The sequence below is a fragment of the Micromonospora sp. D93 genome (genome assembly GCF_018070365.1).
In the GTDB taxonomy this organism is placed as follows: domain Bacteria; phylum Actinomycetota; class Actinomycetes; order Mycobacteriales; family Micromonosporaceae; genus Micromonospora; species Micromonospora ureilytica.
In genome coordinates, this window is the sequence record NZ_JAGPXW010000007.1 from 113956 (window position 1) to 229298 (window position 115343).

The 115343-nt window shown below is 71.5% G+C and carries 105 protein-coding genes, 1 tRNA gene and 3 pseudogenes (2 of these 109 only partly in view); 40 read left to right on the forward strand and 69 right to left on the reverse strand.

The annotated features are described in order from the left end of the window. Nucleotides 1-126, reverse strand: partial view of an acetoacetate--CoA ligase gene (locus KBX71_RS11350; protein WP_210817902.1) — the beginning only. The gene continues 1872 nt to the left of window position 1, outside the view; only the first 126 of its 1998 coding nucleotides appear in the window; it begins with the start codon at nucleotides 124-126; its stop codon lies off the left edge, out of view. 143 nt (nucleotides 127-269) lie between these two features. Beyond that, a complete protein-coding gene (locus tag KBX71_RS11355) occupies nucleotides 270-788 on the reverse strand; it encodes an acyl-CoA thioesterase (RefSeq protein ID WP_091394150.1) in 519 nt (172 codons plus the stop codon). A gap of 23 nt (nucleotides 789-811) precedes the next feature. On the opposite strand from KBX71_RS11355, the gene KBX71_RS11360 reads away from it, so the two are divergent. Continuing rightward, nucleotides 812-1483, forward strand: coding sequence for a hypothetical protein (locus KBX71_RS11360; RefSeq protein WP_210817903.1), 672 nt, complete (start codon nucleotides 812-814; stop codon nucleotides 1481-1483). Between the two features lie 49 nt (nucleotides 1484-1532). Here the strand turns inward: KBX71_RS11360 and KBX71_RS11365 are convergent, their stop codons facing one another. Continuing rightward, nucleotides 1533-2825, reverse strand: coding sequence for a multidrug effflux MFS transporter (locus KBX71_RS11365; protein WP_247683292.1), 1293 nt, complete (start codon nucleotides 2823-2825; stop codon nucleotides 1533-1535). Between the two features lie 310 nt (nucleotides 2826-3135). Here KBX71_RS11365 and KBX71_RS11370 point away from each other — a divergent pair, with 310 nt between their 5' ends. Genes KBX71_RS11370 through KBX71_RS11390 form a run of 5 tightly spaced genes read left to right on the forward strand, consistent with a single transcriptional unit; the run spans nucleotide 3136 to nucleotide 7318 of the window. Further along, complete coding sequence (locus tag KBX71_RS11370) at nucleotides 3136-3687, forward strand: RNA polymerase sigma factor (protein WP_205780191.1); 552 nt, start codon at nucleotides 3136-3138, stop codon at nucleotides 3685-3687. Continuing rightward, nucleotides 3684-4487, forward strand: coding sequence for a zf-HC2 domain-containing protein (locus KBX71_RS11375; RefSeq protein WP_210817904.1), 804 nt, complete (start codon nucleotides 3684-3686; stop codon nucleotides 4485-4487). Before KBX71_RS11370 ends, KBX71_RS11375 begins: the two co-directional genes overlap by 4 nt. A gap of 34 nt (nucleotides 4488-4521) precedes the next feature. Beyond that, nucleotides 4522-5322 (forward strand): ABC transporter ATP-binding protein, encoded by an 801-nt coding sequence (locus KBX71_RS11380; RefSeq protein ID WP_210817991.1) that lies wholly within the window; start codon nucleotides 4522-4524, stop codon nucleotides 5320-5322. Then, nucleotides 5319-6707 (forward strand): hypothetical protein, encoded by a 1389-nt coding sequence (locus tag KBX71_RS11385; protein ID WP_210817905.1) that lies wholly within the window; start codon nucleotides 5319-5321, stop codon nucleotides 6705-6707. Before KBX71_RS11380 ends, KBX71_RS11385 begins: the two co-directional genes overlap by 4 nt. Beyond that, nucleotides 6704-7318, forward strand: a complete 615-nt coding sequence (locus KBX71_RS11390) for a hypothetical protein (protein ID WP_210817906.1) — start codon at nucleotides 6704-6706, stop codon at nucleotides 7316-7318. Before KBX71_RS11385 ends, KBX71_RS11390 begins: the two co-directional genes overlap by 4 nt. Nucleotides 7319-7371: 53 nt before the next feature. Here KBX71_RS11390 and KBX71_RS11395 read toward each other — a convergent pair whose 3' ends face one another. Both KBX71_RS11395 and KBX71_RS11400 read right to left on the reverse strand, forming a co-directional pair. After that, nucleotides 7372-8577 carry a DUF418 domain-containing protein gene (locus KBX71_RS11395; RefSeq protein ID WP_210817907.1) on the reverse strand — a complete coding sequence of 402 codons (1206 nt, stop codon included), beginning with the start codon at nucleotides 8575-8577 and terminating at the stop codon, nucleotides 7372-7374. Nucleotides 8578-8728: 151 nt separating this feature from the next. Beyond that, complete coding sequence (locus tag KBX71_RS11400; protein ID WP_210817908.1) at nucleotides 8729-9892, reverse strand: acyl-CoA dehydrogenase family protein; 1164 nt, start codon at nucleotides 9890-9892, stop codon at nucleotides 8729-8731. Nucleotides 9893-10142: 250 nt separating this feature from the next. On the opposite strand from KBX71_RS11400, the gene KBX71_RS11405 reads away from it, so the two are divergent. Together KBX71_RS11405 and KBX71_RS11410 are read left to right on the forward strand one after the other, a co-directional pair. After that, the gene (locus KBX71_RS11405) at nucleotides 10143-11570 is read left to right on the forward strand and encodes a UDP-glucose/GDP-mannose dehydrogenase family protein (RefSeq protein ID WP_210817909.1); all 1428 of its coding nucleotides are present in this window, start codon (nucleotides 10143-10145) and stop codon (nucleotides 11568-11570) included. A gap of 150 nt (nucleotides 11571-11720) precedes the next feature. Continuing rightward, on the forward strand, nucleotides 11721-16613 hold the full coding sequence (locus KBX71_RS11410) for an SCO7613 C-terminal domain-containing membrane protein (RefSeq protein ID WP_210817910.1): 4893 nt from the start codon (nucleotides 11721-11723) through the stop codon (nucleotides 16611-16613). Nucleotides 16614-16787: 174 nt separating this feature from the next. Here the strand turns inward: KBX71_RS11410 and purE are convergent, their stop codons facing one another. The 9 genes from purE to mca form a co-directional block, all read right to left on the reverse strand. Then, a complete protein-coding gene (gene purE / locus KBX71_RS11415) occupies nucleotides 16788-17279 on the reverse strand; it encodes a 5-(carboxyamino)imidazole ribonucleotide mutase (RefSeq protein WP_210817911.1) in 492 nt (163 codons plus the stop codon). A gap of 32 nt (nucleotides 17280-17311) precedes the next feature. Continuing rightward, entirely contained in the window at nucleotides 17312-18487 is a 1176-nt protein-coding gene (locus KBX71_RS11420) for a 5-(carboxyamino)imidazole ribonucleotide synthase (protein ID WP_210817912.1), read from the reverse strand. 122 nt (nucleotides 18488-18609) lie between these two features. After that, nucleotides 18610-20646, reverse strand: a complete 2037-nt coding sequence (locus KBX71_RS11425) for a thioredoxin domain-containing protein (RefSeq protein ID WP_210817913.1) — start codon at nucleotides 20644-20646, stop codon at nucleotides 18610-18612. Between the two features lie 41 nt (nucleotides 20647-20687). Beyond that, complete coding sequence (locus tag KBX71_RS11430; protein ID WP_210817914.1) at nucleotides 20688-21323, reverse strand: restriction endonuclease subunit S; 636 nt, start codon at nucleotides 21321-21323, stop codon at nucleotides 20688-20690. Then, nucleotides 21320-22645 (reverse strand): class I SAM-dependent DNA methyltransferase, encoded by a 1326-nt coding sequence (locus KBX71_RS11435; protein WP_210817915.1) that lies wholly within the window; start codon nucleotides 22643-22645, stop codon nucleotides 21320-21322. The genes KBX71_RS11430 and KBX71_RS11435 overlap by 4 nt, the downstream gene beginning before the upstream one ends. 310 nt (nucleotides 22646-22955) lie before the next feature. Next, a complete protein-coding gene (locus KBX71_RS11440) occupies nucleotides 22956-23639 on the reverse strand; it encodes a hypothetical protein (protein WP_210817916.1) in 684 nt (227 codons plus the stop codon). Nucleotides 23640-23885: 246 nt separating this feature from the next. Next, nucleotides 23886-26420, reverse strand: a complete 2535-nt coding sequence (locus KBX71_RS11445) for a bifunctional diguanylate cyclase/phosphodiesterase (RefSeq protein WP_210817917.1) — start codon at nucleotides 26418-26420, stop codon at nucleotides 23886-23888. A gap of 179 nt (nucleotides 26421-26599) precedes the next feature. Continuing rightward, nucleotides 26600-26893, reverse strand: coding sequence for a hypothetical protein (locus KBX71_RS11450; RefSeq protein ID WP_210817918.1), 294 nt, complete (start codon nucleotides 26891-26893; stop codon nucleotides 26600-26602). A 48-nt stretch (nucleotides 26894-26941) separates the two neighbouring features. Then, on the reverse strand, nucleotides 26942-27823 hold the full coding sequence (gene mca, locus KBX71_RS11455; protein WP_124818005.1) for a mycothiol conjugate amidase Mca: 882 nt from the start codon (nucleotides 27821-27823) through the stop codon (nucleotides 26942-26944). 203 nt (nucleotides 27824-28026) lie between these two features. On the opposite strand from mca, the gene KBX71_RS11460 reads away from it, so the two are divergent. Both KBX71_RS11460 and greA read left to right on the forward strand, forming a co-directional pair. Next, nucleotides 28027-28467 carry a DUF4307 domain-containing protein gene (locus tag KBX71_RS11460; protein ID WP_210817919.1) on the forward strand — a complete coding sequence of 147 codons (441 nt, stop codon included), beginning with the start codon at nucleotides 28027-28029 and terminating at the stop codon, nucleotides 28465-28467. A 156-nt stretch (nucleotides 28468-28623) separates the two neighbouring features. Beyond that, nucleotides 28624-29121, forward strand: a complete 498-nt coding sequence (gene greA / locus KBX71_RS11465) for a transcription elongation factor GreA (RefSeq protein ID WP_210817920.1) — start codon at nucleotides 28624-28626, stop codon at nucleotides 29119-29121. A gap of 97 nt (nucleotides 29122-29218) precedes the next feature. Here the strand turns inward: greA and ilvA are convergent, their stop codons facing one another. The 4 genes from ilvA to KBX71_RS11485 form a co-directional block, all read right to left on the reverse strand. Further along, on the reverse strand, nucleotides 29219-30439 hold the full coding sequence (ilvA, locus tag KBX71_RS11470; protein ID WP_210817921.1) for a threonine ammonia-lyase: 1221 nt from the start codon (nucleotides 30437-30439) through the stop codon (nucleotides 29219-29221). A gap of 65 nt (nucleotides 30440-30504) precedes the next feature. Next, entirely contained in the window at nucleotides 30505-31914 is a 1410-nt protein-coding gene (locus KBX71_RS11475; protein ID WP_210817922.1) for an amidase, read from the reverse strand. A gap of 13 nt (nucleotides 31915-31927) precedes the next feature. Then, nucleotides 31928-33070: a cystathionine gamma-synthase gene (locus KBX71_RS11480; RefSeq protein ID WP_210817923.1), complete on the reverse strand. Its 1143-nt coding sequence runs from the start codon at nucleotides 33068-33070 to the stop codon at nucleotides 31928-31930. A gap of 113 nt (nucleotides 33071-33183) precedes the next feature. After that, nucleotides 33184-34230: a hypothetical protein gene (locus KBX71_RS11485; protein WP_210817924.1), complete on the reverse strand. Its 1047-nt coding sequence runs from the start codon at nucleotides 34228-34230 to the stop codon at nucleotides 33184-33186. A 141-nt stretch (nucleotides 34231-34371) separates the two neighbouring features. On the opposite strand from KBX71_RS11485, the gene KBX71_RS11490 reads away from it, so the two are divergent. The 3 genes and pseudogenes from KBX71_RS11490 to KBX71_RS33645 form a co-directional block, all read left to right on the forward strand. Then, nucleotides 34372-34794: an HIT family protein gene (locus KBX71_RS11490; RefSeq protein ID WP_210817925.1), complete on the forward strand. Its 423-nt coding sequence runs from the start codon at nucleotides 34372-34374 to the stop codon at nucleotides 34792-34794. Nucleotides 34795-34868: 74 nt separating this feature from the next. Next, the gene (gene msrA / locus KBX71_RS11495) at nucleotides 34869-35531 is read left to right on the forward strand and encodes a peptide-methionine (S)-S-oxide reductase MsrA (protein ID WP_210817926.1); all 663 of its coding nucleotides are present in this window, start codon (nucleotides 34869-34871) and stop codon (nucleotides 35529-35531) included. 434 nt (nucleotides 35532-35965) lie between these two features. Then, nucleotides 35966-36043, forward strand: a pseudogene (locus tag KBX71_RS33645) (peptide-methionine (S)-S-oxide reductase); the annotation flags it as partial. A gap of 9 nt (nucleotides 36044-36052) precedes the next feature. On the opposite strand, the gene KBX71_RS11500 reads toward KBX71_RS33645, so the two are convergent. Beyond that, complete coding sequence (locus tag KBX71_RS11500) at nucleotides 36053-36271, reverse strand: GntR family transcriptional regulator (RefSeq protein WP_244236286.1); 219 nt, start codon at nucleotides 36269-36271, stop codon at nucleotides 36053-36055. A gap of 895 nt (nucleotides 36272-37166) precedes the next feature. Here KBX71_RS11500 and KBX71_RS11505 point away from each other — a divergent pair. Continuing rightward, on the forward strand, nucleotides 37167-38096 hold the full coding sequence (locus tag KBX71_RS11505) for a ribonuclease Z (protein ID WP_210817927.1): 930 nt from the start codon (nucleotides 37167-37169) through the stop codon (nucleotides 38094-38096). Beyond that, nucleotides 38093-38602: a GNAT family N-acetyltransferase gene (locus KBX71_RS11510; RefSeq protein WP_210817928.1), complete on the forward strand. Its 510-nt coding sequence runs from the start codon at nucleotides 38093-38095 to the stop codon at nucleotides 38600-38602. The genes KBX71_RS11505 and KBX71_RS11510 overlap by 4 nt, the downstream gene beginning before the upstream one ends. 156 nt (nucleotides 38603-38758) lie before the next feature. On the opposite strand, the gene KBX71_RS11515 is transcribed toward KBX71_RS11510, so the two are convergent. Then, nucleotides 38759-40129 carry a cystathionine beta-synthase gene (locus tag KBX71_RS11515; protein WP_210817929.1) on the reverse strand — a complete coding sequence of 457 codons (1371 nt, stop codon included), beginning with the start codon at nucleotides 40127-40129 and terminating at the stop codon, nucleotides 38759-38761. A 73-nt stretch (nucleotides 40130-40202) separates the two neighbouring features. Further along, on the reverse strand, nucleotides 40203-40559 hold the full coding sequence (locus tag KBX71_RS11520) for a YkvA family protein (RefSeq protein ID WP_124818033.1): 357 nt from the start codon (nucleotides 40557-40559) through the stop codon (nucleotides 40203-40205). A 150-nt stretch (nucleotides 40560-40709) separates the two neighbouring features. Between KBX71_RS11520 and KBX71_RS11525 the strand changes: the two are divergent. The 3 genes and pseudogenes from KBX71_RS11525 to KBX71_RS11535 form a co-directional block, all read left to right on the forward strand. After that, nucleotides 40710-41773, forward strand: a pseudogene (locus KBX71_RS11525) (SGNH/GDSL hydrolase family protein); the annotation flags it as partial. Next, nucleotides 41759-42571, forward strand: coding sequence for an SGNH/GDSL hydrolase family protein (locus tag KBX71_RS11530; RefSeq protein WP_210817930.1), 813 nt, complete (start codon nucleotides 41759-41761; stop codon nucleotides 42569-42571). The pseudogene KBX71_RS11525 and the gene KBX71_RS11530, both read left to right, overlap by 15 nt. A gap of 78 nt (nucleotides 42572-42649) precedes the next feature. Beyond that, nucleotides 42650-43912 (forward strand): acetyl-CoA C-acetyltransferase, encoded by a 1263-nt coding sequence (locus tag KBX71_RS11535; protein ID WP_210817931.1) that lies wholly within the window; start codon nucleotides 42650-42652, stop codon nucleotides 43910-43912. 2 nt (nucleotides 43913-43914) lie between these two features. On the opposite strand, the gene KBX71_RS11540 is transcribed toward KBX71_RS11535, so the two are convergent. From KBX71_RS11540 to KBX71_RS11555, 4 genes are all read right to left on the reverse strand, one after another. Further along, complete coding sequence (locus tag KBX71_RS11540; RefSeq protein ID WP_210817932.1) at nucleotides 43915-44235, reverse strand: hypothetical protein; 321 nt, start codon at nucleotides 44233-44235, stop codon at nucleotides 43915-43917. Between the two features lie 47 nt (nucleotides 44236-44282). Continuing rightward, on the reverse strand, nucleotides 44283-45041 hold the full coding sequence (locus KBX71_RS11545) for a Bax inhibitor-1/YccA family protein (protein ID WP_124818042.1): 759 nt from the start codon (nucleotides 45039-45041) through the stop codon (nucleotides 44283-44285). 150 nt (nucleotides 45042-45191) lie between these two features. Next, the gene (locus KBX71_RS11550; RefSeq protein ID WP_210817933.1) at nucleotides 45192-46007 is read right to left on the reverse strand and encodes a Bax inhibitor-1/YccA family protein; all 816 of its coding nucleotides are present in this window, start codon (nucleotides 46005-46007) and stop codon (nucleotides 45192-45194) included. 105 nt (nucleotides 46008-46112) lie between these two features. Then, nucleotides 46113-46193: transfer RNA gene (locus tag KBX71_RS11555), tRNA-Leu, on the reverse strand. 101 nt (nucleotides 46194-46294) lie between these two features. Here KBX71_RS11555 and KBX71_RS11560 point away from each other — a divergent pair. Then, the gene (locus KBX71_RS11560) at nucleotides 46295-48154 is read left to right on the forward strand and encodes a hypothetical protein (protein WP_210817934.1); all 1860 of its coding nucleotides are present in this window, start codon (nucleotides 46295-46297) and stop codon (nucleotides 48152-48154) included. A 114-nt stretch (nucleotides 48155-48268) separates the two neighbouring features. Here the strand turns inward: KBX71_RS11560 and KBX71_RS11565 are convergent, their stop codons facing one another. The 16 genes and pseudogenes from KBX71_RS11565 to eno all read right to left on the reverse strand — a co-directional run bounded on the left by KBX71_RS11565 (nucleotide 48269) and on the right by eno (nucleotide 62201). Further along, a complete protein-coding gene (locus KBX71_RS11565) occupies nucleotides 48269-49600 on the reverse strand; it encodes an NAD(P)/FAD-dependent oxidoreductase (RefSeq protein ID WP_210817935.1) in 1332 nt (443 codons plus the stop codon). Between the two features lie 102 nt (nucleotides 49601-49702). Further along, nucleotides 49703-50263, reverse strand: a complete 561-nt coding sequence (locus tag KBX71_RS11570) for a hypothetical protein (protein WP_210817936.1) — start codon at nucleotides 50261-50263, stop codon at nucleotides 49703-49705. Between the two features lie 108 nt (nucleotides 50264-50371). Continuing rightward, a complete protein-coding gene (locus KBX71_RS11575) occupies nucleotides 50372-51814 on the reverse strand; it encodes a DUF58 domain-containing protein (protein WP_210817937.1) in 1443 nt (480 codons plus the stop codon). Continuing rightward, a complete protein-coding gene (locus KBX71_RS11580) occupies nucleotides 51814-52821 on the reverse strand; it encodes a MoxR family ATPase (protein ID WP_124818052.1) in 1008 nt (335 codons plus the stop codon). Before KBX71_RS11580 ends, KBX71_RS11575 begins: the two co-directional genes overlap by 1 nt. Continuing rightward, nucleotides 52821-53405 carry a hypothetical protein gene (locus tag KBX71_RS11585; RefSeq protein ID WP_210817938.1) on the reverse strand — a complete coding sequence of 195 codons (585 nt, stop codon included), beginning with the start codon at nucleotides 53403-53405 and terminating at the stop codon, nucleotides 52821-52823. The genes KBX71_RS11580 and KBX71_RS11585 overlap by 1 nt, the downstream gene beginning before the upstream one ends. Continuing rightward, complete coding sequence (locus KBX71_RS11590; RefSeq protein WP_210817939.1) at nucleotides 53402-54187, reverse strand: DUF4129 domain-containing protein; 786 nt, start codon at nucleotides 54185-54187, stop codon at nucleotides 53402-53404. Before KBX71_RS11590 ends, KBX71_RS11585 begins: the two co-directional genes overlap by 4 nt. 22 nt (nucleotides 54188-54209) lie before the next feature. Next, nucleotides 54210-54949: pseudogene (locus tag KBX71_RS11595) on the reverse strand (uracil-DNA glycosylase). After that, nucleotides 54942-55628, reverse strand: a complete 687-nt coding sequence (locus tag KBX71_RS11600; protein ID WP_210817940.1) for a dienelactone hydrolase family protein — start codon at nucleotides 55626-55628, stop codon at nucleotides 54942-54944. The pseudogene KBX71_RS11595 and the gene KBX71_RS11600 overlap by 8 nt, the downstream one beginning before the upstream one ends. 199 nt (nucleotides 55629-55827) lie before the next feature. Next, entirely contained in the window at nucleotides 55828-56412 is a 585-nt protein-coding gene (locus KBX71_RS11605) for a hypothetical protein (protein ID WP_307847045.1), read from the reverse strand. A gap of 127 nt (nucleotides 56413-56539) precedes the next feature. Beyond that, nucleotides 56540-57547, reverse strand: a complete 1008-nt coding sequence (locus KBX71_RS11610; protein ID WP_247683296.1) for a hypothetical protein — start codon at nucleotides 57545-57547, stop codon at nucleotides 56540-56542. After that, on the reverse strand, nucleotides 57544-57876 hold the full coding sequence (locus tag KBX71_RS11615) for a PadR family transcriptional regulator (RefSeq protein WP_088986312.1): 333 nt from the start codon (nucleotides 57874-57876) through the stop codon (nucleotides 57544-57546). The genes KBX71_RS11610 and KBX71_RS11615 overlap by 4 nt, the downstream gene beginning before the upstream one ends. Before the next feature lie 71 nt (nucleotides 57877-57947). Continuing rightward, nucleotides 57948-58892: a Ppx/GppA phosphatase family protein gene (locus KBX71_RS11620; protein WP_210817993.1), complete on the reverse strand. Its 945-nt coding sequence runs from the start codon at nucleotides 58890-58892 to the stop codon at nucleotides 57948-57950. Nucleotides 58893-59121: 229 nt separating this feature from the next. Beyond that, nucleotides 59122-59619, reverse strand: coding sequence for an amino-acid N-acetyltransferase (locus tag KBX71_RS11625; RefSeq protein ID WP_210817994.1), 498 nt, complete (start codon nucleotides 59617-59619; stop codon nucleotides 59122-59124). A gap of 35 nt (nucleotides 59620-59654) precedes the next feature. Next, nucleotides 59655-60212 carry a DUF501 domain-containing protein gene (locus KBX71_RS11630; RefSeq protein WP_210817941.1) on the reverse strand — a complete coding sequence of 186 codons (558 nt, stop codon included), beginning with the start codon at nucleotides 60210-60212 and terminating at the stop codon, nucleotides 59655-59657. Nucleotides 60213-60246: 34 nt separating this feature from the next. Further along, entirely contained in the window at nucleotides 60247-60885 is a 639-nt protein-coding gene (locus KBX71_RS11635) for a septum formation initiator family protein (RefSeq protein ID WP_210817942.1), read from the reverse strand. Between the two features lie 32 nt (nucleotides 60886-60917). Beyond that, entirely contained in the window at nucleotides 60918-62201 is a 1284-nt protein-coding gene (eno, locus tag KBX71_RS11640; protein ID WP_196928338.1) for a phosphopyruvate hydratase, read from the reverse strand. Between the two features lie 213 nt (nucleotides 62202-62414). Here eno and KBX71_RS11645 point away from each other — a divergent pair, with 213 nt between their 5' ends. Continuing rightward, entirely contained in the window at nucleotides 62415-63107 is a 693-nt protein-coding gene (locus tag KBX71_RS11645) for a hypothetical protein (protein ID WP_210817943.1), read from the forward strand. Between the two features lie 46 nt (nucleotides 63108-63153). Here KBX71_RS11645 and KBX71_RS11650 read toward each other — a convergent pair whose 3' ends face one another. The 4 genes from KBX71_RS11650 to mfd form a co-directional block, all read right to left on the reverse strand. Beyond that, entirely contained in the window at nucleotides 63154-64773 is a 1620-nt protein-coding gene (locus KBX71_RS11650) for a DUF885 domain-containing protein (protein WP_196928340.1), read from the reverse strand. Nucleotides 64774-64881: 108 nt separating this feature from the next. After that, the gene (locus tag KBX71_RS11655) at nucleotides 64882-65862 is read right to left on the reverse strand and encodes a nucleoside triphosphate pyrophosphohydrolase (RefSeq protein ID WP_210817944.1); all 981 of its coding nucleotides are present in this window, start codon (nucleotides 65860-65862) and stop codon (nucleotides 64882-64884) included. A 2-nt stretch (nucleotides 65863-65864) separates the two neighbouring features. Further along, entirely contained in the window at nucleotides 65865-66671 is an 807-nt protein-coding gene (locus tag KBX71_RS11660; RefSeq protein WP_210817945.1) for a hypothetical protein, read from the reverse strand. Between the two features lie 63 nt (nucleotides 66672-66734). After that, nucleotides 66735-70364: a transcription-repair coupling factor gene (gene mfd / locus KBX71_RS11665; RefSeq protein ID WP_210817946.1), complete on the reverse strand. Its 3630-nt coding sequence runs from the start codon at nucleotides 70362-70364 to the stop codon at nucleotides 66735-66737. 313 nt (nucleotides 70365-70677) lie between these two features. Between mfd and KBX71_RS11670 the strand changes: the two genes are divergently transcribed. Both KBX71_RS11670 and ppc read left to right on the forward strand, forming a co-directional pair. Continuing rightward, nucleotides 70678-71709 (forward strand): hypothetical protein, encoded by a 1032-nt coding sequence (locus KBX71_RS11670; protein WP_210817947.1) that lies wholly within the window; start codon nucleotides 70678-70680, stop codon nucleotides 71707-71709. A 129-nt stretch (nucleotides 71710-71838) separates the two neighbouring features. Next, the gene (gene ppc / locus KBX71_RS11675; RefSeq protein ID WP_210817948.1) at nucleotides 71839-74625 is read left to right on the forward strand and encodes a phosphoenolpyruvate carboxylase; all 2787 of its coding nucleotides are present in this window, start codon (nucleotides 71839-71841) and stop codon (nucleotides 74623-74625) included. A 68-nt stretch (nucleotides 74626-74693) separates the two neighbouring features. On the opposite strand, the gene KBX71_RS11680 is transcribed toward ppc, so the two are convergent. Beyond that, complete coding sequence (locus KBX71_RS11680) at nucleotides 74694-75530, reverse strand: hypothetical protein (RefSeq protein WP_210817949.1); 837 nt, start codon at nucleotides 75528-75530, stop codon at nucleotides 74694-74696. Between the two features lie 54 nt (nucleotides 75531-75584). Between KBX71_RS11680 and KBX71_RS11685 the strand changes: the two genes are divergently transcribed. Together KBX71_RS11685 and KBX71_RS11690 are read left to right on the forward strand one after the other, a co-directional pair. After that, nucleotides 75585-76745, forward strand: coding sequence for a DNA recombination protein RmuC (locus tag KBX71_RS11685; RefSeq protein ID WP_210817950.1), 1161 nt, complete (start codon nucleotides 75585-75587; stop codon nucleotides 76743-76745). Between the two features lie 148 nt (nucleotides 76746-76893). Further along, on the forward strand, nucleotides 76894-80190 hold the full coding sequence (locus KBX71_RS11690) for a S8 family serine peptidase (RefSeq protein ID WP_210817951.1): 3297 nt from the start codon (nucleotides 76894-76896) through the stop codon (nucleotides 80188-80190). A gap of 69 nt (nucleotides 80191-80259) precedes the next feature. Here the strand turns inward: KBX71_RS11690 and KBX71_RS11695 are convergent, their stop codons facing one another. Further along, nucleotides 80260-80694, reverse strand: coding sequence for a hypothetical protein (locus KBX71_RS11695; RefSeq protein WP_210817952.1), 435 nt, complete (start codon nucleotides 80692-80694; stop codon nucleotides 80260-80262). Between the two features lie 40 nt (nucleotides 80695-80734). Beyond that, entirely contained in the window at nucleotides 80735-81721 is a 987-nt protein-coding gene (locus KBX71_RS11700) for a 4-hydroxy-3-methylbut-2-enyl diphosphate reductase (RefSeq protein WP_210817953.1), read from the reverse strand. Between the two features lie 207 nt (nucleotides 81722-81928). Here KBX71_RS11700 and xseA point away from each other — a divergent pair, with 207 nt between their 5' ends. Together xseA and KBX71_RS11710 are read left to right on the forward strand one after the other, a co-directional pair. Beyond that, nucleotides 81929-83143, forward strand: coding sequence for an exodeoxyribonuclease VII large subunit (gene xseA, locus KBX71_RS11705; RefSeq protein ID WP_210817995.1), 1215 nt, complete (start codon nucleotides 81929-81931; stop codon nucleotides 83141-83143). Between the two features lie 45 nt (nucleotides 83144-83188). Further along, nucleotides 83189-83410, forward strand: a complete 222-nt coding sequence (locus tag KBX71_RS11710) for an exodeoxyribonuclease VII small subunit (protein WP_210817954.1) — start codon at nucleotides 83189-83191, stop codon at nucleotides 83408-83410. A 48-nt stretch (nucleotides 83411-83458) separates the two neighbouring features. Here the strand turns inward: KBX71_RS11710 and KBX71_RS11715 are convergent, their stop codons facing one another. Together KBX71_RS11715 and KBX71_RS11720 are read right to left on the reverse strand one after the other, a co-directional pair. Further along, nucleotides 83459-84304 (reverse strand): hypothetical protein, encoded by an 846-nt coding sequence (locus KBX71_RS11715; protein WP_124819564.1) that lies wholly within the window; start codon nucleotides 84302-84304, stop codon nucleotides 83459-83461. A gap of 208 nt (nucleotides 84305-84512) precedes the next feature. Beyond that, entirely contained in the window at nucleotides 84513-85160 is a 648-nt protein-coding gene (locus KBX71_RS11720; RefSeq protein ID WP_210817955.1) for a DUF4245 domain-containing protein, read from the reverse strand. Between the two features lie 159 nt (nucleotides 85161-85319). Between KBX71_RS11720 and glpX the strand changes: the two genes are divergently transcribed. Further along, nucleotides 85320-86351 carry a class II fructose-bisphosphatase gene (gene glpX, locus KBX71_RS11725; RefSeq protein ID WP_210817956.1) on the forward strand — a complete coding sequence of 344 codons (1032 nt, stop codon included), beginning with the start codon at nucleotides 85320-85322 and terminating at the stop codon, nucleotides 86349-86351. Then, complete coding sequence (locus tag KBX71_RS11730; RefSeq protein ID WP_307847046.1) at nucleotides 86348-87319, forward strand: DMT family transporter; 972 nt, start codon at nucleotides 86348-86350, stop codon at nucleotides 87317-87319. Before glpX ends, KBX71_RS11730 begins: the two co-directional genes overlap by 4 nt. 31 nt (nucleotides 87320-87350) lie before the next feature. Here the strand turns inward: KBX71_RS11730 and KBX71_RS11735 are convergent, their stop codons facing one another. Beyond that, entirely contained in the window at nucleotides 87351-88268 is a 918-nt protein-coding gene (locus KBX71_RS11735) for an NAD-dependent epimerase/dehydratase family protein (protein WP_210817957.1), read from the reverse strand. A 139-nt stretch (nucleotides 88269-88407) separates the two neighbouring features. On the opposite strand from KBX71_RS11735, the gene KBX71_RS11740 reads away from it, so the two are divergent. Beyond that, nucleotides 88408-89106, forward strand: a complete 699-nt coding sequence (locus KBX71_RS11740) for a TetR/AcrR family transcriptional regulator (RefSeq protein WP_210817958.1) — start codon at nucleotides 88408-88410, stop codon at nucleotides 89104-89106. Nucleotides 89107-89460: 354 nt separating this feature from the next. Here the strand turns inward: KBX71_RS11740 and KBX71_RS11745 are convergent, their stop codons facing one another. From KBX71_RS11745 to KBX71_RS11770, 6 genes are all read right to left on the reverse strand, one after another. Next, entirely contained in the window at nucleotides 89461-90429 is a 969-nt protein-coding gene (locus tag KBX71_RS11745) for an NAD(P)/FAD-dependent oxidoreductase (protein WP_210817959.1), read from the reverse strand. A gap of 106 nt (nucleotides 90430-90535) precedes the next feature. Beyond that, nucleotides 90536-91189 (reverse strand): rhomboid family intramembrane serine protease, encoded by a 654-nt coding sequence (locus KBX71_RS11750; protein WP_124819572.1) that lies wholly within the window; start codon nucleotides 91187-91189, stop codon nucleotides 90536-90538. A 107-nt stretch (nucleotides 91190-91296) separates the two neighbouring features. Beyond that, the gene (locus tag KBX71_RS11755) at nucleotides 91297-91974 is read right to left on the reverse strand and encodes a lytic transglycosylase domain-containing protein (RefSeq protein ID WP_210817960.1); all 678 of its coding nucleotides are present in this window, start codon (nucleotides 91972-91974) and stop codon (nucleotides 91297-91299) included. A gap of 245 nt (nucleotides 91975-92219) precedes the next feature. After that, the gene (locus KBX71_RS11760; protein ID WP_210817961.1) at nucleotides 92220-93635 is read right to left on the reverse strand and encodes a PhoH family protein; all 1416 of its coding nucleotides are present in this window, start codon (nucleotides 93633-93635) and stop codon (nucleotides 92220-92222) included. A 412-nt stretch (nucleotides 93636-94047) separates the two neighbouring features. Then, complete coding sequence (locus KBX71_RS11765) at nucleotides 94048-94383, reverse strand: hypothetical protein (protein ID WP_030328854.1); 336 nt, start codon at nucleotides 94381-94383, stop codon at nucleotides 94048-94050. A 31-nt stretch (nucleotides 94384-94414) separates the two neighbouring features. After that, nucleotides 94415-94759 carry a hypothetical protein gene (locus tag KBX71_RS11770; protein ID WP_124819580.1) on the reverse strand — a complete coding sequence of 115 codons (345 nt, stop codon included), beginning with the start codon at nucleotides 94757-94759 and terminating at the stop codon, nucleotides 94415-94417. Between the two features lie 264 nt (nucleotides 94760-95023). Here KBX71_RS11770 and KBX71_RS11775 point away from each other — a divergent pair, with 264 nt between their 5' ends. From KBX71_RS11775 to otsB, 3 genes are all read left to right on the forward strand, one after another. Further along, the gene (locus tag KBX71_RS11775) at nucleotides 95024-95467 is read left to right on the forward strand and encodes an XRE family transcriptional regulator (RefSeq protein WP_124819581.1); all 444 of its coding nucleotides are present in this window, start codon (nucleotides 95024-95026) and stop codon (nucleotides 95465-95467) included. Between the two features lie 162 nt (nucleotides 95468-95629). Next, on the forward strand, nucleotides 95630-95983 hold the full coding sequence (locus KBX71_RS11780; protein WP_124819583.1) for a hypothetical protein: 354 nt from the start codon (nucleotides 95630-95632) through the stop codon (nucleotides 95981-95983). 67 nt (nucleotides 95984-96050) lie between these two features. Continuing rightward, nucleotides 96051-96875 carry a trehalose-phosphatase gene (gene otsB, locus KBX71_RS11785; RefSeq protein ID WP_196928355.1) on the forward strand — a complete coding sequence of 275 codons (825 nt, stop codon included), beginning with the start codon at nucleotides 96051-96053 and terminating at the stop codon, nucleotides 96873-96875. A 42-nt stretch (nucleotides 96876-96917) separates the two neighbouring features. Here otsB and KBX71_RS11790 read toward each other — a convergent pair whose 3' ends face one another. From KBX71_RS11790 to KBX71_RS11805, 4 genes are all read right to left on the reverse strand, one after another. Beyond that, nucleotides 96918-97688, reverse strand: coding sequence for an isoprenyl transferase (locus tag KBX71_RS11790; protein WP_124819587.1), 771 nt, complete (start codon nucleotides 97686-97688; stop codon nucleotides 96918-96920). A gap of 31 nt (nucleotides 97689-97719) precedes the next feature. Then, entirely contained in the window at nucleotides 97720-98862 is a 1143-nt protein-coding gene (locus KBX71_RS11795) for an NAD(P)/FAD-dependent oxidoreductase (RefSeq protein WP_210817962.1), read from the reverse strand. Between the two features lie 358 nt (nucleotides 98863-99220). Next, a complete protein-coding gene (locus tag KBX71_RS11800; protein ID WP_210817963.1) occupies nucleotides 99221-100081 on the reverse strand; it encodes a hypothetical protein in 861 nt (286 codons plus the stop codon). A 37-nt stretch (nucleotides 100082-100118) separates the two neighbouring features. Then, entirely contained in the window at nucleotides 100119-101963 is a 1845-nt protein-coding gene (locus tag KBX71_RS11805; RefSeq protein WP_210817964.1) for a phosphoenolpyruvate carboxykinase (GTP), read from the reverse strand. Nucleotides 101964-102099: 136 nt separating this feature from the next. On the opposite strand from KBX71_RS11805, the gene KBX71_RS34815 reads away from it, so the two are divergent. The 3 genes from KBX71_RS34815 (at nucleotide 102100) to KBX71_RS11820 (ending at nucleotide 104393) form a co-directional block, all read left to right on the forward strand. Continuing rightward, a complete protein-coding gene (locus tag KBX71_RS34815; protein WP_210817997.1) occupies nucleotides 102100-102939 on the forward strand; it encodes a GtrA family protein in 840 nt (279 codons plus the stop codon). Between the two features lie 63 nt (nucleotides 102940-103002). After that, nucleotides 103003-103710 carry a GtrA family protein gene (locus tag KBX71_RS11815; RefSeq protein ID WP_210817965.1) on the forward strand — a complete coding sequence of 236 codons (708 nt, stop codon included), beginning with the start codon at nucleotides 103003-103005 and terminating at the stop codon, nucleotides 103708-103710. Continuing rightward, the gene (locus KBX71_RS11820) at nucleotides 103707-104393 is read left to right on the forward strand and encodes a MaoC/PaaZ C-terminal domain-containing protein (RefSeq protein WP_210817966.1); all 687 of its coding nucleotides are present in this window, start codon (nucleotides 103707-103709) and stop codon (nucleotides 104391-104393) included. Before KBX71_RS11815 ends, KBX71_RS11820 begins: the two co-directional genes overlap by 4 nt. A gap of 45 nt (nucleotides 104394-104438) precedes the next feature. Here the strand turns inward: KBX71_RS11820 and KBX71_RS11825 are convergent, their stop codons facing one another. Both KBX71_RS11825 and KBX71_RS11830 read right to left on the reverse strand, forming a co-directional pair. Further along, nucleotides 104439-105011 carry a PH domain-containing protein gene (locus KBX71_RS11825; RefSeq protein WP_124819595.1) on the reverse strand — a complete coding sequence of 191 codons (573 nt, stop codon included), beginning with the start codon at nucleotides 105009-105011 and terminating at the stop codon, nucleotides 104439-104441. 107 nt (nucleotides 105012-105118) lie between these two features. Beyond that, entirely contained in the window at nucleotides 105119-105994 is an 876-nt protein-coding gene (locus KBX71_RS11830) for a biotin--[acetyl-CoA-carboxylase] ligase (RefSeq protein ID WP_210817967.1), read from the reverse strand. 84 nt (nucleotides 105995-106078) lie between these two features. Here KBX71_RS11830 and KBX71_RS11835 point away from each other — a divergent pair, with 84 nt between their 5' ends. Beyond that, nucleotides 106079-107662 (forward strand): acyl-CoA carboxylase subunit beta, encoded by a 1584-nt coding sequence (locus KBX71_RS11835; protein ID WP_210817968.1) that lies wholly within the window; start codon nucleotides 106079-106081, stop codon nucleotides 107660-107662. Between the two features lie 101 nt (nucleotides 107663-107763). Here the strand turns inward: KBX71_RS11835 and KBX71_RS11840 are convergent, their stop codons facing one another. The 4 genes from KBX71_RS11840 to KBX71_RS11855 all read right to left on the reverse strand — a co-directional run bounded on the left by KBX71_RS11840 (nucleotide 107764) and on the right by KBX71_RS11855 (nucleotide 110947). Further along, entirely contained in the window at nucleotides 107764-108618 is an 855-nt protein-coding gene (locus KBX71_RS11840; RefSeq protein ID WP_210817969.1) for a hypothetical protein, read from the reverse strand. Next, nucleotides 108611-109111: a SigE family RNA polymerase sigma factor gene (locus tag KBX71_RS11845; protein ID WP_210817970.1), complete on the reverse strand. Its 501-nt coding sequence runs from the start codon at nucleotides 109109-109111 to the stop codon at nucleotides 108611-108613. The genes KBX71_RS11840 and KBX71_RS11845 overlap by 8 nt, the downstream gene beginning before the upstream one ends. 62 nt (nucleotides 109112-109173) lie before the next feature. Further along, entirely contained in the window at nucleotides 109174-110157 is a 984-nt protein-coding gene (locus KBX71_RS11850; protein ID WP_210817971.1) for a ketopantoate reductase family protein, read from the reverse strand. A 46-nt stretch (nucleotides 110158-110203) separates the two neighbouring features. Then, nucleotides 110204-110947 carry a M50 family metallopeptidase gene (locus KBX71_RS11855; protein WP_210817972.1) on the reverse strand — a complete coding sequence of 248 codons (744 nt, stop codon included), beginning with the start codon at nucleotides 110945-110947 and terminating at the stop codon, nucleotides 110204-110206. Nucleotides 110948-111048: 101 nt separating this feature from the next. On the opposite strand from KBX71_RS11855, the gene KBX71_RS11860 reads away from it, so the two are divergent. Together KBX71_RS11860 and KBX71_RS11865 are read left to right on the forward strand one after the other, a co-directional pair. Then, nucleotides 111049-111600: a Uma2 family endonuclease gene (locus tag KBX71_RS11860; RefSeq protein WP_210817973.1), complete on the forward strand. Its 552-nt coding sequence runs from the start codon at nucleotides 111049-111051 to the stop codon at nucleotides 111598-111600. Nucleotides 111601-111726: 126 nt separating this feature from the next. Further along, nucleotides 111727-112479, forward strand: a complete 753-nt coding sequence (locus KBX71_RS11865) for a GH25 family lysozyme (protein ID WP_210817974.1) — start codon at nucleotides 111727-111729, stop codon at nucleotides 112477-112479. Nucleotides 112480-112562: 83 nt separating this feature from the next. Here the strand turns inward: KBX71_RS11865 and KBX71_RS11870 are convergent, their stop codons facing one another. Together KBX71_RS11870 and KBX71_RS11875 are read right to left on the reverse strand one after the other, a co-directional pair. Then, complete coding sequence (locus KBX71_RS11870) at nucleotides 112563-112790, reverse strand: hypothetical protein (RefSeq protein WP_210817975.1); 228 nt, start codon at nucleotides 112788-112790, stop codon at nucleotides 112563-112565. A gap of 65 nt (nucleotides 112791-112855) precedes the next feature. After that, entirely contained in the window at nucleotides 112856-114859 is a 2004-nt protein-coding gene (locus tag KBX71_RS11875; protein WP_210817976.1) for a serine/threonine-protein kinase, read from the reverse strand. A 90-nt stretch (nucleotides 114860-114949) separates the two neighbouring features. Between KBX71_RS11875 and KBX71_RS11880 the strand changes: the two genes are divergently transcribed. Then, a complete protein-coding gene (locus KBX71_RS11880) occupies nucleotides 114950-115144 on the forward strand; it encodes an acyl-CoA carboxylase subunit epsilon (RefSeq protein WP_124823399.1) in 195 nt (64 codons plus the stop codon). A gap of 90 nt (nucleotides 115145-115234) precedes the next feature. Continuing rightward, nucleotides 115235-115343, forward strand: partial view of a hypothetical protein gene (locus tag KBX71_RS11885; protein WP_210817977.1) — the 5' portion only. 350 nt of this gene lie beyond the right edge of the window; 109 of the gene's 459 nt are visible here — the first part of the coding sequence; it begins with the start codon at nucleotides 115235-115237; its stop codon lies beyond the right edge, outside the window.

Below are 115343 nucleotides of genomic sequence, written 5' to 3' on the forward strand. Positions count from 1 at the left end.
CCAGCGCCACAGCGCGTCGTAGTCGGCGAAGTCCAACCCGCGGTGCTCCCGCAGCCAGCGCAGGTAGGCGCCGATCCGGGACCGCTCGCGTACGTCCGCCGGCGGCGCCCACAGCATGTCACCCACTGCTCCACCCTCCCCCTGGCCCGACACGACACTGTGACTGGGCCGTGGCGCCATCTTGCCCTACCTCGAAGCGCCATTCTGCGCACCGGGTGGGCCGACCGACGCGTGCCCGTCCCACACTCCAACCCGGCATCTCATGTGGGTCAGCCGGCGCGGTGGGCCTGGATGGCGCGGCGGCGGGCGAGACGGTGTGCACGGCGGATCTCCGCCTCCTTGTACCGGCGCTCGTCCTCCGCCGTCTCCGGGAGCACCGGGCGGACCGCCCGCGGCGCCCCACCCACGTCCACGCCGACGAACACCAGGTACGCGGTGGCCACCCGGACCGGCGCGTCCTCGGCCGAGTCCCACCGCTCGGCGACCACCCGCACGCCCACCTCCATCGAGGTCTGGCCGGTCCAGTTGACCTGGGCGTGCGCGTGCACGAGATCACCGACCCGGACCGCCTCCGAGAAGACGATCTCGTCGATCGCCGCCGTCACCGCGGTCCCGCCGCTGTGTCGGGCGGCAGCGGCCCCGGCCACGTCATCGACGAACTTCATCAGAACCCCGCCGTGCACGGTGCCGTAGAGGTTCACGTCCACCGCGGTCATGATCTTGCTGAGAGTGACGCGCGAGTACGACGTCGGCTTGCCGGTCGGAGCGGCGGAGAGGTGCTCAGTCATGTCGAAAACGGTACGGTGCGCGGATGCGACATCTCTGGAGCTTCCTCGCCGGGCTGGTGGTGGCGCCCATCACCTGGGTGCTGGTCACACTGGGGCAGGACGGGTCGAGCCGGACGGTCGACCGCTGGGTGGAGACCGGCACGTTCAACACCGCGAACCTGATCGAGCCGGCCGTCTATCTCGCCGTCGGCGGTGTCCTGCTGGGCCTGCTCGGCACGCTGCGCTTCTCGCCGCTGGGCCCGTTGGTGGCCGGGGCGCTGCTGGTCACCCCGTACATCGGGATGTTCGTGGCGCCCTTCTCGGTACGGGACACGATCCCGCACGAGTGGAAGGTGTTCGGCGACCCGTTGCCGCTGCGACTGCCCGTGGAGAACGGCACGCTCTTCCTGATCGGCCTGCTGCTGCTGATGGCGACCTTCAGCCAACAGCGTTGGCGGCAGTGGCCGAGCCCGGCGACCGATGCGGCCACGGCACCCACCCCCGCGTCGGACGGCGGCCCCCGCAACGACGACTTCACGTTGACCGACTGGCCGACCCCCACGCCCGCCGAGCGGGACACCGCGCCCCTCACTCTGGGTTACCCGGCCGACTCGACACCTACCGAACCGCTGCCCCGCCGAGTGGGCGGCGAATCACCCTGGTCCGCCCCACCGCGCGGTCAGCCGCGCCCCGAGGACACCACCGAGATCCGCTGATCGTCGGGGCGGGCCGGTCAACCGGCCCGCCCCTTTCGTTCCTTCTGGGCTAGTGCAGCGCGACCGCCAGGTCCCTGTCGACAGTGCCGAGGCTGGCGCGGGGAACGACGAAGAGCATGACGATCAGCGCGGCGGCCATGCCGCCCGCGATGACGATCGCCATCGGTACGCTCCCGGTGCCAAACAGACCGGCCAGTGGCGCCGACACCGCACCGATGCCGAACTGCACCGCGCCGAGCATCGCCGCGGCGGTGCCAGCGGCCTCGCTGTGCCGGCTCATGGCCAGTGCGGGCGCGTTCGGCAGGGCGAGGCCGGCGGCGGCCAGGACCAGCCACAGTGACGCGAGCAGGGTGCCCAGGCCACCGACGCCGGTCGCCGCGAACATGACCAGCAGCAGGCCAGCCGCCGTTCCGCCGATCAGGGCGCTGACCAGGATCTGCTGCGAGGTGTAGCGGCGCAGCAACCGCACGTTGAACTGGGTGGCCCCGATCAGGCCCACCGCGCCGGCACCGAAGGCGATGCCGAACTGCTGCTCGTCGAGGCCGTACTCCTGCTGGAGCACGAACGACGAACCGGAGACGTACGCGAACAGGGCCGCCATCGCCAGCCCGGCGACCAGCACCAGACCGACGAACGCCCGGTCGTTGAGCAACCCCCGATAGTCGCGCAGGGTGGCGCTCACGCCGCCGTGCCGCCGACGCGCCACCGGAAGGGTCTCTGGGAGCCGGAACGCGGCCACGACGATCAGCAGCGCGCCCAGCACCGCCAGCGCCGCGAAGACGCCCCGCCAGTCGGTCCAGCCCAGCAGGCCGCTGCCCAGCGTCGGCGCGAGGATGGGCGCGAGGCCCATGACGAGCATCAGCCGGGAGAAGATCCGGGCGAAGGAGGCACCGCTGAACAGGTCGCGGACCACGGCCGTCGCGACCACTGTGGCAGCGGCGACGCCGAGCCCCTGGAGTACGCGCAGCCCGCCGAGCACCGCGATGTTGGGTGCGAAGACGCACAGCACGGATGCCACGATGTGCGCGGCCAGGCCGGCCAGCAGCGGCACCCGCCGCCCGACCACGTCGGAGAGCGGCCCGATCAGCAACTGGCCCAACGCGAGGCCGACAAGCGTGCCGGTCAGCGTCAACTGCACAGCGGTCTCGGTGGTCTGCAGGCCCGCCGTGATGGCGGGCAGCGCGGGTAGGTACATGTCGATGGTCAACGGCCCGATCGCGATCAACGCGCCCAGCACGAGGACGAGCTGCGCACGCTGCCGGTTGGTCATGAGGTCGCCGGGCAGCACCTCTTGCGCGACGGCGGAATCGCGTCCGGTCTTGTCCACCAACTGCTTCATCATCTCGATCTCTCTGCGGAAGCTGGTGCGTCGTCACGAGCGGCGGCGCTGGGCGGCACCGGGACCGCGCGGACGCGGCGGCACGGTGTGGGTGCCCGGCGGTGGGCGGCGTGGACGTGACGAGGCAGGGTCGTGGCGGGGGTGGCCGGGTGGGCGATGATCCAAGGGTCATTCCCTCGGTCGGCAACACCTCGGCGGCGGACGACGTTCCCGGTGTGTGGGGAGTCACGCGGCCCCGTCCGGCCGCGCAAGCTGTGACCGGGGTCACAGGAGAATCGAAACCGGGGCCGGGGTACGCGTCGTCTTGCCTGTTGTGAGACGAAGTCTGGACGGGCTCGACGAGGGTGAGCTCCTGCGCCGCGTCGCTCGGGGCGACCGGCGCGCGTTCGACGCGCTGTACCGGCGTACCGCCCCGTGGTTGACCGCGCGACTGCGTCGGCGCTGCGCCGACGAGGACGTGGTGGCCGAGGTGCTGCAGGAGACGTACCTGGCGGTCTGGAGGTCGGCCGGCAGCCAGGCGCAGTCGTCCGCCTCCGGCAGCGCGCTCGGTTGGCTGTGGACGATCGCCGCGCACCGGCTGATCGACGCGTTCCGCCACCGGGCCCGACGGGAACGCATCCCGGCGGTGCAGACCTTCGAGACCGTGGCCCCCGCGGCCGAGGACGAGGCGCTGGCCGGCGGGCTGGACGCCAACCTGGAGCGTGCCCTGCACGCTCTGCCGGCGGAACTCCGTCAGGTGCTGCGCTCGATGGTCCTCGACGGGTTGACCGCGCGGGAGACCGCCCTGCTGCTCGGCATGCCGGAGGGAACCGTGAAGACCCGGGCCCGCCGGGCCCGAATCGCCCTCCGGGAGGCGCTGTCATGACCACTCACCCGACACCCACCCTCATCTCCCAGTACGCCTCCGGTGGCGGCGACGTCGACGACACGACCATCTGGGCGGTCGAGGCGCACCTGGAGGGCTGTGCCGCCTGCCGCGCGGTGCTGACCGACGCCGCCGACCCCGGAACGCGGGACCTGCTGGACCGGGTGGCGGACGGCATCGCCAGCGGAATCGCCACCGGCCCGGGTCCGGTACGCCGTCACCGGCTGCTGCGCACCGGGGTCGCCGCACGGGTCCTACCCTGGCTGGTCACCGCCACCGGGCTGATGCTGGCCGCGGCCCTGTTCGAGTGGACCTTCGACAACCTGCCATCGCTGGTGCTGCTGATAGCGCCGGTGGCGCCTCTGCTGCCGGTGGCCGCGGTCTGGAGCCGGCGCCTCGACCCGGCCTGGGAACTGACGGCCACCATGCCCCGCACCGGTCTGCCGCTGCTGATGCGCCGCACGTTGGGGGTGCTGTCGGCGGTCATACCGGTGCTGGCGGTGACTGGCTGGTTCACCGGGCACTCCCCAGGGCTCTGGTTGCTGCCCGTCCTGGGGTTCACCGCCGGCGCGTTGGCGCTGGGCACTGTGGTGGGGGTCGACCGCGCGGCACTCGTGCTGGCCGTCGCCTGGTCCGCCGGTGTGGTCGTGCCGAGCCTCGCCGACGGGCACCTCCCGGCGATCCTCACCGGCGGCAGCCTGCCCGGGTGGGCGCTCACCACCGTGGCGTTGACGGCCGTCGTGCTCGTCCAGGCCCGCCGACGGCCGCAGGACCCGCACCAGAACCTTCTGCACCGATGACGACATCGAGCCACTGCCGAATGGAGAGATCATGATGCGTACGGTCAGCGTGGCGGAGACCGCGCCGTCCACCTGTGCGTGGGCGGTGCACGCCGAGAAGTTGCAGGTCCGGGCCGGCCGACACCTCGCGGTCAACGAGCTCGACCTGAGGTTGGGCACCGGTGTGCACGGGCTGCTCGGCCCGAACGGCGCCGGCAAGACGACCTTGATGCGAGCCCTGGCCACGGTGTTGAAACCGGCAGGTGGGCGGTTGACCCTGCTCGGCGGCGAGGTCACCGGCAACGCCGACCTCCGCCAGGTACGCCGCGGCCTGGGCTACCTGCCGCAGCACTTCGGCTTCTACCCGCGCTTCACGGTCCGGGAGTTCGTCGAGTACGTCGCCTGGCTCAAGGAGATGCCGAAGGCCATCATCCCGGGCGCCGTGCAGCGGGCCGTCGAACGGGTGGGCCTGACCGACCGTGCCGACTCGCGGATGAAGACGCTGTCCGGCGGAATGCTGCGCCGCGCCGGCATCGCCCAGGCGATCGTCAACGACCCGGCGGTGCTGCTCCTCGACGAGCCGACCGTCGGCCTCGACCCGGAGCAGCGCCTCGACTTCCGCGAGCTGCTGCGGGAGATCGGCCTGGACAGCTGCGTACTCGTCTCCACCCACCTGGTCGAGGACGTCGCGGTGGCCTGCTCCGACGTGGTGCTCATCAGTGAGGGCCGGTTGGTGTGGCAGGGCACCACCGGGCAGCTCACCGAGCAGGGTGGGGCCGGCGACGCCGGCGACAGCGCCACCGAACGTGGCTACTCGTCGCTGCTGCGCGCCTACCGTGGGCGGGTGTCGGCATGACGGGACGCATTTTCCGCATCGAGCTGCGCCGCTCGGCGGCGCTGGGCATCGGCCTGTTGTTGCTGGTGACCGGCGCGGCGTTGCTGCTGTCGTCCACCGAGTTCTTCGCGGGGCGGTGGATGCAGCTGGCGGTGCTCGCCCGGTCGATGCTGATGGTGCTGCTGCCACTCGCGCTGGCTGGTGGGGCGTGGATGGGCCGGCGCGACGCGCGCCACCGGGTCAACGAGTTGTTCGCCAGCACCGTCCGGCCGCGGTGGCAGCGGATCGTTCCGACCGCCAGCGCTCTCGCGGTCACGGTGGTGGCCGCGTACATCCTGGTCTTTGTGATCGCGGCCGGATGGGTGGTGCCGACGTCGGGATACTTCCCGACCGCGACGATCGTCGTCTTCGCGGTCGGTGTTCCGGCGCTGATCGCTGCGGGTTGGCTGGGGATGGCCGCCGGCCGGGCCGTGCCCAGGGTGATCACCGCGCCGATCCTCGCCGTGGTCGGCTTCGTCCTGGTGGGGTTGCTGCCGGAGTTGGCGATGGCACCCGACACGGGCGCGGAGATCGCGCAGTTCCGGCCGGAACCGGCAGGCGTGCTGCTCCTACCGACGATCACCGGCCTGGACGACTTCCAGACGATCGCGACGCGGGTCAGCCTGCTCCAGGCGCTGTGGCTGGTATCCCTCGCCGCGACCGGCCTGCTGCTGCTCGGCGCGGTCCGTCGCCGCGCCATCGCGTTCGCCGTGCTCCCGGCGGTGCTCGGCGTCGCGGTCGCGCTACCGCTGCTGCCCGTCGGCGGAGCCCGCGGTGCGGCGGTCGTCGACCCGGTCGCCATCGAACTGGTCTGCGACAACGACGGCCCGCAGGTCTGCGTGACGCGGGCGCACGCCGGGCTGCTGCCCGCCGTCGTCGGCCCCGCCCGCCAGGCGCTCGCCACGATCGCGGCGAAGCTCCCCAACGCACCGGTCCGGGCGGTGGAGACCCAACAGGTCAGCTACTGGGCGCGGCTGGACCGGGACCAGGCACCGCCCCGGCACTCCGCCGACACGATCGTCTTCAACACCCCCACGATCGACCGGGGCGGGCGGGCCGACCTGTCCGGCGACTACTTCCTGCCGTCCCTGCTGGGGGCGACCTGGCAGCAGGAGTGCGGCGACCAGGCGGTTCGGGGCGACGTGTACCGGGCCCGGATGGTCGCCGCCGCCTGGCTGACCGGTCGACCACCGGCTCCGCAACGCGGATGGGCACCCGAGGAGACGGCGGGGCTGGAGAGCGCGTACCAGGCGCTGGTGAGCCTGCCGGAGGTGGAGCAACGACGTCGGATGGCAGCGGCACGCGAGGGCGTGCTGGCCTGCCGGGACGACGAGCTGGTGGCGATCCTGCCGGCGGACCAGCAGTGAGGTGGCTCCAGCTGCACCTGCGCTCCCGTCGGGTCCCCCTCGCCCTGGCCACCGTGACCGCCCTGATCGCGCTGGCGTGGGCGCTGTCCCTGGCCTACACCGACTCGGCGACCATCAGCGCCCGGACGGCCAGCCTCGCCATCATGCTGGCGGCGGTCGCGGTCGGCACCACCCTCAACGGCGCCGACGACGCCCTCGACCACACCATGGCGGTCAACTGGCCGGTACGCCGCGCCGGGCACCTGCTGCTCGCCGCCGCCGCGATCACCGCGTTGCTGTCCCTCAGCATGATCACCGACACGCGCTACGAGCCGTTCGCCCTCATGCTGCGCAACACCGTGGGGCTGCTCGGGCTCACCGCGCTCGGCGCCACAGTGCTGGGCGCCGCCCTGGCCTGGATCGCCCCACTGACCTGGACCCTCATCGCGGTCCTGCCGATGATGGTGCCCAGCCAGGATCTGAAGATGCAGGTCGCCGGCTGGCTGATCCAACCTGCCGGGACCACCGCCGCCACCGCCTGCGCCGCCATCCTGGCGGTGACCGGACTGCTCGCGTACACCCTGCGGGGTTGCCCCGTGCGGCCGGTGAGCGAGACCGCCCCCGACCAGTGACGGACGCTCCGGTGCTCCGGAATCCCGGAGCACCGGACGTGCGGTCCAGCGACCTATGCCGGGTCCGTGGCCCGCAGCCGTGGCCACCGCTGCTCGGTCCAGGCCCGCAACAGCCACTCCATCGGCCCGTACCGGAAGCGGGCCATCCACGCCGCGCTCGCGGCGAGCTGCACACAGTAGATCGCGACCGCGATGAGGACGACGACAGCGGGCGCGACGGCACCGGCGAGGCCCAGCCCGACGCCTGTGAAGACCAGCACGCAGAGCAGCGACTGACCCAGGTAGTTCGACAGGGACATCCGGCCGGCCGGCGCGAGTACGGCGACGACCCGCCGCCCCCGGTTGGTCTGAAAGAACTGGAGCACTGTGGCGGCGTACGCGGCCGCGAGCAGCGGTGCGGTGAGCACGCCCGCCGTCAGCCCGGTCAGGTTGGCGGTGCCCCCGCCCGAGGCGAAGACCACCGCGCCGGCCAGGCCGACCGGATAGCCCAACTGCTGCACCCGGCGCAGGAGCTGCCGGTTCCCGGCGACGTCGGTGAGCAGCCGGCGCCGCCCGGCCGCGTAACCGAAGAGGAAGGCCGAGAGAGCGAGCGGCCCCTGCACGAGGAGCGTGCCGAACATCGCCGGCAGCTGGCGTACGTGCTCAGTGATCAGTGTGCCGATCCCACCCTGGAGTGCCTCGGTGGACCGCTGTCCCGCCGCCAGCGCCGACGCCGGATCGGTGACCAGCTGGGTTCCGCTCGTGGCGGCGAGCGCGAGGACGAAGCCGATCACGCCGGTCAGCAGCACGGCGACGCGCAGCGCGGTCCCGACGCGGACTTTCCGCATAGCGAGCAGGACCAGACCGAGCAACGCGTACGTGGCCAGGATGTCGCCCTGGAACAGCAGCACCGCGTGGAGGATGCCGAGCACGAAGAGCCCGGCCAGCCGTCGCCGGAACCGTGGGGCGATGTCGACGCCGCGCCGCGCGGCGGAATCGAGTTGGAGCGTGAAGCTGTAGCCGAACAGGAAGGAGAAGAGCAGGTACGCCTTCATCGTGAAGAGCAGCTCGACCAGCCACAGGACCGCTTGGTCGCCCCACGAGTCGTGTGCGGGATCCGGAACCAGCTGGAAGGGATAGCCGGAGGCGAAGAAGGCGATGTTGACGACCAGGATGAAGAGCAGCGCCACGGCGCGCAACGCGTCGACGTCGACGATCCGGGACAGCGTCCCCGACGACGCTCGGCTCTCGACGGGCGGGTCCTTGATGGAACGGCTCACGGGACAACCTCCGGAACGGACAGGAAACCTGTTCGGTGACTGCCCTGTGACCCTATGAAGTTGCCCGCCCTGGCCGACAGCCGGTGAGCGGGAAGATGGCAGGTGGGGTATGCCCTACCCGCACCTGCCATGAGCTGCCAACGGACCCGGATCAGCCCTTCAGGAGCTCCCGCGCCATCACGATCCGCTGCACCTGGTTGGTGCCCTCGTAGATCTGGGTGATCTTGGCGTCCCGCATCATCCGCTCGACGGGGTAGTCCCGCGTGTAGCCGTAGCCACCGAGCAGCTGCACCGCGTCGGTGGTGATCTCCATGGCTGCGTCGGAGGCGAAGCACTTCGCCGCCGCGCCGAAGTAGGTGAGATCCGCGTCGCCGCGCTCCGACTTGCCGGCAGCCGCGTACGTGAGCTGCCGGGCCGCCTCGAGCTTCATGCCCATGTCGGCGAGCATGAACTGGATCCCCTGGAACTCGGCGACCGCCTTGCCGAACTGCCGACGCTCGGCCACGTACCCCTTCGCGTAGTCGAGCGCGCCCTGCGCGATCCCGACGGCCTGCGCGGCGATGGTGACCCGGGTGTGGTCCAGGGTCTTCATCGCGGTCGCGAAGCCGGTGCCCTCCGCGCCGATCATGCGGTCGGCGGGGATCCGCACGTTGTCGAGGTAGACCTCGCGGGTGGGCGAGCCCTTGATGCCGAGCTTCTTCTCCGGCGCGCCGAAGCTCACTCCGGGGTCGGACTTCTCGACGACAAAGGCCGAGATGCCCCGGGACCGGGCGGACGGGTCGGTAACGGCGAAAACGGTGTAGAACTCGGACACGCCGGCGTTCGTGATCCACCGCTTCACACCGTTGAGCACCCAGTGATCCCCGTCACGTACCGCCCTGGTGGTCATCGACGCCGCGTCGCTGCCAGCCTCCGGCTCGGAGAGGCAGTACGAGAACATCGCGTCACCGGCCGCGACCGGCGTCAGGTACCGACTCTTGAGGTCGGCGGAACCGGACAACAACAGTGGCATCGTGCCAAGTTTGTTCACCGCCGGGATCAGCGAGGAAGATGCGCAGGCACGGGCCACCTCCTCGATCACGATGGCGGTGGCCAGCGCGTCCGCGCCCGCGCCGCCGTACTCCTCGGGGATGTGCGGGGCGTGGAAGTCGGCCGCCCGCAGCGCGTCGTAGGACGCCTTGGGGAACTCCCCGGTCTCGTCGGCCTCCGCGGCGTGCGGAGCCACCTTCGCGGCACAGACCTCACGCACCGCTTCCCGGATCGCCTGGTGCTCATCAGGCAACCGGTAGACGTCGAACGACTCCCCTGCGGCCATCTCGGCCCTCCCCTTCACCGCTATCATGCGCAGTCTGTGACGACTCCTGACCGCCGACCGCGCAGACTGAAGACTAGCGACTGCAGTTCAGGTGATGTTACCGGCGCGTAGGCATGGGCAATATGGTGCACCTGACGCGCTCGACGATGATGAAGACCGAGACAGTGAGCGACCCTCCGGTGCCCCGCCCAGGTGCCGCAGCAGAATGCGACGCGACGACGCGACGCCAGCGCGAGCGGAGAAGACAGGCGTGACGATCCCCTACCCCACCATCCAGCCGACCCCCGTCATCGCCGCGGTGACCCCGCCCTCGGGTGCACCCCGGCCGCGGGTGACGTTCCTCGGGACTGGTTACCTCGGTGCGACGTACGCCATCTGCTACGCGGAGCTGGGGTACGAGGTCCTCGGGTTCGACGTCGACGCCGACAAGATCGCGATGCTGAACGCGGGCCAGGTGCCGATCCACGAGCCCGGCCTGGACGAGCTGCTCCGGCGCAACCTCGCCGCCGGCCGGCTCCGGTTCAGCACCGACATCGCCGAGACCGCCGAGTTCGGTGACGTGCACTTCATCTGCGTCGGCACCCCTCAGCGGGCCGACGGCATGGGCGCCGACCTGTCGTACGTCGAGGCGTCGGTCACCAGCCTCGCCCAGCACCTGACCCGCAAGGCGCTGATCGTCGGCAAGTCCACCGTGCCGGTCGGCACCGCCGAGTGGGTCGAGCAGCTCGTCGGCAAGCACACCCCCCACGACCTGGACGTCGAGGTGGCGTGGAGCCCCGAGTTCCTCCAGGAGGGCTTCGCCGTCGACGACGTCCTGCGGCCCAACCGGATCGTGGTCGGCGTCAAGAGCGAGTGGGCCAACGGCATGCTCTACGCCGCGCACAAGGGCGTGTTCGACCTGGCCGCCACCGAGGACCGCGAGGTGCCCCTGGTGGTCACCGACTTCGCCACCGCCGAGCTGGTCAAGGTCGCCGCGAACGCCTTCCTGGCCACCAAGATCTCTTTCATCAACGCGATGGCCGAGGTCTGCGAGGCTTCCGGTGGCGACGTCACCCAGCTGGCCCGCGCCATCGGCTACGACCCGCGGATCGGCAACAGGTTCCTCCAGGCCGGCCTCGGCTTCGGAGGCGCCTGCCTGCCCAAGGACATCCGGGCCTTCCAGGCGCGCGCCCAGGAGTTGGGCGCCGGCGAGGCGCTGCGCTTCCTGCACGAGGTCGACCTGATCAACCTGCGCCGGCGTACCCGGGTGCTCCAGCTCGCCGCGGACCTGCTCGGCCGCCGCTCCGGCCCGGCCGGCCCGGACTTCTCCGGTACCCGGATCGCCGTGCTCGGTGCCACCTTCAAGCCCAACACCGACGACGTCCGCGACGCTCCGGCGCTCGCCGTCGCCGCGCTGCTGCAGAAGGCCGGCGCCGACGTGCACGTGTACGACCCGCAGGGCACCGAGAACGCCCGCCGCGCGGTTCCCGAGTTGACCTACGAGAGCAGCATCAACGAGGCGGTCAGCGACGCCGACCTGGTCTGCGTCCTCACCGAGTGGGCCGACTTCCGCAACGCCGATCCGGTCGCCCTCGGCGAGTTGGTCAAGGGCCGCAAGGTCGTCGACGGCCGCAACTGCCTCGACCCGGCACTGTGGACGCAGGCGGGCTGGGAGTACCGGGGCATGGGTCGCCCCTGACGAAACCGACGCCCACCGGCCGGTCATCGAGCGTCTCGATGGCCGGCCGGTGTCGTTGTTTGCCCGGGACCCGCCGACAAGAGTCGAAATCCGCGCCAGCTTTGGGCATGCTGCGACAGTGGGAGTCCACAGTGCGGGTGGAGGGGTGTCGTGGCGACCTTTCAATGCTCCTCGTGCGGCCGGGAGATCAAGCCGGCCGTCCGATGCCCGCACTGTGGGGCAGATCAACCACAGTGGGTCGAACACCTGGCCGATATTGAGCGTTCGATCGCGGAGATGAAGGCGCGCGACGCCGCCATCGCGCGCGAGCAGCGGCAGATCGCCGCCAAGATGCAGGCCGCGCTCTTCCAGCGGGACATCCTCGCCCACGCCGGCGAGGAGCGGATCAAGCAGGCCACCCGGCCACGCCGGGTGCTCCGCCGCCGCCCCGGCCGGCGGCCACCGACCGCCACCATGGGGGCGCCGCCACGGGTGCCCCGCCAGGGCACTTCGCCCGCCCCGGAGGATCCGCCGCCCCCGCCCCGGGCCGCCTGGTTGGACGTGGACGACCCGGAGCACCCGCCTGAGGCATCCTCCCGCGAGGTGCAGAACATCCCGCTCGGGCTGGGCGCGCTGCTGCTCGGAGTGGCAGCGGTGGTCTTCGCCGCGGTGGCCACCAGTTCGATGGACGCGCTGGCCCGGCTGGGCATCCTGCTCCTGGCCACCGTGCTGATGCTGCTCGCCCCACCGGCACTGGCCCGACGCGGGCTCACCTCGACCGCCGAGACCATCGCGGCCGTCGGCCTGCTACTGGTGCCGCTCGCCGGCAACGCCCTCTGGGCGGTGGACCGGATCGGCGCCGGCGGCGGCTCCGCCACGGTCTTCGCCGGGGTGATCTTCGCGGTCACCGCAGCCGTCGCATTCGGGTACGCCGGTTGGACGGGTCTGCGCGCGCCCCGCTTCGCCACAGTGCTCGCCGCGCAGCCGGTGCTGCCTCTGCTGGCGTACGACCAGATCACCGGTCCGGGCGGCTGGGCTCTGGTGCTGGCCCTGGTCGCCCTCGTCAACCTCGGCCTGGCCCGCTCCGGCGTGACCGTCGAGCGCCCCGCCCGGCAGGACCTGCCGTCGCCGGGCACGCCGTCGGCGCCCCGCCAACGCGACGCCGAGAGCCGCCCCGAGGGCGACCAGGAGGAGGCCGCCGAGCTGATCGACGCCAGCGCGGGCTCCGCCGAGCCGCTGCCGACCCGGCCGGTGCCCGGTCTGCGTGAGCTGACCTGGTTGCTGCACGCGCTGGCGGTCGCCGTCTCGCTGGCGTACGCGGTCACCGCCCTGCTGCGGGCCGAGACCGTGCCGACCGCGACGGGCGCCGGGGTGGTGCTGGTGTTGGCCGCCGTGATCGGGCTGGCCGGCGCGCTGGTGCTGCGTCGCCCGCCGCTGCCCGACGTCGCGGCCGGCATCGTCACCCTGGCCGTGATCGGCGCGCTCAGCCGAATCGCCTCGGTGGCACTCCCCGGCCGGGCGCTGCTACTGATCGCGGCGGTCATCACGGTGACCGGGCTGGCGGTCCGCGCGGTCCCGGAGGCGGCCCGACGTGGCCCACAGATCGCCTCCGCGGTGGCGCTGACCGTCAGTGGTCTGGTGGTCGCCGGCGGCGCGCTACGCGCCGGGGTGCCACCGGTCCGGGCGGCACTGCCCGCCTGGGACCCCGACCTCAGCCGGTACCCGGGCGAGTTGGCCGCCGCGGTCGGGCCCACCACCTGGCAACTCGCGGGTGCCGCATTCCTGCTCACCATCGCGGCGGTGCTGGCCCTGCCCGCCGAGATCCGCCGGGAGTTCGCGGTCGCCGGCGCGGCGCTGACCGCGCTCGCCGTCCCGGCCTCGTTCGGTCTCGGCTGGACGACGGCACCCTGGCCGATGGTCGTCACCGCGATCGGCATCGGGGTGATCGGGCTCTCCGCCCGCACCGACCGAGCCGCGGTGGCGCACGCCATCGGGGCGGCCGTGGTCGGCCTGTTCGGAGCGGGTGCCAGCCTGTCCAGCCCCACCCTCACGGCCGCGGTCCTGATCACCCTGTTCGTGGCCGGCACGCTTGTCGCGCTGGCGCCCCGGATCCGGATCGCCTCGGCCGCCTCCGACACGGTCACCGCCTGGGCCGCCGGTGGCGCCGCGTTCGCGCTGCCCGGGGCGGTGGCCGCGTTCGTGGCAGCCACCATGCCGAGCGACTCGACCCTCACCCCGGCGAGCCTCCGCGAGGTGACCGTCCCGGTCCTGGCTGCCAGCTTCCTGGCGGTCTGCGTGACCCTCGGCTACGCCGCCGTCGTGCAGGTCTCCCAGCGCCACATCCCCGCGCCGCTGTCGGTCGGCACCGGGCTGGGCGCGCTGCTGGTCACCGCCGCCGCGTTCGGGGCGCCCGGCGCGACGGTCGCCGACGCCTGGGTCGGCGCGCTCCTGCTGGTCGCGGCGGTGCTGCTCTTCCTGGCCCCCTCCATCGACGCCGGCCGTCGAGCCGACCTCACCCTCGACGGCTCGGACCTGGCCGCCGCGGCGGTCACCACCGCCCTGATCGCCACGCTGGTACGGATCGGTGCGGTGCTCGCCCCGGGCGGGCAGCTGGCGGTGGCCGCCGCCCTGCTCCTGGTGGTCGCCGTGGGCGCCCGCAGCATGCCGGAGGAGTGGCGACGCGGGCCGATCCTCGGCCTCACCGTCGGCGGTGTCCTGATCGGCGTACTCGCCGGCTGGTCGGCGGTGCGCGGTGGCGTCGGCGTACTGGCCACCCCCGGCCCGATCTGGAGGGGCGACCTGAGCGACTGGCCGGCCGCCCCAGTCGGCGGTGCCACCTGGCAGGCGCCGGTCGCGCTTGCGCTGTTGGCCCTCGCCGCCGGCATCCTGCTCCCGCCGCCCTGGCGCTGGGACGTGTCCGGCGTGGCGGTGGTGCTCGCCACGATCGGCGCTCCGGCCGCGTTCGACCTGGCCTGGTGGTCGCCGGTTCTGGTCGGCGGGATGGTCGCCACCGTGTTCGGCATGGCCGCGGCGGCCACGGAGGAGGCGCGCGCCGGGCTGTCCCGGGCCACAGTGGCCGGGGTCGTCGCGCTGCACGCCGCCGGAGCCGGACTGGTCCGCCCGTGGACCACGGCCCTGGCGCTCGGCAGCATCGCTCTGATCGGCGTGGTGGTGGCCACGCTGGCCCGTGTCCTCGCCGGCCCACAGGTCGCCGACATCGACACCGAGGGATTGCCGCCGCACCTGGCGCAGATCGGCGGCGCGGCGATCGGCGCCGCCCTGCTGGCCCTCCCCGGTGCGGTAGCGGCACTGGCCGCCGAGTTCGAACACTCTGCGCAGGTGGTGCTGACCGCCGCGCTTGCCGCGACCAGCCTCGGCCTGGCCGCCGTGGCCGCGGTCCGCCGGCAGGTCCCGCAATATCTGCCCTGGGTCAGCGTGGCGGTGGTCGGCGGGGCCACCATCAGCGCCCTCGCCGCCATCCCCACCGGCCTCGCCGCCGGCGTCTACGCGGCCGCCGCCGCCCTGCTCGGCGTGCTGGCCGAGCTGATCCGCGCGGCCACCGTGCCGCCCACCGGCGCCGCCCAGCCGGTCCGACGCTGGGCGGTACGACTCGACGGCGCCCTCCGGCGGCTGCCCGACGACCCGGAGCGACGACGGTGGCGGGTCGACCCCGCGGCGGGTGCGTTGGCCGCGGCGGCCCTTCCGACCGCCCTGGCACTCGCCTCGATCGCACCCGCGCTGGTCACCGCCCTGGTCGAGCCGCACCGCACACTGACCCGGATCTGGCAGGGCCCGCCGCCGGAACTGCTCACCCCACCGCCGGACGTGGTCAACCCGACCCACGTGCTGACGGCGCTGCTGCTCACCGCGACCGCCGCGCTGGCCGCCACCGGGTTCACCGGCGGCCGCCGGTCCCGGGCCGTGCCGGTGGTGCTGCCCGGGGCAGCCGTCACGCTGCTGATCGCACCCATCGCGCTGGGCCAGGGCTGGCCCGCCAGCACCTTCGCCGCGCTCGCCGTCTTCACCATCGCGATGCTCGGTCTCGCACTGACGCCACCGCCGCCGCTGGTCGAGCGGGCCCGCTCGCTGCGGCTGGCCCGGGTGCTGGTGTTCGCCATCGGTCTGGCCGGCGGCAGCGCCGGACTCGCCGGCAGCCTGGCCGACCGGCAGATGACAGTGCTCACCCTCGGCAGCGCGGTCGGGGTGGGCGCGGTGGCGGCGCTGTTCGGCACCACCCAGCGGGCGCGCATCCTCGGCTGGCTCTTCGCCTCACTCATGGCGCAGCTCTTCGTGCTCACCGCCGGCCTGGTCGCCGGCCTGGCCGCGGTCTGGTCCGCGTTCGGGGTGCTGGCCGTCGGCGCGGTCCTACAGGTGCTCGCCGCGACCCTGCCCCGGCTGCGCCGCCCCGAGGCGCAGCGGGAAGCCTCCACTGTCGAGTGGACCGGGTACGCTGCCGCGCTCATCGCGTTGGCCCTCGCCTTCGACTCGCCCCGACACATCGCCGCCCTGCTGGCCGCCTGGGGCGCCGTCCTCGGAGTGGCGGCGACCCGACCCGGCCGCCGGCCGGTGGAACGCCGGATCCTGTTCTGGGCGGTGGTGGTCTGCGAGATCACCGCGTGGTGGATCCTGATGCGAGTCGCCGACGTGGCGCTGCCCGAGGCGTACACGCTGCCGTTCGCCGCGCTGGCCCTCCTCGTCGGAGTCCTGGAGCTGCGTCACCGACCGGACATGAGCAGTTGGGTGGCGTACGGGCCGGCGCTGGTCGCGGCCTTCGTGCCAACGCTGGCCATCGTGGTGGCCACCGAGTCCAGCACGATGCGGCAGATGCTGCTGCTGCTCGGCGCCGTCGCGGTACTGATCTTCGGCTCGTCCAGTCGACAGCAGGCACCGGTGATCGTCGGCGCGTCGGTCACCGCGATCACCGCGATCCACGCCCTGTTCAGTCTCGGCCCGTGGCTGGCGCTGATCCCGGTGGGCATCCTGCTGCTGGTGCTCGGCGCGAGCAACGAGCGCCGACGCCGCGCCCAGGAACGCCTACAGACCGCGCTCCGCGGCATGAGATAGACCGGAGGGTCCCGGCGGCGTGCCTGAGTGGGGACGGTGAGTGGGCGCGGGGATTGCCGCGGACCCAAGCGTTTGCCGCGCGCGATCTTGCACTTTCTGTCGCGACACAAGGGGCGAAAGCCGCGAAGCGGCGACCGAAAGTGCAAGATCGCGGGTGGGGTGGGGGCGGGGCAGCTAGCGCAGGGTCGCCTTTAGGGCGGTTTCCTTTTCCGCTACCAGCTTTTCCAGGTCCTGCTGGTAGGTCGTCATCTTGGCGCGCAGATCCTCGTCGCCGGCACCGAGGATCCGTACGGCGAGCAGGCCGGCGTTGCGGGCGTTGCCGATCGACACGGTGGCGACCGGGATCCCGGCCGGCATCTGCACGATGGACAGCAGCGAGTCCATGCCGTCGAGGTGCTTCAACGGCACCGGCACACCGATCACCGGCAGCGGCGTCACCGAGGCGACCATGCCGGGCAGCGCGGCGGCACCCCCGGCCCCCGCGATGATCACCTTGAGGCCCCGGTCGGCGGCGTCGCGCCCGTACTCGATCATCGCGACCGGAGTCCGGTGCGCCGAGATCACCCGCACCTCGTACGCCACGCCGAAGTCGTCCAACACCTCGGCGGCGGCCCGCATGGTCGGCCAGTCCGAGTCGCTACCCATGATCAAGCCAACCGTGCTCACTGCGGCCCTCTCGTCGTTCCCGAAACCGTGGCTCACTCGTGGCCCTCGCGCAGCCAGCGCGCAGCCCGTGCGGCCCGTGCCCGCAGGTCGTCCAGGTCGTCCCCGAGCACCGTGACGTGCCCGATCTTGCGGCCAGGTCGCACCTGCTTGCCGTACAGGTGCACCTTGGCACCGGGCTCGGCCGCGAAGAGGTGGTGCAACCGCTCGTCGATCGACATTCCGCCCGGCTCACCGCCGAGCACGTTCGCCGACACCACCACCGGGGCGGTCAACGCGGTGTCACCCATCGGGTAGTCCAGCACGGCCCGCAGGTGCTGCTCGAACTGCGAAGTCCGGGCGCCCTCGATGGTCCAGTGCCCGGAGTTGTGCGGGCGCATCGCCAGCTCGTTGACCACGATCGCGGGCCGGCCGGCGTCGTCGCGCACCTCGAACAGCTCCACTGCCAGCAGGCCGATCACCCCGAGCGCGGTGGCCAGGTCGATGGCGAGCTGCTGAGCGGAGACCGCCAACTCCTCGTCCAGGCCGGGCGCCGGGGCCAGCACCTCCACGTTGATGCCGTCGCGCTGCACCGTCTCGACCACCGGGTACGCGGCCACCTGACCGAACGGCGAACGGGCCACCTGCACGGCCAACTCCCGTCGCAGCGGCACCCGTTCCTCGACGATCAGCCGGGTGCCGCCAGCGAGCAGCGTGGTTGCCAGCTCGGTGGCCTGGGCCGCGTCGTCGACCATCCAGACGCCCCGGCCGTCGTAGCCACCCCGGGCCGCCTTGAGCACCACCGGCCAGCCGACCTGCTCGCCGAAGCCGACGAGGTCAGCGGGCTCCGCGACCGGCGACCAGGACGGGTTGGGTGCACCCAGCTCGGTCAGGCGTTCCCGCATGACCTGCTTGTCCTGGGCGTGCAGCAGCGCGTCCGCCGGCGGGTACAGGGGCACCCCTTCCGCCGCCAGCGTGCGGATGTGCTCGGAGGGCACCTGCTCGTGGTCGAAGGTGACGACGTCGCAGCCCTTGGCGAAGGTGCGCAGGGCGGCCAGGTCGGTGTGGTCGCCGTACTGGACGTCGGTGGCGACCAGCGCCGCGCCGTCGTCGGGGGCGGTCGCGAGCACACGCAGTGACTGGCCGAGGGCGATCGCGGCCTGGTGGGTCATGCGGGCCAACTGGCCGCCACCCACCATGCCGACAACTGGCAGACCGGTACGGGAATCCATAGCGCGGCCAGCCTATCCGGGCCCCCGACGGGCCCACCGGGAGGGCCGGCGACCCGCCTCGGAAGAGCTGGCGGGACCACCCGACGGGCGGCGCGGGCGACTACCCGGCGTGTCCGTCCGGTTCAGCCCAGCTCGGCTACCAGGTCCTCGACCGAGGTGACCGGCCGCTGGCAGACGAAACCCCGGCAGACGTACGCGGCGGACCGCCCCTGGACCAGCGGACGGTCGGCGAGCAGCGGCACACCCGGCTGGTCCGGACGCCCGGCGACGACCACCGCTCCGGGCGGGGCGTGCCGGTGAGCGGCGGCGACCAGGGGGTCGCCGGCCGGGTCGTCGGTGGCCACGGCGATCTCGTACGGCCCGGAGAGCAACGCCTCGCCGACCATGGCCGCGTACCCGGTGAAGCGGGGGTGCTTCCCGACGATCGGCGCGACAGTGCCGAGGGCCGCCTCGGCGGCCTCCCGGTAGCGCGTCTCGCCGGTCAGCGCCGAGTACGCCACCAGCCCGGCGATCAACGCGGACCGGCCGGACGGGGTGGCGTTGTCGGTCGGGTCGGCCGGGCGGGCGACGAGCCGCTCCGCGTCGTCGGCGGTGTCGTAGAAGGCGCCACCGGGCGCGGCGAAGTGCGCCAGGGCGGTGTCCAGCAGTTCGCCGGCCAGGGCGAGCCAGCGGCCCTCGCCGGTGAGCTGGTGCAGCGCGCAGAATGCCTCGGCCACGCAGCCGTAGTCCTCCAGGACACCGGCCGGCTCGCCGACCTTGCCATTCCGGGAGACCCGGCGCAGCCGGCCGTCGACCAGGTGCACGGTGGCCAGGTGCTCGGCGGCCTGGCGCATCGCCCCGTCGGCGACGATGGTGACGCCGTCCATCAGGTTGGCGTCCTCGTCCTGCGGGGACAAGTGCACGGCGGCGACCTGCTGGAACTCGGCGAGGGCGGTGATCGCCAGGCCGTTCCAGGCCGCCACCACCTTGTCGTCGAGCGCCGGCTGCGGGCGGGTGTCCCGGGCGGCGAGCAGCCGTCCGACCACCTGCTGCCAGCGGGCCCGCACCTCGGGCGCGGCGTCGTCCACGTCCCGGGCCAGCCGCAGCACGCTCATGCCGTGCTCGAAGGTGCCCTCGTCGGTGACGGTGAACAGGTCGGCGGCGAACCGGCCGTCCTCCTCGCCCAACGCCTCGACGAGTTGGGCGGGCGTCCAGGCGTAGGTGAGCCCCTCGACGCCGTCGGTGTCGGCGTCCAGTGCGGACGCGAACCCCTGCCCCGGCCGGTGCAGCTCGTCGGCGAGGAACCGGGCGGTGTCCCGGGCCACCCGGCGGGCCAGCGGGTCGCCGGTGAGCCGCCACAGCTGGGTGTAGACCCGCAGCAGCAGCGCGTTGTCGTAGAGCATCTTCTCGAAGTGCGGCACCGTCCAGTGCGCGTCCACCGAGTACCTGGCGAAGCCGCCCGCGAGCTGGTCGTAGATGCCGCCCCGGGCCATCGCCTCGGCGGTGTGCCGGGTGATCTCCAGGCCGCCCGGGTCGCCGGTGCGCTGGTGGTGGCGCAGCAGGAAGAGCAGGTTCATGTGCGGCGGAAACTTCGGGGCGCCACCGAACCCGCCGTTCGTCGCGTCGTACTCGCTGGCCAGCTTGGCGGCCGCCGCGTCGAGCAGCGGGGCGTCCAGCGGGGCGGTGGGGCCGCCCACGGCCTGCGCGCCGCCGATCGCCTCGACCACGGCGGCACCCTGGCCCAGGACCGCCTCACGCTGCTCCCGCCAGGCGGTGGCGACCGACTGGAGCAACTGGACGAAGTTGGGTCGCGGGAAGTAGGTGCCGCAGAAGAACGGGGTGCCGTCCGGGGTGGCGAAGACGGTCATCGGCCAACCGCCCTGGCCGGTCATCGCCTGGGTGGCGGTCATGTAGACCGCGTCCACGTCGGGACGCTCCTCACGATCCACCTTGATCGACACGAAGTTGTCGTTCATCAGGGCGCCGACCTGCGCGTTCTCAAACGACTCGTGCGCCATCACGTGGCACCAGTGGCAGGCCGCGTAGCCCACCGAGATGAGCACCGGAACGTCCCGCCGCTTCGCCTCGGCGAACGCCTCGTCCGACCAGGGCCACCAGTCGACCGGGTTGTCGGCGTGCTGGAGCAGGTACGGGCTGGTGGCGTCGACGAGTCGGTTCACCTGACGACCATAGCCAGCCTCACTGCGACGGGCACGACAAGTTACCCAGGAAGCACGAGTCGCCCGGGTCTTTCACCTCGCATCAGCATCCCGGCCAGCCGATCCCGGGTCCTACCCGCCAACCGGCTCAGTGCGTCGTGGACTTCGACCTGCTCGTCCAGCAATGCCAAAGCAGCAGCAATCTCCTGCTGATCCTGGTGAGGCGGAAGCATGACCGGCAGCCCGGCGAGAACCGCAGTGCTGATCGAGGGCACAGCCGTACCCTGGGCTCGCCGCCGCACCCACTCCTGTGCCTCGGGCAGCGCTAGGTAGTAGGCGAGATACCGCGACATCACCTGGTACGGGCGCACTCTCATCAGGCCGGTCGAGAAGAGCCAGCCGTCACAGCTTGCCGGAACCCAAGCGAGTCGCCCGACTGTGCCGGTTCGGGTAACAAGGATGTCGTCCACGACAACGGTATAGGGCGCGAGAGTGGCCGCCACGTCAGCACGGACCCGACTGACGGCATCCGTGTGGACCCGCCCGTCCCGAACGTCCTTGGGCGCAATCATGCCCACGCCGTCTTCGCTCCGATCTTGCTGCCGCACCGCCGCCCCCGAAGGCCCTGACCGAATATCGGCAATCTTCCCCAGACTCGACTCTGCCCAGCCTCGGGGAACGGCATCCAGCAGGCTCATCGTTGGCCAAGCCCCCTGAGCATCTCGTGCACGTCGGCGTCTATCCCTCTCGCAACGTTTGTCAACTGGATCAACTCGCTTGTCAGCTCCGAGAAGTCCGCGTCGGAAGGGTGGCCCGTCGCGACTGACTCAGGCTGCACATAGCTTGGCGGAAACAACGAGTAGTTTTGATCGGCGATGGCAGTGGCCGTGGCTGTGGCGCTGAACCCCACGCGCGGGACGAACTTCCGGTCGGTCCGGCCGACCGACAGCCATCGTCGATACTCCTGCGACACTTCCTCGATGTCGTGCGGCGCCAACTGCCGGCGGGTTCGGGTGGACATGCCGCCCAACGTCTGCGCATCGATGAACAGCACATCCTCGCGCCGCCTCGACGGGCGTCGGACCAGCCACAGGGCTACCCCGATCGACGTCCCGCCGAAGAGTTGCGTTGGCAGAGCCACCACGGCGGCAAGTGCACCGTCCTCGACAAGCCCTCGCCGAATCTCGCGCTCCCGGGGAGCAAGGGTCGAGGCGGCGCCATTGGGCATGATCACGGCGCCCCGCCCGTTCTCGTCAAGCGACTCGACTGCCAGTTGGAGCCAGTTGAACTCTTTCCGGCGGGAAGGTCCGTATCGCCGGCGCATCCCGCCCACTTCAGCGTCGGATAGAAGGCCGAAGGGTGGATTCGATACGACGATGTCGAATCGGTCCATCGCTGCCATGGCCAGCGAACCCAGCTCCGACTTCGACACCGTTGCCCCCGCGCCGTGCATGACGAGGTTCATCTCCGCCAGTTCCACAAGAGTCGACTCGGGGTGCGACGCCCGCACGACGAGTGGTGGTGAGCCACCGCTTGCCACAGCGACCTCGACGAGAAGTTCCCCCGCGCGGGAGAACGGATCGAGACAACGCGACCCGGCCGTTATCGGGCCGACCAGCTCCGCAATCAGCCGGGCGACTGATCGAGGCGTGAAGAACTGACCGCTCATACCGTCGCCGAGCTGGTCGAGCGCGTGGTCGAAGATGCCGATGAGATCGGACGACTCCACGCCGACGCCGTCAAGGATGTGGATTGCGCGACCCAGGGCGTGCCAAACGGCCGGCTGCACGTCTGCCAGCCGCCTGGCGACCCGCGCTGACTCGACGAGGCCGGTGTCGGCGAATGTGTCAGCGAGCCGATCAGTCGGCCGGGATGACTCGTTCAGCGAGACTACGAGATCCCGCCATGCCAGCGGACGTTCACGGCGCAGGAACACAAGTGCCAGAACGACGTGCCAGTAAACACCGTCACGCGTCGCCGATCGGTGCAGGTCCGCCGTCAGATCGGCCGCCTCCCTCACCAATCGTCGACCTTGCGCCGACACTGGACCATCCCTCTGCGCCCCGGCTTGTGCGCCCGGGTTCAGACGGCTTCCATACGTAGCGCCCGGCAGTTCGTCATCTCGCAGCGACTTCGTCGGAATCGGACGCCGGGCAAGCCAGGCGGCCACCTCGTCTCGTTGGAACAGTTGCCCGTCCGCCGTCTCGACGGGCGTCGGAAAGTCGGCGTACCGACGCTCCCAGTTGGTAACGGCCGGACGCTCCACCCCCGCGAGACGTGCGATGTCAGAGCGGGAAACGAGACCTGCCCCCGAGGCGTCCACGCGGGCCTCAGAAGCCTGGCCGCGCTGCCCGCGAACGCACTTCTCCGCGCCGCGCAAGGACGGTCTCGACTCGATCGAGCCCTCGAATCTCCTTCGCCAGGACCGGATCCATCCTGCCCAACAGGAGATAGAGCTTTCGGTGGTCAGCAGACAGGTCACGATGGTGGATGGGCTCGTAGTGCATGATCCTGTTTCGCAGCAAACGCATTGTCTCGAAGGCCTCGTGCAGTTCAGCCCTCCGGCCGGAGTAGTGCGGAAACGCCAGGTGCAGCGTCGGGACCCAGAGCAGGCGGTCATAGGACGAACCACGGCGGTTGCTGAGCAGGGACACCCAGAATCCGAAGCTCAGTTCGGCGACGACATCGTCGGCAGACGGCGGCGTCAGGCCCCTGCGTCGGCACTTGAGCGTGGCCTCGGTCACCAGGCGGATGCCGTGATCAGTCAGGGGAACCGACGCTGCCGCCCACCAGTCCGATCGGCCGAATCTCCGGCAGAGTTGGTCATGCAACGCGTTTCTGAGCGCGACTTCGAGGCAGTGCAGCGGCCCATAGAAGGCGGCGGACACCTCGATATTCCACCAATAGAGCCCCACCGCTTTGTCTGCGGCCTGCCCGCTCTCGGTCAGGTACGGGTTCAGCCGCGGGACGGAGAATGCCCGGCGGATCCAGTCCGGCAGGTCGTCGGCGCTCATGCTCAATCACTCCGTCCGAACGCGGTTACCTGCGAGGGGTGACGTGGTAGGGTGGGACGCGTAAGCCCCGGGTCCGCCTCTGCTCTGCATGCCGCCCGGGGCACTGCTTTGTCCGGGCAGAGCGCAGTGAGCGCAAACCCTGGCCAAACCAACAGCCCTGCTTACTGCGAGAAACTTACCCCTCAGTGTCCGGTTCTGCAAGCGTACTCCGCTACGCAGAACCTGTTAACCCCTGATTCCAGCTCCTCAGGACGCGCCGTCGGCGCGGAGCCGGAACACGTTCGACTCCGCCGAGTCGCGCAGGGACCCCAGCACCGCCCCGATCTTGTCCGCTGGCATCGGCTTGAAGAAGTGGTAGCCCTGCGCGGAGGTGCAACCCAGCTCGGCCAGGGCCATCCGCTGCTCGGCGGTTTCCACCCCTTCGGCGACCACCCGCAGCCCCAGCTCGTGAGCGAGGCCCACGGTCGTCCGGACGATCGCGGCGGCCTCCGGCGAGTCGGCCATCCGGATGACGAAGGAGCGGTCCACCTTCAGCTCGTCCACAGCGATCCGGGTGAGGAAGGTCAGCGACGAGAAGCCGGTGCCGAAATCGTCGACCGCGAGTTGCACGCCCATCGACCGGAGCGTCGCCAGCACCTCGTCGATGACCTCCAGCTCGCTCATCACCACCGTCTCGGTGATCTCCAGGACGAGCCGGTGCGGCGGCACCTGGTGGCGGCGCAACGCGTCGGCGATCTCCACAGGTAGCCGGGGGTCGAGCAGGCTGCGCGCCGAGAGGTTGACCGAGATCGGGACGTCCAACCCCTCCCGGGCCCAGCTGGCGGCCACGCCGAGCGCCTTGTCCAACACGTAGCGGGTGAAGGTGCCGAGTTGCTCGCTGTTCTCCACCGGCCGGATGAAGTCGGCCGGGTTCAGCCACCCACGCCGGGGGTGCTGCCAGCGGATCAGCGCCTCCACCCCGGTGGGCGCTCCCGTGGCCAGGTCGACCGCCGGCTGCAGCGCCAGCACCAGTTGATCGTCGACCTTCAACGCCTCACGCAGCTCGGCCAGCAGGGCGAGTTGGTCGGTGCTGGCCGCGTCGCGGGCGGCGTCGTACGCGGCGACGTTGCCACCGCCCTCCTTGGCCTGGTACATCGCGATGTCGGCCCGGCGCAGCAGCTCGGTCAGGTCCGCGGTGCCGGCGGCGGCCACCACCACGCCGACCGAGACCTCGATGGACATCCGTACGCCGGCCACCTCGGTCGGCGCGGCCAGCCGCTCGGCGATCTCGCGGGCCTGGCGCAGCGCGTGGGCCATCGGGGCGGCCCGGTCGCCGAGCACCGGGACCGCCGTGAGCAGCAGTGCGAACTCGTCGCCACCGAGTCGGCCGAGCAGGTCGCCGGCGCGGACCAACGCGTTGAGTCGGTTCGCGGTCAGCCGCAGCAGCTGGTCACCCGCCGCGTGGCCGAGGGTGTCGTTGACTTCCTTGAACTGGTTGATGTCCAGCAGCAGCAGCGCCACCGGGTGATCGTGGCTGAGCTGTCGCAGCGACTGGTCGCCCTTGCTCAGCATCGCCGCCCGGTTGGCCAATCCGGTGAGCGGGTCGTGCACCGCCTCGTACGACGAACGGGCGGTCACCAGCCGCAGCTCGTGGTGGGTCGCGGCGTCGTGCAGCGCGGCGGCGAGCGCGTCACCGAACGCGGCCACCGCGTCGCGTTCCCGGGCCGAGGGCGGGGCCGAGCGGGGGAACCGCACCCGCAACCGACCGACCGGCGCGGCGCCGACCGACAGTGCCCGGCTCAGCTCGTGCTCGTCCAGCTCCGACTGGGCCGGTGGGCCGGTCTCCCGGTCGACCAGCTGACCGCTGGCGTCGCCCCGGTAGCGGTGCCAGCGCCCGTCGGCCCGCGCCACGTCGACGTCCACCAGTTCGGCGTTGAACAGCGTCAGCGCCCCGGTGACCGCCGCGCTGGCCACGCCCCGCTCGTCGAGCTGGTTGAGGGCCGCGGTGGCCTCGGCGAAGGCACGCCAGGTGCGGCGCTCCTGATCGGAGCGCAGCCGGTAACGGTAGGTCTGCTGCAGTAGCCACAGCAGCGGCGGCAGCAACAGCAACCAGCGCGGGTCGATTTCCAGAAGCGCGACCACCACGAGGCCGACCGCCACGTTGCCGACGAACATCAGCAGCTTGCCACGCAGCGCGGCGAGCAGCGGTGGCCCGATCGGCAGCCCGTGCCGCAGACCCAGCGTCACCCCGCCCAGCCAGGCGGTCACCAGGAGGTACGTCACCGAACCGGCGATCACGGCCAGCGCCAGCATCGGGGTGGGCGGAGAGAGCAGCGGACGACCGAGCGCGGTCGTCACGGAGACGGCCAGCGCGGACGCGGCGGCCAGCGACGCGGCGATCCGGACGATCTCGAGGGCCGGACGGCGGTCGTTGTGCAGTGACAGCATCGTCCAGGCCAGCCCGGTGCCGAGCAGCGTGGCGGACGGGAGCCAGCCGGCTGGAGTCAGGTAGAGGCAGACGATCAGCGCCGCCTCGCCCCAGGTGATGCTGACCATGCCGGCGGCCGAGCGGAACCGCAGGCGGGCGAGCTGGGCGAGGGCCAGGACGGCGACGGCGATGCCGAAGCGGGCCGGACCGCCGAGGGGGTCCTCGGCCGGCAGCCGGACCGGAAGGGTCAACCCGACCGCGGCGGCGGCCAGGGCGGTCAGCGTGACAGCGGCGGTGAGCACCAGCAGCCGGCCCGGTGTGCCACGCACCCCGAGCCGATCGAACGGGTCGTCGTCGGCCGGACCGGAGGTCATCGACCTCCCCCGTCAGCCGACCGACCGACGTCGCGGCGGGCGGCCGGTGCTGTGCTGGTCATCGGCGCCCCCTCCCGCACACGGCTCGGAGACTTTTGGTCCCCCCGGCGGAAGGCTAAGCCAAACCGGGTGGCCGCAACAGGGGGCGACCAACCGGTTCGGCGTGATTCATGCGTGGACTACCCGTTCAGGTGCTGCTGGTGCCCGTTGGGAGCGGGCGTGGATGAATCACGCCCCGCGGTCCCGTCTGTCGGATCGACGACTGCCGCATCGGCCCTGGTCCGGTCGGTCGGCCCGGACTGCTGGGGGAAGCGGTCCGGCAGACGGCGCAACCGAGCGTTCATGTTGCGGATCAGCAGGATGGTCGCGGTGGCCAGCAGCAGGATGAGGAAGAGGCCCATCGGCCCGGCCAGACCACCCGTGCGGGTGTCCCCGAAGTTGTTCTCCGCGAGCACCTGGGCAGCGGTCAACATGGCGTTCCTCCGATGTGCGGTTGGTAACCAGCGTAGCCCCGCCGGGAATCAGCGTGCGTGCACCGTCTCCCGCACTCCCGCGAAGAGGTCGGACTCGGGCAGCGGGCTGTCGACCATCGAGCGGGCCAGCTCGTAATCCTCGGTCGGCCAGGCGGTTCGCTGGAGCTCCATCGGCACGTGGAACCAGAAGCCGTCCGGGTCGACCTGGGTGGCGTGGGCACGCAGCGCGTCATCACGGACCGGGAAGTATTCGGCGCACTCGACCCGGGTGGTGATCCGGGGGCCCTTGTCGGGCCGATCCTCCCACCGCTTGATCCACTCCTCGTAGGGCGACTCCAGCCCGGCGGCCAGCATCCCCTCGTGCAACGCCATGATCTTGCCCTTGGAGAAGCCGATGTCGTAGTAGAGCTTCAGCGGCTGCCAGGGCGCGCCCAGCTCCGGGTAGCGCTCCGGGTCACCGGCGGCCTCGAACGCGGCCACGCTCACCTTGTGGCACATGATGTGGTCCGGGTGCGGATAGCCACCCTCTTCGTCGTACGTGGTCACGACGTGCGGACGGAACTCGCGCATCAGCCGCACCAGCGGGCCCGCGGCGACGTCGACGTCCTGGAGGGCGAAACAGCCCTCGGGCAGCGGCGGCAGCGGGTCGCCCTCGGGCAGACCCGAGTCGACGAAGCCCAGCCAGGCCTGGTCGACGCCGAGGATCGCGCGTGCGGCGTCCATCTCGGCACGCCGGATGTCGCCGATGTTGGCCCACACGTCGGGCCGGTCGAGCTTGGGGTTGAGCACGCTCCCGCGCTCGCCACCGGTGCACGTCACGACCAGGACGTCCACCCCCTGAGCGACATACTTCGCCGTCGTCGCCGCGCCCTTGCTCGACTCGTCGTCCGGGTGCGCGTGCACGGCCATGAGACGCAGTTGCTCTGCCAACTTCGGCGCTCCTCGTCTGTGCCGGACGGTGGACCCGACCGGGCTCGACCGGCTGACCTGCCGGGATCTTTCCTCACCGCACCCTGTCGCCGGCCACCAGCGTCGGGCATGACCTGCCATTCCTGCCGCTGGACCGGGTGGGAGGATGGGACTCTGCCATTCTTGCCGATGCCGCCGACAACAACGCCAGGAGATACCCGCCGGTGACCGAGACGCACGCCACAATTTCACCAGGTGCTCCGGTATTCCCGGCCGGGCGCTACGGCCGCCGTCGGGCATCCGGCGGAAAGCGCCGCCGTACGATGCTGGCCGCGCTGGTGCTGCTGGCACTCGTGGCGACGCTGACCGTGATCTCGGTCCGGCTCTACCGCCAGTACGGCGACCCGGTCTACGACGCCCAGGTGATCACGTACACCGACATCACGGACAACCAGGTGCTTGTCGACTTTCGGGTGACCGTCCCGCCGGGTGGATCGGCGGTCTGCGTGCTGCGTGCCCGGGACCGTTCCGGCGCCGAGGTGGCCCGCGATCAGGTCACCGTGACCGCCGATCCCGGGGATCGGCACGTCACGACCCGGCACCGCCTGGCCACCACCGCCCGGCCGTTCATCGGTGAGGTCCTGCGCTGCCGAGAACCGTCCTGAGCTGCCCGAACAGCACCGGAAACGGGGCCGACCGAGCGCCTACCCGGGGTGTGGGAAACGGACACCGGCGGTGATGGCCGACACGCTGTGTCGTTCCGCACTGGTAACTTGGTAGTTCACCTGTCAGCCAGCCACGCACAACTGAGGAGAACGCCTGTGTCCACTGGCAACGAGGCGCCCGCCACCTGGCTGTCGCAGGACGCGCACGACCGCCTCCAGGCCGAGCTCGACGAGCACATCGCCAACCGTCCGGCGATCGCAGCTGAGATCAACGCTCGGCGCGAGGAGGGCGACCTGCGGGAGAACGGCGGCTACCACGCCGCCCGCGAGGAGCAGGGCAAGGCCGAGGGTCGCATCCGCTACCTGCAGGAGCTGCTGCGCACCGCGAAGGTCGGTGAGGCCCCGACCGCCGACGCGGTGTCGCCGGGCATGGTCGTGACGATCTACTTCGACGACGACACCAAGGACACCGAGACCTTCCTGCTCGGTTCTCGGGAGATCGCGGCCACTACCGACCTGACCGTCTACAGCCCCGAGTCCGCGCTGGGCAAGGCGATCCTGGGCGGGCGTGCCGGGCAGACCTGCACCTACACGGCGCCCAGCGGCGCCGACATCAAGGTGACAGTGGTCAGCTTCGAGCCGTTCTCCGGCTGACCTTCGCCGGCCGCGCCACCCGCTGCCGGCCGGGCTGACCGACCGCCGGCATCCACTGTCGAAACACCGCGCATCCGAGGCGTGGCACCCACGGGTGTCACGCCTCGGCCGCGAAGACCACCTGGTAGCCGCTGGCCCGCAGCGCGCTGATCAGGGTGTCCGAGTGCTCGACGCCCCGGGTCTCCACCGACAGCGCCACCTCCACCTCGCCGAGGCTGAGGTGCGGGTTGGCCCGCTGGTGCTCCACGTCCACCACGTTGGCCCGGTGTTCGGCGATCTGGCTGAGCAGCGACGCGAGCTGCCCCGGCCGGTCCGAACAGCGGACGGTCACCCGCAGGTAGCGACCCGCCGCGGCCAACCCGTGCTCGATGACCCGCAGCATCAGCAACGGGTCGATGTTGCCGCCGGAGAGCACCGCGACCACGGGCGTCTCCACCTCGACCACGCCGGCCAGCAGCGCGGCGACACCTACCGCCCCGGCCGGCTCGACCACCTGCTTGCCGCGCTCCAGCAGCATCAGCAGGGCCCTGGAGATGTCCTCCTCGGAGACCGTGACGATCTCGTCGACCAGCTTGCGCACGTGGTTGAAGGTGATCTCGCCCGGCCGGCCGACCGCGATGCCGTCGGCGATGGTGGAGAAGATGGGCAGCCGGACCGGTTCTCCGGCCACCAGTGAGGGCGGGAACGCCGCCGCGCCGGCCGCCTGCACGCCGATGATCCGGACGTCCGGGCGCAACGCCTTCGCGGCCACCGCCATGCCCGAGATCAGACCGCCGCCACCCACCCCGGTGATGATCGTCTTCACCTCCGGGCACTGTTCGAGGATCTCCAGCGCCACAGTGCCCTGCCCGGCGATCACATCGGGGTGGTCGAACGGGTGGATCAGCACCGCGCCGGTGCGCTCGGCGTACGTGTGCGCGGCGACGAGCGACTCGTCGACGGTGTTCCCGGCCAGCTCGACCTGCGCGCCGTACCCCTTTGTCGCGGCCACCTTCGGCAGCGGGGCGTTGACCGGCATGAAGACTGTGGCGTGCGTGCCGACCAGGCCGGCGGCGAGGGCCACACCCTGAGCGTGGTTGCCCGCGCTCGCCGCGACGACACCGCGCTCCCGCTCGGCCGCCGACAACCGGGAGATCCGCACGTACGCGCCCCGCACCTTGTACGAGCCAGCGCGCTGGACGTTCTCGCACTTGAGCCACGTCGGCCCGCCCAGCGCCGCGGTGAGCGGCCGGGAGGGCTCCAGCGGGGTGGTGCGGATGACGCCAGCGAGCAACTCCCGTGCGGCCCGCACATCGTCGAGACCGACCAGTTCCGTCATGCCCCGATCGTGCCACCCGACTCCGGAGCCCTCGGCGGCGACACCGGCGTGCACGACGTCGACGATCAGGCGGTGGCCGGCGACTCCGTGCCGACCCGGGGGTAGCCGGGGGCGTGGCGCGTCCACGGGGCGGCCATCTCGAACTGACCGGCCACACCGAGCAGCAGCAGCTCCGAGCCGGGCGGACCGACCAGTTGCACGGCGACCGGCAGACCGTCCGGGCGACGGCCGACCGGCACGACGACCGCCGGCAGGCCGGCGATGTTCCAGGGCGCGGCGTACGGGGCGTACCGGATGTTGGCTGCCATGTTCGCCCGCCAGGACCGCTCCGACCAGCGGGCCGCCTCCGGTGGCGCGCTGGCCAGCGCCGGGGTGAGCAGCAGGTCGACCGAGTGGTCGGTGAAGAAGTCGACCGACCGTTGCCGCCAGGCGGCCCGGTCCGACTCCCGCACGTAGCCGCGACGCTGCGCCCACTCGCCCAGCGCCACGTGCCGTCGGTTACGCCGCTGCAGACCGCGCCGGTCCAGGCCGGAGGCCCGGACGTCGGCTGCGGCCGCGGCGAACCAGGTGGCGATGCCCTGGAGGCCGAGCGCGGTGGGGTAGACCGGATCGGCCGGCACCGTGTCGTGCCCGGCGGTGGCGAGGAGCCGACCGGCGGCGGCGACCGCGTCCCGGTTGGGCGCGTCCGCTGCGACACCGCGCACCGGGGAACGCAGCGAGACGCCCACCCGCAGGCGCTGCGGGGGGACCAACTTCTCGGGGCGCCGGCCGGCGAGCACCGAGAAGCCGACCGCCGCGTCGGCGACAGTGCTGGTCAGCATGCCGTGCTCGGTGAGGCCGAACCAGTCGTCCGCCCCGAGTTGGCAGGGGACCACACCCCGACCGGGCTTGAGCCCGACGAGTCCGCAGCAGGCCGCGGGGATCCGGATGGAGCCGAGACCGTCGTTGGCGTGCGCGATCGGCACCAGCCCGGCAGCGACCGCGGCGGCGGCACCACCCGAGGACCCACCAGGGGTACGCGTGCTGTCCCACGGGTTACGGGTCACCGCGCTGTCGTCGTCGGTGAGCGCCCACAGCCCCAGCTCCGGCATCCGGGTCACGCCGAGGATCACCGCTCCGGCGCCGCGCAGCCGACGCACCACCTCGTGGTCGGCCTCCGCGACGTCGGTGCGGGCGGCGGCCGACCCGTTCCAGGTGGGCAGCCCGGCGACCGGGGTGTTCTCCTTGACCGCCACCGGAACCCCGGCCAGCGGCAGGTTGGCCAGGTCCTCCTGCTCGTCGACCTTCTCGGCCTCGGTGATCGCCTCCCCGCCGCGCACGGCGCGGAACGCGGCCAGCTCACGGTCGGCTCGGGAGATGTACTCGAGGTGGTCGGCGACGACCTGGGTCGCCGAGACGTCACCTCGGCGTACGCCTCGGGCGATCTGCTTGGCGGTCGCTCCGACCCAGGTCGCCATGATGTCCTGCACGGCCATCCTCCCCCAGCGGTCAGCCCAGCGCCTGCTCCAGATCGGCGAGTAGGTCGTCGACCGTCTCGATGCCGACAGACAGTCGCACGAGATCGCCGGGAACTTCAAGCGGCGAGCCGGCAGCACTTGCGTGTGTCATCCGACCCGGGTGCTCGATCAGGGATTCCACACCGCCCAACGACTCGGCGAGCACGAAGAGCTTGGCCCGGTTGCAGATGTCCACGGCGTGCTCCTCACCACCGGCGGCGCGGAACGAGATCATGCCGCCGAACCGGCGCATCTGCTTGGCGGCCACCTCGTGACCGGGGTGCGAGGGCAACCCCGGATAGATCACCTGGGCGACCTTGGCGTGCCCGTCGAGGTACGCGGCGAGCCGCTCGGCGTTGTCGCAGTGCCGGTCCATGCGTACCCCGAGGGTCTTGATGCCCCGCAGGGTGAGCCAGGCGTCGAACGGGCCGTTGATCGCGCCCATCGCGTTCTGGTGGTAGCGCAACTCCTCGCCGAGCCCGGCGTCGGCGACGACGAGCGCGCCACCGACGACGTCGGAGTGCCCACCGACGTACTTGGTGGTGGAGTGCACCACCACGTCCGCGCCGAAGGCGATCGGCTGCTGGAGGTACGGCGAGGCGAAGGTGTTGTCCACCACCAGCAGGGCGCCCGCGTCGTGCGCCACGGCGGCCAGGGCGGCGATGTCGGCGATGCCGAGCAGCGGGTTGGTCGGCGTCTCGATCCAGATGATCTTCGTGCGGCCGGGCTGCACGGCCGCCCGGACCGCGGCCGGATCGGAGACCTTGGCCGGGCTGAACTCCAGGCCCCAGCGCTGGGCGACCCGGGCGAAGAGCCGGTACGTGCCGCCGTACGCGTCGTCCGGGATCACCACGTGGTCGCCCGGCTGGCACACGGCCCGCAGCAGTGTGTCCTCCGCCGCCAGGCCGCTGGCGAAGGCGAGCCCCACCGGCCCGCCCTCCAGCGCCGCCAGGCACTCCTGGAGGGCGTCGCGGGTCGGGTTGCCGGAGCGGCTGTACTCGTAGCCGAGCCGGGGCGCGCCGACGGCGTCCTGGGCGTACGTGCTGGTCTGGTAGATCGGCGGGATCACCGCGCCGGTGCGGGCCTCAGGGTCCTGACCGGCGTGAATGGCGAGCGTCTCGAAGCCGTGACTCATTCTGGTGAGGCTAGTGCCCCTTCCCGAGGGCTGGAACGGAACCCGCGCTCCGGGTGGGGGCCGGACCATCCGGCCCGGCCCCCACCTGCCGGCCAGGGGGCCGGCGGGGGCGGTCAGCCGGCCGGAACGGGCAGGACGTGCAGAGTGGCCTGGTCTCTCCCGCTCCAGTCGTAGGAGAGCGCGTAGAGCCGTGCGCCGTTCGGCGACCAGGCCAGCGCGCCGTCGCTGAGCTCGTCGCCGAGCTCGAAGCGGGCCAGCTCGGTGCCGTCCGGCGTGAAGACGAACACATCGGGGTCGTAGGTGGCGTCCGCCCCGGCGGCGATCCGGGCGCCGTCGCGGGAGACCTCGACGGCGTTCGGGTACGCCCCGGTGGGGTAGGTCGCCGAGGGGGTGGTGATGTCGGCGAACGGGAACGCCTGCACCTCGTACGGGGCACCGGCCGCGGTGTAGAGGGTGGCGCCGGTCGGGTCGAGGGCGATGTCCTGCAGGTTGCTGCCGATCACCGTCCAGTCGTTGGTCCGCAGGGCGGTCAGTGCTCCGGCGGCACCGATTCCGTACGCGTAGACCGACGCCGGGCTCAACGACGGCTGCCCGGCGAGCAGCACCGACCGGTTCTGGCCGGCCGCGGTGAGCAGCGGGTGATCGTAGAAGTCCTGGCCCGCTACCCCGGTGGTCACCCGGGCCGGCTGACGGCCCAGGTCGATCTGGCCGATGTTGCCGCCCCACTGGTCACAGCCGTAGCCGAACCACAGGTAGCGCCCGGTCAACGCCAGCGACGACGGGCACTCGCCCGCACCGGTGTCGTACCGGGCCGACTCGATCAACGAGCCGGTGTCGAAGGCGGCGATGGCGTTGGCGGTGGGCAGCGCCACGTAGAGCGTCCGCCGGTCGGCGCTGAGCAGCAGGTCGGTGGGGCCGGGCAGGCCCGACAGGGTGCCGACCACAGCGCCTGCCGCACTGGTCACCACGACGTCGGTCGAGGAGCGGCCACCGCTGACGAAGACCCGGTCACCGGCCGACACCACGTCGGCGACCGTCGTCAGCGGCAGTGGGGTCGCCGTCTGCGCGGCAGCCGCCTGGGCATGACCCGGGGGCGCGCCGACGAGCAGCCCGGCGGTCAGCGCCGCCAGCACCAGGGTGAAGCCTCTTCTGATCTGCAACGTTCGTCCTTTCGGAGCATCGACGCGTACGCCGACGGCCGGGACCATCCCGTGCTCATCCATTGACGTAGATGAGTAGCACAGCCGGCGCGCGCGTGGGGGGCACCGTGTTCCGCGAGACCGCCGGCATAGCCTGGCCCGATGAGCGGTTGCGTGTTCTGCGGGATCGTGACGGGCGAGGTGCCGGCGTTCCGAGTGGCTGACACCCCGGACGGGGTGGCGTTCCTGGACACCCGGCCGGTGTTCAAGGGACACGTGCTGGTGGTGCCCCGGGTGCACCTGGTGACCCTGGCGGAGTTGCCTGCCGACCTGCTGCCCGACTACTTCGCCATGGTCCAGCGGCTGGCGGTGGCGGTGGAGACCGCTCTCGGCGCCGGTGGGACGTTCGTGGCGATGAACAACAAGGTGTCCCAATCGGTGCCCCACCTGCACACCCACGTGGTCCCGCGAACCAAGGGCGACGGGTTGCGTGGCTTCTTCTGGCCGCGCACACGGTACGACGACGACACCGAGGCCCAGACGTACGCGGATCGCATCGCGGCGGCGCTCCCCGGCGGGGCCTGACTCATCCTCATGCGGGTAAGGAAGGTGGACCCTCCGGTGTTACACGCTGGGAGTGGTACGAGAGGAGATCCCACGTGTTTTTGCGCCGCATGAAGGCCGATATGGTCTCGCCCGACCAGGCCCTGCCGGGCCGTCAGATCGCCATGCCGGTCGCCGACCGCCACGAGGTGCTGGGCACCCCGCTGAAGGGTCCGTTCCCTGAGGGCCTGCAGGTAGCGGTCTTCGGCATGGGTTGTTTCTGGGGCGCCGAGCGGTTGTTCTGGACGCTTCCCGGCGTCTACACCACCTCCGCCGGCTACGCGGGTGGCATCACCAAGAACCCGACGTACGAGGAGACGTGCTCCGGCCGGACCGGGCACGCCGAGGTCGTCCAGGTGGTGTACGACCCCAGCAAGATCAATTACGAGGATCTGCTGAAGGTCTTCTGGGAGAACCACGACCCCACCCAGGGCATGCGCCAGGGCAACGACGTGGGCACCCAGTACCGCTCGGCCATCTACACGACCACGGACGAGCAGCGGACCATCGCGGAGTCGTCCCGGGACGCGTTCCAGCCGATCGTGACGCGGGCCGGCAAGGGTGAGATCACCACCGAGATCGCCCCGCTCGGCAGCTACTACTTCGCCGAGGACTACCACCAGCAGTATTTGGCACCGACCAAGAACCCGAACGGGTACTGCAACCACGGCCCGAACGGGCTGAGCTGCCCGGTCGGCGTGGCCCGAGTCGGCGGCTGACCCACCATTGCGTTAACTGGCAAGGCCACTGGATTTCAAACCCAGTGGCCTTGCGCGGTGTTGGGCTCGTTTCGGTGGCATGGTCGTCAGCAACAGCGCTACCCCGCCCGACGGCTGTCCCTGCTCGCCCTGGAATGCCCGTCAGCGTCGTGCGTCTGGACCGGTCTCGTACGCGCACGGAGACGAGCATCTGCCACCGGCCGCATCTGCCACGATGAGCGCCGAGCTGTCCGCGTCAAGCCAGTAGCGCTGCCCCGGCTGAACAAGCACGGGCCGCCGTAAAACCAGCGGCGCACCGCCGCCCAGGCTCACCTCAGAAATGAGCGTCAACCGCTCTGCGCGCGTCTCGCCTGCCATCGGCCAACGATAGTCCGGGCGGCCGAAATGCGGAGCGGCATGCATCGTCAGACGTAGGACCACACTGTCCGCCAGGGTCCAAGGACCCGAACGGGTACTGCAACCACGGCCCGAATGGGCCGAGCTGCCCGGTCGGCGTGGCGCGAGTCGGCGGGCGGTGCCTGCTACGTCTCAGCGACGTAGACGCCCGACCCCCGGACGCCGACCACGATTCCCCGCGCTTTCAACCCCTCAACAGCGCGCGCCACAGTGCGCCGGGCCGAACCGTATTCATCGGCCAGCGCGTCGTACGTCGGGAGGCGCTGCCCGCGCGGAAACTCGCCAGCGCCGATGCGCCGCAACAGATCAGCCTCGATCTCATGCGCGGTGTGGGGTATCGGCACGCACACAGGCTGCGCCTACCCACAGTAGGGACTACTTACACCCATTGCCCTACTGGCACTACTGGCACTACTGTCGACTCCGCGCGATGGGTAGTGGATCTGGGATCGGTGCCCGTCGCTGCACCCAAGGGGCGCCCGCCGGTCTCGCCGATCATGCGGGCGCCCCGCTTACGGGAGGAGGTAGCGATGTTCAGTGCACGGGCAGGGGGCGATGAGCCGGTGCGGGTGCCGGTTGAGCTAGAAGTCTCGACATGGAACCTCGTCGTCACAGGCCGAGTTACGTGCGGCAAATGCTGGCGGGCGCTACGGATAGACACAGCCACGACACCCGGCGATATTGCCGAAGTTGTCGGTGACCACCAGGAACGCTGTGCGCGGACGCAGCTACGGCCGGCGCCCTAGCTCGGACGGGGGCCGCCTGCGGTCTCGGCGGCTCATCACTTCAAGATCACCAGGACGGCATGCCCTGCGGCTTCGTACTGGCTGGCGGGTACGCGGTGAGCGCTCACGGCATGGGCAGCCGGCTCACCGACGTGGCGCGTCCTAACGACCACCCTGAGCCGGATGACAGGCGGCCGGGCATTCCCATCTGACCCTGTGATCGAAATCCGTTGCCGAGCCCGACGAGAACTCGATAACGTGGCCGTACACGTGAAGGGAGGTGGTCCAGACTTGTATAGCAATCGGACTCGTGAGGTGGCTGTCAGCTAGCCGCTGTCCTCGACAGTGAACGGCTCGCCGTAAGGCGGGCAGCAGCACCATCGTCGAGACCGTGTGGCAGCGGTGCGGCGAATCCACGACAGCCACCCGACCCCCGGGGTGCCGGCCAAGTCCAGCCGGCCCGCGCACATGCGCGGAGCGCCCCGGGGGTCGCTCCATATCCGCGGGAGTGGCGATGTCCATGCGCGAGCTGGTGGTGCTGGGGACGGCCAGCCAGGCGCCGACCCGCCAGCGCAACCACAACGGGTACGTGCTGCGCTGGGACGACGAGGTGATCCTCTTCGACCCGGGCGAGGGCAGCCAGCGTCAGCTCCTGCACACCACTGTCACCGCCACCGACCTGACCAGGATCTGTGTCACCCACTTCCACGGCGACCACTGCCTCGGCCTTCCCGGCACCATCCAGCGGCTCTCCCTGGACCGGGTGGCGCACCCGGTCGCCGTGCACTTCCCCGCCGGCGGCGCCGAATACTTCGCCCGGCTGCGGCACGCCACCTCCTTCTACGAGACCGCCGAGCTGCGGGTCGAGCCCATCGAGGCCGACGGGCAGCGGATCGCCCTACGCTGCGGCACGTTGGAGGCACGCCGGCTCCGGCACCCCATCGAGACGTACGGCTACCGGCTGGTCGAGCCGGACGGGCACCGGATGCTGCCGGAGAGGCTGTCCGCGTACGGCATCGTTGGGCCGGCCGTCGGCGAGCTGATCCGCGTCGGGCACCTGGACCTCGACGGACGCCGCGTCACCCGGGCCGAGGTGAGCGTGCCCCGGCCGGGACAGCGGTTCGCGTTCGTGATGGACACCGGCCTCTGCGACGGGGTGTACGCCCTCGCCGAGCACGCGGACCTGCTGGTCATCGAGTCGACGTTCCTGGAGTCGGAGGCCGCGCTCGCCGCCGAGGTCGGCCACCTGACCGCGGCGCAGGCCGCCCGGGTGGCGACCGAGTCCGGGGTACGCCGACTCGTGCTCACACACTTCTCCCAGCGCTACCCCGACCCGCGCCGGTTCCACGACGAGGCGCGCGCGCACTTCGACGGCGACCTGATCATCGCCGAGGATCTGACCACGGTGCAGCTTCCGCCGCGCCGGGTAGCCTCGGCCGAGTGACCGTCACGCTCCGCTCCGCGACCGAAGGCGACCTGATGGCGGTGGGCGCCCTGCACCAGCGCTCCCGGGTCGCCGCCTACTCCGCCTTCCTGCCGGCCGAGGCGCTGGCCGACCCGACCCCGGAGGCGATGGGGCGGTACTGGGTCGAGCGGTGGATCTGGGAGCGGGACACCCATCGGATGACAGTGGCCGAGCGGGCCGGGGCGGTGGTCGGGTTCAGCCACCTGGGCCCGGACGACGAGGACGACCCGGCCACCGGGCTGCTCAACGCGATCCACCTCGACCCTGCCGAGCAGGGCCGCGGTGTCGGCCGCACCCTGATGGTGGACGCGCTGGACGCCATGCGGGCGCAGGGCTGGCGGCGGGCCGTGCTCTGGGTGCTGCGGGACAACGCCCACGCCCGCGCCTTCTACGAGCGGGGCGGCTGGACCCCGACCGGGGACGAACGGAACGAGGCGATCGGATCGGCCCCGACCCGACAACTCCGCTACACCCGCCCCCTCTGAGCGCTCCCCGCCCCACCCCACCTCCCCACCTCGCCGATATTGCACTTTCTTTCGGGCCAAAACGCAACAAGAACGACAATCAGGCGACAGGAAGTGCAAGATCGGCGAGGGCCGGGCGAGGGTGGGGGGGGGTGGGGTGGGGTGGGGTGGGATGGCTCAGTGGGCGCCCAGGTGGGCCAGGAGGTCCTGGCGGGTCAGGACGCCCTTGGGCTTTCCGTCGACCAGGACCAGGGCGGCGTCGGACTTCTCCAGCATGCCCACCGCCTCGCTCACCGGCTGACCGCCACCGATCATCGGCAGCGGGTCGCCCATGTGCCGCTCGATCGTGTCGTGCAGGTGGGCCTGACCGGTGAACAGCGCGTCGAGCAGGTCCCGCTCGGCGATCGATCCGGCGACCTCACCTGTCACGACGGGCGGCTCGGCCTTGAGCACCGGCAGCTGCGAGACGCCGTACTCGCGCATGTAGTCGATCGCGTCGCGCACGGTCTCGGTCGGGTGCACGTGCACCAGCTCGGGCAGCCCGCCCGGCTTGCTGGCCAGCGCGTCGGCCACCGTCGGCTCGGCGCCGGAGTTGTCGAGGAAGCCGTACCGGGCCATCCACGAGTCGTTGAAGATCTTGGAGAGGTAGCCTCGGCCGCCGTCGGGCAGCAGCACGACCACCACGTCGTCCGGGCCGGCCCGGCGAGCGACCTCCAGGGCGGCCACCACCGCCATCCCGCAGGAACCGCCGACCAGCAGCCCCTCCTCGCGGGCCAGCCGCCGGGTCATCTCGAAGGACGCCTTGTCGGAGACCTCCACGATCTCGTCGGCGACACCCCGGTCGTACGTCTCCGGCCAGAAGTCCTCGCCGACACCCTCGACCAGGTACGGCCGGCCGGTGCCGCCGGAGTAGACCGAGCCCTCCGGGTCGGCCCCGATGATCCGCACCCGGCCCTCTGAGGCTTCCTTGAGGTACCGGCCGATGCCGGAGATGGTGCCGCCGGTGCCGACGCCGGCAACGAAGTGGGTGAGTTCGCCGTCGGTCTGCTTCCACAGCTCCGGGCCGGTCGTCTCGTAGTGCGAGCGCGGGTTGGCCGGGTTGCTGTACTGGTTGGGCTTCCAGGCGCCGGGGATCTCCCGGGTCAGCCGGTCGGAGACGTTGTAGTACGAGCGCGGGTCCTCCGGGGCGACGGCGGTCGGGCAGACCACCACCTCGGCGCCGTACGCCCGGAGCACGTCCTGCTTGTCCTGGCTGACCTTGTCGGGGCAGACGAAGACACACCGGTAGCCCTTGAGCTGGGCCACCAGGGCCAGCCCCACGCCGGTGTTGCCGCTGGTCGGCTCGACGATGGTGCCGCCGGGCTTGAGCAGGCCGGCGGCCTCCGCGTCCTCCACCATCCGCAGCGCGATCCGGTCCTTCACCGAGCCGCCGGGGTTGACGTACTCCACCTTGGCCAGCACGGTGGCCTGGATGCCCCTGGTGACGTTACGCAGACGCACCAGCGGGGTGTTTCCGATCATGTCGACGACGTTGTCGTAGTACTGCACGGTGTGCCCTTCGTTGCGGCGCCGGCGGTGGGCGGCCGGGAAGACGTTTGCTCACCGCCCAGCGTACGTGTCGTCAGGGCACCAACCCTCCGGGGATGACGGAGCTGCGACGGGCCTCCCACTCCAGGAACCGGTCGGTCTCGGCGAGCACGCTGCCGGCCAACCACGTGATCATGACCGCGTCGTCGGCCAGCCCGAAGATCGCCAGCGGGATCTCCGGGAGCAGGTCGATCGGCGAAACGATGTACGCCGTCGCCGCGGTCATCAGGGCCAGCCGAAGGCCGCCGTCGTACTCCCCCTTGGCTGTGGCTCGGATCATCCGGGGCAGCGCGGCCAACCGCGTGCCGATCGACGGCCCGTTGCGCGCTCCGGCCGCCAGGGCCCGCGCCAGGGCCGTGAACGCCGCGCTGCGCTTCAGTGTCTTACCCATCGTCGCGCTCCTCTCCGCCGGATCAGCGTGGCGGGTCGGCGCAAGTCGGCCGGCCTCTGGAACCCAGGTACCCCGTCGCGTCGGTTTCCAGGCACCCGGGTGCCGTCACGACGACAGCGGGTTGTCGGGCCAGCGCGATAATGTCGCGGTATGGGGGTGGCACTTTCCGTCGTACCCGGTAGTGAGCGCTGGCGGCAGGCCCGGCGGTTCGCCCTGCTGGCTGCCATCGGGACGGGCGCCACGGCGGCGGCCGCGGTGGCGACCGGCGGCGTGCTGGTCGGCCAGGCCCGGCAGGCTCGACGGACCATCCCGATGGCCGAGGCGCCGCCACCCCGCTGCGATGGCATGTACGGCGCGAAGTTCCCCGGTCCCGCGCTCACGATGGTCGTGCTCGGCGACTCGTCGGCGGCCGGCTACGGGGTGCACCGCCGCCGGGAGACGCCCGGGGCGTTGCTCGCCACCGGCCTGTCCCGTCGACTGCACCGGCCGGTGCGGCTGCACCGCTTCGCCGTGGTCGGCGCCATCTCGGCGGCGCTGCGCCACCAGGTGGAGGCGGCGCTGGAGTGCCGACCCGACATCGCGGTGATCCTCATCGGCGGCAATGACATCACCAACCGCACCCCGCGCGGCCTGGCGGTGCGCTATCTGGTCGAGGCGGTGCACACCCTGCGCGACGAGGGGTGCGAGGTGGTCGTCGGCACCTGCCCCGACCTGGGCGCGATCCGCCCGATCCAGCCACCTCTGCGCTGGCTGGCGCACCGTTGGAGCCGTCAGCTCGCCGCCGCCCAGACGGTGGCCGTGGTCGAGGCGGGCGGCTGGACGGTCTCCCTCGGTGACCTGCTCGGCCCCCGGTTCGCGGCCGAGCCCACCCGGATGTTCGCCTGGGACCGGTTCCATCCCTCCGCCGAGGGGTACGCGATGGCCGCCGCCGCGCTCCTGCCGACGATGCTCTCCGCCCTCGGCGCGACCCCGGAACGACGGGCCACACCGACGCGCGGCGACGGCGTACGGTCGCTCCCGGAGGCCGCGCAGGAGGCGGCTCGACACGCCGGCACCGAGGTCAGCGGCGTCCAGGTCCGGGGCCGCGATCGAGGGCCGGCCGGCCGGTGGGCGCAGCTGCGCCGACGGGCGTTCTTCGGTGTCGGCGCGGTGCCGCAGCACGGGTCCGCCGCTGACACCTCGACAGTGGAGGGACTGGCATGAACGAGCGCAGCGCGCGGAGCGTGACCTCCGGCCTCGCCGGCCGACTGGGTCGGGCGGCGGCGTTGTCGCTGCTCGCCGGCACCGTCGGGGGCGCCGCCGTCCTCGCCGGTGAGGCGTTCGTCGCCCGGCACCGACGCTACGCGCAACCGGAGCTGGGCCTGGCCCTGCGCGCCACGATCGGTCGGGCGGGCGCTCCTCCACTGCGACTGGTGCTGCTGGGCGACTCGTCGGCACTGGGCGTGGGTGTCGACCGCCTGGAGGACACCATCGGCGGGCAGCTGGCCAACCTGCTCGCCGAGGGCCCGGCCGGCCGCCGGGTGCACCTGTCCAGCGTCGGCGTCTCCGGGTCCCGCTCGACGGACCTCGCCACCCAGGTGGCCCGGGCCCTGCTCGGTGAGCGGCCCGACGTGGCGTTGATCCTGATCGGGGCGAACGACGCCACCGGGCTGCGCGGCCCCTCCGACGCGGCTGCCTATCTCGGCGCGGCGGTGCACCGGCTGCGTGAGGCGCGCGTCGAGGTGGTGGTGGGCACCTGCCCCGACCTCGGCGCGGTGCGTGCCATCGCGCCTCCGCTGCGCCAGGTGGTCGGCTGGTCCGGGCGTCGGGTGGCCCGCGCGCAGACCATTGCCGTGCTGGAGGCGGGCGGCTCGGTCGTCGACCTGGCCACCGAGACCGGGCCGGTGTTCCGGGCCGACGCGGGGACGCTCTGCCAGGACGGCTTCCACCCCTCCGCGGACGGCTACCGGGTGTGGGCGCACGCGCTGCTGCCCGCCATCGTCGCCGCGGCGGCGGCCACGACCCGGCGCTAGATCGCCCCGGCCACGGGTGACATTTCCCGCCGTGCCGACTTCTTCCGCGTCATGTTACTGGCGGGTTAACGTTGGCCCATGCCGATTGAGTCGTCCCGCGACGCCGTCATCGTCGCCACTGCCCGCTCCCCCATCGGCCGGGCGCACAAGGGGTCCCTGCGCGACGTCCGCTCCGACGACCTAGCCGCGACAATCGTCCAGGCCGCACTGGACAAGATCCCCGCGCTGGATCCGACCACGATCGACGACCTCTACCTCGGATGCGGCCTGCCCGGGGGTGAGCAGGGCTTCAACATGGCCCGGGTGGTGTCCACCCTCCTCGGTCTGGACACTGTCCCCGGCGCCACGCTGACCCGTTACTGCGCCTCGTCGTTGCAGACCACCCGGATGGCGATGCACGCCATCCGTGCCGGCGAGGGCGACGTGTTCGTCTCCGCCGGTGTGGAGATGGTTTCCCGCTACGCCCGGGGCAGCTCCGACGGGCTGCCGCCCGAGGCGCAGGCCCTGGTCGGCGGCGGCTGGGAGAACCCGCGCTTCGGCTCGGCCGACGAGCGCTCGAAGCGCCGCGCGCAGGGCGGCGCCGAGGTGTGGACCGACCCGCGCGACGCCGGTGAGCTGCCCGACATCTACCTGAGCATGGGGCAGACCGCGGAGAACCTGGCCCAGGTGTACGACGTCACCCGCGCCGACATGGACGAGTTCGGCGTACGCAGCCAGAACCTCGCCGAGAAGGCCATCGCCGACGGCTTCTGGGCCCGGGAGATCACCCCGGTCACCACTCCGGACGGCACCGTGGTGAGCACCGACGACGGGCCCCGGGCCGGCGTCACCCTCGACGCGGTCGCCGGCCTGAAGCCGGTGTTCCGCCCGGACGGCCGGATCACCGCCGGCAACTGCTGCCCGCTCAACGACGGCGCGGCAGCCGTGGTCGTGATGAGCGCCCAGCGGGCCGAGGAACTCGGGCTCACCCCGCTGGCCCGGATCGTCTCGACAGGTGTGACAGCCCTTTCGCCGGAGATCATGGGTCTCGGGCCGGTCGAGGCATCCCGGCAGGCGCTGCGCCGAGCCGGCATGACCATCGACGACGTCGACCTCGTCGAGATCAACGAGGCGTTCGCCGCGCAGGTCATCCCGTCCTACCGCCAGCTGGGCATCCCGGAGGAGAAGCTGAACGTGATGGGCGGTGCCATCGCGGTCGGCCACCCGTTCGGCATGACCGGCGCCCGGATCACCGGCACCCTGCTGAACGCGCTCGAGTGGCACGACAAGACCATCGGTCTGGAAACCATGTGCGTGGGCGGTGGCCAGGGCATGGCCATGGTGCTCGAACGGTTGAACTGACCTCAGAGCGCGCTGCGGGTCGCCGTCACCTCGGCGGCGGCCCGGGTCAGCGCCTCGGCTCCCGGGTCGGCGGCCAGCAGGTCCGCAGTGACCACCCGCAGCTGATCCGGCAGGGCCAGGTCGTTGTCGAGCCGGGGCACCACCCGCCGGGGCGCCGCCTCGGCGTCGGCGGCCAGGTTGGCGATCTCCTGCACCAGGCGGTGCACCAGGTCGGCGCGGGACACGTTGCCGGCGGTCGCGACCGCCGCCCACCGCGGCTGCTGCCAGTGCGCGATCTGACGGACCAGCAACTGCACGGCCTTGTCCAACTCCGCTGCGCTCATCGCCGCCGAGTCTACGGCCGACACCGCGCCCCGCCGGGTCGGGCCGGTCAGCGGCGCAGGTAGCTGAGCAGCCTGAGCAGCTGCCAGTAGAGGAAGACCAACCCGGTGAGCAGGCCGAACGCGCTCAACCACGCGTACCGACGGGCTCGACCGTCCCGCACCGAGCGCTCGACGAGATCGAAGTCGAGGATGAAGCTGAACGCCCCGGCGATGATGGCCACCACCGAGAAGGCGTACGGCAGCCAGCCGACCTCCCCGCTGACGCTGTAGACCTCCAGGCCCGGTCGCCCGGTGATCAGGTACGACACCAGGTTGACCACGCTGAGCACGGCGATGCCGAGCAGGGTGCCGATCACCAGGCGGGCCAGCCGGGGCGTCGCCCGGATCACCCGGGCTCGATAGAGCGCCGCCATGCCGAGGAAGACGCCGAAGGTGCCGGCCACCGCCTGCACCACGATGCCCGGGTAGACCTGCTCGAAGGTGCGGCTCGCCACCCCCAGCAGCAGGCCCTGGAGGATGGCGTAGCCGACGATCGGCACCGGGTTGGTGATCCCCCGCAACGAGATGACCAGGACCAGCGCGATCGAGGCGAGCGCGCTGCCGGCCAGCGCGGCGCCCAGCCACACGGCGTCGGGGATCACCGCCCAGGACACCGCCGCCGCCACGCCGGTCACGAGCAGCAACCCGACGGTACGAACCACCACGTCGTCGACTGTCATCGGCTCGACGTCACGGGCGCCGAGCACCCGGGCCTCCACCCGGCCGGTCTCGTCCAGCCGGTTGAGCACCGGGTTGTTGCTGCGCACCGCCGCCTCCTTCGCCCGCGTACCCCAAAGGGCTTGGTCCTCGCAGTCACTCTGCCCCGGGCGGACCGGCGGCGGCGGGCAAACGGCGCGGACGACGGCGCCCGCCCTCACCGGAGTGGGGACGGGCGCCGGTCGGCAGTGCGGACGAGGTCAGTCGTCGCCCTGGAAGTAGCTCAGCAGGCGCAGGATCTCGATGTAGAGCCAGACCAGGCTGACCAGGATGCCGAATGCGGCCACCCAGGAGTAGCGCTGCGGCAGGCCCATCCGGACGCCGTCCTCGATCTCCTTGAAGCTGAGCACGAAGCTCAGCGAGGCGACCACGATGCAGACCAGGCTGAAGCCGATGGCCAGCGGGCTGCCGTCACGCAGACCCGTGTTGACGCCGAACAGCGCCAGCACCAGGTTGATCATCATGACCGCGAAGAGGCCGACCATCGCTGCGATCATGCCCTTGACGAACGCCGGGGTAGCCCGGATGACCTTCGCCCGGTAGAGCATTGCCATCAGGAAGAAGATGCCGAAGCTGGCCACGGCGGCCTGAAGCACGATGCCGTCGTAGCGCGTCTCGAACGCCTTGCTGACCATGCCGACGAAGACACCCTCGACGACCGCGTACGCGATCACGAGCGCCGGGTTGGCCATCCGGGAGAACGAAATGATCAAGCCGAGGACCAGGCCGACCACCGCCGCGCCGATCCAGGCTGGCCCGGCCAGCGCGTCGGGGACGAGCACCCAGGCTGCCGCGGCGGTGATGCCGAGGATGCCGAGCAGAGTGACGGTCTTGACGACGACGTCGTCGATCGTCATGGGCGCCACGGTCGGCGGCGCGGCCGGGTAATCGGCCTGGGACGGGTACTGCTGGGGAATGCCGGGCTGTCCGTACGGCCCGGCCGGGGCGTACCCGGCGGAGCGCTCCCGCTCGGCCGCTTGGCCGAGCCGGGCGAGCACCGGGTTCGAGGTCTTCACTGTCTGGCCTCCCTCAGGGGGTCGTTGCACGTGAACGTGCCCTCCAAGAGTAGACGGCGCAGCCAAGTCCCGGAGATCACGAGTGAGAATGTGTGCGCGGACCGGTGCCCGGGGCGGGGGTCGAACCCGCACGCCTTTCGGCAGCCGCTTTTAAGGCGGCCGTGTCTGCCTTTCCACCACCCGGGCGAGTGGCACCGGCGCGCCGACACGCCTGGTGCAGTGTCACCGTAGCCGGTCTGCGGCGACCCGGCGTACCCCGCCGGCCTGGCCACATTAGGGTCGATGCCGTGAGCAGCGCAGCCCCCACGGCCCCCGAGGCCGCCCCCGAGCAGGCATTCCGCCTCGCCGATCGGGTCAATCGCCGACCCCGGGCCACCCGGCTGCTGGCCGCCGTCCGCCGTCACCGGGCGGACCTGCTGGCCGCGCTGATCTTCGCGGTGCTGGCCGGCTGGCTCACCCAGGGGCTGTGGCCCGACCCGGGCGGCCGCATCCTGGCCCTCAACCCGGAGGACCAGACCCTCTACGAGTGGTTCCTGGCGGTGGACGCCCGCGCGCTGCTCGGCGACTTCGATCTGCTCACCGACCGGCTCAACGCTCCCGACGGCGTCAACCTGATGGCCAACACCACGGTGATCGCACTCGGTGCCCTCCTCGCGCCGGTCACCCTGTCGCTGGGCGCGCCGGTCACCTTCGCGCTGCTCGCCGCCGCCAACCTCGCCGGCACCGCTCTCGCCTGGTACCTGCTGTTCCACCGGACGCTGGGCGCCCGCCGGCTGGCCGCCGCGCTCGGCGGCGGGCTGTGCGGATTCGGGCCCGGCATGGTCTCGCAGACCAACAGCCACCTGCACATGACCGCCCAGTGGCTGGTGCCGGTGATCGTCTGGTTGGTGGTCCGGCTGCTGCGCGCGTCCGACCCGGGGCCCGGGACACCCGACGAGACCGGCCGTACCCGAACCACCGGGCCGGATCGTCGACGGCAGTTCACCTCCGCGGCGGGGCTGGCCGGCGCGGTCACCGCGCAGGTCTTCATCGGCGAGGAGGTGCTCTTCCTCGCCGCGATCACGCTGCTGGTGATGGCGATCGGCTACGCCGTGGCGGACCGGGACCTGGCCCGACGGGCGCTCCCCGGCTTCGCCGGCGGGTTGGCGATCGCCGCCGGGCTCGCCCTGCTGGTGCTCGGCTATCCGCTGTGGTTCCAGTTCGCCGGGCCGCAGGGAGTCGCCGACGGAATGTTCACCCCGGCCTACTTCTCTGCCGACCTGAGCAGTTGGTGGACGGTCTCCCCACTGTCGGTGGCCGGCAGCGACGAATCCGCCCGGCTGACCACCGGCCCCGCCGAGTACAACACGTTCCTCGGCTGGCCACTGCTGCTGGTCGCCGCGGTCTGCGCGATATGGGCCGGGCGACGCCGGCTGGTCTTCGCCTGCGTCGTGGCGGGTCTGGTGATGGGGGCGCTCTCGCTCGGCCCGGAGGTGGTGCTCGGCGGCACCCGGACGGCGATCCCCGGCCCGTACGCCCTGATCGGAGGGCTGCCGGTGGTGGACGGGGCGTTGCCGATGCGGTTCGCGCTGGCGTTGCTGCCGATCGTCGCGACGCTGCTGGTGCTCGCGGTCGACCGGGCCCTGCGCAGCTCCGGTCGGGCGCGGCGGCTGGTGCCACTGGCCGTCGGCGTGGCGCTGCTGCCGATCTTCCCGGCCCCCCTGCCGACCGCCGTACGCCCGCCCGTGCCGGAATTCATCACCGGCGGCCACTGGCGGCAGTGCGTGCCGCCGGGAGGGGTACTGGTGCCGGTGCCGCTGCCCACCCCGAAGGAGCCCTGGCCGATGCGCTGGGCGACCGCCGCCGACGCCGGTTTCCGGCTGCCGGAAGGCTTCTTCATCGGCCCGTACGGGAGGGGCGGCACCGCGGCGATGGGTACCTTCAAGCAGCCCACCTCCGCGCTACTGGCGGATGTCGCCCGGCGTGGCGACCAACCGGCAATCGGCGACGAGCAACGCCGCCAGGCCGCTCGCGACGCGGACTTCTGGGGCGCCTCCTGCGTGGCGCTCACCGACGACGCCCCCCACGCGGAAAGCCTGCGCACAACCCTGGAACAGCTCTACGGCCCGGCGACCCGAATAGCCGACGCCTGGACCTGGCGGGTTTAGCTAGCCCCAACCCAAAACCCCGCCGATCTTGCACTTACTGCTCGGACAAGACGCGCCAAAAGGCGCATCACGACGTCCGAAAGTGCAAGATCGACGGGGTCAGCGGGTCTGGGGTCAGACGCGGGGCGCGCCTACCGGCTGGGATGCCTCGGCGAACTCCTCGCGCGGGTCGTGCAGCTGACCCAGGGCGACCACCTCACGCTTGAGGAAGAACGCCAACGACCAGTCCACCACCACGCGGACCTTGCGGTTGAACGACGGGATCCGGCTCATGTGGTACGTCCGGTGCATCACCCAGGCCGGCCAACCGGTCATCTTGATCCCGTACACCTGGGCCACGCCCTTGTGCAGGCCGAGACTCGCGACGCTGCCGACGTGCTTGTGCTTGTAGTTCACCGGCTCCCGGCCCCGGATCACGGCCGTGATGTTGTCGGCCATCCGGGCTGCCTGGCGCACCGCGTGCTGAGCGCTCGGCGAGCAGAAGTTGCCCGGCTCCTTGGTCAGGTCCGGCACGGCGGCGCAGTCGCCGGCGCTCCAGGCACCCTCGACCACCCGGTCGCCGTCGACCACCTGGAGCGTGGGCAGGCAGGTGATCCGCCGACGGTCGTCGCGCGGGAAGTCGGTCGCGTCCAGCATCGGCGACGGCTTCACACCGGCCGTCCAGACGATCGTGTCGGAGCGGAAGCTGTCACCGTCGGAGAGCTTGACCACCCCGTCGACGCAGGACTCGAGCCGGGTGTCCAGCCGGATGTCCATGTTCCGCTTCATCAGCTGCTGCACGGTGTAGGCGCCCATGTCCCGGTCGACCTCGGGCAGCACCCGCTGGGTGGCCTCGACCAGCACCCAGCGGACCTCGTCCTGCTTGAGCTCCGGGTAGTAACGCAGGGCGTCGCGAGCCATGTCCTCCATCTCGGCGAGCGCCTCGATGCCGGCGTACCCACCGCCGACGAAGGTGAAGGTCAGCGCCGAACGGCGGACGTCCGGATCCGGCGTGGCGGCCGCCACGTCGAGCCGATCCAGCACGTGGTTGCGCAGGTAGATCGCCTCGCCGATGGTCTTGAACCCGATGCCCTGCTCGTGCAGGCCGGGGATCGGCAGGGTGCGGGAGACCGAACCCGGGGCCACGATCACGTGGTCGTAGGTGATCTCCCGGGCCGGGCCGCTGATCGGCTGCACGGTGGCCACCTTGCGGGCGTGCTCGATGCGCGTGACCGTGCCGGCCACCATCTTGCACTTGCGCAACTCGCGCCGCAGAGGCACCACGGAGTGCCGCGGGGAGATGTTGCCCGCCGCCGCCTCGGGCAGGAACGGCTGGTAGGTCATGTGCGGCTGGGGATCCACCACCATGACCTCAGCCTCACGGGAGCTGAGCTTCTTCGACAGGCGCAGCGCCGCGTACAGACCGACGTGCCCGGCACCCACCACAAGGATCCGCTTCGGATTCACGTTGTCTATCTTTCCCCGGCCGGCTCAGGTAATCCCGCTCGCGGCCCCCATCTGTGACGGAGCACAACCCGTGTGACCTGCGTAACCCTCTGGTCGCACTTGTCACCGACGTCGCAGCAGCCACCCCAGCAACGCTGCCGTCCCCACCGCCACCAGCAGCCCCAGCACCGTCACCCACTGGTGTCCGGCCCCGCCGCCCGCCCCCGCCGCCTGCAACAACACGACACCGAGCACGGCGGCACCCAACAGCACGGCGGCCGACCGCAGCAACCAACGGGTGATCAACTCGGGGTCCACCACCGCGTCGTAGGGCAACAGCGCGGCCAGCGCGCAGAGGGTGTGACCCAGATAGAGCAGGGCCGCGACGGCGAGCAGCCGCCACAGGGCGACCGGACGGCCGTACCCGTCGGTGGCGAGCAGCCAACCGCCGACCGTGACCAACGCCGTGAACGTCGCCCAGAGCCGGCGCGGCCCGAACGCGGGCAACAGGGCCGCCACCGCCAGGAAGAGGATCGGCCGACCGGAAAGCACCTCCGCGGGGAACGCCAGCGCGAACCCGGCAAACACGACGACGAAGATCGTGGCCCGAACCAACAGCGGGGCCGCGCTGATGCGGGCAACGGCGTACTGCGCCGCCCGAACCCGCTCCACGACGGCGTTCACCGGGCCCGCCTTTCGTTCGCGACTGCGGGGCTCGCAAGCTCACTCCTCGCGCTCACCGGGCCCGCCTTTCGTTCGCGACTGCGGGGCTCGCAAGCTCACTCCTCGCGCTCACCGGCCACCCACCCGTGGGGCCGTCGCCAACCTGGCCACGTCCCGCAGCACCAGGTCCAGGCTGCCGGCGCCGGCCCAGCGCACCACCGGTACGCCGTGCTCCCGGAGCTGCCCGATCATGACCTCCCGATCCAGGCGCCACAGTCCGTACGCCACCTCGGCCCAACCCCGGTCCTTCGGCGACGCCAGGTCGGTCGGCAACGTGTCGACAGCCACCACGAACCGCCCGCCGCGGGCCAACCGGGCGAGCATCTGCGCCGACCGTTCGTCAAGCAGCGGGGTGAGCACCACCACCAACGCGTCCGAGGAGAGCAACTGCGGGCCGAAAACCTGGTCGTACGGCTCGTGCGCGGACGCGTGGACCCGGACGTCGAGCAGCCACTCCAGGACGGTCAGGTACTGCCGCCGCCCAGCGGCCGGCCGGAGCCGGCGGGCGGCCGGCCCGTACTCCAGCAGGGAGACCCGGTCGCCACGATGCAGGTAGTGCTCGGCGATCGCGGCGGTGGCCCGGACTGTGGTGTCCAGCACCGAGGCAGCGCCACCCACCCCACCGGAGCGGCCCGCCTCGGCGAGCACGTCGAGCAACACCACCACCTCGGCGTCGCGGTCGGACAGGGTGGCGGCCACGTGCAGCTGCCGGGCCCGCAACGAGACCCGCCAGTCGATCCGGCGCAGCCGGTCCCCGGGGGCGAAGACGCGTACGCCGGCCAACTCGCCGCCCTCTCCGGGTCGGCGGGAGTGGTGCGCCCCGACCAGGCCGGCGGCGCGGGGCATCGCCTCGACCGCCTCGAACGGCTCGGTACGCGGGTACACCCGCAGCCGGACCGGCTCGGTGATCACCGCTCGGGAGACCAGCAGACCGCCCGCCGTGGCGACCCGGGCACCGGCGGGGCCGATCGGATGCCGGCCCCAGCGCAGGGCCCTGCCGGCCAACTCCAGGTCCACCGCGGCACCGATCGGCACCGAGGTCACGAACGGCCGGTCCGCGGCGGAACGGCGCCCGCCGTTGCCCTGCGCCGTCGCACCTGTCGCCGGGACGGCGTTCGGCTCCCCGTCGTCGACGGCCTCGTCACTGGCGAAGCCGGCCCGGTCGATCCGCAACCACGGCGACACTCGGGAACGCATCACCACCAGGTCGTAGTCGACAGTGTCCGGGTTGCCGACGCTCACCGCCGCCGTCACGTCACCACCCTCGACCAGCGGCCCGTCGTCACCCTGGCTGATCCACACCTGCGGCAGCGCCGTGGGCCGTCGGCGCAGCGCGTACGCAGTGCCCAGCGCGAACGGGGCGGCGAGCACGATCAGGTCCACCCGACCCAGCAGCACGCCGGCCACCAGCAGCAGGCCGGCGAGCAGCACCGCGCGGCCGAGCGCCGGGGTGGGCGCCCAGCCGGCAGCCGGTTCCGCTTCGGTGGCCCTCGGCACTGTCGGTCCGGTCATCAGTGCCGGGGCCCGCCGGCGGCGTAGCTGGGCAGCGCGCCACTTGCCGGGGCGGGAGTCGCCTCCAGCACCTCGCTCACCACGAACGCCGGATCGACCCGGCGCAACCACATCTCCGGGCGCAGGGTGATCCGGTGCGCCAGAGCGGGCGCCGCCACCGACTTGACGTCCTCCGGCACCACGTAGTCCCGTCCGCCGAACACCGCGCGGACGCGGGCCAGCAGCAGCAGCGCCAGCGAACCGCGCGGCGAGGCGCCGACCAGCACCGACGGGTGCTCCCGGGTGGCCGCGGTGAGCGACACGATGTAGCGGCCGATGGAGTCCTCCACCACCACGTCCTCCAGGGCGGCCTGCATGGCCCGCAGCGTCGCCGCGTCGACCACCGGCTTGATGTCCGCCTCCTCCCGGCGACGGCTCATCCGACGGCGCAGCACCTCCCACTCCTCCTCGTGCTGCGGGTAACCGAACGAGACCCGCAGGAGGAACCGGTCCAGCTGCGCCTCGGGCAGCGGGTAGGTGCCCTCGTACTCGATGGGGTTGGCGGTGGCCAGCACGTGGAACGGCTCGTCCAGCTTGTAGGTCACACCCTCCACCGAGACCTGCTTCTCCTGCATCGCCTCCAGCAACGCGGACTGGGTCTTCGGCGGCGTCCGGTTGATCTCGTCGGCGAGGAGCAGGTTGGTGAAGACCGGGCCGGCTCGGAAGGTGAAGTCGCCGTTGCGCTGGTCGTACAGGAACGAGCCGGTGACATCGGCGGGAAGCAGGTCGGGGGTGAACTGCAACCGACGGAAATCCAACCCGAGGGCCTGGGCGAACGAGCGGGCGGTGAGCGTCTTACCGAGCCCCGGCAGGTCCTCCAGGAGCACGTGCCCGCCCGCGAGGATGCCGGCGAGGACCAGCTCCAACGCGTCCCGTTTGCCGACGACGACGGTGCCGACCGCGTCCAGGACCGCCCGAGCCAGGTGCCCGACCTCGGCGGGGGCAATGCTCCGGTCCACGTCGTTCATCAAACACTCTCCAGTTCGGCGACGATCACCGCGAGGTCGCGCGGCGACGGGGTGCGGCGAGGCGGGGTCTCCAGGAACGTCCACAGGCGCTCACCCAGCAGGGCACGAGCGCGGGCGGGATCCGACTCACGGGTGACGCCGTGTTTCAGACGCATCCGCTCGTCGGCCAGTTCACCGATCCGGGGCAGGACCACCTCGGTGAAACGTTCGGTTCGGTTCGAGGACCAGTCCAGGGGGCGTTCCCACTGGTTGATCGCGCCACGCAGCGCGTCCCGGGCATCCCAGTTGTAGCTGCCGTCCTCCTCGCCCGCGCCGGCCTGGCGAGCCGGCGGCGGCGGTGGTGGCGGCGCGAGCAGGGCGGTGACCCGGCGCACCGCCAGCACGGAGAGCACCCCGGCGATCAGCACGGGCAGCGAGACCTGGAGGCCCACCGCGCGCAGGCCGACGAGCAGGACCGCGACCAGCGCGGCTGCCCACGCGAGCGAGCGCAGCACCGGACGCCACCGGGAGTCGCGCGCCTTCGGACCGGCCGGCGCCCCCTCCTCCTCGAACGCGAGCAGATCGTCGATGCTGGTGCTGCTCATGAGGTCACCACCGCGGTGAGCTCTCCGCGCAGCCGGCCGAGCGCGGCGCGGGCCTGGTCGCGGGTGCGTTCGCCAACCGGGTGGGTGGCATACCGGGCCTCCCGGTAGACGTGCGCGAACTCGGCCAGCACGTCGGTGCTGGCGATGGCCGGCACGCCCGCCGCCGGGTCGCCCTGCAACAGCCGGCTGACCAGGTCGGTGGGGGTGTCGCCGGCGAGCCTCGGCACACCGGCCGCGGCGGCGGTCTCCTCCAGGCGCACCCAGCAGGCGATCACCGCCACCCGGGGGTCGGTGTCCCGGTCGTCGAGCTCCACGAGGCCGGCGTCGAGAGCGGCGACCACCTCGCGGGCGGTGCCCTCGGCGGTACGACGGGCCCGCTGCGCCGGTAGTGCCCGGGTGGTGCGGCGCAGCGCACCTCGGATCAGGATCCAACTGAGGTAGCCGAGTGCGGCGAGGATGGCCAGCCCGAGGAGGACCACCGCCGCCGTGCCGACCCACTGCGGGATGTGGGCCTGGGTGGCCTCGGCGGCGTCGCGTGGCTCGATCGGGATGGACGGTGACGGCTCGACGGTCGGGTACTCGGGAACCCAGGGAACGTTGTCCGCGGCCGGCGGGATCCGGCTGGCCCCGATCGACGAGTGAGCGGACGCCAGCGCGGCACCGGCGAGCAGGACGGCGACCGTGCCGACCGGCCACCACCGGCGGAGCAGGCCGAGCACCGGAGGCAGCACACCCGGCTCGGCGGATGGTACCGGCGTGGGCGGGCGTGTTCCGTCTGTCATCGCCACCACCCCACGCGTCGTCTCAGTCCACTCCGGCCAGCTGTTTAGCCTGGCCGAAGACGTCGTCCAACATCACTGGTGTCAACCGCCCGGTGAAGGTGTTCTGCTGACTGACGTGGTAGCAGCCCAGCAAGTCCGGAGCGTCCGTGCCGGACCAGTGTGCCCCATGACCGAACGCCGGTCGCGGGCTGGGCGGGCGCTGCCCGTACACCGCTCGGAGCACCGGCCACCACGCGGCCCAGGCGAACGCGCCGAGCGCGACCACGACCCGCAGCGTGGGCCGGATCAGCGTGACCTCACGGTGCAGCCAGGGTGCGCAGGTGTCCCGTTCCACAGGGGTCGGCTTGTTGTCCGGAGGCGCACACCTGACGGCCGAGAAGATCCGTAGGTCCCGCACTGTGAGCCCGTCGTCGGCGGCGACGCTGGTGGGCTGGTTGGCCAGCCCGGCCCGGTGCAGCGCGGCGAACAGCACGTCACCCGACCGGTCGCCGGTGAAGATCCGGCCGGTGCGGTTGCCGCCGTGCGCGGCGGCGCCAGCCCGAGGATGGCGATCCGCGCGTCGCCGGTGCCGAAGCCCGGCACCGGTCGTCCCCAGTACTCCTGGTCGCGGAAGGCGGCCCGGCGGCTGCGGGCGACCTCCTCCCGCCACTGGACCAACCGTGGGCAGGCGAAACAGTCACTCACCGCCGCGTCGAGGTCGGCCAGGTCGGTCGCCCGCGCTGCGCGGGCGACCACCTGTTCGGGGGTACGCGTCTCAGCCAAGCTTGGCCCGGAAGAGTTCCAGGGTGCGGGCCCAGGCGCTGGCGGCGGCACGCTGGTCGAATGCCTCCGGCCGGTCGTCGTTGAAGAAGGCGTGCGAGGTGCCCGGGTAGTCGTAGAGGTGGCAGTCGCCGCCGGCCCCCTCGATGGCCCGGCGAGCGGTTTGTACGCCCTCGTCGGCCGACGTGCCGTCCTCTTCGGAGCAGTGGATGACCGCTGCCTTGCCGGCGTAGTCGGCCCAGTCTGGGCGCATCGACTCCCAGGGCAGCACCGGATAGAAAGCGGCGGTGGCGACGATCCGCTCGGAGATGGTGGCCGACCAGAGGGCGAGGCTGCCACCGGCGGAGAAGCCCACGGCACCGACCTTACCGGTGACCTCGGGCCGCCCGGCGAGATAGTCGGCCGCTCCGGCGATGTCCTTCGCCGCCTCGTCCATCCGCATCGCCAGCAGGAGCCGCTGCGCCTCGTCCGGCTCACTGGTTGTCTCGCCGTGGTAGAAGTCCGGGGCGAGGGCCACGAAACCGGCCTCGGCGAACCGGTCCGCCACCGACCGGATGTGCGGGACCAGACCCCACCATTCCTGAATGACGATGACGGCGGGGCTGGCCGTGCCGCTGGCGGGTATCGCGAGATACCCCTCGCTCGTGCCCCCGTTGCCGCGGTAGCTCACCATTTCGCCCATGGGCCGTCCTCCTAGCGGTCAGTCATCGTTGGCTGGTCGCCCAGTGGTCCTACGTGCCGGTAGCCTGCCACGCCGCGGGGGCCGTCGGGAAGACGCCGGAACAGTGGCATTCACCTCCTGTTCGCCCCCTGGTGACTCCGGGTACGCCGACGGCGGCGGGGTTCGCTCCCGCCGCCGTCGATACCGATCTACCGCCCGGTCAGACCTTCTTGGTCAGGCAGAGCACATAGCCCGTCTTGCCCGGCTCGATGCTGGAGAAGATGTACCCCTCCTCGCCCTCCTTGAAGTACTGGGTGCAGGTGGTGTCGGCCTTGGCCTGAGCCTCGCTCTGGCCGTCCACCCGACCGACCACGTTGTACGCCGCGTCGGTGGAGGTGCACTCGACGACCTTGGCGCCGTCGACCTCCTCCTGCTCGGTGCCGGTGACCTCGGGCAGTTCGGCGATGCAGTCGCCGGTCTTGGCGTCCGCGGTCTCGTCCTTGTTGAAGAAGTTGCCGATCGCCGAGGCGACGCCGAACTTCAGGCCGGCGATGACGACGATGGCGAGGACCGCACCGATGATGCCGAGGGCCTTCTTCGAACCGGACTTCTCCGCCTTCGGCTCGGCCGCCGACGGCGTCTCGACGGCCGGCTGTGACTCGGCCGACTCCGGTGCGGCCGCCTGCGGCGCTTCCTTGGCCGACTCCGGCTTGGCCTGCTGCGGCACGGCCGCCTGCGGCGTCTCGACGACCGGCTCAGGGGTTTCGGCGTCGGGCGCGGGGGGCGGTGCGACCTGCTCTGGCACGGGGGTTCCTTCCGAGGGGTGGATGAGCAGACGACACCGTAACGATCATTGATTTCCGGTGCCGTCCCGCTCGCCTCGTCCGTTCAGCTATTTCCCAGCCACACCCGCATGATCCAGTTCACACCCCTCAGCGGGTCGGGGTGGGGGTTGGCGTTTCGCTCGGCGGCAGGCCGGTGACCGTACCGGTCGGCAGCGGCGTTCCAGTCGGCTCGGGTGTTCCGCTCGGGTCCGGCGTGCTGGTCGGGTCCGGCGTACCGCTCGGTGGCGTGGGTGGGAGGGGCGCGCCCGGTGCGCGGGGCACGAAGGGGGCCTGCTCCGGGCAGTACGGATACGCCCGCAGTGTCGAATCCTTGTAAGCGCCGTCCAAGCAGTCCGGGTAGCCGAGCCGGATCGGATTGCCGTTCTGGTCGAAGAGCCGGGCGTTCTCCACCAGGCGGCCCTCGCTGTCGTAGACGAAGACGTCCCGGACCCTGTCGTACTGGCTGTCGACCGAGGTCTGGTCGTAGCCGTAGTCGCCGTAGCGCATCCGGTCCTCGGCCTGCACGAGTGCGGCGAGCGCGAAGACCACAAGCACCGCGCTGCTCACCTGCACGACCGAGCGCGGCCAGCGGGTCAGCTGGGCCGAACGGCGACCGATCCAGATGGAGCCGAGCACGAAGCCGATCAGCATGATCAGGCCGGCGAGCAGCTCACCGCCGAGCCTCGGTAGCGGCCCGAATTCGCCACCGGTGGTGACCACCGTGACCAGCATCGCCGCCAGATAGCCGCGCAGCACCCACCAGGCCGGGCGCAGCAGTCGGAGGAAGTCGCTGGCCGTCGCGTACCCCAGGGGTGGGCCGAGACGGGTGTCCATCGCGCGCAGCCGGCCGCGGACCCCTGCCATCGCGCTCGCCACCCGCTGGTCGAGGTTGCGCCCGCTGCCCGGCGCGGCGCCGGCCGCGGCGCGCAGCTCGGCAGCGTACGTCTCGGGCTCGCCCAGCCGCTCGACCAGGGTGCCCTCGGACTCGGCGGCGACCTCGGTGAGGTGGTCGGCCAGGTCCTCGGTCAGCTCGTCGCGTTGCGTGGTCGGCAGGTCGGCCAGAGCGGCCCGGACCCTCGCCACGTAGTCGGTGATCTCCTGCTCCGTGACGGTCATGCCGCCAGCCCCCGATCGTCGAGCAGAGTGTCCATGGTGGTGGCGAACGAGCGCCAGAGCTTGCCGGAGCGGGTCAGCTGGTCGCGCCCCGCGGCGTTGAGTGAGTAGTACTTGCGGTGCGGCCCGGATTCGCTCGGAACGACGTAGGTGGTGAGCAGGCCGGCGGCGAAGAGGCGGCGCAGCGTCCCGTAGACCGAGGCGTCACCGACCTCCTCCAAGCCGGCCTCGCGAAGCCGGCGCAGGATGTCGTAACCGTAACCGTCCTCCTCTCGGAGCACGGCCAGGACGGCTAGATCGAGCACGCCCTTCAGCAACTGTGTGGTGTCCACGCAATGCACACTACTGCGTAATGCGCAGTAGCGTCAACGATCACGCCCGACAGGCGAGTTGATCAAGCCTGCTAACAGGCCGTGGCTGGCTGGAGACTCCAGGCGATGCCGTCGAGGATGTCGTGCTCCGACGCGACCACCGACGGCATCCCGGCCCGCTCCATGATCACGCGAAGCACCAGCGCTCCCGCGCCGATCACGTCGGCTCGGCCCGGGTGCATCACCGGGTTCGCCAACCGCTGCGCACGGGTCTGACCCAGCAGCTCCGCGGTCACCCGGGCGACCTCCTCGTACGACACCCGGGCGTGGTGGATGCGCTCCGGGTCGTACTCCCGCAGGCCGTGCGCGAGAGCGACCACTGTGGTGACCGACCCGGCGAGGCCGACCAGGGTGGCCGCCTCGCGACCGGGCACCACGGCGAGCGCCCGGTCCACCACTGCCGCGATGTCGGCCTGCGCCGCCGCGACCTGCTCGGACGTCGGCGGGTCGCCGGGCAGGTGCCGCTCGGTCATCCGGACGCAGCCGATGTCCACCGAGATCGCCGACCGCACCCCGGCGGCCCGGTCACCGACCACGAACTCGGTGGAGCCACCACCGATGTCGACGACCAGGAAGGGCTCCTTCGCGTCGGCGGGCAGCCCGCGCACCGCGCCGGTGAACGACAGCCGGGCCTCCTCGTCGCCGCTGACCACCTCGGGCGCGACACCGAGGGTGGCCCGCACCATCTCGGTGAAGTCGGCGGCGTTCGTGGCATCCCGGGAGGCCGAGGTGGCACACATCCGTACGCGCTGCGCACCCAGCTTCTCGATGTCGGCGGCGTACGACGCCAACGCGACCCGGGTTCGCTCGATCGCCTCCGGCGCCAGTCGGCCGGTGCGGTCCACGCCCTGCCCCAGCCGGACGATCTCCATCCGCCGGAGCAGGTCGATCAGCGGCGCCTGCGGCCCGGTCGAGGCGTCGGGCAGGTCGGCGACCAGCAGTCGGATCGAGTTGGTCCCGCAGTCGATGGCCGCCACACGCGTCGTCACCCCGCTACCCTACGACAGCGCACCGGCGGTGCCCGCCTGGTGGGCCGAGCAGGCGGCAGCCAGCCTGGCGGGCCCGGTCGCCCTACTGAGCCCGATGACTACCAGGCATCAAAATGCCTCAGGGGCATCACGCTCAACAGGACGACCGGCACCCAACAGCTCCGCGCCGAGCACGGTCAGGTGGGAGTTCTTCGCCGCCCACCCCCGCAAGGGCTGATCAGAGCCGCAGCAGCATCCGGGTGTTGCCAAGCGTGTTCGGCTTGACCCGCTCCAGGTCCAGGAACTCCGCGACACCCTCGTCGTACGAGCGCAGCAGCTGCTCGTAGACGGGCTGCGGCACCGGAGCGCCGTCGATCTCACGGAAGCCGAACGAGCCGAAGAACCGGGTCTCGAAGGTGAGCACGAAGATCCGCGCCACACCCAACTCCCGGGCCGCGTCGATCAACTCAGCGACCAGTTGGTGACCGATCCGCCGGCCCCGGCAGGACGGGTCCACGGCCACCGTACGGATCTCGGCCAGGTCCTCCCACATGACGTGCAGCGCGCCGCAGCCCACCACCACGTCGTCCTCGGCCCGGACCGCGACCCGGAACTCCTGCACGTCCTCGAAGAGGGTGACGGTGGCCTTGCTCAACAGCCGCCGGTCGTCGGTGTAGGTGTCGACGAGTCGCCGGATGCCCCGCACATCCCCGGTGCGGGCCCGCCGTACGAGGATCTGACTCTCGGGCGCCTCGGACCCGGTCTGCGCGTTCACTCTCCCGCCGGCACGTCCACGCAGGGCCCCGCCGACCACCAGGGCTCGACCAGCTCCAACGTCTCGTCGCCGAACGGGTTCACGCCGGGGCCGGCGCCCAGCGCATGACCCAGGTGCACGTGCAGGCACTTCACCCGGCCCGGCATCCCGCCGGCCGAGATGCCGGCGATCTCCGGAACCTCGTCGACCGCCTCCCGGCGGGTGAGGTAGTCCTCGTGCGCCGCACGGTAGTGGGCGGCCAACTCCGGGTCCGTCGTCAGCCGGTCCGCCATTTCCTTCATCAGCCCCGCCGACTCCAGTCGGCTGCACGCGGCGGTGGCCCGGGGGCAGGTCAGGTAGTAGAGGGTCGGGAACGGGGTGCCGTCGGCGAGGCGGGGGGTCGTCTCCACCACGTCCGGCAGGCCGCACGGGCAACGGTGGGCAACCGCCCGGGTGCCCCGGGGCGTCCGGCCGAGCTGCGCGGCCACCGCCGCCAGATCGGCTTCGGTGGCCGGCTCCCGCTGCGGCAGGGGAACGGAGTCCGCCGCCGGCTCCGACGGTGGTACGACAGTCACGGTGCCCATCTCTCCTGGTGTGCTGGTCGGTGGCTCACTTGCCCGGCTGCTGGCTGTCCGCCGCCTGCACGCTCGACCAGAGCGTGTCGTACCAGGTCACCGGCCCGGGTGGGGCGGCCGAACCGGCCGACTTCCCAGCGTCCCGGGCGGCGCCCTCCGGGTCGTGCAGCACCACCATCATCTTCTCGCCCGGGCGGCCCATGAAGAACCGTTCCCGAGCCTGCGTCTCGATGAACGCCTTGTCCTGCCACTTCGCGGCCCTCTCGGCGAGCTTCGCGATCTCCCGCTCCTGCACCGCCTGGGCGGCCTCCATCCGCTCGATGTTGGCCTGCTGGTCCAGGTAGACCCGGACCGGGTAGGTGTAGGCCAGAGCGAGCGCGATCAGGACCGCGAACAGCACGGTGGCCCGGCCGGTGAAGCGACGGGGGTGGGGTGCGGCGAGCCGCTTCACGGCACCACCGGCGGCGGTACGCCGAGCGGCGGCCGGACGATTCGCGGACCGCACGCCTTCGGCGCCCCGGGCAGCACCCGGCGCGCGACCGGCGGCGCGCGGCTCGGCGCGTACGCCGGCCTCCCGGACCGATCCCCGGGTGGCGCGCCCGCCGCCCGGCCGACCGGACTGACCCGGCCGACGAGCGGGACGCTGACCACCCGGTGTGCGGCGCTGCTGCATCGTCACACCCCTCCCCCGAGGCTTCGTGCGTCTCAGGCCGAACGGTAGCGCGGGAACGCGCCAGCGCCGGCGTAGCGCGCCGCGTCGGCCAGCTCCTCCTCGATCCGGAGCAGCTGGTTGTACTTGGCGACGCGGTCCGAGCGGGCCGGCGCGCCGGTCTTGATCTGGCCGCAGCCGGTGGCCACCGCCAGGTCGGCGATGGTCGTGTCCTCGGTCTCGCCGGAACGGTGGCTCATCATGCACTTGAAGCCGGCCCGGTGGGCCAGGTCCACCGCGTCCAGGGTCTCGGTCAACGAGCCGATCTGGTTGACCTTGACCAGGACCGCGTTCGCCGACTTCTCCGCGATACCACGGGCGATGCGCTGCGGGTTGGTCACGAACAGGTCGTCACCGACGATCTGCACCCGGTCGCCGATCGAGGCGGTAAGCGTCTGCCAACCGCTCCAGTCGTCCTCGGCCAGCGGGTCCTCGATCGACACGATCGGGTACTCGTCGGCGAGCTTCGTGTAGTAGGTGCTCATGTCCTCGGCGGACTTCGCGGCGCCCTCGAAGGTGTAGCTGCCGTTGTCGAAGAACTCGGTGGCCGCCACGTCGAGCGCGAACACGATGTCGGTGCCGAGCCGGTAACCGGCCTTTTCGACCGCCTCGGCGATCAGGTCCAGGGCCGCCGCGTTCGTCGGCAGGTTCGGCGCGAAGCCACCCTCGTCGCCGAGCCCGGTGGAGAGGCCCTTCTTCTTCAGCACCGACTTCAGCGCGTGGTAGACCTCCGCGCCCGAGCGCAGCGCCTCACGGAACGTGGGCGCGCCGATCGGCGCGATCATGAATTCCTGGATGTCGACGTTCGAATCGGCGTGCGCGCCACCGTTGAGGATGTTCATCATCGGCACGGGCAGGAGGTGCGCGTTCGGGCCGCCCAGGTAGCGGAAGAGGCTCAGCTCGGCGCTGCCGGCAGCGGCCTTCGCCACCGCCAGGGAGACCCCGAGGATGGCGTTCGCGCCCAGCTCCGACTTGCTGTCGGTGCCGTCGATGTCGAGCATCTTCTGGTCGATCAGCCGCTGCTCGCTGGCCTCGTACCCGATGATCTGGTCGACGATCTTGTCTTCGACGTTGGAGACCGCCTTCTCCACGCCCTTGCCCTGGTAGCGGTCGTCGTCACCGTCGCGCAGCTCGATCGCCTCGAAGGCGCCGGTGGAGGCGCCGGAGGGCACGGCGGCGCGGGCTACCGTGCCGTCGTCCAGACCGACCTCGACCTCGACCGTCGGGTTGCCCCGCGAGTCGAGAATCTCCCGGGCGACGATTCCCTCGATGGTTGCCACTAAGTCGCTCCTCGTTGTTGTGATCCGGTCCGTGGGTGGGCCGCGACGGTGCGGCTGAGGCAGGTGTTGAACGCAGCGTATCGGGCGACGCGAACGGGCACGGCGTCGCCCGCGCACCCGGGTCGCCCCACGCTGACGGACATTCCCGGATTTCCGGGCGTCAACCGGCAACGGGTTTGCGCTGCACGGACCAGATCCACCAGGCTGGTCGCCATGCCCGCCGCCTCGACCACCCTCCGCATGCTCGCCGTGTCGGTCATCGCGTCGCTCACGGTCACCGGCTGTCAGACATTCGAGGACGCCGGAGTCGCCATGGGCCGCTCGGAACTCGTCAACGACCTCGCCGCCCGGCTCGATCGAGCACTGGAGTTGACCTACTCGGCCGACTACCAACTGCCCGGCGGCCAGCGCGCCGCGATCGTGCAGGCACAGGACCCGGCGCGATCCACGTACACCTACCCGGGCGGGCAACTCACCGTCACCCCGGACGCCATCACACGCTGCACGACGACCGGCACCCGCCCGGAGTGCACGCTGATCGCCCCGCCCACCCCGGGCAGCAAGCCCACGGTGACGCTGTTCGGCGAGGCCAACCGGCAGGGCCTCGTCACGCCGCCGGTGGTGGTCGGGCTGCTCACCGCCGCCGCGCTCGACCCGCAGGCGGTCATCAAGCAGAGTGACACCACGGTCGCCGGGCACCACGCCGCCTGCGTGGCGGTGGAAAGCGCGTCCGGCGACTTCACCGCCTGCGTCACCACGGAGGGCGTGCTCGGCACCTTCACCGGGCCGGTCGACGGCAAGCCGATGGAGCTGGCACTGAGCGACTACTCCGCGACCGTCGACGAGAAGGCCTTCGACCCGCCCGCCGGCGCCGGCCTCGTCGACCGCCGCCCCGGCGGCTCGTGACCGACCGACCCGGCGAGACCGCCCGCCGCTGCCCCGACTGCGACCTTCAGAGACCCAGCAGGGTGCGCAGGTGGCGCGGGGGCGGGCAGTCGTGGGCGAGCATCGCGTCGTGCCAGTCGCGGACCGACACCCCGTCCGGGCGGGCGGCGGCGATCTCGGCCACCTCGCTGTACCCGACGAAGTAGGTGGAGAGCTGGGTGGAGGTGAGTTGCGCGCGCCGCCACTTGCCGGCCGCCTCCCCCTCCTCCTGGAAGCCGCGCCCGGTCATCAACGCCATCGCCTCGGCCTCGGGCAGGTCCTCGGCGTGCACCAACTGGTCGAGCAGCGCGTTGATGGTCATCCGTAGTTGCATCTTGAGCTGCTGCAACCGCACCGGCAGACCACCGAAGCCGAGCCCGGTCATCACCTCCTCCGCGTAGACCGCCCAGCCCTCGATGAACGGGCCGGACTCGGCCAACGCGCGAACCCGCGTGCCACCGACGTAGCGGCGGGCGTGGGCGAGCTGGAGGAAGTGCCCCGGCATCGCCTCGTGCACCGTCAGGTTGCGGATCATGTGGTCGTTGTATTCGCGGTAGAACGACTCGACCCGCTGCGCCGACCAGTCCGACGGGGTGGGCGCGATGCAGTAGAAGGTCGGCAGGACGGCGGTCTCCAGCGGGCCGGGCGCGTCGCAGTATGCCACCGCGACCCCCCTGGCGAACTCCGGCATCTCCTGGATCACGCACCTGTCGTCGACCAGGCTGACCAGGTCGTGCGCGCGGACGAAGTCGGTCGCCTCGTCCAGGGTCACCCCGGCCAGCTCGACGATCGTCGCGTCGTTCGGGTGCTCGGCGGCGAGCAGGTCCAGCGCCCGACGTACCGTCGCGTCGTCGGCCGGGCCGCCGACCAGTTCGACGGCCGCCTCGCGGATCTCCGCGGTGATCCGGTCCAGGTTGGCCCAGGCGCGCCGTTGGATCTCGGCGGCGCCCAGCTCGGTGTCGAGAGTGTGCCAGAGCCGGGCCTCCCAACGGCGCCGGCCCAGTCGCGGGTCACGGCCGGGGCCCGCATCGGCGGCCAGGCCGACGCGTAGCCAGGCGACGAACTCGTCCAGCGCGGCGATCGCCGCCGTGGCCGCCGGCTCGACCCGGTCGAGGTGGCTCGGGGCCTGGGCGAGCAGCGCCGGCAGCTCGTCGCGGATCAGCGCGGCCGTCCCGGTGAACTGCCCGACCGCCGTCTCCGCATGGATCCGCGGCATGTCCCGCAGTGTCGCGCGCGCGGTGGCGAGGGCGTCCGGTACGGCGGCGAGCCGGCCGGCCAGTTGGGTCAGCCGCACCTCCGCGGGGGCGTACGGGCGGGCCAGCAGTGGGTGCAGCAGCGGGCCAGGGTTGTGCCGCAGCGGATCCCACTCGTGCGACCGGATCTCGGTCAGCTCGAACAGCTCCCGATCCACGAATGAGGTGAGCAGCGCGTGGTCGACCTGCTCCTCGACGTCGAGCGAGTCCGGGTCCAGTTCGGACAGTGCGTTGGCCGCGTCGGAGAGCATCGCCCGATCGGCGGTCAACCCGTCGGCGGACAGGTCCGGCAGCCGGTCGTCGAACCGGTGGTCCCCGGCAGCCGTGGCCACCCCCGGCCGCGACTCCAGCAATGCCTCGACAACCCGCTCAGCCAGCACCCCAAACGCTTCCACCCGCCCACCCTACCGACCGCCCACCGTCACCATGGCCGGTCGAGCCCACTCCGTCGATCATGAAGTTATTGCCATCCACCTCGGCGTGTCGGGGCAATAACTTCATGATCACCGGGGAGGTGGGGGTTCGGCGGCGCGGATGGCCTCGGCTTGAGCGAGGGTGGTTTGGCGGAGGGCTGACTCGGGGTTTATGCCTGCCTTGTGGGCTGCGGCTACGGTTGCCAGGAGGTCGGCGCCCAGTTTGGCCTCGGCGTCCGCTTCGGCTTCTGCTGCTGGAAGTGGGACCTTGATGCCGGCCCGGGCGGCGCGGTCCAGGATCTGCGTCGCCAGGGCCAGCGCGGGCTGGCTCAGGGCCACCCCGTCCAGCACCGATTGGCGTGCCTTCTCAGCGCGTTTGATCCGCTCCCAGTTCTCGGTGATCTCCTCCAGGGTGCCCACCTCGGCGCCGGCGAAGACGTGCGGATTACGCCGGATCATCTTGTCGACCAGGCCACCGGCCACGTCGTCGATGCTCCACCGCTCATCCTCGGGCAATTCCTCGGCGAGCCGCGCGTGCAGCACCACCTGCAACAGGACGTCGCCCAACTCCTCGCGCAGCGCGTCGGTGTCGTCGGCGCTGATCGCGTCGTACGCCTCGTAGCTCTCCTCCAGCAGGTAACCGGCGAGGCTGCGGTGCGTCTGCGCCCGCTTCCACGGGTCGCCACCCGGAGAGGCCAGTCGATCCAGCACGGCCACCGCATCGAGCAGCCGGGCACCCGGTGGATCCCACGAGCCGTACATCAACTCCATCTCGGCCAACCCCGGCTGCCGGGCCAGCCGCAGACCCAACTCCCGGGCCAGCGCCTCGTCACCCGCCGGGCCGGCCAGCCACACCACAGTGCCGTGCGACGCCACCACGTCCAGCAACGGCTGCGTCGCCGGGCCGTCCACCACAGTGACCTCGGCGCCCGCCTGGCGCACGGCCGTGACCAACTCGCTGTCCGCGCCGGTCAGCACCGGGTGCTGGCGTACGACGTCCCAGGCCGCGGCTGTCAACAGACCGGCGGGCAACCGGGGTGAGGTGACCAGGAGGACGATCCGTGCGGTCATGCTCAGCTGGCCGTGCCCTCGTCCGGTGCTGGGCCCTCGCCACTCGGGGCGTCGCTCGACGGCAGCGGCTCCGGGGTGGAGATGTCAGTGACCGGGCCGGCCTCGTTGATGTACGGCAGTGAGTAGAAGACCAGCGACTGGCCGGTGCTCACCACCGACGGCACGCCGACCGCCCGGTAGCGCGGGTTGATCGTGACGTCGATCCGGCTCGCCTCGTCCTCCAGCGCGGTGCTGAGGGCGGTGGCGCTGCGGACGAAGCCGCCGTCGCCGAACGCCTGACGGACGTCGGCCACTGACATGCCGCCCTTGATCGCCCCGGTCTTCGCCAGCGCGTCGTAGACGGCCATCAGCGAATCGTCGCTCAGCTCGGCCGGCGGGAGCTGCTGGTTGAGCACCTGGAGCAGGTCGATCCACTCACCCCAGAGCTTGGCGTACTCGGTGGTCGCCGGCAGCCGCAGGTTCTGTTCAAGCTGCTGCGGGGTGACCTCGTCGGGCACCTGGATGTTCTTCGCCGCGGCGACCCGTTTGCCGAGATCCATGCTGACCAGCAGGTTGACTACGTCCTGACGGGTCACCGCGGCGTGCAACTGCTCGGCCGACGGCGTCGCCCCCGCCTGGCCAGCCTCCTGCCGGACCGCGTCGCCGTACTTCGCCTGCGCGTCGTCGTAGATCGCGTCGACCCGGTCCACCGAATAGGTGGTGTCACCGACATACGCGGCGACGTTCGGTGCGGACTTGCCGCAGGCGGCGAGGGAGAGGACACCCAGGGCCGCGACGCTGGCGGCGGCGATCACACGGCGAGCACGCATACCCGTCACTCTCTCATGCCCTCTCCCAGGCTGTGACGGCCCCCACCGCACCGCGGACCCACCTCAGCCCGCCGCGACGGCCAGTGGGGCGGGGGCACCGAGCACATCGGAGAGCAGTTGCGCGGACCACTGGAGCAGCGCCTGGTCACGCAGCGGCTCGCCGCCGATCCGACGGGTGGTCGGTCGGGGCACGCTGACCTGGTCGGTGGCCTGCTTGTAGACGGCATCCGGGTGGTAGCGCTTGAGCCGCAACTGCTTCGAGTCCGGTAGGGGCAGCGGGCCGAACCGCACGTGCTTGCCCTGCATGGACACGTCGCTCAGGCCGTAGCGGCGGGCCAGCAGGCGGAACCGGGCAACCTCCACCAGGTTCTGCACCGGCGCCGGCGGCTCGCCGTACCTGTCGGTCATCTCGGCGATCACCTCGCCCAACCGCTCCTCGTCGCGTGCCTCGGCGAGCTTGCGGTACATCTCCAGGCGCAGCCGCTCCACGCTCACGTAGTCGTGTGGCAGGTGCGCGTCGACCGGCAGGTCGATCTTGACGTCGGTCTCCTCCTCCGGCCGCTCACCCTTGAACGCGGAGACCGCCTCGCCGACCATCCGCACGTACAGGTCGAAGCCGACGCCCTCGATGTGCCCGGACTGCTCGCCACCGAGCAGGTTGCCGGCGCCCCGGATCTCCAGGTCCTTCATCGCCACGTACATGCCCGCACCCAACTCGGTGTGCTGGGCGATGGTCGCCAACCGCTCGTGGGCGTGCTCGGTGAGCGGCTTCTCCGGCGGGTAGAGGAAGTAGGCGTACGCCCGCTCCCGGCCCCGGCCGACCCGGCCACGGATCTGGTGCAGCTGGGCCAGGCCGAGCAGGTCGGCCCGCTCCACGATCAGCGTGTTGGCGTTCGGGATGTCGATGCCCGACTCGACGATCGTGGTGCAGACCAGGACGTCGAACTCCTTCTCCCAGAAGCCGACCATGACCTTCTCCAGGGCGTCCTCGCCCATCTGGCCGTGCGCCACCGCGACCCGCGCCTCGGGCACCAACTCCCGTAGCCGCCGTGCCGCCCGGTCGATCGACTCGACCCGGTTGTGCAGGTAGAAGACCTGCCCGTCGCGGAGCAACTCGCGGTGGATGGACGCGGCCACCTGCCTGTCGTCCTGCGCGCCGACGAAGGTGAGCACCGGGTGCCGCTCCTCCGGCGGGGTGGCGATGGTGGACATCTCCCGGATGCCGGTGATCGCCATCTCCAGGGTGCGCGGGATCGGGGTGGCCGACATGCTGAGCACGTCGACCGACGCGCGCAGCGTCTTCAGGTGCTCCTTGTGCTCGACACCGAAGCGCTGCTCCTCGTCGACGACCACCAACCCCAACTGCTTGAACCGGGTCGCCGTCTGCAACAGCCGGTGGGTGCCGATGACGATGTCGACGGTGCCGTCGGCGACCATCTCCAGCGTCCGCTCGGTCTCCTTCGCCGTCTGGAACCGCGACAGCTGCCGGATCTGCACCGGGAACTGACTCATCCGCTCGGCGAACGTGTTGTAGTGCTGCTGGACCAGCAGGGTGGTCGGCACCAGCACCGCCACCTGCTTACCGTCCTGCACCGCCTTGAACGCCGCCCGAACCGCGATCTCGGTCTTGCCGTAGCCGACATCACCGCAGATCAGCCGGTCCATCGGGACTGTCTGCTCCATGTCCCGCTTGACCTCGTCGATCGCGGCGAGCTGGTCCGGCGTCTCCTGCCAGGGGAAGGCGTCCTCCAGCTCGCGCTGCCACGGCGTGTCCGGGCCGAACGAGTGCCCCTTGGACGCTTTACGCGCGGCGTAGAGCTGGATGAGCTGCGCGGCGATCTCCCGGACCGCCTTGCGGGCCCGGGCCTTGGACTTCTGCCAGTCCGAGCCGCCCATCTTGTGCAGGGTCGGCTGCTCGCCGCCCACGTAGCGGGAGAGCTGGTCGAGCTGGTCGGTCGGGACGAACAACCGGTCGCCGGGCTGGCCCCGCTTGCTGGCCGCGTACTCGATGACCAGGTATTCCCGGCTGGCGCCGTTGACGGTGCGCTGCACCAACTCGACGTAGCGGCCGATGCCGTGCTGCTCGTGCACCACGTGGTCGCCGGCCTTCAACTCCAGCGGGTCGATCGTGTTGCGCCGCCGGCTCGGCATCTTGCGCATGTCCCGCGTCGAGGTGCCCCGACCACCTGTCACGTCATTGCCGGTGAGCAGCACGAAACGGGACGCCTCGTCGACGAACCCGCCGCTCAGCGCGCCACAGGTGACCACCAGCTCGCCGGGGACGGGCGCGCTCGGCACCTCCTCGGTCAACCGGGCGCCCAGGCCGGCGTCGCGCAGCACCTCCACCGCCCGCTGGGCGGGGCCGTGCCCCTCGAAGACCAACGCGATCGACCAGCCCTCGCCGGCCCAGCGCTTGAGGTCCTCGACGACCCGCGAGGTCTCGCCGTGATAGAGCGGCGCCGGCTGGGCGGACAGGGTCACCGCGATGGCGTCGTCCGGAGTGACGGCGGCCTGCTCGGGCGCGTCCTCCCAGGGCTGCCGCGCCTCGGCCGTCTCCCCCTCTACAAGCCCGAACGGGGACAGCGTCCACCACGGCTGGCCGAGCTTGCCCGCGGCGGCGCGCACCTCGCCGAGGGTGCGGAAGGCGGCGGCGCCGACGTCCACCGGGGCCTGGCCGCCGACCGCGGCGGCGGCCCAGCTGGCCTGCAAGAACTCCTCCGAGGTACGCACCAGGTCGTGCGCCCGCGTGCGGATCCGCTCCGGGTCGCAGAGCAGGACGTGGGTGCCGGCCGGCATGGCGTCCAGCAGCAGCTCCAACGAGTCGGGGCCGACCAGCACCGGGGCCAGCGACTCCATCCCCTCCACCGGGATGCCCTCGGCCAGCTTGTCGAGGATCTCGCCCAGCTCGGGGTGCTGCTCGGCGAGCGCGGCGGCCCGGTCACGGACCGACGGCGTGAGCAGCAACTCCCGACACGGCGGCGCCCAGAGCAGCGGAACCTGCTCGATGGTCCGCTGGTCGGCGACGGCGAAGGTGCGGATCTCCTCCACCTCGTCGCCCCAGAACTCGACCCGGGACGGGTGCTCGTCGGTGGGCGGGAAGACGTCCAGGATGCCGCCGCGCACCGCGAACTCGCCGCGCTTGGTGACCAGGTCGACCCGGGCGTACGCCATGTCGACCAGGCGGTGGGCGACCTCCTCCAGGTCCGCCTCCTCGCCGGCGGCGAGCTGCACCGGCTCCAGATCGCCGAGCCCCTTCAGCTGCGGTTGGAGCAGCGAACGGACCGGGGCCACGACCACCCGCAGTGGCCCGGTGCCGCCGTGCGCGTCGGTCGCCTCCGGGTGCGCCAGGCGGCGCAGCACGGCCAGCCGCCGGCCAACCGTGTCCGAGCGTGGGGACAGCCGCTCGTGCGGCAGCGTCTCCCAGGATGGGAAGACCACAACCTGCTCGGCCGGCAGCAACCCGCCCAGCGCGGCGGCCAGGTCGTCGGCCTCCCGGGTGGTGGCGGTCACCGCCAGGACCGGTCGCCCGGCCCCGTCGTTGTCCGCGGCGACCGCCGCGACGGCGAACGGGCGCAGCGCCGCCGGGGCGGTGATGTCGAGGCCGTCGACCTGGGCGGCACCGGAGCGTGCCAGGTCACGCGCCCGGGTCAGCCCGGGGTCGGCCAGGGCGGCGGTGAACAGACCGGTGAGCAAGGGAAACCTTTCGGGGAGTCGACGCACACGACGGCGGCCCCTCGTCCAGCCGGACGGGGGGTGCACGACAACAAGCCTAGCCCCGTCGACCGACAGCCACCCCCTTCCGCCGAGGTCCGCGCCGCGCCGCGTCGCACCGCACCGCACCGCACCGCGCGCCAAGATCGTGCTCGAACCAGGATGTAGTGGTCTCATCGCCGCACCGATGCCACTGGATCCTGGATATTGCGCGATCTCGGGACCCGAGCCCTGGAGCACGCCCGGCCAACTGGTTCCGCCCTGTGGTCCCCGAAACGGACCATAGGCTAATAACGTGGACAAAGAATCGCACGGCACGGCCCGCGACTGGGCGCCGCGCAGCATCGGACTGCTCGTCGGCACTCTCGTGCTGGCCACGGCGTTCATCGCGGCCTACGTCGGGGCGTTGCACCAGCCCACACCCCGCGATCTGCCGATCGGCGTCGTCTCCGGCGACCAACGCGCCCAGGCGACGCTCGACGCCGTGCGCGGCCAGACCACAATCCTCAAACCCACCGAGTACGACGACCCGGGCGCCGCCGAGCACGGGCTGCTCAGCCGCGCGGTGTATGCCGTCCTCAGCACCGGACCCGACAACGGTCTGCTCCTCACCGTGGCGAGCGCCTCCGGCCCCTCCGCCACCAGCGCGATCAAGGAGGTCCTCGGCACCGCCACCAGCCGCACCGGCACCCCGCTACAGATCGTCGACAAGGTGCCGGTCCCCTCGGCCGACCCGCGCGGGGTGGTGCCCTTCTACCTGAACGTCGGGTACGTGCTCGGCGGCTACCTCGCCTCGACAGTGCTGGGGATATCCGCCGGCACCACCCCGCGTACGGCGCGCCGGGCCGGACTGCGCATCGCCGCCCTGGCGGTGTACAGCGTGCTGCTCGGCATCGCCGGCGCGGTAGTGGTCGGACCCGTCCTGGACATCTGGCACCACGACGTGCCGACGATCGCCGCCATCGGCGCGCTTGCCGTCTTCGCCGCCGCGATGGTCGCCAGCGCCATCCAGGGCTGGCTCGGCGTCGCCGGCACCGCGCTCGTCATCCTGCTGCTGGTGGTGCTCGGCAACCCCGGCTCCGGCGGCATCTACGCGCCCGAGTTCCTGCCCGGGGTGCTGCGCGGCATGCACAGGTGGAACATCCCCGGGCTCGCCAACGACCTGACCAAGGCCGCTGTGTACTTCGACTGGCGATCGGCCGGCTGGCCGGCTTCCGCCCTCGGGATCTGGGCGGTGCTCGGCGGGCTCGGGTTGGTCGGCGCGAGCCTCGTCCGCGGTCGCCGGGCCACCACCTCCGGCCCCTCGCCGGGCCGCCACGGTGGCTGAGATCACCCCCGAAAACACGCTCCCGGAGGCAGTGGATCACCAGGGGGCCCTCCAGACGACCCCTGCGCGCGGATACCATCCAGTAAGTCGGACAGCGCTGTCCTTCGTATCCACGTGAGGGAGCGCATCGTGACCGACCAGCACGACCATGACGGCCCGGACGCCGCACTGCGCGCCGACATTCGCCGACTCGGCACCCTGCTCGGCCAGACCCTGGCCCGCCAGGAGGGTCGCCCCCTGCTCGACCTCGTCGAGGAGATCCGCGCCCAGGTCCGCTCCGACGCCCCGGCGGCCGCCCAGCGCCTCGGCGGGCTCGACGTGACCACCGGCACGAAGCTGGCCCGCGCCTTCTCCACCTACTTCCACCTGGCCAACATCACCGAGCAGGTGCACCGTGCGCGGGATCTGCGCCGCCGCCGCGCGGTGCAGGGCGGCTGGCTGGACCAGGCCGCCAAGATGATCGCCGAGCGCGGGGTGCCGGCCGAGGAGATCGCCAACGCGGCTCGCCGGCTGGCGGTGCGGCCGGTCTTCACCGCCCACCCGACCGAGGCGGCCCGCCGCTCGATCCTGTCCAAGCTGCGGGCGATCGCCGACGAGTTGGACACCGAGACCGCCAACGCGATCCTCTACGGGGCCAGCGACGAGGGCCCGGCCAACCGCCGGCTGGCCGAGTTGCTGGACCTGATGTGGCAGACCGACGAGCTGCGGCTCGACCGGCCGGACCCGACCGACGAGGCCCGCAACGCGATCTACTACCTGCGCGACCTGTACGCGGAGGCCGCCCCGCAGGTGCTCGACGACCTGGCCGACACGTTGCGCACGCTCGGCGTGGAGACCTCGCCGACGGCTCGGCCGTTGAGCTTCGGCACCTGGATCGGCGGCGACCGCGACGGCAACCCGTTCGTCACCCCCGCGGTCACCCGCGAGGTGCTGACCATCCAGCACGAGCACGGCATCGCGGCCACCGAGAAGGCGATGGACCACCTGATCAACGAGGTCTCGGTGTCCCGCCGACTGCGCGGGGTGTCCCTGGACCTCTCCGCCAGCCTCGCCGCCGACCTGGACGCCCTGCCCGAGGTGGCTGAGCGCTTCCGCCGGGTCAACGCGGAGGAGCCGTACCGGCTCAAGGCGCGCTGCGTGAAGGCGAAGCTCGCCAACAGCCGGCTGAGGTTGCGTCAGGGCACCGCGCACGTGCCCGGCCGGGACTACCAGGGCTCCGCCGAGCTGATCGCCGACCTGGACCTGCTGCGCGCCTCGCTGGCCCGCAACTCCGGGCAGCTCACCGCGGTCGGCCGGCTGGCCTCCACCATCCGTACGGTCTCCGCGTTCGGCCTGCACCTGGCCACCATGGACGTCCGGGAGCACGCCGAGGCGCACCACGCGGTGCTCGCGCAGCTCTACGAGGCGGTCGGTGAGGTCTCCGACTACCCGGCGCTGACCCGGCTGGAACGCACCAAGCTGCTCGCCGACGAGCTGACCGGCCGCCGCCCCCTGTCGACAGTGGACACGGCGCTGTCCGAGCCGGCCCGCAAGACGTTCGACGTGTTCGGGACCATCCGGGAGGCACAGGACCGGTTCGGCGCCGAGGTGATCGAGTCGTACATCATCTCGATGACCCTGGGTGTCGACGACGTGCTGGCCGCCGTGGTGCTGGCCCGCGAGGCCGGCCTGGTGGACGTGCACAGCGGGCGGGCCCGGATCGGGTTCGTGCCGCTGCTGGAGACCCCGGCAGAGCTGAACTCCGGCGGCGAACTCCTCGACGAGCTGCTGTCGCTGCCCGCGTACCGGGCGCTGGTGACCGCTCGCGGTGACGTGCAGGAGGTCATGCTCGGCTACTCCGACTCGAACAAGGAGGCCGGGATCACCACCAGCCAGTGGTCGATCCACCGGGCGCAGCGTGCGCTGCGTGACGTGGCCGCCCGGCACGGCGTGCACCTGCGGCTGTTCCACGGCCGGGGCGGCACGGTCGGGCGTGGCGGCGGGCCGACGCACGAGGCGATCCTGGCGCAGCCGTACGGCACGATGGACGGCGCGATCAAGGTGACCGAGCAGGGCGAGGTGATCTCCGACAAGTACACCCTGCCCTCGCTGGCCCGGGAGAACCTGGAGCTCACCCTCGCCGCGGTGCTCCAGTCGACCCTGCTGCACACCGCGCCCCGGCAGCCGGCCGAGATGTTGGAGCGCTGGGACGCGACGATGGACGTGGTCTCCGAGTCGGCGTTCCGGTCCTACCGGTCACTCGTCGAGGACCCGGACCTGCCGGCGTACTTCTGGGCGTCCACCCCCACCGAGCTGCTCGGCGCGCTGAACATCGGCTCCCGGCCGGCGAAGCGCCCGAACACCGGCGCCGGGCTGTCCGGGCTGCGGGCCATCCCGTGGGTGTTCGGCTGGACGCAGACCCGGCAGATCGTGCCGGGCTGGTTCGGCGTCGGCTCCGGGCTGGCCGCCGCCCGCGAGGCCGGTCTGGCGGACGTGCTGGCCGAGATGCACCGCAACTGGCACTTCTTCCGCACGTTCCTGTCGAACGTCGAGATGATGCTGACCAAGACGGACCTGAGCATCGCCCGCCGGTACGTCGAGACCCTGGTGCCGAAGAAGCTGCACCCGATCTTCGAGCAGATCGAGCAGGAGTACGAGCTGACCAAGCGGGAGGTGCTGGCGGTCACCGCCTCACCGGCCCTGCTGGAGAACTCGCCGGTGCTCCAGCGCACCCTGGCCGTCCGCGACACCTACCTGGAGCCGCTGCACCATCTCCAGGTGGCGCTGCTGCGGCAGTACCGGGAGTCGGGTGCCGCCGGGCGGGCGATCGCCACCGCACCGGGCGGCCGACGCGCGCCGAGCGACGGCACGGCCCTGGAGCGCGCGCTGCTCACCACCGTGAACGGCATCGCCGCCGGGATGCGCAACACCGGCTGATCATCAGGTACGGAAACGGGCCCCGGTCACTGCGACCGGGGCCCGTTCCGTATGCCTGCGAACGACTGTCAGAAGTCGCCGCCGCCGAAGTCCCCACCACCGAAGTCGCCGCCGCCGAAGCCGCCACCGCCGAAGTCCCCACCGCCGAAGTCCCCACCGGCGTAGTCGCCGCCGCCGAAGTCGCCACCCTGGTCACCGCCGCCGAAGTCGCCACCCTGGTCACCGCCGCCGTCGCCGCCCTGGTCGGCACCGTCACCGAAGCCCTCCTGGTAGCCGGCGTCGTAGCCGTACCCGGGGTCGGCGAAGGCGGGCGAGAAGAGCGCGTCGGCGATCAGGATGCCGCCGAGCACACCGGCGCCGGCCCCCAACGCCGTCTTCCACCACGGCGTCGAATACCAGCCGGCAGGCACCGGTCGACCCTGATAACGCCCACCGGGGTAGTAGTAGGGCGTCTCCCGGCCGGGTTGCGGCCCAGCCCGGAAGGTCTGCCCCTGCACGTCGACCTCGCGCTCCTTGGTGAGCTGCCCCACGCCGCGGGCGGCGGCCAGGGTCGGCACCTCGGGACCCGGGTCGATGCCCAGCGCCGTGCGTGCCGCCCGGATGTACGCCAGGCCCTCCAGCGCGGTCTCCCGGGCCAGCCCGAACTGGTGCGGCGTGGACGCCTGCTCCAGCTGGGAACCCGCCGCGTTGTACCGCTCACCGGCGTCGGCCAGCGCCTGGCGTACCGCTGGGTCGTCGCCGTGCAGGTTCATCAACTGGCCGCCGAGGCGCTCGTACCACCGCTGCGCCTCCGCGCGGGCGTCGCCGAGCTCGGTGCGACGGCGGGCACCGGCCTGGGCGCGGATGAGCGCGGCGGCGCCCAGCGCGCCGACCAGCACGACGGCGAGGCAGAGCACAAGTTCCATGTCATCGAACGTACCCCCGGCTCGCACGTCGTATCCGTCTGGCAAGCTCCGGTGATGGACGTCTCGACGCTGCTCCTGGTGATCGTGTGCCTCGGCGCCGGCGGGGCGGTGGGCTGGCTCGCGGCCCGGTCCCGCTCGGCGGCCGACATCGCCCGCCTGGATGCCACCCTGGCCGCCACCCGGGAGGGCGAGGGCCGGCTGGAGCAGTCCATGCGGGCGTTGAGCTACGAGGCCACCGCGCAGTCCCAGGAGGCGGTGGCCCGTGCGGTCGCGCCGCTGCACGACACGCTGCGCCGCTACGAGCTGCGGGTGGCCGAGTTGGAGCACGACCGCGTCGACGCGTACGCCGAGCTGCGTGAGCAGGTCCGCTCGATGAACGCGGTCTCCGGGGAGCTGCGCACCGAGACCAAACAGTTGGTGGCGGCGCTGCGCGCACCGCAGGTGCGGGGCCGCTGGGGCGAGCACCAGCTGCGCCGAATCGTCGAGGCTGCCGGCATGCTGGAGCACTGCGACTTCTCCGAGCAGGTCACCGCCGCCACCGACCAGCAGGTCGTCCGACCGGATCTGGTGGTCCGACTGCACGGCGGTCGCTCGGTGGTGGTGGACGCCAAGGCACCGTTCGACGCGTACCTGACGGCCATGGAGGCCCGCGACGAACGCGGTCGGGACACCCACCTCGACGCGCACGCGCGGCACCTGCGGGGGCACGTCGACGCCCTGGCCGCCAAGTCGTACTGGTCGGCGTTCGACAACTCACCCGAGTTCGTTGTGCTGTTCGTCCCCGCCGACCCGTTCCTCGACGTCGCGCTCCAGCGGGACCCGACGCTGCTGGAGCACGCCTTCACCCGCAACGTGGTGCTCGCCACGCCGGCCACGCTTGTCGCCCTGCTCCGCACGGTCGCCTACTCCTGGCGGCAGGAGGCACTGGCCCGCAACGCGCTCGCCGTGCACACCCTCGCCCGGGAGCTGTACGGCCGGCTCTCCACCCTGGGCGACCACGTGGGCAAGCTCGGGTCCTCGCTGGCCGGTGCGGTGACCGCCTACAACCGGGCGGTCGGCTCGCTGGAGGCCCGGGTGCTGGTCAGCGCCCGCAAGCTCGCCGAGTTGGGCGTCTCGGACGACGAGTTGGCCACGCCGGCCCAGGTCGAGTTGACGCCCCGACAGCCGCAGGCACCCGAGCTGGCCGATCCGGCCGACGAGGTCTCGGCCCGCTAACCATCTATGTGACAGTGCGTATGCCTGCATATCACGAAGTGGTCACAAGGAACTGGCCACTAGTGACAGTGCTCGCCGACACCCCGAAAGATTCTGCTCACCCGAGCGCCCTTCTCTGAGGGCCCTGTTCTCTGGAGGAAAAGAGAACGTGAGCAGACTCCCAAACCTGGGCCGGCGCACCTCAGCCGCGCTCTTCGCATCGGTCCTGGCGGCGAGCGCCGTGACCGCCATGGGTGGTGCCGCCACCGCGGCCGCCGCTCCAACGACCACAGCGGACACCTCCCCGGCCACCGCCGCCGAGACGCTGGGCGCGCACGACGCCAAACTGCTCAGCGAGGCCCGCGCCAAGAAGGCCCCGACCGTCACGTTGATCGTCGCCACCGAGAAGGGTGAGGCGGGAGACGTCGCCGACAGCCTCACCAAGCTCGGCGCCACGGTCAGCCAGCGGCAGGACCGGGTCGGCTTCGTGCTGGCCAAGGTTCCGACCGACCGGGTCCTCAAGGCAGCGCGACTGCCCGGCGTCTCGGCCGTCGACCTGGACGAGGTCATCCACCTGCCGGATCCGGCCCCGGAACGCACCCCCGCCGGCACCGCTGGCGCGCGACAGGCGACCGTCGCAGCGCCGGGAGAGACCACCCAGGCCGACAACCCCTACATGCCAACGAACGAGACCGGCGCGGTGGCGTTCACCGCGGCCCACCCCGAGTGGGACGGCCGGGGCGTCACGATCGGCATCATGGACTCCGGTGTGGACCTGGCCCACCCGGCGTTGCAGCAGACCACCACCGGCGAGCGCAAGATCGTCGACTGGGTCACCGCGACCGATCCGCTGGAGGACGGCTCGTGGCGGCGGATGCAGGCCGAGGTCACCGGCCCGTCGTTCGCCATCGCCGGCGGCACCTGGACGGCGCCGGCCGGGACGTACCGGTTCAACCTGTTCAGCGAGTCCGTCACCACCGCGAGCGACGCCCGCGGTGACGTCAACCGCGACGGCGACGTCACCGACACCTGGGGGTTGCTCTACGACCCGGCCACCAACAACATCCGGGTTGACACCAACCAGAACCTCAACTTCACCGACGACCCGATCATGCGGCCGTACAAGGAGAAGTACGACATCGGCTACTTCGGCACCGACAACGCGGCGACGCCTGTCGCCGAGCGGCAGCCCTTCGTCGTCGAGTTCCGCAAGAACGTGAACACCACGCCGATCGGGCTGCCGGGCACCTACGACTACGTCAACATCGGCATCGTCGAGAGCACCCACGGCACCCACGTCGCCGGCATCACCGCCGCCAACGACATGCTCGGCAACGGGGCCTTCGACGGTGCCGCACCCGGCGCCAAGCTGGTCTCCGCCCGCGCCTGCTCCTGGGGCGGCGGCTGCACCGCGGCGGCCCTCACCACCGGCATGATCGACCTGGTGGCCAACCGTGGCGTCGACATCGTCAACATGTCGATCGGTGGCCTTCCGGGCCTGAACGACGGCAACAACGCGAGGACCAACCTTTACAACGAACTGATCGAGACGTACGGCGTGCAGTTGGTCATCTCGGCCGGCAACTCCGGCCCGGGTCTCAACACCGTCGGCGACCCGTCCGTCGCCAGCAACGTGATCAGCGTTGCCGCCAACATCAGCAAGGACACCTGGCTGGCCAACTACGGCTCGGTCGTCAGGAAGAAGAACGCCCTGTTCAACTTCTCCTCCCGCGGCCCGCGCGAGGACGGCGGCTTCAAGCCGAACATCGCAGCCCCCGGCTCGGCCATCTCCACCGCGCCGACCTGGCAGCTCGGCGCCCCGGTCCCCGAGGCCGGATACGCGCTGCCCCCGGGCTACGCGATGCTGAACGGCACGTCGATGGCGTCCCCGCAGACCGCCGGCGCCGGCGCGTTGCTGCTGTCGGCCGCCAAGGCCACCGACCGGGGCGTCAGCCCGGCCGCGCTGCGGCGGGCTCTGTTCAGCTCCGCCAAGCCGATCGCGGACGTGCCGACCTACGCGCAGGGCTACGGCATGGTCAACGTTCCGGGCGCCTGGCAGTTGCTGCGCCAGGGCGTCGACACCCGGTCGTACGTCTCCGACGCACCGGTCTGCAGCCCTCTCGCGGAGCAGCTGACCATCTGGAACGGTGTGAAGTTCGTGCCGAACCCGGGTCGCGGCACCGGCGTCTACAACCGCTGCACCTCGGCCGAGGGCGGCCACAAGGTCGGCCAGAGCAAGACCTACCCGGTCAAGCTGACCCGCACCAGCGGGCCGGCCGGCACCATCAAGCACAACGTCACGCTCCAGGGCAACGACGGCACCTTCAAGGCACCGAAGACCGTCGCGTTGCCGCTCAACAAGGCCGTCACCATCAGCGTCACCGCCAAGCCGGCCACCGAGGGCGCGCACGGCGCGATCGTGCGGATCGACGATCCGGCCACGAACGTGGTCGACTTCGAGGTGTCCACGGTGGTGGTGGCCTCGAACGACGTGAAGAAGCCCACCTTCTCGTACGCCAACGAGGGCTCGGTCGACCGGAACGGCTTCACGTCGTACTTCGTCACCGTGCCGGAGGGCGCCAAGGCCCTCCAGGTGAACCTCTCCGGGATCGCCACCGGTTCGCAGACCCGGTTCATCGCGATCAACCCGTTGGGTGTGCCGGTGGAGGCCACCACCAGCACCGTCTGCTACACCAACTTCTCCGACGTCAACGTCTGCAAGCCGCAGGAGCGTGACTACCAGAACCCGCTTCCCGGGGTCTGGGAGATCGAGGTGGAGTCGCGGCGGACGTCCCCGGCGCTGAACAACCCGTTCAGGCTCCAGGCACGGGTGCAGGGTCTGACTGTCGAGCCGGCGCTTGTCGAGCTGCCCAGTGTCGAGGCCGGCGAGCCGACCCCGGTGAGCTGGAAGGTCACCAACGCCTTCGGCCCGGTCTCGGTCAGCGGTCGCAGCGGCGCGTTGACCGGTGTGCGCACCGAGCGTCCGACCATCACCGAGGGCGGTCCCAACCAGGAGTGGACCGTGGAGATTCCGGAGGGTACGTCGACGTTCACCGCCCGGATCGGCAACCCCGCGAACGCGGGCGCCGACCTGGACCTGTTCGTCTACCGGGGCACCACCGAGGTCGGTCGGGCCGCGGATGGCGACTCGGAGGAGGCGGTCACGCTGACCAACCCGCCCGCCGGCACCTACCGCGTCGTGGTGGAGCCGTACGGGGTCGACGGGCCGGGGACCAGCACCGCCTACGACTACTACGACGCGTTCGCGTCAGCGTCGCTGGGCACGATCACCGCTCCGACCGTCGCGGTGCCGCTGATGCACGGCGAGTCGACCACCATCACCGGCACGGTGACCGCGGTGGCCGTTCCGGCCGACGGGCGTCAGCTCTCCGGTGAACTGGCGATCGTCACCACCGAGGGCGCGATCGTGGGTCGCGGCAACCTGACCATCGGGGCCGTGAACTGATCCGCTCGTAACAGGCAGGAGCCCGCCCCCACGTCAGGGGGCGGGCTCCCGCACGTCAGGGGTGAGTGGTCAGGAGCGGTGGGCACGCTCCACCACGAACGGGGTGCCCTGCTGGCAGGTGGACATCATGCCGGGCTCCACCCGACCGGTGACCTCGACCCGCGCGCCCGGCGTCAGCACGTCACGCGGGCCGCCGAGCAGCAGGTAACCGTCGAGCAGTACGCAGTTGGGCTCCACGCCGCCCTGCAGGGTGCCGCTCAGGGTGGTGGCCCCGACGCCCGGCGGCGTGCTCGGGCCGCCCGGCTTCGGAGGCTTCCCCCCGGACGGCGTGGTGGGGGGGATGGTCTCCGGCGAGGTGGTCGGGTCGGGTGTGGGCTGGCTGGTCACCGGCTGCGCTCCCGTCGGTGTCGGGCTGGGTGTGCCGCCCCCACCACCCTGGCTGCCGCAGGCGCTCAGCGCCACGCAGAGGGCCAACGCGGGTACGGCGAGCCGAAGAGTCCTCATGCCGAATCTGACGTACGCCGACCGCGGTTCGTTCCCGTGCTCAACCGCGCGCCGCGGCGGCCTTCATGTCCCGCCTCAGCTCCTGCGGAAGCGAGAACGTGAGCCGCTCGTTGGCGGTGGTGATCTCCTCGACGTCGGCGAAGCCGCGCGCGGCGAGGTGGACCAGCACCTCCTGGACCAGGTCGTCCGGAACGCTCGCGCCCGAGGTCAGGCCGACCGTCGTGGCCCCCTCCAGCCAGGCGTCGTCGATCTCGTGCGCGAAGTCGACCAGGTGACCGGCGCGGGCACCGGCGTCCAGGGCGACCTCGACCAGGCGGACCGAGTTGGAGGAGTTCGTGGAGCCGACCACGATCACCACGTCACAGTCGGCGGCGATCTCCTTGACCACGTGCTGCCGGTTGGAGGTGGCGTAGCAGATGTCGTCGCTCGGCGGGGACTGCAGCAGCGGCAGCCGCTGCTTGAGCCGGGCCACAGTCTCCAGCGTCTCATCGACCGAGAGCGTGGTCTGGGAGAGCCAGACCACCTTCTCCGGATCACGTACGGTGATCTTGTCGGCGCCGTCCGGGCCGTCCACCAGCTGGATGTGCGCGGGTGCCTCACCGGCGGTGCCGATGACCTCTTCGTGCCCCTCGTGGCCGATGAGCAGGATGTCGTAGTCCTCGGCCGCGAAGCGTCGCGCCTCGTGGTGGACCTTGGTGACCAGCGGACAGGTCGCGTCGATCGCCTTCAGCGAACGCTCCTTGGCCTGCTCGTAGACCTCCGGCGCCACCCCGTGCGCGGAGAAGATGACTGTGGCGCCCTCCGGCACCTCCTCGTTCTCCTCCACGAAGATCGCGCCCAGGGCCTCCAGGGTCTGCACCACGTGCTTGTTGTGCACGATCTGCTTGCGCACGTAGATCGGGGCGCCGTAGAGCTTCAGCGCCTCCTCCACGGTCTGCACCGCGCGGTCGACACCCGCGCAGTAGCCGCGGGGCTTGGCCAGGAGCACGCGCTTGCCGGTCCGGTGAGTCGCCTGAGCCTCAGTCACCACCCCATCGTACGTGCCACCCCACCACCCGCCACCGCCCACAACCCCCGACCCCCTTGCGTTGATCATGAAGTTATTGCTCCGACACGCCGACGCGGGGGGCAATAACTTCATGATCGACGGGCCAGGTGGGGGGAGGTCCGTGGGGAGGGTCCGTAGGGTGGGCGGGTGACCGAGGGTGGGCGGGTGACCGAGGGTGGGGCGCGGGTGGGCAGCGGCGGGGCTAGCAGCGCCGAGGAGCCTTGGCCGGTACGGGTGGTCAGCCAGAAGGTGGGGGCCTGGATCGCCAAGCTGGGCTGGGTGTGGGTGGACGGGCAGGTGGCCCAGATCAGCCGCCGCCCCGGGGCCAGCATTGTCTTCCTCACCCTGCGTGACCCGTCGGCGGACCTGAGCCTGACCGTCACCACCAACCGGGACGTCCTGGACACCGGCGCGCCGGAGCTGCGTGAGGGTGCCCGCGTGGTGCTGCACGCCAAGCCGGAGTTCTACGCCGCCCGGGGCACGCTGAGCCTGCGGGCCGACGAGATTCGCCAGGTGGGGCTCGGGGAGTTGCTGGCCCGACTGGAGAAGCTCAAGAAGCTGCTCGCCGCCGAAGGGCTCTTCGACCGTGCCCGCAAGCGTCGGCTGCCGTTCCTGCCCGGCCGGATCGGGCTGATCACCGGTCGCGCGTCGGCGGCGGAACGGGACGTGCTGACGAATGCCCGACGACGCTGGCCGGCGGTGGAGTTCCGGACGGTCAACGTGGCGGTGCAGGGCCCGTCCGCGGTGCCGCAGATCGTCGACGCGCTCAAGGTCCTGGACGCCGACCCGAGCATCGACGTGATCATCATCGCCCGGGGCGGCGGCGGCATCGAGGACCTGCTGCCCTTCTCGGACGAGGCGCTCTGCCGTGCGGTGTTCGGCTGTCGTACGCCGGTGGTCAGCGCGATCGGCCACGAGACGGACGCGCCGCTGATCGACTACGTCGCCGACGTCCGCGCCTCCACACCTACCGACGCGGCGAAGCGGGTAGTTCCCGACCTCACCGAGGAGGTACGCCTCATCGGTCAGGCCCGGCACCGCCTCGAACGGGCGGTGCGCAACCTGGTCGACCGGGAGACGCACCGGCTCGACGGGCTGCGTTCCCGGCCGGTGCTGGCCCGGCCCCAGGTGATGGTGGAGCATCGGGCGACCGAGCTGACCGCGTTGCGTCAGCGGGCCGGCCGCTGCCTGGAGCATCGGCTCACCGCCGCCGAGGACGACCTGCGGCACACTCTCGCGCGGCTGCGCGCCCTCTCCCCCGCCGCCACCCTCGACCGGGGGTACGCGATCGTGCAGCGCGCCGACGGCCACGTGGTTCGCGCGGCGGCGGAGGTCGGCAAGGGCGACCCGCTGCGGGTACGACTGGCCGACGGCGAGTTGGCCGCCACTGTCGATGGCTGAGTGGCGACGCGGCGCGGTGGGGAGTGGTGTGCTGAGATGAACGCGATGACTGACGACACGAAGGCCGGGCCGGACGAGCGGCTCAGTTACGAGCAGGCCCGCGCCGAGCTGGCCTCGGTGGTGGAGCGGTTGGAGGCCGGCGGCACGTCCCTGGAGGAGTCGCTGGCGCTCTGGGAGCGCGGCGAGGCGCTGGCGGTGATCTGTCAACGCTGGCTGGACGGTGCGCGGGCGCGGATCGACGCCGCCCGCCAGGAGCCCGATTCCTGAGACTGGAACCGCCGGGTGGGGCGGCCGGAGCCGCCCCACCCGGGTACGTCAGTTGAACAGGCTGTACAGCTCGGCTGGCGCCTCGACGACCTGGTCCGCCGGCGGCTTCTGCGCGGCGGTGGCGGCACCGTAGTCGGAGTACGTCATCTTGACCTCCTGGGCGGCGGTCTGCCCGGCGGCCGGCAGCTGCAGCACCAGCTCGCTCAGACGGCCCTGCGGGTCCACCTTCGCGGTGAACGGGACGGTCTTCGCCTGGGTGCCCAGCGCGGCGATCGTGGCGGCGTTCAACGAGCCCGCCTCGGCGGCCTTGGTGACGTCGATGGTGCCGGCGTACGCGCCGGTGCCGGTGCTGCGGACCTCGGTGATGCCCTGGGTGAGCACCGCGCTGCCGGCCGGGTCGACCTTCTCGAAGTCGAAGCCGAGGCTGCGGTTGCCCTTGATCCGGTTCTGGTCCAGGTGCTGGTACTTGCCGAGGTTGAGCTGCTTGATGGCGGGCAGGCTGTCGGCGGTCGGGCCGGTCAGCTCCAGCTTGACCCAGCTGTCCGGCTTGAAGTGGATCACGTCGAGCTTCATCGCCAGGTCGGACGAGGGGCCCCCGATCGCGACCTTCATCGCCGCGCTCTGGCTCGGCTGGTGCACCAGCCCCTCCGCCGTCGAGCCGGCACCGGCGAGAGTGAACCGGAAGTTCCCGTTGCTGATCTCCTTGGTGGAGTCGAGCAGGGCCTGCTTGGCGTCGCCCGCCACCGGGGCACCGGACGGGCTCGCCGTGCCGGACGCGGTCACCGTCGGCGACGGCGTCGATCCGGCGGTGCCGGTTCCGCTGGCGCAGGCTGCCAGTGCGGGCGTGATCAGAGCGGCGGCTACCAGGCCGGCGCCGAGTCGTCGAACAGTCATACGTGTCTCCCAAGGGGGTCACCCGACGACCTGGACGGCGCCGGAAACTCCGGCGACGCAGCAGCACCGTCGGCTGCGTCGCGCGATCCGGGCCGAGCAGTGCGCCCGGATCACCCCTTCCTTCTTCCCTGTCGACGCGTCGGACAATCACACTTCGGTCTGGTTGCCCAGATTTGGCGCGAGGGGGACCACCGATCGCCGGGTCCGGTCAGCGCAGCGAGCCGGCCAGTTCGCGGAGTTCGTTGTCCCGGGCGTCGCCGATGACGATCACCGTGCGGATCGGCTCCAGCAGGACCAGGGCCTGCTGGTTTCCCCGGGCCGTGTAGAGCTGCCAGGTGTGCCCGGCCAGCTCGGTGGGGCCCTGCGGCTGGCCCTGACTGGTCAGCTCGGCGGGGAGCAGACGATCCGCCGGGACGCTGCTCTGCAGCAGTTGGACGCCCCTCCCCTCCGGGGTGAGGTAGCCGAGTCGCAGGTTCGCACCGCCCTCGACGGTCTGGTAGCGGGCGCTGACCGTCGTCCAGTCGGAGCCGAGCCCCTGCGGCTGGCTCACCGGAAAGACGTTCGCCGACCGGGCCTGCTCGATGGCGGGCGCCGGATCGACGGTCGTGGCCTGGTCACCGCCGAGGAATCCCCGGTAGAACGCCAGCAGGAGCGCGATCGGGACGAGCAGCACCAGCAACGAGATCGCCATGTCCTTCGGCGATCTCTCGGACTTGCCGGCCACCATTGGCGGCGGTGGGGTCGGGTCGGTCGCGGCGGGCTCGCCACCGTGGCCGGCGGGGACGTCGGCCGGCGGCTGACCGTCGGGCGGCGTGCGGTCGGCGGGTACGCGGTCGGCTGGCTGTGCTGGTTCCACCCCGCTATCTTCGCAGCCGCCCGACCGGCGGTATCCGGGCCATCACCGCCCCGCGCCGACGCCCGGTCGGCCATCGTGTGAGGATCAGCGACAAAGCCGGCAGTGGGGGCCTCCCCGCCGCCGGTCGTCCCCGCACCGTCGCGAGGAGGAGTAGCCGTCATGACGAACACCAGGACGCGGATCCCACAGGATCTCGACCGAAACCTTGCCCTCGACCTGGTCCGGGTCACCGAGGCCGCGGCGATGGCCGCCGGCCGGTGGGTCGGTCGGGGCGACAAGGAGGGCGGCGACGGGGCCGCTGTCGACGCGATGCGCAAGCTGATCAACTCGATCCAGATGCGCGGTGTGGTGGTGATCGGCGAGGGCGAGAAGGACAACGCCCCGATGCTCTTCAACGGCGAACACGTCGGCGACGGCTCGGGCCCGGAGGTGGACGTCGCCGTCGACCCGGTGGACGGCACCACCCTGATGAGCAAGGGCATGCCGAACGCCGTGGCGGTGCTCGCCGTCTCCGAGCGGGGCGCGATGTTCGATCCCAGCGCCGTGTTCTACATGGAGAAGCTCGCCGTCGGGCCGGCGTACGCCGACGTGATCGACATCAACGCCGGTGTGGCGGAGAACCTGCGCCGGATCGCCAAGGTCAAGGGCACCGACGTCTCCGAGGTGACAGTCTGCGTGCTGGACCGGAGCCGCCACGACGACCTGGTCGCGCAGATCCGCCGGACCGGGGCGGGGATCCGGTTCATCTCCGACGGCGACATCGCGGGCTCCATCGCGGCGGCCCGGGGCGAGTCGGACGTCGACGTGCTGATGGGCATCGGCGGCACCCCGGAGGGCATCATCTCCGCGTGCGCGTTGAAGTGCATGGGCGGTGCGATGCAGGCCAAGCTCTGGCCGCGCGACGAGCAGGAGCGGGAGAAGGCGATCGCCGCCGGGCACGACCTGGACCGGGTGCTGGGCACCGATGATCTTGTCACTGGCGACAACTGCTTCTTCGTGGCGACCGGGGTCACCTCCGGTGACCTGCTGCGCGGGGTGCGCTACCGGGCGGGCGGCGCGTACACCCAGTCGATCGTGATGCGCTCGAAGAGCGGCACGATCCGGGTGATCGACTCGTATCACCGGCTGGAGAAGCTGGCGCTCTACTCGGCTGTCGACTTCGATGGTCGTCCGCTGGCCGAACAGGAGTGACAGCCGCCGACACGGCGACCCCGCAGACCCTGTCGGCCGCCCGCCGGATCACCGGCGTCGCGCTGGCGTCGGCCTCCGGGGTCGCGGTGGCGGTGCAGTCGCGCATCAACGGCGAGCTGGGGGTACGCCTCGACGACGGTTTCGCCGCCGCGGTGGTGTCGTTCGGTATCGGCCTGCTGGTGCTGCTGGTGCTGGTGCCCGCGACCCCCGGCGGTCGGCGGGGGCTGGGCGCGACGCGCCGGGCCCTGCGGACGGGCGCGCTGCGGCCGTGGCAGTGCCTCGGCGGGATGTGCGGGGCGTTCCTGGTGGCCACCCAGGGGCTCACCATCGGCACGTTGGGCGTGGCGGTCTTCACAGTTGCGGTGGTCGCCGGCCAGACCGGGAGCAGCCTAGCCGTGGACCGGGCCGGGATAGGGCCGACCGGCAGGCAGCCGATCACCCGGCAGCGGCTGGCCGGCGCGGTGCTCACCGTGCTGGCGGTCGGCCTCGCGGTCGGCGACCGACTCGGCGACCCGGGCGCGCTGGCGCTGGCCCTGCTGCCGCTGCTCGCCGGGGTGGGCATCGCCTGGCAGCAGGCCGTCAACGGCCGGGTCCGGGCGGCGGCCGACAGCGCGTTGACCGCCACGCTCGTCAACTTCGCCGTCGGCACGGTCACCCTCCTCGTCGCGTTCGCGATCGACATCGCCGTACGCGGCTGGCCCGGCGGCCACCTGCCGAGCGAGCCGTGGCTCTACCTGGGTGGCCCGATCGGCATCGTGTTCATCACGATCGCCGCCGCGATCGTGCGGTTCACCGGTGTGCTGCTGCTCGGCCTGGCCACCATCGCCGGGCAGATCGTGGGCGCCGTCCTGCTCGACCTGATCCTCCCGACCGCGGCCTCGCACCCCGGCGTGAACACCCTGCTCGGGGCGGCGCTGACCATGGTGGCGGTGTTGATCGCCGCGCTCGCCCCGCCGGCCCGTCGCTGAAGCGTCGGACCGGCGACGGGAGGGCGCGGGTTCAGCGACGCAGGGCTTCGACGGTCTCCGCCAGCGCGCTTTCCAGCGGGGTGGGCTCGACACCCAGGGCCGCCGTGGCAGCGACCGACTCCATCAGGAATGGGCGATCGAACTGGTACGCGGTCTCCCGCAGTTCGCGGGTGAGAGGGCTGGCCAGGCCGCCCAGCCACAGCACCGGGTAGGGCATCCGGATGAGCCTCGGCACGGGCACGCCCGCCAATGCCGCCACGCGGGTGGCCAGCTCACGCATCGACGCGGCCGGCGCGCTCGGCACATGCCAGGCCCGACCCCAGGCCCGCGGGTCGGTGGCGGCGGCGACGAGGGTACGGGCGACGTCCGGGATGTACGTCCAGGTGTGCGGCGCGTCCCACTCGACAGGTAGGAAGACCCGCTGCCCGCCGAGCACCCGGGGCAGCGCCATCATCGCCAGCGAGGTGCCACCGACACCGAAGTAGTCCGAGCCGCGCACCTCGGTGACCTGAGCCCGACCGGCCCGGTGGGCGGCGAGCGCGTCGGCCCACATCCGGTTGCGTACCCGGCCCTTGGTGCCGGTCGCCGCGAGTGGGGTCTGCTCGGTCATCGGGCCGCCGACGGGTCCGTACCCGTAAAGGTTGCTGACCGTGGCGAGCACCGCGCCGGTCCGCTCGGCGGCGGCGAGCAGGGCACCGGCCAGCGGCGGCCAGTCGGTGGGCCAACGGTGGTAGGCCGGGTTCGCGCAGTTGTACAACGCCTGCGCGCCGTCGGTCAGCACGCTGAGCCGGTCGGCGTCGGCGGCGTCGGCGGCGATCCGTTCGATGGACGGGTGTTCCGGCCCGGCACCCCGGCGGCTGATCACCCGAACCCGCTCACCTCGGTCGGCGAGAAGGTGGGCGGTCGCGGTGCCGACCGGGCCGGTGCCGACGATCACGTGCAGTGCCATGGGGAACTCCCTGGAAGCGGCGATACGAGTCAAGAGCAGTGCTCTCGTTTGCTCGCTCAGCATGGCCCGCCGCCGCCACGACGTCAAGAGCGCCGCTCACTTTTTTGATCGGCGCTCCAATCAATGGCAGACTGATCCCATGCCCGCCTCCTCGATCCGTGCCAGGGTCCGCGCCGAAATGCTCGACGAGATCAAGGCGGTCGCCCGCCAACACCTCGCCACCGACGGTGCGAACCTCTCCCTCCGCGCGGTGGCTCGGGACATGGGCATGGTCTCGTCCGCCATCTACCGCTACTTTCCGAGCCGTGACGACCTGCTCACCGTGCTGATCATCGAGGCGTACGACGCACTTGGCGACGCGGTGGAGGCGGCCGCCGCCGGCCCCGACCGGCTCGACCTGCGCGCCCGGTGGCATGCGGCGTGCCGGGCGGCCCGGGACTGGGCACTCGCCCACCCGGCCGAGTACGCGCTTCTCTACGGCAGCCCGGTCCCCGGGTACGCCGCCCCTGACGACACCGTCGGCCCAGCCCAGCGCCCCCCGCTGACCCTTGTCGGCCTGCTTCGAGAAGGGCTGGAGAGCGGCCTGCTCAGCCCACCCCCCGCCGGTGAGCTGTCGACGCCGCTGCACGACGACCTGACCGAGCTGGCCGACGTGTTCTTCCCCGGCATTCCCCCCGCCCTGCTGGCCCGGGGCATGGCTGGCTGGACCCAACTCTTCGGGTTGATCAGCTTCGAGCTGTTCGGTCGACTCAACCGGAGTGTCGCGCATCGGGACGCGTACTTCGACCACCAGGTCGGGCTACTGGCCGACCTGATCGGCCTGCCCCAACCCCGCTGACGGATCGGGCACGGACGGCCCGAGCAGCGGATCTGGGGGTTCAGACGGGTACGGCGGGTCGGGCACCGCCGGCGGCCCCGGAGGGTAGGGCTGGTAGGGCGGGCGCGGTGGGTACCGACGCTCGAACACACGGGCCGGGTCGACAAGTCCGGCGATCCGGATTGCCAGCAACACCCCCGGCACCGCGCCCAACAGGGCGAGCGCGACCGCGAACCGGGTCTGCGGCGGAGTGCCGTACAGCCAACTGATGAGCGGGTGCGCCGTCCTGCGGTGTCGCGGAACCCGTCATCCCCTCAGGGTCCGGTCGACCCGTCTCGATCCGAACTCAGGTCGGCCTGGGTCCGATACCGACGCTCAGGCGGCGTCGGAGGAGTGCCCGGGGAAGAGGTGGGCGCTCGGGTCGATGGCCACCGCCGCGTTGTTGACCGCCGTCGCCGCCTCGCCGAAGCCGGTGGCGATCAACCGGACCTTGCCCGGGTACTCGGTGATGTCGCCCGCCGCGAAGACCCGGGGCAGGTTGGTGGCCATCGCGCTGTCCACCAGGATGTGGCGGCGGTCCAGCCGTAGCCCCCACTCGGCGAGGGGGCCCAGGTCGGCGGTGAAGCCGAGGGCGGCCACCACGGTGTCCACCGGCAACGTCTCGGTCTCGCCACCGCGCACGGTCACCTCGGCGCCGGTCACCGTGCCGTCCCCGAGCAGCCGGGTGACCTCGGCGTTGACCACGACCCGCACCGGCAGGGAGAGCACCCGGGCGACCGTCGAGGCGTGAGCCCGGAACTTCTCCCGTCGGTGCACCAGCGTCACCGACCGGGCCAGTGGTTGCAGGGCCAGCGCCCAGTCGAAGGCGGAGTCGCCGCCACCGACGATCAGCACGTCCCGACCGGTCAGCTCGGTCGGCTCGGTCACGAAGTAGACGATCCCCGAGCCGGGGGCGCCGTCGGCGCACGGCAACGGCCGGGGGCTGAAGCTGCCGAGCCCGCCGGTGACCACGACCGCGCCGCAGCCGAGCTGCTCGCCACCGGCCAGGCCGAGCACCGGGCGGCCGTCGGCGTACGCGAGCTTCTCCGCCCGGGTGCCGAGCAGGTACTGCGGACCGAACGGGGCTGCCTGGGCCACCAGGTTGGCCACCAGGTCGCGGCCCTTCACCGCGGGGAAGCCAGCGACGTCGAGGATCAGCTTCTCCGGGTACATGGCGGTGACCTGGCCGCCCGGCTCGGGCAGAGCGTCGATCACCGCCACCGACAGCCCCCGGAACCCGGCGTAGTACGCGGCGAAGAGGCCGGCCGGACCGGCCCCGATCACGGCGACATCGACCTCGCGCATGGCGTACCGTCGCTTCCCGCTTACGGATCAACGCGTGCTGATCCCGACCGTAGGCGGGCGGCGACGGTCGGGCAAGCATGTCCCAGAGGCGCGCCGGAGAATCGCCTCAGGGCAGGCTGAGCGTGGAACCCGAGTAGTCCGGTCCGTCGACGGCCGGTCGTCGCCGACGGAACAGGATCGCCGCCACCACCCCGCCGAGCAGGCCGAACAGGTGCCCCTGCCAGGAGATCCGCTCGTCGGTGGGGAGGATGCCGACCAGCTGCCAGCCGTAGAGCAGACCCACCAGGAGGAAGACCGCGAAGTTCCACCAGCTGCGCTCGATGATGCCCCGGGTGAGCAGGATGCCCAGGTAGCCGAAGATGACACCGCTGGCGCCGACCACCACCGAGTTGGGTGAACCGGTGAACCACACGCCGAGCCCGCTGACCAGGATGATGACCAGGGTCGACCAGAGGAACCGGCGGGTGCCGGCGGCGAGGACGAACGTGCCCAGCAGGATCAGCGGGATGCTGTTGCTGTAGAGGTGGTCGAAGCCGTGGTGCAGGAACGGGGAGAAGAAGACCCCGTCCAACCCGTCGATGCGTTGCGGGATGATGCCGGCGGTGGCGTCCAGGCCGAACGCGAGCCCCTGGTCGACCGCCTCGATGAGAAAGAGGAACGGGACCACCGCGCACATGGCGACGAACGCCCGGCCGAGCGCGGCGTAGAACGCCTCGGTGCCGAACCGGTACGGGTCGCCGCTTGACGGGTGCAGGGTCACTCCACAACTGCTATCAGCAAAAGCGGCTGACCGCCACTCACGTCCCGTACGAATTACCCGCGAAGGCGGGGCGGGTGGAGAGCCCCCTGCCCCGCCTTCGAAGGCCGTCAGTAGTGGTTGTTGTTCTGGAAGTAGGTCCAGGCGCCGCAGGGCGTCTTGTACTTGCCCTTGACGTAGTTCAGCCCCCACGTGATCTGGGTCGCCGGGTTGGTCTGCCAGTCGGACGCCACGGAGCTCATCTTGTTGCCCGGGTACGCCTGGGGAATGCCGTACGCGCCGGACGAGGAGTTGCGGGCCTTGTGGTTCCAGCCGCTCTCCTTGGTCCAGAGCTTCTCCAGGCAGGGGAACTCGGCGATACCGAAGCCCTTGGCGATCATCAGGGCGCAGCCGGTCTTGCGGTTGCCGCTGTACTCGGCGCAGGACGCCGGGATCGGCCCGTCGTACGGTTTGGCGGCCGCGTTGGCGGCGGCGCGCTCCCGCTTGCGGGACGCCGCGGCGGCCTCCGCCCGGCGGGCCCGCTCGGCGGCTTCCTTGGCGGCCTGCTTCGCCCGCAGCTTGGCCTGGTACTCGGCGGCCCGCTGCTTGGAGAACTGCACCTGGTGGGCGGCCTGCCGCTCGCGCTGCCACGCGAGGTCGGCTCGATCGACCTCGACGCTGACCTTGTCGGTCAGGCCCTGTTGCTGGGTTTCTCGGTCTTCGCCCAGGTAGAAGCCACCGGCAACGCCCACGGAGAGCAGCGCCACAGCAGCCGTACGGGCACCCAACCGGCTCCACAGCCGACTCACGAAGTGGTCCCTTCGTCGGGAGCAAGGACGTGGCGCGGGGCAGGCCACAGGTGGGCCGTCAGCCGTGCCACGAGCGCCCCGACCGGTTGCCGGTCGCGCCGACGCACCGACCTTCGCCGATGTCGCCCGTCTCGGGACGCTCGTGGGACACGATTGCGCACAGTGAGGCTGATGGGAAACCAACCAGACCGTTTGTGATCTGTGCCACACCAAAAATGCGGACAAAAGACCCTATAAGCCCCGAGTCAGATCGGGATGTCCTCCAGAAGGTCAGTGACCATAGCGGCGATCGGCGAGCGCTCCGAACGGCTGAGGGTGACATGCGCGAAGAGCGGATGACCCTTGAGCGCCTCGATCACAGCCGTCACCCCGTCATGCCGGCCGACCCGCAGATTGTCCCGCTGCGCCACGTCGTGGGTGAGCACCACCCGGGAGCCCTGCCCGATCCGGGACAGCACGGTCAACAGCACACCGCGTTCCAGCGACTGGGCCTCGTCCACGATCACGTAGGCGTCGTGCAGGCTGCGCCCCCGGATGTGGGTCAGCGGCAACACCTCCAGGATGCCCCGCGAGGTGACCTCCTCCAGCACGTTCTCGTGCACCACAGCGCCGAGCGTGTCGAAGACCGCCTGGGCCCACGGCGACATCTTCTCCGACTCCGAGCCCGGCAGGTAGCCCAACTCCTGGCCACCGACCGCGTACAGCGGGCGGAACACGATCACCTTCTTGTGCCGGCGGCGCTCCATCACCGCTTCCAGCCCGGCGCAGAGCGCCAGCGCCGACTTGCCGGTGCCGGCCCGGCCGCCCATCGAGACGATCCCGATCGCCTCGTCCAGCAGCAGGTCGAGAGCGATCCGCTGTTCGGCCGAACGGCCGTGCAGCCCGAACGCCTCCCGGTCGCCCCGGACCAGACGCACCGACTTGTCCGGCAGCACCCGACCGAGCGCGGAACCACGCCCCGAGTGCAGCACCAGACCGGTGTGGCAGGGCAGCCCGGCCGCCTCGTCGAGGTCGAGCGTCTCGCCGGCGTACAACTGGCCGATCTGCTCCTCGCTCAGCTCCATCTCCGACATGCCGGTCCAGGTCGGGTCGCTGGCCTGGCCGTGGCGGTACTCGTCGGCGCGCAGACCCACCGAGGCCGCCTTGACCCGCAACGGCATGTCCTTGCTGACCAGGGTCACCTCCCGACCCTCGGCGGCGAGGTTGAGCGCGACGGAGAGGATCCGGGCGTCGTTGCTCTCGGTGCGGAACCCGGGCGGCAGCACGCCGTCGTCGGTGTGGTTGAGCTCCACCCGCAGGGTGCCGCCGACGTCGTTGGCGGGCACCGGGCGGTCGAGTCGGCCATGCCGGACCCGCAGGTCGTCGAGCATTCGCAGCGACTGCCGGGCGAACCAGCCCAGCTCCGGATGGTGCCGCTTGCCTTCCAGCTCGGTGATGACCACCAGAGGCAGCACCACCTCATGCTCCGCGAACCGGTGGAATGCCGCCGGATCGGAGAGCAGCACCGACGTGTCCAGGACAAAGGCCTGGCCGGCTGGTCGTGGCTCCTTGGGGTCGGCCGGCGCGGCGGCCGCCGAACGGCGGCTCCTGGTGGCGCGGCGGGTCGTGGCAGTCGCGGCCGGGGTCTGGTCGGCACCGGCGGTGGTACGGCGAGTCGTCACAGGCCTGCTCCGACGGATGGGCACCCGCCACCCGTGTTCCGCCTCCTCCGGTGCCCGGGGACACGGGGTCGGATGCGGAACCCCATGCGCGAGGTCGCAGATCCGGGCGGACCGGCTGGCTCGGGAGAACCCCGTGCCATGCCTAGACGCTAGCCCCGCCGAACCTTCCCGGCTAGTGCCGAACGTGGATCTCCCAAGACGCGCTCACGAACAGCGCCGCGTCGACGCCCGCACCAGCCGAGAGGCATTGTCGCGAACGCGGCGGAACCGGCCGGGATGCATGCCCCCTGCGCGCATCCCGGCCGGTGGGGTCACCGTCACCGGTCTGACGTGACCCCGACGGTGCGTGTCCGCCGCGGACGACGCACCGCGTTCGTGGCGGCGGTCGGCGGGCGTGACCCGCCGACCGACCTCAACCGGTACGTCGAACGAGCGTTCCGGTCGGGTGCCGCCCGGTGATCGGGGCGGCCGGCGCGCTGAACGACGAGCCGGTGTACGTGGTGCCGGGGCGGGCGACGGCACCGGCGGAGCGGACCACCCCCGCGGGCGAGACCGAAAGGGCGGAGGCGATCGCCGCCTGGGCGTCCCGGCGACGCCGGTTCCAGGCGCCCCGGTCACCGTCGAAGTAGCCCTGTCGGTAACCGAAGCGGTAGCCGATGCGGTAGCTGAGCTGCCCGTGCAGCCGACCGGCCGCGTAGCTGGTGGCACCGAGCACCAGGACGAGGAACACAGCGAGAAACGGGCTCATCGGGCAGCTCCGGCCCAGCCGGGACGCCAGGTCATCGCTCCTCCGGCTCGATCGTTGTGGGGTCGGCGACGAGCAGCCGGTCCAGGTCGTCGGTGCTGACCTCCTCGACCAGCTCGACGCTGATCCGGCAGCCGTCCAGCACGACTTCGGCCACTGAGGAACGGCGGATCTCGCCGCCGGCGTCGTAGACCCGGACGCTCAGCTCGGGGCAGCCGAGATGGGTACGCCAGGCGTTCCACTCGGAACGATCGCCGACGCTCAGCGACAGGTAGCGGCAGCCTCGGGCCAGGTAGAGGCGCCAGGGGGCGGTCAGCCCCGCGGCGACCCCCTCGGCGATCAGCCCGAAGGCCTGGGCGCGGGTGGCGAGCTCGGTCACCACGACCCCCTGGCACCGGGGGCGTGACGCATGTGAGCACCAATCGTCTCATGCACGTGACACACCGTAGATTGTCCCATGGGCGTGACAGTATCAGCTTTTCGTCCGCTTACGTTTACCACTACGTTCATCTATTCTGCCCGCGTGACACCCCTCAACAGTGGCACTGACTCGTTTACCGGAAATCCGAATCCCCCGTCACGTCTGCGTGACAGTGGCGAGCCGGGGCGCACACCCGCGCTCGGCTGGCCGTACCGTCACGGAGTGACCGAGACGGCCAATGCGCGGAAGATCGCCTTCGCCACCTTCGTCCGGCGGGCCCTGGACGAGGCACGGGCGACCCGAGCCTGGAGCGGCACCGAGGTGTCCCGGCGCACCGGCGTCTCCCGGCAGACCATCAACCGCTGGGTCCGGGGCGACTGGGCCAGCGACCCGGAGGCCGAGCGGGTGGTCGCCTTCTGCGAGGGGCTGGGGCTGAACCCGGCTGCCGCCTTCGCCGCGCTCGGTTGGGACCGCACCGCGGCCGGCCCCCGCACCGGCCAGCCCGCCCCTCCGATGGACCCCGACGTGGAGGCGCTGCTCCGCCGTCTGGTCGATCCCCAGGTGTCGGACGCGGAGAAGTTCCACATCCGCGAAACGATCAGATATCTCGCATACCGCCCAACGTTGCCGGTCGATGTCCGAAAAAGGGGCAATCAGGCAGGCTAGTTCCTCAGATAGCGAAAGAACGCCTGGTCAGGTTCATTCGTTTGCCTCCGGGGCTGGAACGGGCACGCTAGCGTCCCTATTCGTACTGCTTGGGCTCGTCATCGGCGGGGGGACGGGACAAGGCCGAACCCAGCCCTGCGGGACAGAAGGAGGGGTCTGTCCATGACCCTGAAGTGGTTGGCAGTCGTGGTCGCAACGGTGTCGGTGACACTGTGGGCGACCGGCAACACAGTGACCCTCGCGGTCGACGGCGGGCAGCTTCCGCTGCTCGTCAACCTCTTTGCGCTCACCACCGCCGGCACCGCGGTCGTCCTGGCCGTCGTCGCCGAGCTGCACGAGCGTCTGAACAACCGAATCAGCGCGCTCACCGAGTTCCTGGTGGCACGACTCAACGAGATCGAGAACCACACCGGCGACCGCAACACCGGGTTCGTGGAGGGCTACCTGTTGAGCCACGGCCAGGAGGCGGCGGTGGTGCCGTTCGGCCGCCGCGGACGAGGAGCCGCCGAACGCTGATCGCCTACCGCCAAACGGGTCCGCTCGGCCAGGAATGAGCCGGGATCGCCGGGGTACGCTGACGCGCGTGCCGCCGTTGAATCTGGGCAATCAGCAGCCGAAAACCCCGTTGAACGCCGACCAGGCCTGGCAGATAACCGCCAGCCGGGCGGCCGGGACCGTGCTCTTCTTCGACTTCGACGGCACGCTCGCGCCCGTCGACGACGATCCGACAGCGGTACGCCCGGCTCCCAAGGCGTTGGCCGCGATCGAGGCGCTCGCCCCGGTCGTGCAGCGGGTGGCGATCGTCTCCGCCCGACCCGTCGAGTTCCTTCGGGATCAGCTCGGCGGGCTCGCTGGCGTGGACCTCTACGGCCTCTACGGGCTGGAGCACAGCCACTCCGGCGGGGAGACCGTCACCGAACCGGCCGCGCTGCCCTGGGTGCCGACCATGGAGGAGCTGGCCGACCTGGCTCGGGTGGAGCTGCCGCCCGGCACGCTCGTGGAGTACAAGCGGCTCTCGGTCGCGCTGCACTGGCGTACCGCGCCGCAACTCGGCCCGACCGTGCAGCAGTGGGGGCAGGCGCAGGCCGACCGTCTGGGCTTGCGTTCGCAGGCCGGGCGGATGGTGCTGGAGCTCAAGCCGCCGGTCGACCGGGACAAGGGCATGGTGATCGGCGAGGCGATCAAGGGCGCCACCGGCGCCTGGTACTTCGGCGACGACGTCTCCGACATCAAGGCCTTCGCCGCGCTGCGCGCTCGTGCCGCCGCCGATCCGGACTTCCTCGGCGTCTGCGTGGCCGTGGCCAACCCGGAGACCGGACACGAGGTGGCCAACGCCGCCGACCTGACGATCGAGTCGCCGGCCGCCCTGGGCGACTTCCTCACCCGGGCGCTGACGCACCTGCCCTGAACTGACCTGACTCCGGCGGCGACCGACGACGTCGCCGCCGGGTCAGACGCCGTAGCGGCGTTGTCTGGTGGCGTACGAGCGCAGGGCCCGCAGGAAGTCGATGTGCCGGAAATCCGGCCAGTTGAGTTCGCAGAAGTAGAACTCCGAGTGCGCGGACTGCCAGAGCATAAAACCGGACAACCGCTGCTCACCACTGGTACGGATGACCAGGTCCGGATCGGGCTGGCCCCGGGTGTAGAGGTGCTCGGCGATGTGCTCGACGTCCAGCACCTCGGCCAACTCCTCGAGCGTGCCGCCGGTGGCGGCGTGCTCCAGCAGCAGCGAACGAACCGCGTCGGTGATCTCCCGGCGACCGCCGTAGCCCACCGCGATGTTGACCTCCGCGCCTCCGGTGCGCTCGCGGGTGCGTTCCTCGGCGCCCTTGAGCGCCGCCGCGGTCTGCGCCGGCAGCAGGTCGAGCGCCCCGACGATGCGCAGCCGCCAGGGGTTGCCCTCCTCGGAGAGCTCCACCACCAGGTCCTCAATGATCTTGAGGAGTGGGTCCAGCTCAGCGGCCGGACGGCGCAGGTTGTCGGTGGCCAGCAGGTAGAGGGTCACGTGCCCGACACCGGCCTGGTCACACCAGCCGAGGACATGCTTGATCTTCGCCGCGCCGACGCGGTGACCGTCGTTCGGGTCGACGAAGCCCATCTCCCTCGCCCATCGGCGGTTGCCGTCGCACATCACCCCGACGTGCCGGGGCACCGGCTTACCCGCGAGCTTCGCCGTGAGCCGGCGCTCGTACACGGAGTAGATAAGGTCCCGCAGCGTCATCACCTAGCAGCGTAGCGACCCTTCAGGCAGTTCACTGCCTCGGAGCCCCATCCCCGCCGCCCAGACCGATGCCGATCATTGCGAGCGTACGACCGGTGAGGCGTCCGTCACCCAGCCCCAGCTCGACCACGTCGTAGAACACGCGGTCGTCCCGACGGGCCGCCCGGACCGCCGCGTCCACCACCCGGCGACGCCTGGCCAACCAGGCCGCGACCGAACTGTGCCGCAGGTGGGTGCCGAGGCGGCGACGCAACCCGTGGGCGTAGCGGCCAGCCGCGCCCTCGGGCGACCGGGCCGCCGCCGACCCGGCGAGCGCACCGGAGAGCAGCGCGTAGAAGATCCCCTCCCCGGTGAACGGATTGATCAGTGACAGCGCGTCGCCGGCCAGCAACAGGCGCCCTCGCCCCGGCGCCGGCCGGTGGGTCGAGAGCGGCAGATGATGGGCGCGCAACGCCGTCACGGTCGCCAGGTCGGTGCCGGGCAGCAGCGCGGCCAACCGGTCCAGCAGGTACGCGCGGCTCAGCGGCTCACCGCGCAGGACCTCCCCGTACCCGACGTTCGCCCGCCCGTCGCCGATCGGAAACGACCAGGCGTACGCCGGCCAGCGCGCCTTCGAGGTGACGATGAGCTGCTCGGACGGGCCGGGCAGAGCCGGGGCGTACCCCCGGATGGCCAGCGCGAGGTGCCGGTCGGGGTTCTGCGGATGACCGAGCGCCCGACGTACCACCGAGCCGGCGCCGTCCGCGCCGATCACCACCCGGCCGGACACCTGCCCGTCGAGCACCACCCGGTCGGCACGCGGCTCGACCTGGCGCACGGTGTGCCGGCGCAGCTGCGCGCCGGCGGCCACGGCGGCCGTCACCAGCCGCGCGTCGAAGACCTCCCGGGGCACCGTGTACGCGGGTCTGGGCAGCGCCCGGGCCACCGCGCCGCCACCCGGAGCGATCATGCGTAATGCCGGCAGTGGCGCGTAGCCTGCCACCGCCTCGGGCACCCCCAGCTCGGTGAGCACGTCCACCGAGTGCGCGGCGATCCCGTCACCACATGCCTTGTCCCGCGGAAAGTCGGCCCGGTCCAGCAGCAGCACGCTGGCACCCGCCCGGCGCGCCGTCAGCGCGGCAGCCGCCCCGGCCGGCCCCGCTCCCACCACCACCACGTCGAACTCGTCACCCACCGCGCGCCTCCCTCCGGTCCGACGCGGCGCGGCCGCTCCCGCCGGGCGAACCGGTCGGCCCTGCGGCCGGCCGCCCCGACGATGTCCGCGGCTGCCCCGACGCCGACCGCTGTGACCGACGCCACCCGCCATCCTGCCCCCTGCCCGCCCGCGAAGACCGCTCCCGCACTGGGCCGGGTGGTCTCACCCACCTCCTTTGCTCTGCACCCGCGGACGCGACGGTTACCGTCCGCGACTGTCGCCTATCGGGGTGCAGAGCAAAGGGAGGGTGCAAGCAACGGGAGGGGATGGGCAGGGACTGGGTGGCGTCGGCCGCCGGGTCGGCACCCAGCGGCGTCGGTGCGGGGCCCCGCCGCAGTCAGGGTTGGGGTTCAGGGTGGGGGGCGCGGGCGGCGCGGCGTAGGCCGTAGAGGGTCAGCCCGGCCGCCGCGAGCAGCGGGGCGCCGTCGCGGATCAGGCCGTCCACGCCCAGCAGCCACCAGCACAACGGCAGATCCACGGCGAGTACGGCCACCGTGACGACGACCAGCAGGCCACGCGCCCAGTCCTTGCCCCGCATCAGGAACGCGGTGCAGAACAGCACCGCGTAGCTGGCCGTGATGCCCGCGGCGAACCAGAACAGCACGGCCGGAACGGCGGTCAGTCGACCATCCAGGATGGAACCCCCGGCCACCAGGGCCGGCACCAGCATCAGCGGGCTGTAGGTGAAGGCCGCCACCCGGCTGGTCAACAACCAGGCGCTGGCCTGTGGTCGGCGTGGAGGGGTCTCCCGCCAGGAGATGCCGTCCCGGTCGATGACGAGGCGTGGACGGTGCCGGACCAGGTGCCCGGCCACCGCCGACGAGCGGTAGAGCAGCCAGACCACCGACACACAGAGAGCCGTGAGGATCGCGAAGCCGAGCAGGCCGGGCAGCGGCGGCACCCCCTGCCGGGGCACGATGAGCCGGCCGACCGCGAAGATCGTGGTGACCGCGAGGATCAGCCCGAACGGGCGGGCCGCCGTACGACCCCGGCGCACGTGCCCGATCAGCAGCAGGAAGCCGAACGAGCGCAGCATTGCCCAGCCGGTCCGTACGGCCAGCCCGAAGCCCTGCTCCGGGGCGTACCACCAGTTGAGCAGCTCGACCACGACGGTGGCCGCCGCCGTCGTCGCCAGCAGGATGGTGAGCAGCCGGACGGCGGACGGCCGCCGGACCTGGGTCTCGGCGGCCGTCGTCATGAAATCCGATGTTGCCCGCAGGGGGCCGTCTTCACACCTAGCGCTGCGGCTGCGCGGCGTCGAGGCGCGCGCGCAACGCGTCCAACTCGGCCCAGAGCACGCCGGGCAGCTTGTCACCGAACTTCTCGAACCACTCGGTGATCATCGGCAGCTCGTTACGCCACTCGTCCGGGTCGACCTTCAGGGCGATCCGAACGTCCTCCGGGGTCATGTCCAGGCCCTCGACGTCCAGGGCGTCCGGCGCGGGCACCATGCCGACCGGCGTCTCGACCGCGTCGGCCGTGCCCTCGATCCGCTCGACGACCCACTTGAGCACTCGGGAGTTCTCCCCGAAGCCCGGCCAGAGGAACGAACCGTCCGGGTCCTTGCGGAACCAGTTGACGTAGTAGATCTTCGGCAGCTTCGCCTCGTCGCCGTCGGTGCCCTTGCCCATCTCGATCCAGTGCCGGAAGTAGTCACCGGCGTGGTAGCCGATGAACGGCAGCATCGCCATCGGATCCCGCCGGACCACGCCGACGGCGCCGGACGCGGCGGCGGTCGTCTCCGAGGAGAGCGTGGCGCCCATGTAGACGCCGTGCACCCAGTCGCGGGCCTCGGTCACCAGCGGGACGGTGTCCTTGCGGCGTCCGCCGAAGAGGATCGCGTCGATCGGCACGCCGTTCGGGTCGAAGTACTCGTCGGCGAGGATCGGGCACTGGGTGATCGGGGTGCAGAATCGGCTGTTCGCGTGCGAGGACAGGCCGTCGCTCTCCGGCGTCCAGTCGTTGCCCTTCCAGTCGATCAGGTGCGCGGGCGGCTCACCCATGCCCTCCCACCAGACGTCGCCGTCGTCAGTGAGGCCGACGTTGGTGAAGACGGAGTTGCCCCGGTCCAGGGTGCGCATGGCGTTGGCGTTGGTCTTCCAGTCGGTGCCGGGCGCCACACCGAACAGCCCGTACTCCGGGTTGACCGCGTAGAGGCGGCCGTCCGGGCCGAACCGCATCCAGGCGATGTCGTCGCCGATGGTCTCGACCTTCCAGCCGGGGATCGTCGGCTCCACCATGGCGAGGTTGGTCTTGCCGCAGGCAGACGGGAACGCTCCGGCGATGTGGTAGGTCTTGCCCTCCGGTGAGGTGATCTTGAGGATCAGCATGTGCTCGGCGAGCCAGCCCTCGTCCCGGCCCATCACGCTGGCGATCCGCAGCGAGTAGCACTTCTTGCCCAGCAGCGAGTTGCCGCCGTAACCCGAGCCGTACGACCAGATCTCCCGGCTCTCCGGGAAGTGCGAGATGTACTTGGTGTCGTTGCACGGCCAGGCGACATCCTGCTGGCCGGGGGCGAGCGGGGCGCCGATCGAGTGCAGCGCGTGCACGAAGTCCGCGTCGTCGCCCATGGCCTCAAGGACCCGGGTGCCCATCCGCGTCATGATGCGCATCGAGGCGACCACGTACGGGCTGTCGGTGATCTCGACACCGAACATCGGGGACTCGGCCTCGACCGGGCCCATGACGAACGGGATGACGTACATGGTGCGACCGCGCATCGAGCCCCGGTACAAATCCGTCATCGTCCGCTTCATCTCGGCCGGCGCCATCCAGTTGTTGGTGGGGCCGGCGTCCGCCTCGTCGACGGAACAGATGTAGGTGCGCTCCTCGACCCGGGCGACGTCCGTCGGGTCGGTGCGCGCGTAGAACGAGTTGGGCTTCTTCTCGGGGTTGAGCCGGATCAGTGTGCCGGCCTCGACCAGCTCATCGGTGAGGCGGCGCCACTCGTCGTCGGATCCGTCCACCCAGACGACACGGTCGGGGGTGGTCAGTTCCGCGACCTCACGGACCCAGGCGAGCAGTTTCGGATGGGACGTCGGGGCCTGATCGATACCCCGCACAACAGCCGGAGCAACCATGACACATCTCCTTGTGGTCGACGCTGACCGATCTATGGGATGCACGAGACTCGGCGGCGCGATGCGTCGCCTTCGTGGAAACCTGGGATTGGCCTCAGCGTAAACCGGGCAGCCTTCCGAGTCAGTGGGACAGGTTGTGAAGAACTGCACAAGCTACGGCCTCGCTGCGGCATCACGAGCTGATACCCGCTTTCTCGCGCAGTTTCACGCAAATCTTGTTGTGCACCCCGGCGGACGCTTGTTGCGGTCGGGCCGTGGACCTGCCCCGCCGACCGGTGCGGGGATTCCCGTTCCGCAGCGGCTCAGTCCTCCCAATTCGTTACGCTCCGTGCAACGGTTACGCACGCGGCGCTGGACCCTCCGGGAGACCACGCCCGCTTGCCGTTGCTACCCCTGTGACTGGCCGGCAGCCGGTAGGCTCCCCTCCGTGGCCGCCACGATGACCGGGGAACAACCGGGTCCCCGGCAGACCCGACGGGGTCTCGTCGGCATGCTGCTCGACCGCTTCGGTCACCTCCTCCACGAGATGAGCAAGTTCGCCACGGTGGGTGGTTTCGCCTTCCTCGTCGACTTCGCGCTCTTCAACTACCTGACGAGCAAGCACGGCGTCGAAGAGTTGACCGCGAAGACGATCTCCACCGTGATCGCGGCCTCCGTCGCCTTCGTAGGCAACCGGTTCTGGACGTGGCGACACCGCCAGCGCAACAACGCGGCCCGCGAGTACGCGCTCTTCTTCTTCTTCAACGCGGTCGGTCTCGGCATCACGGTCGCCTGCCTCGCGCTCAGCCGCTACGGGCTCGGAGCCATCTGGCCGGCCGTGTTCCAGACGCGCCTGGCGGACAACCTGGCCAGCTACATCGTCGGCACCGGGTTCGCCACGCTGTTCCGATTCTGGTCGTACCGGCGGTTCGTCTTCGTCGAAGCGGGAACCCCGACCGTTCCGCAGGTGAATCCCGACCGTGACCACGAGGCGTGACCTGCCGCCCAACTCGTTCGGCCGGTGATCACCGGCCGCACCGACTGCCCTAAGGTGTTTCGCATGCGTCTTGTCCGCCTGCTGCCTGAGCGCTGGCAGAAGTTCATCCACGAGGCGCTCAAGTTCGGCATCGTCGGCGGCATCAACACCGTCATCAATTACGCGGTGTTCAATGCCCTCGCACTGACCGTTTTCGTCAATGGTCAGTTGAAGGCGACCGTGATCGCGACCATCGTCGCCACCATCACGTCGTACCTCATGAATCGGCACTGGACGTACCGGGATCGGCCGAAATCGGCGCTTCGCCGGGAATACCTCCTTTTCTTCCTTTTCAACGGCGCTGGCCTGCTGATTGAGCTGGGTGCCGTGGCGGCAGCGAAGTACGGTCTCGGCGTACACGGCCTGCTGGCACTGAATCTGGCCAAGACCGTCGGCGTCATGCTGGCCACGCTGTTCCGGTTCTGGTCATACCGCACCTTCGTCTTCCAACCGGTCGCACCGGCCGAGGACGAGGCCGCGGAGTCCGACTCCACCTGGCACAGCATTCCGCGCGACGAGTGGGACACCATGGCGGAGATGGACCCGGTCGCCGAGTTGGCGGAATCCGTGTCCGAGCTGGAGGAGGCGGAGACCGCGCCACGCGCCGACTACCCGCCCGGTACGCCCACCCAGGGTCGGCCCACGCGACTGAGCGTCAGCCCCGCCGCCGACCTGGACGCGGAACTCGCCGCGGAGCTGCACGTCAGCACCCGCCGCGCGCCCCGCCGGTGACGGCACCCGACGCCCGCTCCGGCACGGGGCGACCGGCCGAGCTGTTCTTCGAGGATCTCGTCCCGGGGCTCACCGTCGACCTCGGCGTGGTCACCGTGGACGCCGACGAGATGGTCGCCTTCGCCCGCCGCTTCGACCCGCAGTGGTACCACGTCGACCCCGACCTGGCCACGGCGAGCCGGCACGGCGGTCTGATCGCCAGCGGCTTCTACACGGTCAGCCTGTTCATGCGCGCCTACGTCGACCACCTGCTGTCCCGGGCCGCCGCGGACGCGTCCCCCGGCCTGGAGGAGCTGCGCTGGCTCGCCCCCGTCCGGGCCGGCGACCGGCTCGCGGTCCGGGTCGACGTGATGGGCGCCCGGCCGTCGACCGCCCGCCCCGGGCTCGGCACCGTCAGCCTCACCGGCACCATGCTGCGCCTCGGCCCGGACGACCGGCCCGAGCAGGAGGTGCTGCGGACCCGCTTCCGTGGCTGGTTCGCCGTACGACCGGTCGAGGCCGACGCCGCCGAAGCCGAAGCCGCCCCGACCGACGGAGCTGACGGGCCCGACGGAGCTGACCGGCCCGACGGAGCTGACCGGCCCGACGGCGGCCCGATCGCAGCGGACCCGTCCGCCGCCGAGTCGCCCGACGGGGAGTCGACGGAGATCAGCGAACCACCCGAGGCTCACCGAAACGACTGACCCGCCCCCGACAGCGTGTCCTGGGCGGGTCGCAACCGGTTCGGCTCAGGTCGTGGTGTCGCGCAGCGGCTTGCCGTCCTGCATGTCGGCGAGCATGTCGCGCATCTCTCCGTCGCCCAGCGAGTGCTTGTCGTGCTGTGCCTCGACCAGCTCGTACAGGGTGGTCTGCACCTTTCCGACGTCCGGCACGTCGGCGAGCACCGACTGGCCGCGCTCACCGGCCGACTCGATGGTGAGCGTCCCGCAGCCGAGCAGGCGCTCGACGAAACGCTGGTTCATCGAGTGGTCGTTGACCCGGGCGAGCGGGAGGTCCCGCCGATCCCGGGAGAAGACACCCTGCTGGAGCAGGACCCGCTCGTTCGTGAACAGGTAGTGGGTGGTGCGCCAGACCAGGAACGGCCACAGGCCGAGCCAGAGCACCCCGATCAGGGCGATCGCCCCGATCACGGCCAGCGCGATCGAACCGCCGCCGCTCTGGGGCAACAGGAGCACGCCGACCACCACCGCGGCGATGGCCAGCACCAGCACCACGATCGGCCGAATCAACGCCTTCCAGTGCGGGTGCAGGTGCAGCACGACATGCTCGTCCTCGGTGAGCACGTCTTCAGGAAACGCCAAGGGGAACCTCCAACGCGATTTTCTAGTCGCGCAGACCGTAAACCCCCCAAGCCCCACCACAACATCCGCCACGCGGCCCCACCCGTTCTCCGCGATCTTGCACGCCGTCAGCGGAGGTGGAGGACGTCGCCGGCGGCCAGGGTTCGGGCGCCGGTCGAGGTGGTGACCATCAGTTGGCCGTCCGGGTCCACTCCGGTGGCGGTGCCGGTCAGGGAGTCGCCGTTGGGGAGCAGGACGCGTACCTCGCGGCCGATCGTCGCGCAGGCCGCCAGGTAGGCGTCGCGCAGGCCACTGGCCACCGCGTCGCCGCCCGCCGAGCGCCAACGGTCGTACCAGTCGGCGACCGCCCGCAACAGCGCCCGCAACAGCGGATCCCGATCGGTGGCCACCGCGCCGGCCAGCTGGAGTGAGGTGGCCGGCAGCCCGGTCGGATTCACCGGCAACTCGTCGGCGCGCAGCGTCACGTTGAGCCCGATGCCCAGCACGATGGCCGGCGGTTGGTCCGGCGCGCGTCCGGGCACCGTCTCGGCCAGCACGCCCGCGCACTTCGCGTCGTCGACAAGCAGGTCGTTCGGCCACTTGAGCGTGGCCTCCAGCTCGGCCAGCCGGGCCACCGTCTCGACCAGCGCCACGCCGGCCAGCAACGGCAGCCACCCGTACCCCGTGGGTGTCGCCGGCAGCCAGCCGCGGTCCGGCACGGCCTCGCCGGGCCGCAGCAGCACGCTCGTCGCGATGCCGGCACGGGCCGGCGACTGCCAGACCCGGCCGCGCCGGCCGCGCCCCGCGGTCTGCCGCTCGGCGACCACGACAAGGCCCTCGGGCTCGTCGGCCCGCGCGGCCTCGGCCACGTCGGCGTTCGTGGAGCCGGTCTCGGCACGCAACTCCAGCCGGGCCCACGGCCCGTTCGGCGCGACCAACGCGCGGCGCAGCCGGGCCGCCGACAGCGGCGGCCGGTCCAGATCGGTGTACGGGGAGCCCGACATTCCGCCAGCCTACGGCGGTGCTCCGGTGGACACTGAGGCGTACTGCACAGCGGCACCCACCTGAACCATCGTTATATTCCCTGGGTGACTACCGAGACCGGGACCAACATGCACAGCACCGCGGGCAAGCTGGCGGACCTGGAGCGCCGGGTCGACGAGGCGGTGCACGCCGGGTCGGCCCGCGCCGTGGAGAAGCAGCACTCGCGCGGCAAGAGGACCGCCCGCGAGCGGATCGAGATGCTGCTCGACGAGGGCTCCTTCGTCGAACTCGACGAGCTGGCCCGGCACCGGTCCACGGCCTTCGGGCTGGAGAAGAACCGCCCGTACGGCGACGGCGTGGTCACCGGCTACGGCACGGTGGACGGCCGGCAGGTGTGCGTCTTCGCACAGGACTTCACGGTCTTCGGTGGCTCCCTCGGCGAGGTCTTCGGCGAGAAGATCGTCAAGGTGATGGACCTGGCCATGAAGATCGGCTGTCCGGTGGTCGGCATCAACGACTCCGGCGGCGCGCGCATCCAGGAGGGCGTCGTCTCGCTCGGCCTCTACGGCGAGATCTTCTTCCGCAACGTCCGGGCCTCCGGAGTCATCCCGCAGATCTCGCTGGTGATGGGGCCCTGCGCCGGCGGCGCGGTCTACTCCCCGGCGGTCACCGACTTCACAGTGATGGTCGACCAGACCTCGCACATGTTCATCACCGGCCCCGACGTGATCAAGACGGTGACCGGCGAGGACGTCGGCATGGAGGAGCTGGGCGGCGCGCGTACGCACAACTCCCGCAGCGGAAACGCGCACTACCTCGCCAGCGACGAGGAGGACGCTGTCGACTACGTCAAGGCGCTGTTGTCGTACCTGCCGTCGAACAACCTCGACGAGCCGGTCGTGGTCGAAGCCCCCGCCGACCTGGCGATCAGCGACGAGGACCGGGAGTTGGACACAGTGATCCCGGACTCGGCCAACCAGCCGTACGACATCCACACGGTGATCGAGCACGTCCTCGACGACGGGGAGTTCCTGGAGGTCCAGCCGCTCTACGCGCAGAACATCGTGGTCGGCTACGGCCGGGTCGAGGGACGACCGGTAGGTGTGGTCGCCAACCAGCCGATGCACTTCGCCGGCACCCTGGACATCGCCGCCTCGGAGAAGGCCGCCCGCTTCGTTCGCACCTGCGACGCGTTCAACATCCCGGTGCTGACCTTCGTGGACGTGCCCGGCTTCCTGCCCGGCACCGGTCAGGAGTGGGACGGCATCATCCGCCGGGGCGCGAAGCTCATCTACGCGTACGCCGAGGCGACCGTCCCCAAGGTCACCGTGATCACCCGCAAGGCGTACGGCGGGGCGTACGACGTGATGGGTTCCAAGCACCTCGGGGCGGACCTGAACTTCGCCTGGCCGACCGCGCAGATCGCGGTGATGGGCGCGCAGGGCGCGGTGAACATCCTCTACCGCTCCGAGCTGGCCGGTGCCGAGGACCCGGCGGCGGTCCGAGCCGAGAAGATCGCCGAGTACGAGGACACCCTGGCCAACCCGTACGTGGCGGCCGAGCGCGGGTACATCGACTCGGTCATCCCGCCGCACGAGACGCGCACCCAGATCGTCCGGGCGCTGCGCGTCCTGCGCACCAAGCGGGAGACCCTGCCTCCCAAGAAGCACGGCAACATCCCGCTCTGATCTCGGTCCCTTGATCCGCACAACTTCCGGGAAAGTGCTGCCTCCGGGCGACGGGAGGCAGCAACAACCCCGATGTTGCGCGGATCATCGCCCCGGCCGCGTCAGCAGGGTGGGTTGGCGGCGGCACACATCCGCGCTGCCGCCCTAACGGCGAGCCGGACGAGTTCGGCCTCGGTGCCGTCGTAGCCGAGGCGGAGCACCGAGACGGTGTCGCCGACCCGGACGACCGCCAGCAGGATCGGCGACGGAGGGTCGCCGAGCGGCTGCCCGGTCTCCAGGTCCCGGGTGACGGTGAGCGAGTCCCGCAGGATGGCGGCGTCGTTCCCGGCGAAGCCCCGCTGCGCCACCGACCACCGGTGCAGCGCTTCCCCCGTGCGGGTCCCCCCTGCGGTCAGGATCGGCCCAACGCTCAGCCATGCGGCACAGGGAGCGACCAGATCGTCCAAACCGGCGAAGAGCTGTCTGGCCGCCTCGGGTGCCAGCCGGAAGAGATCCTGCGTGACCAGACCATCCGACTGGGTGAGGATCGGCGCGGCGTGTTTGGGCACAAACGTCTGTGAACGGGACAGGATCGACGTCTGCCAGCCCTCCGACCGTCCCTGACTCGTCCGGCAGTAGCTGAGCATGGCCGCCAGCCGGACCGGCTCGCCCAGCCCCGACTGGCTGAGCTGCACATCGACCTGCTGCGACAGGTCGGCTGGCTGCAACAGGGCGTCGGTGGTGATCTCGTGGCGGGTCGGCGAGGCCGAGGCGGCTGGCGGAGCCGGTGGCGGCGACGTTCTCGGCGCGGCGACCGCCACCGCGGAGACGCCGGCCAGGGCCAGCACGACGGTGGCCACCACGATCTTGCGCTGGCTGCGGCGGCGGGCCCGGGAGCGGATCTCCTCCGGGCCGAGCCAGCGCACATCCTGCAGGTCCCGTTGGATCTGTTCGACGAGCGTCGGGTCGTCACGCATCGGTTGCCTCCTCCAGGTCAGAGACGGCGAGCAGGCCGGCGAGCGCGGTGCGCCCCCGGGAGAGACGGGCCTTGACGGTGCCCACCGGGGCCGCGGTCTCCCGTGCCACGTCGGCGACCGGCATGCCGACCAGGTAGTACAGGGCGATCGCGACGCGTTGCTCCTCGGGCAGCCGACGCAGGGCGGCGACCACCGCGACGGTGTCGGTGCCGGGCCCGGGAACGGTCTCGGTGGCGCCGTGCCGCAGGTACGCGCGGGCACGGCTCTTCAGGCTGCGCCACCGGCTGACGGCGATCCGGCTGGCCACCACCCGTACCCAGGCCTCCGGGTCGTCGTACGCGCTGACCGTCGACCAGCGCTGCCACGCCCGGACGTACGCCTCCTGCACGGCGTCCTGCGCCTCGCTCCGATCGCCGGTGAGGGCGTAGACGAACCCGAGGAGCCGTTGCCGACTCCCCCGGTAGAACTCGTCGAACCCGTCGACGTCCGGCACCCGCTACCTCCCCGTGTCGGTCGCTGGGAACACGCACCGGGCGGGGTCGTCGGTTGCCCCGGTCAGGCGATCATCTTCTCCAACTCGGTGAGCGGGAACGCGCCGGCCGCGATCCGCTCCCGGACTGCCCGGCGTACGGCCCGCTGCACCGCCACGTTGACCGGCGTCGGTACGCCGTGCAACCGGCCGAGCAATGCGATCTCGCCGTTGAGGTGGTCGACCTCGGTGGAGCCGGTGCCTCGGGCCAGACTCTGCCAGGTGGAGCCGCCGGAGCGGGCCTCGCCGTCGACCGGGCGCTGCCCGACCAGGTCCCCGCGTTCGGCCTTCTCCTCCTCCGGCGAGGTGTGCGCGATGCCGGCGGCGGCGAGCGCGGCGACGCCCTCGGCGCGTACCCGCTCGACCAGCGCGTCCGGGATGTCCCGGCCGAGCAGCGCCTGTAGGCCGTTACCGAGGTTGCTGAGCAGCTTGCCGTACTTCCAGCGCAGCACGTCGCTGCGGACCGGGGCGACGAAGCCGGCGGCGGTCAGGTCGGCGGCGATCGCCCGGTCGGTGTCGTCGGCGCCCCCGGGGTACCGCCCGATGTGGAGCATCCCCGGATGCGGGTACCCGTTGGCGACCACCACGCCCGGGTCCAGGTGCGTGGCCGGCAGCCAGACACAGACCGGGTGCACGTCGGCGAAGAGCCGCAGTGCGGCAGGCTCGTTGGCCACCCCGTTCTGCGCGGTCACCAGCGGCAGACGTTCGCCCGCCGTGCCGCCGCCGACCACCGGCGCGTCCACCCAGGCGGCCAGCGCGCCCGGAGTGTCCTGCGACTTCACGGTGAGGATCAGCACGGTGTCCGCTGGCAGCGGCTGGTCACCGGGCCGGTCCACCGCCGCGAGCCGGGCGGTCACCTCACCGTCGGGCTGCCGCACTGTCAGACCCCGCGCGCGGATCGCGTCCAGGTGGGCGCCGCGGGCCACCAGTGTCACGTCCCGGTCGGCCTGGGCCAGCCGTACGCCGATGGTCCCGCCGACCGCACCCGCCCCGATGATCACGTATCGCATGGCCCCATTCTGCCCGCCGGTGCGCCGCCCACCCGTGCGCCTTCCGTCAGCTGGTCAGGCCGGCGTCGGTGAGGATCGGGCCGGCGAGCAGGAGCGCGCCGGCGACCAGCGCCGCCGGGTTGACCAGGGCGAAGACGCCAACCCAGAAGAGCGGCGGAAACGGGGTGAGCCCGGCGAGTTGATCGGCGTCGGAGGCGGGCATCCGGCCCCGCGAACGCAGCCGTTGCAGCTCGACCACCGGCCGCACCCCACCGAGCAGCAGAAACCACACCCCGGTGTACGCGAACGCGGCCTGGACCTGCGGCGTCGCGTACCACGAGACGGCGAACACCAGCGCCCCGGTGACCAGCACCGACACCACGCCGAAGGCGTTACGGATCATGACGAGCATGGCCAGCAGCAGCGCCACGGCCACCCAGAGCAGCAGGGTGATCCGGTTGCCGCCGAGCAGCCAGGCGCCGCCCAGCCCGACCAGCGGCGGTGCGACGTACCCGGCGAGCAGAGTGAGGATCATGCCCGGCCCGGTGGGGCGGCCGGCGGAGAGCGTCAGCCCGGACGTGTCCGAGTGCAACCGGATGCCGTGCAGCTTGCGGCCGGTGAGCAGGGCGACCAGGGCGTGCCCACCCTCGTGCGCGATGGTGATGGCGTTACGGGCGATCCGCCACGGCAGCCGGGTGGAGACCACCACCAGCGCTATGGCCCCGGTGATCAGCACCAGCAGCGCGGGCGGGTCCGGCTGCGCGCCGAACAGCGTGTCCCACAGGTCGCCCAGCCCGTCGATCGACATCATGGGGCGCGAGCCTACCGGCGACGTTCCGTGTCGCTCCCGAGGCACCGGCTCGTATCCTGGGAGACTGATCGGGTGGCGAGTCGAGCGGGAGGTGAACGCGGGTGAGCGCAGCGCCCCTGGAGCCGCACATCGGCCTGTGGACCGAGGCCGACTACTTCGCCTTGGGCGAAACGCCCGACCGGATCGAACTGCTCGACGGGAGCCTGCTGGTGAGCCCTGCCCCGAGCCGACGGCACCAGCGGGTGTCGCGCCGCCTGGCGAACAGCATCGAAGCAGCGGCAGACTTCCACGGCCTGTCGGTCTACGACGCGATCAACGTCCGGCTCGGCATCGATCGAGTCGTCATTCCGGACCTCGTTGTGACCGATGTCGATGACGACGGCACCTTCCTCGACCCCGACCGGGTGATCCTCGTCGGCGAGATCGTCTCGCCCGGCAACGCCGCCGCCGACCGGCTGGTCAAGATGCAGCTCTACGCCATCGCGCGAATCCCCTGGTATCTGCTGGTCGAGCAGGACGGCGACGGTCACTCGCTGCGGCTCTACCGGCTCGACGGCGAGCACTACGTCGAGGACCAGGTTGCCAAGGCGGGCGAGACCATGACCATCGTCGAGCCGTTCCGCTGGCAGCTCGACCCGGCCGCCCTGGGCTGATCCGTTCCACTTCAGCCACCGGGCCTTCATGGACCGTCGATGAAGCTTTTTACCGGCCACCCTTGTGATCTAGGGCACTTACCTCCAAAGATGGACGTCGATAGAGCGACGTCCTTGGAGGCACTCATGGCCCGTACCCGATCATCGCTGCGCCGCGCGTTCGCGGCCGGCCTCACCGTCCTCGCCACCGCGGCGGCGGCCCTGGTCGCGACCGCCGGACCGGCGGCCGCCGCCACCACACCCGGTGTCGACGTCTCCCGCTACCAGGGCACCATCAACTGGACGAGCGTCCGCAACGCGGGCATCCAGTTCGCCTTCATCAAGGCGACCGAGGGCACCAGCTACAAGGACCCGAACTTCAACGCCAACTACGTCAACTCGTACAACGCCGGGGTGATCCGCGGGGCGTACCACTTCGCCCGCCCGAACATCTCCGCCGGCTCGACCCAGGCCAACTACCTGGCCTCCAACGGCGGCGCCTGGTCCGCGGACAGCCGTACCCTGCCGGCCGCGCTGGACATCGAGGGCAACCCGTACGCCGGCGGCTACTGCTACGGGCTCAGCACGACCGGGATGCGCAACTGGGTGCAGGACTTCCTGAACACCTACCGCTCCCGCACCGGCCGGTACGCCGTCATCTACACCACCACGAGCTGGTGGAACCAGTGCACTGGCAGCTGGACCGCCCCGTGGGCGAACCACCCGCTCTGGCTGGCCCGCTGGTCGAGCACGCCCGGGGCCCTGCCGGCCGGCGCGTCGGTGTGGAGCTTCTGGCAGTACACCAGCACCGGGGCGGTCTCCGGCATCAGCGGCAACGTGGACCGCAACTACTGGAACGGCGACCGGAGCCGCCTGATCGCGTTGGCCAACAACACCTGACCGGGCCGTTGGCGGCAGCGGGATCGACGGTCACCAACACGGTCGACAATCGGTCCGGCTGCCGCCACACCACCGGGTACGGGTCAGACCCGCCGTCGGCTCAACGCCGGCACCACAGCATCCTCACGAGCCAGCGCGCCCCTTCGGGTCAACCGCCAGCCAGCCACGCCAAAGCCGGCAACGATCACGACGCCGAGCAGTGCGACGAGCACCGAGACCCCCGCGCTGACCAGCAGCAGCATCGCGTCGCCGAGCGCCACGAGCATCCACAGTGCCAGTCGGGGCCGAGCGTCCCTCCGTCGGTAACCCATGTCGTGCCTCCTTCCGTCGTCGAAGGTCAAATACCCACGACGACGCAAGGTCATGCGAATGAGTTTCAGTCCTGGCGGTCGGGCACGAAACCCTTGGCGATCCGGTCGAAGTTCGGCAGGTTGGCCTGCCAGTCCTTCTCCGCGATCTCCCACCGCAGGGCGTACCCGCGGTTGCTGGCCGTCACGAACCCCCGGTTACGGACGTGGATCCGCTGCCCGTCCCGGGTCTCCAGCCAGTCCCAGTCCGCACAGGTCTTCCAGAAGTTGCAGCGCACGATGTCGATCTTCTGGTAGTTGTTGACGAACTTCCTGCGGTCCGGCTCGATGCGCTGCCAGTCCTCGTACGCGTCGTCCTTCGGCGTCGAGGTCCACTGCACGAGCAGCTCGCCCGGCCCGTTGGACTGGTTGAAGACGACAGTGAAGCTGTCGACCTGGCTACGCACCCAACCGTCGGGTATCGGCAGGGCGAAGCCGGCCGGGTCCCGGTGCAGCTTCCAGCCCGCCGGCAGCGCGTTCGGGTCGACCGAGGGCGTGGCCGAGGCGGACGGGCTCGGGGCACCGCTGGTGGGCGGCGGAGGCGCCGCAGCGGAGGTCGGCGGGGGCGCCGACGTCGCGGCAGCACCTGTCGGGTTGGCCTGCGGGGTCTTGTCGTCGTCCTTGGTCAGCATCGGCACGACCACCACGATGCCGATCAGCAACAGGGCGACCACCGCCCCGATCAGCAGGTTACGTCGGGTGTTGTTCGGCTTCGTGCCCTCCGACAGCGGCACCGCCGCACGACCGGCCGGACTCACCGGCGGCATGAGCGACGTCGGCGTGGTCGGCTTGCGCTGCTCCGGGGCCACCGGCGGACCGTCGACAACCGTCGGCTCGTCGTCGACGTTCGTCGTACCCTCGCCGCTCGTGTCGGGCGCGGCCGTGACCTTCGCGGTCGGCTCGGCCTCGGCCGGTGCCGGGCGGTCGATCGTGGCGGTCGGCTCGGCCTGCGCCGCCGAGGTCGGCTCGGCTGGCACAACTGCTGTCGAGTCGGCGACCGCACCGGAGGAGACGACGGCCGTCGGCGTGGCATCGGCGGCGGGGGCCACGGCGGCAGCAGAGGCGGCGGGGGTCGCCGCGGCGGGCGGCGGCGACACCGGCCGGTCGGCGCTCTCGGCGGGTCGCGGGGCCGGCACCACCGGCAGCCGCGGCTCGCGCGGACCGTTCGGCCCGGGCCGGCGTACGCCATCAAGCAGTGAGATCCCGCGCGACCGCTTGCCCCCGGCGCGGCGCAGCAACCGCTCCGCCACCTCGGCGGTGATCCGCTCGTTCGGGTCCTTACGCAGCAGCCCGTTGAGGACGGCCTTGAGCGGCCCGGCGTTCTTCGGCGGCGGAATGGGCTCGGTGGCCAACGCGGCCAGGGTGCCGATCGCCGACGGCCGGGCGTACGGCGACTTGCCCTCGACCGCCGCGTAGAGCGTCGCGCCCAGCGACCACAGGTCGGCCTCCGGCCCGGCGGTGCCGTCCCGAGCCCGCTCCGGCGAGATGTACGCGGGCGAGCCGAGCACCATGCCGGTGCGGGTCACGTTCGGGTCGCCGGGGATGGTGGCGAGACCGAAATCGGTCAGCACCACCCGGCCATCGTCGCCGAGCAACACGTTGCCGGGCTTGACGTCACGGTGCATGACGCCCGCCTTGTGTGCGGCACTCAGCGCGCCCAGCACGCCCAGGCCGATCTCCACCGTGCGGGCCACCGAAACGGGGCCGTCCTCGGCGAGAGTGTCCTGCAACGACCTCGACGCCACGTACTCCATGACGATCCACGGATCGCCGTCGGTGCGCAGCACGTCGAAGATGCGGACGACGTTGGCGTTATTGAGCCGGGCGATGGCCCGCGCCTCCCGCAACGAGCGCTCGCGCATCTCGCGGCGCTCCTCATCGGTGAGACCGGGCGGCGGCACCAACTCCTTGATGGCGACGTCGCGGTGCAGCACCTCGTCGCGCGCCTTCCACACCCGGCCCATGCCACCCTGGCCGAGCGGCGACAGAAGCCGGTATCGGTCAGCGACAAGTTGGGGAAGCGCGTTCGACATCGGTGAGACGGTACCCGGACCGGCCGACGCTCACACCGCCGGCACGCCACTGTGCGCTTCGGGTAACTTCGCGCCGCGTACCCTGGCGTCATGTCTGCCGAAGAGCCGCTGTTCCGGGTCGTCCGCGGCGTGCCCACCGCCGAGGAGTTGGCCGCTCTGGTGGGGGCGATCATCGTCCGCTCCCGTCCTGCCGCCACCCCCGCGCCGGCGACCGCGTCCGCCTGGGCGCGCAGCGCTCGACCGGGCAACTCCCGTGGGTGGCGTGCCGCCGGCCTGCCCCGCTGACCCGAGACCCGCCGTACGGGGGCTGCCAGGGGGGCGTTGAGCCGTTAATCTCACTCAGGGAAACGGTGCCGTTACGGGTAGGGAGGGTCCATGATCCCCGAAGAGGACCGGCCAGCACCCTGGCTACGCGGTTACGGCGGCATCGAAGCCGACATCAGCCAGCTCAGAGAGTTCGCCGACCGGCTCGCCGCCGAGGTCG

Excerpts from the sequence above, each read along its gene's own strand:
- KBX71_RS11850 (WP_210817971.1), bottom strand. The coding sequence starts at position 110,157 with ATGCGATACGTGATCATCGGGGCGGGTGCGGTCGGCGGGACCATCGGC.
- KBX71_RS11540 (WP_210817932.1), bottom strand. The coding sequence starts at position 44,235 with ATGAGCGCAGCGGAGTTGGACAAGGCCGTGCAGTTGCTGGTCCGTCAG.
- KBX71_RS11635 (WP_210817942.1), bottom strand. The coding sequence starts at position 60,885 with ATGCAGCAGCGCCGCACACCGGGTGGTCAGCGTCCCGCTCGTCGGCCG.
- KBX71_RS11505 (WP_210817927.1), top strand. The coding sequence starts at position 37,167 with ATGTCCATGCGCGAGCTGGTGGTGCTGGGGACGGCCAGCCAGGCGCCG.
- KBX71_RS11610 (WP_247683296.1), bottom strand. The coding sequence starts at position 57,547 with ATGACCGTCACGGAGCAGGAGATCACCGACTACGTGGCGAGGGTCCGG.
- KBX71_RS11355 (WP_091394150.1), bottom strand. The coding sequence starts at position 788 with ATGACTGAGCACCTCTCCGCCGCTCCGACCGGCAAGCCGACGTCGTAC.
- KBX71_RS11790 (WP_124819587.1), bottom strand. The coding sequence starts at position 97,688 with ATGACGCTGCGGGACCTTATCTACTCCGTGTACGAGCGCCGGCTCACG.
- KBX71_RS11385 (WP_210817905.1), top strand. The coding sequence starts at position 5,319 with ATGACGGGACGCATTTTCCGCATCGAGCTGCGCCGCTCGGCGGCGCTG.
- glpX (WP_210817956.1), top strand. The coding sequence starts at position 85,320 with ATGACGAACACCAGGACGCGGATCCCACAGGATCTCGACCGAAACCTT.
- KBX71_RS11745 (WP_210817959.1), bottom strand. The coding sequence starts at position 90,429 with ATGCGCGAGGTCGATGTCGCCGTGATCGGGGCCGGTCCGGCCGGCCTC.
- ilvA (WP_210817921.1), bottom strand. The coding sequence starts at position 30,439 with ATGACGGAACTGGTCGGTCTCGACGATGTGCGGGCCGCACGGGAGTTG.
- KBX71_RS11765 (WP_030328854.1), bottom strand. The coding sequence starts at position 94,383 with ATGAGCCCGTTTCTCGCTGTGTTCCTCGTCCTGGTGCTCGGTGCCACC.
- KBX71_RS11855 (WP_210817972.1), bottom strand. The coding sequence starts at position 110,947 with ATGATGTCGATCGACGGGCTGGGCGACCTGTGGGACACGCTGTTCGGC.
- KBX71_RS11830 (WP_210817967.1), bottom strand. The coding sequence starts at position 105,994 with ATGTCGGGCTCCCCGTACACCGATCTGGACCGGCCGCCGCTGTCGGCG.
- KBX71_RS11475 (WP_210817922.1), bottom strand. The coding sequence starts at position 31,914 with ATGGCCGTGCAGGACATCATGGCGACCTGGGTCGGAGCGACCGCCAAG.
- KBX71_RS11380 (WP_210817991.1), top strand. The coding sequence starts at position 4,522 with ATGCGTACGGTCAGCGTGGCGGAGACCGCGCCGTCCACCTGTGCGTGG.
- KBX71_RS11575 (WP_210817937.1), bottom strand. The coding sequence starts at position 51,814 with ATGACCGGACCGACAGTGCCGAGGGCCACCGAAGCGGAACCGGCTGCC.
- KBX71_RS11365 (WP_247683292.1), bottom strand. The coding sequence starts at position 2,825 with ATGATGAAGCAGTTGGTGGACAAGACCGGACGCGATTCCGCCGTCGCG.
- KBX71_RS11660 (WP_210817945.1), bottom strand. The coding sequence starts at position 66,671 with ATGCGTGCTCGCCGTGTGATCGCCGCCGCCAGCGTCGCGGCCCTGGGT.
- KBX71_RS11695 (WP_210817952.1), bottom strand. The coding sequence starts at position 80,694 with ATGAGGACTCTTCGGCTCGCCGTACCCGCGTTGGCCCTCTGCGTGGCG.
- KBX71_RS11645 (WP_210817943.1), top strand. The coding sequence starts at position 62,415 with ATGCCCGCCGCCTCGACCACCCTCCGCATGCTCGCCGTGTCGGTCATC.
- KBX71_RS11420 (WP_210817912.1), bottom strand. The coding sequence starts at position 18,487 with ATGGATTCCCGTACCGGTCTGCCAGTTGTCGGCATGGTGGGTGGCGGC.
- KBX71_RS11800 (WP_210817963.1), bottom strand. The coding sequence starts at position 100,081 with ATGACGACGGCCGCCGAGACCCAGGTCCGGCGGCCGTCCGCCGTCCGG.
- KBX71_RS11450 (WP_210817918.1), bottom strand. The coding sequence starts at position 26,893 with ATGTTGACCGCTGCCCAGGTGCTCGCGGAGAACAACTTCGGGGACACC.
- KBX71_RS11530 (WP_210817930.1), top strand. The coding sequence starts at position 41,759 with ATGAACGAGCGCAGCGCGCGGAGCGTGACCTCCGGCCTCGCCGGCCGA.
- KBX71_RS11740 (WP_210817958.1), top strand. The coding sequence starts at position 88,408 with ATGCCCGCCTCCTCGATCCGTGCCAGGGTCCGCGCCGAAATGCTCGAC.
- KBX71_RS11715 (WP_124819564.1), bottom strand. The coding sequence starts at position 84,304 with ATGACTGTTCGACGACTCGGCGCCGGCCTGGTAGCCGCCGCTCTGATC.
- KBX71_RS11445 (WP_210817917.1), bottom strand. The coding sequence starts at position 26,420 with ATGACCTCCGGTCCGGCCGACGACGACCCGTTCGATCGGCTCGGGGTG.
- KBX71_RS11480 (WP_210817923.1), bottom strand. The coding sequence starts at position 33,070 with ATGAGTCACGGCTTCGAGACGCTCGCCATTCACGCCGGTCAGGACCCT.
- KBX71_RS11870 (WP_210817975.1), bottom strand. The coding sequence starts at position 112,790 with ATGGGTTACCGACGGAGGGACGCTCGGCCCCGACTGGCACTGTGGATG.
- KBX71_RS11520 (WP_124818033.1), bottom strand. The coding sequence starts at position 40,559 with ATGGGTAAGACACTGAAGCGCAGCGCGGCGTTCACGGCCCTGGCGCGG.
- KBX71_RS11780 (WP_124819583.1), top strand. The coding sequence starts at position 95,630 with ATGACCCTGAAGTGGTTGGCAGTCGTGGTCGCAACGGTGTCGGTGACA.
- KBX71_RS11880 (WP_124823399.1), top strand. The coding sequence starts at position 114,950 with ATGTCTGCCGAAGAGCCGCTGTTCCGGGTCGTCCGCGGCGTGCCCACC.
- KBX71_RS11590 (WP_210817939.1), bottom strand. The coding sequence starts at position 54,187 with ATGACAGACGGAACACGCCCGCCCACGCCGGTACCATCCGCCGAGCCG.
- KBX71_RS11840 (WP_210817969.1), bottom strand. The coding sequence starts at position 108,618 with ATGCGTGACGACCCGACGCTCGTCGAACAGATCCAACGGGACCTGCAG.
- KBX71_RS11400 (WP_210817908.1), bottom strand. The coding sequence starts at position 9,892 with ATGGCCGCAGGGGAGTCGTTCGACGTCTACCGGTTGCCTGATGAGCAC.
- KBX71_RS11680 (WP_210817949.1), bottom strand. The coding sequence starts at position 75,530 with ATGGAACTTGTGCTCTGCCTCGCCGTCGTGCTGGTCGGCGCGCTGGGC.
- KBX71_RS11875 (WP_210817976.1), bottom strand. The coding sequence starts at position 114,859 with ATGTCGAACGCGCTTCCCCAACTTGTCGCTGACCGATACCGGCTTCTG.
- KBX71_RS11430 (WP_210817914.1), bottom strand. The coding sequence starts at position 21,323 with ATGAGCCTGCTGGATGCCGTTCCCCGAGGCTGGGCAGAGTCGAGTCTG.
- KBX71_RS11440 (WP_210817916.1), bottom strand. The coding sequence starts at position 23,639 with ATGAGCGCCGACGACCTGCCGGACTGGATCCGCCGGGCATTCTCCGTC.
- KBX71_RS11735 (WP_210817957.1), bottom strand. The coding sequence starts at position 88,268 with ATGGCACTGCACGTGATCGTCGGCACCGGCCCGGTCGGCACCGCGACC.
- KBX71_RS11710 (WP_210817954.1), top strand. The coding sequence starts at position 83,189 with ATGACTGACGACACGAAGGCCGGGCCGGACGAGCGGCTCAGTTACGAG.
- KBX71_RS11600 (WP_210817940.1), bottom strand. The coding sequence starts at position 55,628 with ATGGGCGAAATGGTGAGCTACCGCGGCAACGGGGGCACGAGCGAGGGG.
- KBX71_RS11585 (WP_210817938.1), bottom strand. The coding sequence starts at position 53,405 with ATGAGCAGCACCAGCATCGACGATCTGCTCGCGTTCGAGGAGGAGGGG.
- KBX71_RS11580 (WP_124818052.1), bottom strand. The coding sequence starts at position 52,821 with ATGAACGACGTGGACCGGAGCATTGCCCCCGCCGAGGTCGGGCACCTG.
- KBX71_RS11865 (WP_210817974.1), top strand. The coding sequence starts at position 111,727 with ATGGCCCGTACCCGATCATCGCTGCGCCGCGCGTTCGCGGCCGGCCTC.
- KBX71_RS11815 (WP_210817965.1), top strand. The coding sequence starts at position 103,003 with ATGCGTCTTGTCCGCCTGCTGCCTGAGCGCTGGCAGAAGTTCATCCAC.
- KBX71_RS11535 (WP_210817931.1), top strand. The coding sequence starts at position 42,650 with ATGCCGATTGAGTCGTCCCGCGACGCCGTCATCGTCGCCACTGCCCGC.
- KBX71_RS11360 (WP_210817903.1), top strand. The coding sequence starts at position 812 with ATGCGACATCTCTGGAGCTTCCTCGCCGGGCTGGTGGTGGCGCCCATC.
- KBX71_RS11375 (WP_210817904.1), top strand. The coding sequence starts at position 3,684 with ATGACCACTCACCCGACACCCACCCTCATCTCCCAGTACGCCTCCGGT.
- KBX71_RS11685 (WP_210817950.1), top strand. The coding sequence starts at position 75,585 with ATGGACGTCTCGACGCTGCTCCTGGTGATCGTGTGCCTCGGCGCCGGC.
- KBX71_RS11805 (WP_210817964.1), bottom strand. The coding sequence starts at position 101,963 with ATGGTTGCTCCGGCTGTTGTGCGGGGTATCGATCAGGCCCCGACGTCC.
- KBX71_RS11655 (WP_210817944.1), bottom strand. The coding sequence starts at position 65,862 with ATGACCGCACGGATCGTCCTCCTGGTCACCTCACCCCGGTTGCCCGCC.
- KBX71_RS11490 (WP_210817925.1), top strand. The coding sequence starts at position 34,372 with ATGAGCGGTTGCGTGTTCTGCGGGATCGTGACGGGCGAGGTGCCGGCG.